This is a genomic window from Methylobacterium sp. 174MFSha1.1 (assembly GCF_900116815.1).
Taxonomy (GTDB): Bacteria; Pseudomonadota; Alphaproteobacteria; order Rhizobiales; family Beijerinckiaceae; genus Methylobacterium.
On record NZ_FPCB01000019.1, the window covers coordinates 56131 to 168166 of the forward strand.

Annotated in this window: 106 protein-coding genes and 1 pseudogene (1 of these 107 cut by a window edge); 55 read left to right on the forward strand and 52 right to left on the reverse strand. The window is 70.5% G+C overall.

What is annotated here, in order from left to right:
* A protein-coding gene (locus BM430_RS17405) for a methyltransferase domain-containing protein (RefSeq protein WP_143132062.1) crosses the window boundary here: on the reverse strand, nucleotides 1-944 show its 5' portion. 103 nt of this gene lie to the left of the window's left edge; the window shows 944 of its 1047 coding nt (coding positions 1-944); its start codon is at nucleotides 942-944; the stop codon falls past the left edge of the window.
* 244 nt (nucleotides 945-1188) lie between these two features.
* Here BM430_RS17405 and BM430_RS17410 point away from each other — a divergent pair, with 244 nt between their 5' ends.
* On the forward strand, nucleotides 1189-1389 hold the full coding sequence (locus tag BM430_RS17410) for a hypothetical protein (protein ID WP_093568511.1): 201 nt from the start codon (nucleotides 1189-1191) through the stop codon (nucleotides 1387-1389).
* Between the two features lie 29 nt (nucleotides 1390-1418).
* Nucleotides 1419-1847, forward strand: coding sequence for an opioid growth factor receptor-related protein (locus tag BM430_RS17415; RefSeq protein ID WP_244539527.1), 429 nt, complete (start codon nucleotides 1419-1421; stop codon nucleotides 1845-1847).
* 480 nt (nucleotides 1848-2327) lie between these two features.
* Here the strand turns inward: BM430_RS17415 and BM430_RS17420 are convergent, their stop codons facing one another.
* The 8 genes from BM430_RS17420 to cyoA form a co-directional block, all read right to left on the reverse strand.
* A complete protein-coding gene (locus tag BM430_RS17420) occupies nucleotides 2328-3575 on the reverse strand; it encodes an acyl-CoA dehydrogenase (protein WP_244539528.1) in 1248 nt (415 codons plus the stop codon).
* 103 nt (nucleotides 3576-3678) lie between these two features.
* On the reverse strand, nucleotides 3679-4215 hold the full coding sequence (locus BM430_RS17425; RefSeq protein ID WP_093568512.1) for a response regulator transcription factor: 537 nt from the start codon (nucleotides 4213-4215) through the stop codon (nucleotides 3679-3681).
* A gap of 1 nt (nucleotide 4216) precedes the next feature.
* Nucleotides 4217-5581: an ATP-binding protein gene (locus BM430_RS17430; protein WP_093568513.1), complete on the reverse strand. Its 1365-nt coding sequence runs from the start codon at nucleotides 5579-5581 to the stop codon at nucleotides 4217-4219.
* A gap of 244 nt (nucleotides 5582-5825) precedes the next feature.
* A complete protein-coding gene (locus tag BM430_RS17435) occupies nucleotides 5826-6560 on the reverse strand; it encodes an SURF1 family protein (RefSeq protein ID WP_280142281.1) in 735 nt (244 codons plus the stop codon).
* On the reverse strand, nucleotides 6557-6952 hold the full coding sequence (gene cyoD / locus BM430_RS17440) for a cytochrome o ubiquinol oxidase subunit IV (RefSeq protein WP_093568514.1): 396 nt from the start codon (nucleotides 6950-6952) through the stop codon (nucleotides 6557-6559). Before cyoD ends, BM430_RS17435 begins: the two co-directional genes overlap by 4 nt.
* On the reverse strand, nucleotides 6949-7581 hold the full coding sequence (cyoC, locus tag BM430_RS17445) for a cytochrome o ubiquinol oxidase subunit III (protein WP_093568515.1): 633 nt from the start codon (nucleotides 7579-7581) through the stop codon (nucleotides 6949-6951). The genes cyoD and cyoC overlap by 4 nt, the downstream gene beginning before the upstream one ends.
* A gap of 10 nt (nucleotides 7582-7591) precedes the next feature.
* The gene (gene cyoB, locus BM430_RS17450; protein WP_093568516.1) at nucleotides 7592-9637 is read right to left on the reverse strand and encodes a cytochrome o ubiquinol oxidase subunit I; all 2046 of its coding nucleotides are present in this window, start codon (nucleotides 9635-9637) and stop codon (nucleotides 7592-7594) included.
* A 153-nt stretch (nucleotides 9638-9790) separates the two neighbouring features.
* Nucleotides 9791-10897: a ubiquinol oxidase subunit II gene (gene cyoA, locus BM430_RS17455; protein WP_093568517.1), complete on the reverse strand. Its 1107-nt coding sequence runs from the start codon at nucleotides 10895-10897 to the stop codon at nucleotides 9791-9793.
* A gap of 145 nt (nucleotides 10898-11042) precedes the next feature.
* On the opposite strand from cyoA, the gene BM430_RS17460 reads away from it, so the two are divergent.
* On the forward strand, nucleotides 11043-12389 hold the full coding sequence (locus BM430_RS17460) for an MFS transporter (protein WP_093568518.1): 1347 nt from the start codon (nucleotides 11043-11045) through the stop codon (nucleotides 12387-12389).
* A gap of 226 nt (nucleotides 12390-12615) precedes the next feature.
* Here BM430_RS17460 and BM430_RS17465 read toward each other — a convergent pair whose 3' ends face one another.
* Nucleotides 12616-13458, reverse strand: a complete 843-nt coding sequence (locus tag BM430_RS17465) for a chorismate mutase (protein WP_093568519.1) — start codon at nucleotides 13456-13458, stop codon at nucleotides 12616-12618.
* Nucleotides 13459-13719: 261 nt separating this feature from the next.
* Here BM430_RS17465 and BM430_RS17470 point away from each other — a divergent pair, with 261 nt between their 5' ends.
* The 21 genes from BM430_RS17470 to BM430_RS17570 all read left to right on the forward strand — a co-directional run bounded on the left by BM430_RS17470 (nucleotide 13720) and on the right by BM430_RS17570 (nucleotide 32868).
* Nucleotides 13720-14892, forward strand: a complete 1173-nt coding sequence (locus BM430_RS17470) for a homoserine O-acetyltransferase MetX (protein WP_093568520.1) — start codon at nucleotides 13720-13722, stop codon at nucleotides 14890-14892.
* Entirely contained in the window at nucleotides 14889-15545 is a 657-nt protein-coding gene (gene metW, locus BM430_RS17475; RefSeq protein WP_093568521.1) for a methionine biosynthesis protein MetW, read from the forward strand. Before BM430_RS17470 ends, metW begins: the two co-directional genes overlap by 4 nt.
* Entirely contained in the window at nucleotides 15542-15916 is a 375-nt protein-coding gene (locus tag BM430_RS17480) for a hypothetical protein (protein WP_093568522.1), read from the forward strand. The genes metW and BM430_RS17480 overlap by 4 nt, the downstream gene beginning before the upstream one ends.
* A gap of 295 nt (nucleotides 15917-16211) precedes the next feature.
* A complete protein-coding gene (locus BM430_RS17485; RefSeq protein ID WP_093568523.1) occupies nucleotides 16212-16832 on the forward strand; it encodes a PRC-barrel domain-containing protein in 621 nt (206 codons plus the stop codon).
* 71 nt (nucleotides 16833-16903) lie between these two features.
* Nucleotides 16904-17332, forward strand: coding sequence for a GNAT family N-acetyltransferase (locus BM430_RS17490; RefSeq protein ID WP_280142282.1), 429 nt, complete (start codon nucleotides 16904-16906; stop codon nucleotides 17330-17332).
* A 281-nt stretch (nucleotides 17333-17613) separates the two neighbouring features.
* Nucleotides 17614-18273 (forward strand): cytochrome c3 family protein, encoded by a 660-nt coding sequence (locus BM430_RS17495; RefSeq protein WP_093568525.1) that lies wholly within the window; start codon nucleotides 17614-17616, stop codon nucleotides 18271-18273.
* Complete coding sequence (locus tag BM430_RS17500) at nucleotides 18270-21245, forward strand: TAT-variant-translocated molybdopterin oxidoreductase (RefSeq protein ID WP_093568526.1); 2976 nt, start codon at nucleotides 18270-18272, stop codon at nucleotides 21243-21245. Before BM430_RS17495 ends, BM430_RS17500 begins: the two co-directional genes overlap by 4 nt.
* Nucleotides 21242-23224 (forward strand): quinol:electron acceptor oxidoreductase subunit ActD, encoded by a 1983-nt coding sequence (locus BM430_RS17505; RefSeq protein ID WP_093568527.1) that lies wholly within the window; start codon nucleotides 21242-21244, stop codon nucleotides 23222-23224. Before BM430_RS17500 ends, BM430_RS17505 begins: the two co-directional genes overlap by 4 nt.
* 359 nt (nucleotides 23225-23583) lie before the next feature.
* Nucleotides 23584-24090, forward strand: coding sequence for a c-type cytochrome (locus tag BM430_RS17510; protein WP_093568528.1), 507 nt, complete (start codon nucleotides 23584-23586; stop codon nucleotides 24088-24090).
* A complete protein-coding gene (locus BM430_RS17515; protein WP_093568529.1) occupies nucleotides 24087-25145 on the forward strand; it encodes a hypothetical protein in 1059 nt (352 codons plus the stop codon). Before BM430_RS17510 ends, BM430_RS17515 begins: the two co-directional genes overlap by 4 nt.
* On the forward strand, nucleotides 25142-25678 hold the full coding sequence (locus BM430_RS17520) for a hypothetical protein (RefSeq protein ID WP_244539529.1): 537 nt from the start codon (nucleotides 25142-25144) through the stop codon (nucleotides 25676-25678). The genes BM430_RS17515 and BM430_RS17520 overlap by 4 nt, the downstream gene beginning before the upstream one ends.
* Complete coding sequence (coxB, locus tag BM430_RS17525) at nucleotides 25675-26658, forward strand: cytochrome c oxidase subunit II (protein WP_093568530.1); 984 nt, start codon at nucleotides 25675-25677, stop codon at nucleotides 26656-26658. The genes BM430_RS17520 and coxB overlap by 4 nt, the downstream gene beginning before the upstream one ends.
* Complete coding sequence (locus tag BM430_RS17530) at nucleotides 26655-28331, forward strand: cytochrome c oxidase subunit I (RefSeq protein WP_093568531.1); 1677 nt, start codon at nucleotides 26655-26657, stop codon at nucleotides 28329-28331. The genes coxB and BM430_RS17530 overlap by 4 nt, the downstream gene beginning before the upstream one ends.
* Complete coding sequence (locus tag BM430_RS17535) at nucleotides 28328-28990, forward strand: cytochrome c oxidase subunit 3 (RefSeq protein ID WP_093568532.1); 663 nt, start codon at nucleotides 28328-28330, stop codon at nucleotides 28988-28990. Before BM430_RS17530 ends, BM430_RS17535 begins: the two co-directional genes overlap by 4 nt.
* 10 nt (nucleotides 28991-29000) lie before the next feature.
* Nucleotides 29001-29300: an oxidase gene (locus BM430_RS17540; RefSeq protein ID WP_244539530.1), complete on the forward strand. Its 300-nt coding sequence runs from the start codon at nucleotides 29001-29003 to the stop codon at nucleotides 29298-29300.
* Nucleotides 29301-29423: 123 nt separating this feature from the next.
* Nucleotides 29424-29723 carry a toxin-antitoxin system TumE family protein gene (locus BM430_RS35060; RefSeq protein ID WP_093568533.1) on the forward strand — a complete coding sequence of 100 codons (300 nt, stop codon included), beginning with the start codon at nucleotides 29424-29426 and terminating at the stop codon, nucleotides 29721-29723.
* Nucleotides 29720-30085 carry an HVO_A0114 family putative DNA-binding protein gene (locus BM430_RS17550; protein ID WP_093568534.1) on the forward strand — a complete coding sequence of 122 codons (366 nt, stop codon included), beginning with the start codon at nucleotides 29720-29722 and terminating at the stop codon, nucleotides 30083-30085. The genes BM430_RS35060 and BM430_RS17550 overlap by 4 nt, the downstream gene beginning before the upstream one ends.
* Nucleotides 30086-30178: 93 nt before the next feature.
* Nucleotides 30179-30970: a class II glutamine amidotransferase gene (locus BM430_RS17555; protein ID WP_093568535.1), complete on the forward strand. Its 792-nt coding sequence runs from the start codon at nucleotides 30179-30181 to the stop codon at nucleotides 30968-30970.
* A 111-nt stretch (nucleotides 30971-31081) separates the two neighbouring features.
* On the forward strand, nucleotides 31082-31834 hold the full coding sequence (locus BM430_RS17560; RefSeq protein WP_093568536.1) for a sigma-70 family RNA polymerase sigma factor: 753 nt from the start codon (nucleotides 31082-31084) through the stop codon (nucleotides 31832-31834).
* 140 nt (nucleotides 31835-31974) lie between these two features.
* Nucleotides 31975-32385 (forward strand): DUF1236 domain-containing protein, encoded by a 411-nt coding sequence (locus BM430_RS17565; RefSeq protein WP_093568537.1) that lies wholly within the window; start codon nucleotides 31975-31977, stop codon nucleotides 32383-32385.
* Nucleotides 32386-32613: 228 nt separating this feature from the next.
* Nucleotides 32614-32868 (forward strand): hypothetical protein, encoded by a 255-nt coding sequence (locus tag BM430_RS17570; protein WP_093568538.1) that lies wholly within the window; start codon nucleotides 32614-32616, stop codon nucleotides 32866-32868.
* 229 nt (nucleotides 32869-33097) lie between these two features.
* Here BM430_RS17570 and mscL read toward each other — a convergent pair whose 3' ends face one another.
* The gene (mscL, locus tag BM430_RS17575; protein ID WP_093568539.1) at nucleotides 33098-33508 is read right to left on the reverse strand and encodes a large conductance mechanosensitive channel protein MscL; all 411 of its coding nucleotides are present in this window, start codon (nucleotides 33506-33508) and stop codon (nucleotides 33098-33100) included.
* Nucleotides 33509-33591: 83 nt separating this feature from the next.
* Between mscL and tam the strand changes: the two genes are divergently transcribed.
* A complete protein-coding gene (gene tam, locus BM430_RS17580; protein ID WP_093568540.1) occupies nucleotides 33592-34365 on the forward strand; it encodes a trans-aconitate 2-methyltransferase in 774 nt (257 codons plus the stop codon).
* A 255-nt stretch (nucleotides 34366-34620) separates the two neighbouring features.
* On the opposite strand, the gene pssA is transcribed toward tam, so the two are convergent.
* From pssA to BM430_RS17595, 3 genes are all read right to left on the reverse strand, one after another.
* Nucleotides 34621-35472, reverse strand: coding sequence for a CDP-diacylglycerol--serine O-phosphatidyltransferase (gene pssA, locus BM430_RS17585; protein WP_093568541.1), 852 nt, complete (start codon nucleotides 35470-35472; stop codon nucleotides 34621-34623).
* Between the two features lie 17 nt (nucleotides 35473-35489).
* On the reverse strand, nucleotides 35490-36203 hold the full coding sequence (locus BM430_RS17590) for a phosphatidylserine decarboxylase (protein ID WP_093568542.1): 714 nt from the start codon (nucleotides 36201-36203) through the stop codon (nucleotides 35490-35492).
* 143 nt (nucleotides 36204-36346) lie between these two features.
* Nucleotides 36347-38287 carry an ABCB family ABC transporter ATP-binding protein/permease gene (locus BM430_RS17595; RefSeq protein WP_093568543.1) on the reverse strand — a complete coding sequence of 647 codons (1941 nt, stop codon included), beginning with the start codon at nucleotides 38285-38287 and terminating at the stop codon, nucleotides 36347-36349.
* A gap of 230 nt (nucleotides 38288-38517) precedes the next feature.
* Between BM430_RS17595 and BM430_RS17600 the strand changes: the two genes are divergently transcribed.
* A complete protein-coding gene (locus tag BM430_RS17600) occupies nucleotides 38518-39438 on the forward strand; it encodes a class I SAM-dependent methyltransferase (RefSeq protein WP_093568544.1) in 921 nt (306 codons plus the stop codon).
* Between the two features lie 24 nt (nucleotides 39439-39462).
* On the opposite strand, the gene BM430_RS17605 is transcribed toward BM430_RS17600, so the two are convergent.
* The gene (locus BM430_RS17605; RefSeq protein ID WP_093568545.1) at nucleotides 39463-40767 is read right to left on the reverse strand and encodes a LysM peptidoglycan-binding domain-containing protein; all 1305 of its coding nucleotides are present in this window, start codon (nucleotides 40765-40767) and stop codon (nucleotides 39463-39465) included.
* A 200-nt stretch (nucleotides 40768-40967) separates the two neighbouring features.
* On the opposite strand from BM430_RS17605, the gene BM430_RS17610 reads away from it, so the two are divergent.
* Together BM430_RS17610 and BM430_RS17615 are read left to right on the forward strand one after the other, a co-directional pair.
* The gene (locus BM430_RS17610) at nucleotides 40968-41561 is read left to right on the forward strand and encodes an LOG family protein (RefSeq protein WP_093568546.1); all 594 of its coding nucleotides are present in this window, start codon (nucleotides 40968-40970) and stop codon (nucleotides 41559-41561) included.
* Between the two features lie 231 nt (nucleotides 41562-41792).
* On the forward strand, nucleotides 41793-41999 hold the full coding sequence (locus BM430_RS17615; protein WP_093568547.1) for a DUF1737 domain-containing protein: 207 nt from the start codon (nucleotides 41793-41795) through the stop codon (nucleotides 41997-41999).
* A gap of 20 nt (nucleotides 42000-42019) precedes the next feature.
* Here BM430_RS17615 and BM430_RS17620 read toward each other — a convergent pair whose 3' ends face one another.
* From BM430_RS17620 to cysS, 3 genes are read right to left on the reverse strand one after another with little or no spacing between them, the layout of a single operon-like run.
* Nucleotides 42020-42433 (reverse strand): HEPN domain-containing protein, encoded by a 414-nt coding sequence (locus BM430_RS17620; RefSeq protein ID WP_093568548.1) that lies wholly within the window; start codon nucleotides 42431-42433, stop codon nucleotides 42020-42022.
* A complete protein-coding gene (locus tag BM430_RS17625; RefSeq protein WP_093568549.1) occupies nucleotides 42430-42810 on the reverse strand; it encodes a nucleotidyltransferase domain-containing protein in 381 nt (126 codons plus the stop codon). Before BM430_RS17625 ends, BM430_RS17620 begins: the two co-directional genes overlap by 4 nt.
* A gap of 11 nt (nucleotides 42811-42821) precedes the next feature.
* Nucleotides 42822-44201 carry a cysteine--tRNA ligase gene (cysS, locus tag BM430_RS17630; protein ID WP_093568550.1) on the reverse strand — a complete coding sequence of 460 codons (1380 nt, stop codon included), beginning with the start codon at nucleotides 44199-44201 and terminating at the stop codon, nucleotides 42822-42824.
* A gap of 347 nt (nucleotides 44202-44548) precedes the next feature.
* Between cysS and BM430_RS17635 the strand changes: the two genes are divergently transcribed.
* Together BM430_RS17635 and BM430_RS17640 are read left to right on the forward strand one after the other, a co-directional pair.
* Entirely contained in the window at nucleotides 44549-44866 is a 318-nt protein-coding gene (locus BM430_RS17635) for a hypothetical protein (RefSeq protein WP_093568551.1), read from the forward strand.
* Between the two features lie 403 nt (nucleotides 44867-45269).
* Nucleotides 45270-45605, forward strand: a complete 336-nt coding sequence (locus BM430_RS17640; RefSeq protein WP_093568552.1) for a hypothetical protein — start codon at nucleotides 45270-45272, stop codon at nucleotides 45603-45605.
* A gap of 126 nt (nucleotides 45606-45731) precedes the next feature.
* On the opposite strand, the gene BM430_RS17645 is transcribed toward BM430_RS17640, so the two are convergent.
* The 3 genes from BM430_RS17645 to BM430_RS17655 form a co-directional block, all read right to left on the reverse strand.
* Nucleotides 45732-45968 (reverse strand): hypothetical protein, encoded by a 237-nt coding sequence (locus BM430_RS17645; protein ID WP_093568553.1) that lies wholly within the window; start codon nucleotides 45966-45968, stop codon nucleotides 45732-45734.
* 181 nt (nucleotides 45969-46149) lie between these two features.
* A complete protein-coding gene (locus BM430_RS17650) occupies nucleotides 46150-46719 on the reverse strand; it encodes a sigma-70 family RNA polymerase sigma factor (RefSeq protein WP_244539531.1) in 570 nt (189 codons plus the stop codon).
* Nucleotides 46716-46985, reverse strand: coding sequence for a NepR family anti-sigma factor (locus tag BM430_RS17655; RefSeq protein ID WP_093568554.1), 270 nt, complete (start codon nucleotides 46983-46985; stop codon nucleotides 46716-46718). Before BM430_RS17655 ends, BM430_RS17650 begins: the two co-directional genes overlap by 4 nt.
* Before the next feature lie 494 nt (nucleotides 46986-47479).
* On the opposite strand from BM430_RS17655, the gene BM430_RS17660 reads away from it, so the two are divergent.
* On the forward strand, nucleotides 47480-47722 hold the full coding sequence (locus BM430_RS17660) for a hypothetical protein (protein ID WP_244539535.1): 243 nt from the start codon (nucleotides 47480-47482) through the stop codon (nucleotides 47720-47722).
* 136 nt (nucleotides 47723-47858) lie between these two features.
* On the opposite strand, the gene glp is transcribed toward BM430_RS17660, so the two are convergent.
* The 4 genes and pseudogenes from glp to adh form a co-directional block, all read right to left on the reverse strand.
* Nucleotides 47859-49094, reverse strand: a complete 1236-nt coding sequence (gene glp, locus BM430_RS17665) for a molybdopterin molybdotransferase MoeA (RefSeq protein ID WP_093568556.1) — start codon at nucleotides 49092-49094, stop codon at nucleotides 47859-47861.
* On the reverse strand, nucleotides 49091-49570 hold the full coding sequence (moaC, locus tag BM430_RS17670; RefSeq protein WP_093568557.1) for a cyclic pyranopterin monophosphate synthase MoaC: 480 nt from the start codon (nucleotides 49568-49570) through the stop codon (nucleotides 49091-49093). Before moaC ends, glp begins: the two co-directional genes overlap by 4 nt.
* A gap of 61 nt (nucleotides 49571-49631) precedes the next feature.
* A pseudogene (locus tag BM430_RS17675) lies at nucleotides 49632-49997 on the reverse strand (DUF779 domain-containing protein).
* 253 nt (nucleotides 49998-50250) lie between these two features.
* Nucleotides 50251-51774, reverse strand: a complete 1524-nt coding sequence (adh, locus tag BM430_RS17680; RefSeq protein ID WP_093568558.1) for an aldehyde dehydrogenase — start codon at nucleotides 51772-51774, stop codon at nucleotides 50251-50253.
* A 272-nt stretch (nucleotides 51775-52046) separates the two neighbouring features.
* Between adh and BM430_RS17685 the strand changes: the two genes are divergently transcribed.
* Nucleotides 52047-53885: a sigma-54-dependent Fis family transcriptional regulator gene (locus BM430_RS17685; protein ID WP_093568559.1), complete on the forward strand. Its 1839-nt coding sequence runs from the start codon at nucleotides 52047-52049 to the stop codon at nucleotides 53883-53885.
* A gap of 53 nt (nucleotides 53886-53938) precedes the next feature.
* Here BM430_RS17685 and BM430_RS17690 read toward each other — a convergent pair whose 3' ends face one another.
* The 9 genes from BM430_RS17690 to BM430_RS17730 form a co-directional block, all read right to left on the reverse strand.
* A complete protein-coding gene (locus BM430_RS17690; protein ID WP_093568560.1) occupies nucleotides 53939-54286 on the reverse strand; it encodes a RidA family protein in 348 nt (115 codons plus the stop codon).
* Between the two features lie 17 nt (nucleotides 54287-54303).
* Complete coding sequence (locus BM430_RS17695) at nucleotides 54304-55416, reverse strand: NAD(P)/FAD-dependent oxidoreductase (RefSeq protein WP_093568561.1); 1113 nt, start codon at nucleotides 55414-55416, stop codon at nucleotides 54304-54306.
* A complete protein-coding gene (locus tag BM430_RS17700; RefSeq protein ID WP_093568562.1) occupies nucleotides 55413-56846 on the reverse strand; it encodes an FAD/NAD(P)-dependent oxidoreductase in 1434 nt (477 codons plus the stop codon). The genes BM430_RS17695 and BM430_RS17700 overlap by 4 nt, the downstream gene beginning before the upstream one ends.
* A complete protein-coding gene (locus BM430_RS17705; RefSeq protein ID WP_093568563.1) occupies nucleotides 56843-57139 on the reverse strand; it encodes a (2Fe-2S)-binding protein in 297 nt (98 codons plus the stop codon). Before BM430_RS17705 ends, BM430_RS17700 begins: the two co-directional genes overlap by 4 nt.
* A gap of 271 nt (nucleotides 57140-57410) precedes the next feature.
* Nucleotides 57411-58550 (reverse strand): NAD(P)/FAD-dependent oxidoreductase, encoded by a 1140-nt coding sequence (locus BM430_RS17710; protein WP_093568564.1) that lies wholly within the window; start codon nucleotides 58548-58550, stop codon nucleotides 57411-57413.
* Nucleotides 58551-58577: 27 nt separating this feature from the next.
* Nucleotides 58578-59378, reverse strand: coding sequence for an ABC transporter permease (locus BM430_RS17715; RefSeq protein ID WP_093568565.1), 801 nt, complete (start codon nucleotides 59376-59378; stop codon nucleotides 58578-58580).
* Nucleotides 59375-60205 (reverse strand): ABC transporter permease, encoded by an 831-nt coding sequence (locus BM430_RS17720; protein WP_244539536.1) that lies wholly within the window; start codon nucleotides 60203-60205, stop codon nucleotides 59375-59377. Before BM430_RS17720 ends, BM430_RS17715 begins: the two co-directional genes overlap by 4 nt.
* 80 nt (nucleotides 60206-60285) lie before the next feature.
* The gene (locus tag BM430_RS17725; RefSeq protein ID WP_093568566.1) at nucleotides 60286-61347 is read right to left on the reverse strand and encodes an ABC transporter ATP-binding protein; all 1062 of its coding nucleotides are present in this window, start codon (nucleotides 61345-61347) and stop codon (nucleotides 60286-60288) included.
* A 254-nt stretch (nucleotides 61348-61601) separates the two neighbouring features.
* On the reverse strand, nucleotides 61602-62639 hold the full coding sequence (locus BM430_RS17730; RefSeq protein ID WP_093568615.1) for an ABC transporter substrate-binding protein: 1038 nt from the start codon (nucleotides 62637-62639) through the stop codon (nucleotides 61602-61604).
* 160 nt (nucleotides 62640-62799) lie between these two features.
* On the opposite strand from BM430_RS17730, the gene BM430_RS17735 reads away from it, so the two are divergent.
* A complete protein-coding gene (locus BM430_RS17735; protein WP_093568567.1) occupies nucleotides 62800-63705 on the forward strand; it encodes a LysR substrate-binding domain-containing protein in 906 nt (301 codons plus the stop codon).
* A gap of 10 nt (nucleotides 63706-63715) precedes the next feature.
* On the opposite strand, the gene repC is transcribed toward BM430_RS17735, so the two are convergent.
* Nucleotides 63716-64861 carry a plasmid replication protein RepC gene (gene repC, locus BM430_RS17740; protein ID WP_177303089.1) on the reverse strand — a complete coding sequence of 382 codons (1146 nt, stop codon included), beginning with the start codon at nucleotides 64859-64861 and terminating at the stop codon, nucleotides 63716-63718.
* A 193-nt stretch (nucleotides 64862-65054) separates the two neighbouring features.
* Nucleotides 65055-65252, reverse strand: a complete 198-nt coding sequence (locus tag BM430_RS17745; protein ID WP_093568569.1) for a hypothetical protein — start codon at nucleotides 65250-65252, stop codon at nucleotides 65055-65057.
* Nucleotides 65253-65698: 446 nt separating this feature from the next.
* Between BM430_RS17745 and BM430_RS17750 the strand changes: the two genes are divergently transcribed.
* Nucleotides 65699-66007, forward strand: a complete 309-nt coding sequence (locus tag BM430_RS17750) for a putative quinol monooxygenase (RefSeq protein WP_093568570.1) — start codon at nucleotides 65699-65701, stop codon at nucleotides 66005-66007.
* Between the two features lie 15 nt (nucleotides 66008-66022).
* Here BM430_RS17750 and BM430_RS17755 read toward each other — a convergent pair whose 3' ends face one another.
* Together BM430_RS17755 and BM430_RS17760 are read right to left on the reverse strand one after the other, a co-directional pair.
* On the reverse strand, nucleotides 66023-66928 hold the full coding sequence (locus tag BM430_RS17755; protein ID WP_093568571.1) for an NAD(P)-dependent oxidoreductase: 906 nt from the start codon (nucleotides 66926-66928) through the stop codon (nucleotides 66023-66025).
* On the reverse strand, nucleotides 66925-67461 hold the full coding sequence (locus tag BM430_RS17760; protein ID WP_093568572.1) for a carboxymuconolactone decarboxylase family protein: 537 nt from the start codon (nucleotides 67459-67461) through the stop codon (nucleotides 66925-66927). Before BM430_RS17760 ends, BM430_RS17755 begins: the two co-directional genes overlap by 4 nt.
* Nucleotides 67462-67607: 146 nt before the next feature.
* On the opposite strand from BM430_RS17760, the gene BM430_RS17765 reads away from it, so the two are divergent.
* On the forward strand, nucleotides 67608-68888 hold the full coding sequence (locus BM430_RS17765) for an MFS transporter (RefSeq protein ID WP_093568573.1): 1281 nt from the start codon (nucleotides 67608-67610) through the stop codon (nucleotides 68886-68888).
* Nucleotides 68889-69017: 129 nt separating this feature from the next.
* Nucleotides 69018-70223 (forward strand): ABC transporter substrate-binding protein, encoded by a 1206-nt coding sequence (locus BM430_RS17770; protein WP_093568616.1) that lies wholly within the window; start codon nucleotides 69018-69020, stop codon nucleotides 70221-70223.
* A gap of 114 nt (nucleotides 70224-70337) precedes the next feature.
* On the opposite strand, the gene BM430_RS17775 is transcribed toward BM430_RS17770, so the two are convergent.
* From BM430_RS17775 to BM430_RS17785, 3 genes are all read right to left on the reverse strand, one after another.
* Nucleotides 70338-71165, reverse strand: coding sequence for a glycosyltransferase family 2 protein (locus BM430_RS17775; protein WP_093568574.1), 828 nt, complete (start codon nucleotides 71163-71165; stop codon nucleotides 70338-70340).
* A gap of 90 nt (nucleotides 71166-71255) precedes the next feature.
* The gene (locus BM430_RS17780) at nucleotides 71256-71900 is read right to left on the reverse strand and encodes a PAS domain-containing protein (protein WP_093568575.1); all 645 of its coding nucleotides are present in this window, start codon (nucleotides 71898-71900) and stop codon (nucleotides 71256-71258) included.
* 528 nt (nucleotides 71901-72428) lie between these two features.
* Nucleotides 72429-73850, reverse strand: a complete 1422-nt coding sequence (locus BM430_RS17785; RefSeq protein ID WP_177303090.1) for a Hint domain-containing protein — start codon at nucleotides 73848-73850, stop codon at nucleotides 72429-72431.
* A 344-nt stretch (nucleotides 73851-74194) separates the two neighbouring features.
* Between BM430_RS17785 and BM430_RS17790 the strand changes: the two genes are divergently transcribed.
* The 15 genes from BM430_RS17790 to BM430_RS17860 all read left to right on the forward strand — a co-directional run bounded on the left by BM430_RS17790 (nucleotide 74195) and on the right by BM430_RS17860 (nucleotide 95938).
* Nucleotides 74195-74881 carry a hypothetical protein gene (locus tag BM430_RS17790; RefSeq protein ID WP_093568577.1) on the forward strand — a complete coding sequence of 229 codons (687 nt, stop codon included), beginning with the start codon at nucleotides 74195-74197 and terminating at the stop codon, nucleotides 74879-74881.
* A gap of 64 nt (nucleotides 74882-74945) precedes the next feature.
* Nucleotides 74946-75983 (forward strand): CgeB family protein, encoded by a 1038-nt coding sequence (locus tag BM430_RS17795; protein WP_093568578.1) that lies wholly within the window; start codon nucleotides 74946-74948, stop codon nucleotides 75981-75983.
* A 118-nt stretch (nucleotides 75984-76101) separates the two neighbouring features.
* Nucleotides 76102-79782: a glycosyltransferase family protein gene (locus tag BM430_RS17800; protein ID WP_143132063.1), complete on the forward strand. Its 3681-nt coding sequence runs from the start codon at nucleotides 76102-76104 to the stop codon at nucleotides 79780-79782.
* An 81-nt stretch (nucleotides 79783-79863) separates the two neighbouring features.
* The gene (locus tag BM430_RS17805) at nucleotides 79864-80958 is read left to right on the forward strand and encodes an FkbM family methyltransferase (RefSeq protein ID WP_093568580.1); all 1095 of its coding nucleotides are present in this window, start codon (nucleotides 79864-79866) and stop codon (nucleotides 80956-80958) included.
* Nucleotides 80955-81719, forward strand: a complete 765-nt coding sequence (locus BM430_RS17810) for a hypothetical protein (protein WP_093568581.1) — start codon at nucleotides 80955-80957, stop codon at nucleotides 81717-81719. The genes BM430_RS17805 and BM430_RS17810 overlap by 4 nt, the downstream gene beginning before the upstream one ends.
* Nucleotides 81716-82780: a GSCFA domain-containing protein gene (locus BM430_RS17815; protein WP_093568582.1), complete on the forward strand. Its 1065-nt coding sequence runs from the start codon at nucleotides 81716-81718 to the stop codon at nucleotides 82778-82780. Before BM430_RS17810 ends, BM430_RS17815 begins: the two co-directional genes overlap by 4 nt.
* Nucleotides 82781-82855: 75 nt before the next feature.
* On the forward strand, nucleotides 82856-85999 hold the full coding sequence (locus BM430_RS17820) for a rhamnosyltransferase WsaF family glycosyltransferase (RefSeq protein WP_093568583.1): 3144 nt from the start codon (nucleotides 82856-82858) through the stop codon (nucleotides 85997-85999).
* 554 nt (nucleotides 86000-86553) lie between these two features.
* Nucleotides 86554-87534, forward strand: a complete 981-nt coding sequence (locus BM430_RS17825) for a MurR/RpiR family transcriptional regulator (protein ID WP_093568584.1) — start codon at nucleotides 86554-86556, stop codon at nucleotides 87532-87534.
* A complete protein-coding gene (locus BM430_RS17830; protein ID WP_093568585.1) occupies nucleotides 87531-88475 on the forward strand; it encodes an isoaspartyl peptidase/L-asparaginase family protein in 945 nt (314 codons plus the stop codon). The genes BM430_RS17825 and BM430_RS17830 overlap by 4 nt, the downstream gene beginning before the upstream one ends.
* Nucleotides 88476-88478: 3 nt before the next feature.
* Nucleotides 88479-90365 (forward strand): dipeptide ABC transporter ATP-binding protein, encoded by a 1887-nt coding sequence (locus BM430_RS17835; protein WP_093568586.1) that lies wholly within the window; start codon nucleotides 88479-88481, stop codon nucleotides 90363-90365.
* Between the two features lie 264 nt (nucleotides 90366-90629).
* On the forward strand, nucleotides 90630-92177 hold the full coding sequence (gene gsiB, locus BM430_RS17840) for a glutathione ABC transporter substrate-binding protein GsiB (protein ID WP_093568587.1): 1548 nt from the start codon (nucleotides 90630-90632) through the stop codon (nucleotides 92175-92177).
* A 57-nt stretch (nucleotides 92178-92234) separates the two neighbouring features.
* Nucleotides 92235-93155, forward strand: a complete 921-nt coding sequence (gsiC, locus tag BM430_RS17845) for a glutathione ABC transporter permease GsiC (protein ID WP_093568588.1) — start codon at nucleotides 92235-92237, stop codon at nucleotides 93153-93155.
* A gap of 7 nt (nucleotides 93156-93162) precedes the next feature.
* Entirely contained in the window at nucleotides 93163-94065 is a 903-nt protein-coding gene (gsiD, locus tag BM430_RS17850; RefSeq protein ID WP_093568589.1) for a glutathione ABC transporter permease GsiD, read from the forward strand.
* Nucleotides 94062-95126, forward strand: a complete 1065-nt coding sequence (locus tag BM430_RS17855; protein WP_093568590.1) for a DmpA family aminopeptidase — start codon at nucleotides 94062-94064, stop codon at nucleotides 95124-95126. The genes gsiD and BM430_RS17855 overlap by 4 nt, the downstream gene beginning before the upstream one ends.
* Nucleotides 95123-95938 (forward strand): M55 family metallopeptidase, encoded by an 816-nt coding sequence (locus BM430_RS17860; RefSeq protein ID WP_093568591.1) that lies wholly within the window; start codon nucleotides 95123-95125, stop codon nucleotides 95936-95938. Before BM430_RS17855 ends, BM430_RS17860 begins: the two co-directional genes overlap by 4 nt.
* Before the next feature lie 5 nt (nucleotides 95939-95943).
* Here the strand turns inward: BM430_RS17860 and BM430_RS17865 are convergent, their stop codons facing one another.
* Nucleotides 95944-96426: a type II toxin-antitoxin system YhaV family toxin gene (locus BM430_RS17865; RefSeq protein WP_093568592.1), complete on the reverse strand. Its 483-nt coding sequence runs from the start codon at nucleotides 96424-96426 to the stop codon at nucleotides 95944-95946.
* Nucleotides 96427-96430: 4 nt separating this feature from the next.
* The gene (locus BM430_RS17870) at nucleotides 96431-96754 is read right to left on the reverse strand and encodes a type II toxin-antitoxin system PrlF family antitoxin (RefSeq protein ID WP_093568617.1); all 324 of its coding nucleotides are present in this window, start codon (nucleotides 96752-96754) and stop codon (nucleotides 96431-96433) included.
* A gap of 159 nt (nucleotides 96755-96913) precedes the next feature.
* Between BM430_RS17870 and BM430_RS17875 the strand changes: the two genes are divergently transcribed.
* The 4 genes from BM430_RS17875 to BM430_RS17890 all read left to right on the forward strand — a co-directional run bounded on the left by BM430_RS17875 (nucleotide 96914) and on the right by BM430_RS17890 (nucleotide 101766).
* Nucleotides 96914-98419, forward strand: a complete 1506-nt coding sequence (locus BM430_RS17875) for an argininosuccinate lyase (RefSeq protein ID WP_143132064.1) — start codon at nucleotides 96914-96916, stop codon at nucleotides 98417-98419.
* Between the two features lie 170 nt (nucleotides 98420-98589).
* Complete coding sequence (locus BM430_RS17880) at nucleotides 98590-99816, forward strand: PQQ-dependent sugar dehydrogenase (protein ID WP_244539537.1); 1227 nt, start codon at nucleotides 98590-98592, stop codon at nucleotides 99814-99816.
* Nucleotides 99813-100427 carry a c-type cytochrome gene (locus BM430_RS17885; protein WP_244539532.1) on the forward strand — a complete coding sequence of 205 codons (615 nt, stop codon included), beginning with the start codon at nucleotides 99813-99815 and terminating at the stop codon, nucleotides 100425-100427. The genes BM430_RS17880 and BM430_RS17885 overlap by 4 nt, the downstream gene beginning before the upstream one ends.
* Nucleotides 100428-100779: 352 nt before the next feature.
* A complete protein-coding gene (locus BM430_RS17890; RefSeq protein ID WP_093568619.1) occupies nucleotides 100780-101766 on the forward strand; it encodes an aldo/keto reductase in 987 nt (328 codons plus the stop codon).
* A gap of 7 nt (nucleotides 101767-101773) precedes the next feature.
* Here BM430_RS17890 and fghA read toward each other — a convergent pair whose 3' ends face one another.
* From fghA to BM430_RS17935, 9 genes are all read right to left on the reverse strand, one after another.
* Nucleotides 101774-102607, reverse strand: coding sequence for an S-formylglutathione hydrolase (gene fghA / locus BM430_RS17895; RefSeq protein ID WP_093568594.1), 834 nt, complete (start codon nucleotides 102605-102607; stop codon nucleotides 101774-101776).
* A 63-nt stretch (nucleotides 102608-102670) separates the two neighbouring features.
* Nucleotides 102671-103804 (reverse strand): S-(hydroxymethyl)glutathione dehydrogenase/class III alcohol dehydrogenase, encoded by a 1134-nt coding sequence (locus tag BM430_RS17900; RefSeq protein ID WP_093568595.1) that lies wholly within the window; start codon nucleotides 103802-103804, stop codon nucleotides 102671-102673.
* Between the two features lie 180 nt (nucleotides 103805-103984).
* Nucleotides 103985-104968: a plasmid partitioning protein RepB gene (gene repB / locus BM430_RS17905; protein WP_093568596.1), complete on the reverse strand. Its 984-nt coding sequence runs from the start codon at nucleotides 104966-104968 to the stop codon at nucleotides 103985-103987.
* A gap of 57 nt (nucleotides 104969-105025) precedes the next feature.
* Nucleotides 105026-106237 (reverse strand): plasmid partitioning protein RepA, encoded by a 1212-nt coding sequence (gene repA, locus BM430_RS17910; RefSeq protein ID WP_093568597.1) that lies wholly within the window; start codon nucleotides 106235-106237, stop codon nucleotides 105026-105028.
* A gap of 290 nt (nucleotides 106238-106527) precedes the next feature.
* A complete protein-coding gene (locus BM430_RS17915) occupies nucleotides 106528-107544 on the reverse strand; it encodes a GGDEF domain-containing protein (protein WP_093568598.1) in 1017 nt (338 codons plus the stop codon).
* 111 nt (nucleotides 107545-107655) lie between these two features.
* Complete coding sequence (gene solA / locus BM430_RS17920; protein WP_093568599.1) at nucleotides 107656-108837, reverse strand: N-methyl-L-tryptophan oxidase; 1182 nt, start codon at nucleotides 108835-108837, stop codon at nucleotides 107656-107658.
* 146 nt (nucleotides 108838-108983) lie between these two features.
* A complete protein-coding gene (locus tag BM430_RS17925) occupies nucleotides 108984-110000 on the reverse strand; it encodes a TRAP transporter substrate-binding protein (protein ID WP_244539533.1) in 1017 nt (338 codons plus the stop codon).
* Between the two features lie 136 nt (nucleotides 110001-110136).
* The gene (locus BM430_RS17930; RefSeq protein ID WP_093568600.1) at nucleotides 110137-111519 is read right to left on the reverse strand and encodes an MFS transporter; all 1383 of its coding nucleotides are present in this window, start codon (nucleotides 111517-111519) and stop codon (nucleotides 110137-110139) included.
* Nucleotides 111520-111737: 218 nt separating this feature from the next.
* On the reverse strand, nucleotides 111738-112036 hold a 299-nt coding region (locus tag BM430_RS17935), incomplete at its 5' end, for an IS66 family transposase (RefSeq protein WP_143132065.1).

A 112036-nucleotide genomic window follows, 5' to 3' on the forward strand; every position in this document is an offset into this window, starting at 1 on the left:
TTGAGCCGGGCCGGCATGTGGGCGAAGTCCTGCCACTGCCAGCCAAGCCCGAAATAACCGTCGCTCGACAGCTGCACCGGCCCGATCGCCGCCTCGCAGGCCTGCCGCATCTCGCGGAGGGACCAGTACCGGACCTCGAACCCCTGCGGCTCGCGAAAGCGGCGGCGCCACTGGTGCTGCAGGCTGCGCAGGCCGGCCCGGCTCGCCAGCTGGATCCTGGCGATCCCGCCCGCGGCGAGGACCCGGCCGGCCTCGGCCAGCGCCCGGCGCGCGTCATCCTTCGCGAAATGCTGGAGCACGCTGTAGGCGTGGACCGTGTCGAAGGCACCGGCGCGGAAGGGGAGCCAGCGCGCGTCGCCGACGACCCAGCGGATCTCGTGACCGAGCGCGCCGGCGATGCGGCGGGCCGCCATGACGGCGCCGAGGGAGGGATCGAGCCCGACCACCCGGTAGTCCGCCCGCGCCGCCGCGAGGCTCCAGCGTCCCCAGCTGCAGCCGAGATCGAGCAGGCTCCGGCCCCGGCCGGGCGACAGGCCGATCCGCGGAATCGGGTAGCTGCGCAAGGACGTGTTGCCGACGAGGTCGGCATAGGCGTGGCCGGAGGTGGCGCGCAGCAGCATCAGGGCCACGGGGTCGATCGCGCACTCGCTACCGGCCGCGAGCTGGACCAGCCGCTCCCGCTCCGCGGTGCCGAGTGCCAGGGTTTCGACGTAGAAATGCGGGAAGCGCGACTCGGTCGGGACGCGGCCATGCGCCCGCTCGATCGAAGCCCGCGCCAGGCGGATCGTTTGGCGCCGGTCGGTGAGCAGCATGACCGGGACGCCGTCGACGATCGGGTAGCGCCGGCCCGTGCCCGACACGAGGTCCCTTCCGTCGCAGCGGAGCGGCCCGCCCTCGGCCGGGCAAACGAGGTGATCGAGGTACCACGGATCAATGTCGGGCAAGGCCGGCCCTCACTGCGGCGACCGGCACGCCGGTACGACCTGAGCTGACGCAGAGTTTTCGAAGAGGATGAGCGATTGTCAAACGGACGCCGCTCGCGCCTGACGCACCGCCCGCATCGACGATGAAGCGCAATTTCATCGACCTGCCCAATCTCGGACCCGATGATGGCCGCACGATGAAACGGCGGCCGGGCCCTGCCTCTCCTTCTCCTGCGCGACGGCGCTCCTTCTCCCGCTCGCCGCCGTGCAAGCCGTCACGGCGGAGGAGGGCCGGGCGCGGGTGCTGACCGAGCCGGTCTATGTCCGGCCGATCGACGGCGCCTACCGCCAGTGCGGCGGCGCCTGCCTCAAGAGCGGCAGCCTGTCGTGGTTCTGCGGCGCGCGCCAGCAATGCAGCCTCGATTGCGCGACCGCGCGGCCTGTCCGCCGCTGCGCGACACCATAGATCGCGAGGGGTGACGCGAGGAGGCGGGCATGAAGAAGGCACGGAAGAAGGAGGTCGTGAGGACGGACGTCGTGAGGAAGGAATGGACATGGACGGGCGCGGGACCGGTCCACGCCTTCCTCGCCTCTCAGGGGCAGGACGGGAGTGGGCGCACCCTCCATGACATCCTGCACTTCGACGACGCCCGCCTGGAACACGAGCACGACTACATCCAGTGGCTGTTCCCGCTGCGCGAGCCGAGCCGGGCGGTACCCGGATCGCCGGTGCTCGGGGAGACGGAGGCGGAGGCGATCCGGCGCGATAAGCTGGCCCAGTCCGGCCTGCTGCTCGCCCGCCTCCGGATGCTGCGCTTCTACGAAGCGACCGGAGGGTGGCTCAGGCTCTTCGACCACAACCACCTGCGCATCACCCGCATCCTCACATCCCTGCGCGACCTCGCCGGGCTGGAGGCGGCGTAGGACTTCTACGATGGAATTCTGCTCTTCCACGAAATGGCGGGTGCGCCGGTGAACGTGGTCACCCTGGACTACTGGCGGCGGGCGATGACGTCAGAGCCTGTCGACTGATCGATACAGCTTTCGAACCCTCCGTGTCATCCCGGGGCCGCGCAGCGGAACCCGGGATCCATAACCGCTGATGGTGCAGGATGAAGCGGAACGCCGCCCGCTCTTTCAGGCTACGTCAGCGGTTATGGATCCCGGGTTCTCGGCTGCGCCAAGCCCCGGGATGACCCGGAGGGTGACAATATTGTCCGTGAAGTCAAACAAACCCTCAGAGCCTGGCCGATTGGCTCTCATATCTTTCGCGCTCTCAGGGTCATTCCGGGGCCGCGCAGCGGAGCCCGGAATGACGCGGTGGTCAAAGGCCCCGTCGCGCGAGCCAGAGTCGTCATCTCGGGTTCCGCAGCGACGGACGCCCCGAGATGACGAAGGATTGCTCTAGAAGAACGCCTGCAGCCCGGTTTGCGCCCGGCCCAGGATCAGGGCGTGGACGTCGTGGGTGCCCTCGTAGGTGTTCACCGTCTCGAGGTTCTGGGCGTGGCGCATCACGTGGTACTCGCCCATGATGCCGTTGCCGCCGTGCATGTCGCGCGCCTCGCGGGCGATGGCGAGCGCCTTGCCGCAATTGTTGCGCTTGACCAGCGAGATCATCTCCGGCGCCATCCGGCCCTCGTCGAACAGCCGCCCCACCCGCAAGCTCCCCTGAAGACCAAGCGCGATCTCGGTCTGCATGTCGGCGAGCTTCTTCTGCACCAGCTGGGTCTGGGCGAGCGGCCGGTCGAACTGCTTGCGGTCGAGCGTGTATTGCCGCGCCCGGTGCCAGCAATCCTCGGCCGCGCCCAGCGCCCCCCAGGAGATGCCGTAGCGCGCCCGGTTGAGGCAGCCGAAGGGCCCCTTCAGCCCCGAGACGTTCGGCAGCAGCGCGCTCTCCGGCACCTCGACGCCGTCCATCACGATCTCGCCGGTGACCGAGGCGCGCAAGCTCAGCTTGCCCTTGATCTTCGGCGCCGACAGCCCCTTCATCCCCTTCTCGAGGACGAAGCCGCGGATCTGGTTGTCGTGGGAGGGCGACTTCGCCCAGACCACGAACACGTCGGCGATCGGGGCGTTCGAGATCCAGGTCTTGGCGCCCGACAGGCGGTAGCCGCCGTCGATCTTGTCGGCCCGGGTCTTCATGCCGGCCGGATCCGAGCCGGCATCCGGCTCGGTCAGGCCGAAGCAGCCGACGAACTCGCCGGAGGCGAGCTTCGGCAGGAACTTCTTGCGCTGGGTCTCGTCGCCGTAGGCGTAGATCGGGTACATCACGAGCGAGGACTGCACGCTCATCATCGAGCGGTAGCCGGAATCGACCCGCTCGACCTCGCGGGCGACGAGGCCGTAGGCGACGTAGGACGCGCCGGCGCAGCCGTACTCCTCCGGCAGGGTCACGCCGAGGAGACCCAGTTCGCCCATGGCGTTGAACAGCGAGCGGTCGGTCTTCTCCTCGGCATAGGCCTCGACGATGCCGGGCAGCAGGCGCTCCTGGGCGAAGCTGCGGGCCGAGTCGCGGATCAGGCGCTCGTCGTCGGTGAGCTGGTCGTCGAGCAGGAACGGGTCGTCCCACCGGAACGCGCCGCGGGTGCCCTCGTTGGGCTTCACCGGGCTGAGATTGGTCTGGGTCGCGACCGCGGCGGACGGGGCGTTCATCTCGTCTCCTCCTTGCATTTCGGGCGGGACGTTACCCCGGGAGGGCCGGCTTCGCCAGGATGCGAAACCGCATTCCGCACACACGAGCCATGCACTAAGATTCCTACTTCACCTGCTGCTTGTCGAGCTTGCGGGCGAGCGTGCGCCGGTGCATCCCGAGCCGGCGCGCGGTCTCCGAGATGTTGAAGTCGGTCTCGACCAGGGTCTGGTGGATGCGCTCCCATTCGAGCGTCTTGATCGAGGTCGGCCGGCCGTCGAGGGAGACATCGACGTCTCCTGCCGCCTTCGAGAACGCCGCCTCGATGTCGTCGGTGTTGGCGGGCTTGGCGAGGTAGTGGCAGGCGCCGAGCTTGATCGCCTCGACGGCCGTGGCGATGCTGGCATAGCCGGTGAGCACCACCGTGAGGATGCCGGGATCATGGTCGTGGAGCGCCTTGACGCAGGCGAGGCCCGACTCGCCGTTGAGCTTCAGATCGACCACGGCGTAGGCGGGCGTGCGCTCGGCGAGCAGCGCCTCCAGAGGGCCAAGGCCGGCCAAGCTCACCACCGTGTAGCCGCGCCGCTCGAGCGAGCGGGTCAGGGTGGCAGCGAAGCGGTCGTCGTCCTCGACGATGACGAGCAGGCGGTCGTCGTCGGTCATCCTACACCGTCAGGCTCGAGAGCGGCAGGCTGATGGTCACGACGGCGCCTCCATAGCTGCGGTTGCGGGCCTCCACCGTGCCGCCGAGCTTGCGCACGACGTTGACGACCAGGAACAGCCCGAGCCCGCCGCCGAGGCGCCCCTTGCTCGATGTATAGGGCTGGCCGAGCCGCGCCAGCATCTCGGGCGCGAAACCCGGGCCGCGATCGGTGACCGAGAGCCGCAGGGTGTCGCCGTCGCGCGAGAGCACCAGCTCGACGAAGTTCGGCGACAGGTCGAGGGCGTTGTCGAGGACGTTGAACAGCACCTGCTTGAGGGCGGTGTCGGAGACGATCTCCTGGTCGTCGCCGAACTCGTCGCGGACCTGGAGGCAGAAGCAGGAGCGCATCCGCCGCCAGTCGCCGACGAGCTCGGTGACGAAGCCGCGCACGGTGGTGAGGTGCGGCGCCTCCCCGCGGGCGGCGCCGGCGGCGAGCAGGATACCGGTGACGATCGCCTTGCAGCGCCCGACCGCCTCCTGCATCTCCTCGATCTCACGGGCGATGTCGGGCGACGCGGTCAGTTCCGGCATCCGGCGCCAGTCGCCGAGGATCACCGAGAGCGAGGAGAGCGGCGTGCCGAGCTCGTGCGCCGCCCCCGAGGCGAGAAGGCCCATCCGGACGATGTGGTCTTCTTCGGCCGCGCGCTGGCGCAAATCGGCCAGCCGCGCATCCTGCCGGCGCAGGTTGCGCGAGATCCGGGTGACGAACACCGCGATGAGCGCGGCGTCGATCACGAAGCTCACCAGCATGCCGACGAGGTAGAGCCGAAAGAGCTCGTCGCTGTCGCCCGGCGGCAGCACCAGCGGCCGGTAGGCCAGCATCAGCACGCCGAGCGCCGCGGTGGTGATGGCGACGAGGCCGATCGTCGCCCGGCTGCTGAGCAACACCGCCGCCAGGGTGAGCTGGAGCAGGAACAGCGACGTGAACGGGTTGGTGGCGCCGCCGCTCAACGAGAGCTGCAGCGTGAGCGCGACCACGTCGAGGAGGAGGGCCATGAACAGCACCTCCGCGGTGACGCCGCCGCCGCGGGCGATCCAGCCCAGGCTGACGAGGTTGAGGAGGACGAGACCCGCGAGCACCACCGCCATGGCCCCGAGCGGCAGGGCGATGCCGAGGCCGGCTTGCGCCACCGCGATGGTGACGACCTGGCCCGCCACCGCGATCCAGCGCAGCTGCACCAGGAGGAGCAGGTTCTGGCGGCCGCCATCGTGCTCCTCGGGCGCGCCGGACTCGCCGAGGCCAGCGAGCGAGCCGATGCCGAGGTGGCGCGCGGCGGCGACGAGGGTGACGCGGGCGGTACGGCGCAGGTCGGGCCAGCCGGTCATGCAGCACCGGCTCTGGCGCGCGCATCTGGACCCTCCCCCCTCTGCGGGGGAGGGTGGCGAACTAAGTGAGCCGGGAGAGGGGCAGCGCGACGGCGAAGGATGTGGCGCCCTTCAGAACGGTCGCGACCTTTCCGGAAGCGGCGTCCCCTCTCCCGCCCCACTGCGTGGGGCACCCTCCCCCGCAGAGGGGGGAGGGTTCTCATGCGCACGCCCCATCTGACATTCATTCGAGCCTGTACCCGCCTCACCGCTCGCGCAGCGCCCGATAGGCCGCATAGCCCGACAACGCCGCCAACCCGAACCACGTCAGCGCGTAGATCAGGTGGTGGTTGCGGAACGCCACGACGGTGAGCCCGCCCACCGGTGCGCCCGGCCGGTTGCCGGAGGCGTCCGCGTCGATGAAGTAGGGCGCCACCGGGCCGAGGCCCTTGGCGTCTGCGATCGCCGCGACGTCGCGGGAGTACCAGCGGTCGTGGGCCGGATCGTTGCTGCGCAGGAAACCGCCGCCGGGCTCAGGGATTCGCAGCAGACCCGTCACCGTGACGCTCCCCTCCCCGTCTCCCGGCGGAGGCTGCCAGTCGGCGGGCACGAAGCCGCGGTTGACGAGGATCGTGTCGCCGGCCTCGGTTACGAGGGGCACGAGGAGCCAGGAGCCGGCACCCTTCTCGGTCACCGCCAGGGTGCGGACGGCGCGGTCGGGGAGGAGGCGGCCCCGCGCCGTGACGCGGCGGTACTCGTCGGCATCGCGGGACATGGTCAGCCACGCGGCCCGGCCGGGCGCCGGGACGGGGGAGCTGGCGAGCCGCGCCTCGACCCGGGCGATGAGATCGAGCTTCCAGGCCCGGCGCTCGACCTGCCAGATCCCGAGAGCGAGGAACAGGGCGGTCGCGAGCAGCGAGAGCGCCACCAGGAAGAGGCGCTTGTGCCGGGGCGGCGGAGCCGTCCCGGCCGGCTTCACGAGTTGGTCGCTCGCCGTCACGGCATGGTGCGCATGTCGCTCGGCGACACCGGCATCATGTTGGTGTTGAGGTGGTACATCACCCAGAGCGAGCCCGAGAGCGCGATCACCACCAGCACGATGGTGAAGATCAACGCCATCATGGTCCAGCCGCCTTCCGAGCGCGCGTTCATGTGCAGGAAGTAGACCATGTGCACCACGATCTGCACGACCGCGAAGGCCATGATGACCAGCGAGGTGACGCGGTGATCGGTGAAGACCTCCGCCATCACAAGCCAGAACGGGATCGCCGTCAGGATCGCCGCCAGGACGAAGCCGGTGATGTAGCCCCGGCGCGAGCCGTGGCCGGCCTCGTGGTGGTCGTGGACGACCTCGACGTGGACGTCGTCGGAAGCGGGAGCGCGGGCGCTCATGTCAGGGACCCCATCAGGTAGACGAAGGTGAAGACGCCGATCCAGATCACGTCGAGGAAGTGCCAGAACATGCTCAGGCACATCAGCCGACGCTTGTTGGCCTGGATCAGGCCGCGCTGGTGCACCTGGACCATCAGGGTCACGAGCCAGATCAGCCCGAAGGTGACGTGCAGGCCGTGCGTCCCGACCAGGGTGAAGAACGAGGACAGGAAGGCGCTGCGCCGGGGCGTGGCGCCCTCGTGGATCAGGTGGGCGAACTCGTAGAGTTCGAGGCCGATGAAGCAGAGGCCGAAGACCCCGGTGATCGCCAGCCAGCGCTGGGTCATCCGCTGGTCGCCCTTCTCCATCTCCAGCATGGCGAAGCCGTAGGTGATGGAGGAGAACAGCAGCATGGCGGTGTTCACCGCCACGAGCTTGAGGTCGAACAGGTCCGCGCCGGACGGGCCCGCCGCGTAGTTCCGTCCGAGCACGCCATACGTCGCGAACAGGATCGCGAAGATCAGGCAGTCGCTCATCAGGTAGAGCCAGAACCCGAGCATGGTCCCGCCCTCGGCGTGACCATGCTCGTCGTCGGCGACGTAGAAGTGCAGCTCGCCGTCGTCCGCTGCGGCCGTGTGTGCGTGTGCCATGGCGGGGTCCTCAGGCGCCGACGGGGGTGGGAGCCGGGGCCGTGGCGAGCGCTCGGGTGCGCTCGTCCTCGGTCCGCGCGACCTCGTCGGCGGGGATGTAGTAGTCGCGGTCGTAGTTGAAGGTGTGGATGATGGTCGCCGCGATCACGCCGACGAAGGAGATCGCTGCCAGCCACCAGACGTACCAGACCATGGCGACGCCGAAGACGGTGGCGATGGCGGCGATGACGACGCCCGCACCGGTGTTCTTGGGCATGTGGATGGCCTTGAAGCCCTGGAGCGGACGCTCGTAGCCGCGGCTCTTCATGTCCCACCAGGCGTCGCCGTCATGCACCATCGGGGTGAAGGCGAAGTTGTAGGGCGGCGGCGGCGACGAGGTCGCCCATTCGAGGGTGCGGCCGCCCCAGGGGTCGCCGGTGAGGTCGCGAAGCTGCTCGCGCCGCAGGATGCTGACGGCGAACTGGACGAGCATCGCGCCGATGCCGCAGGCGACGAGGAGGGCGCCGAAGGCCGCGATCACGAAGAGCGGCTGGTACTCGGTGCCCGAGAACGAGCTCATGCGCCGGGTCACGCCCATCAGGCCGAGGATGTAGAGCGGCGTGAACGCCACCCAGAACCCGCTGACCCAGCACCAGAACGAGACCTTGCCCCAGAACGGGTCGAGGCGGAAGCCGAAGGCCTTCGGCCACCAGTAGTAGATGCCGGCGAACAGGCCGAACAGCACGCCGCCGATGATCACGTTGTGGAAGTGCGCGACCAGGAACAGCGAGTTGTGCAGCACGAAGTCGGCCGGGGGCACGGCGAGCAGCACGCCGGTCATGCCGCCGATGACGAAGGTCAGCATGAAGGCGACGGTCCACATCATCGGCAGGTCGAAGCGGATCCGGCCGCGATACATGGTGAACAGCCAGTTGAAGATCTTCGCGCCCGTCGGGATCGAGATGATCATCGTGGTGATGCCGAAGAACGAGTTGACGCTCGCCCCCGACCCCATGGTGAAGAAGTGGTGCAGCCAGACCAGGTAGGACAGGATGGTGATGACGACCGTGGCGTAGACCATCGAGGCGTAGCCGAACAGGCGCTTGCCGGAGAAGGTCGAGGTCACCTCGGAGAAGATGCCGAAGGCCGGCAGCACCAGGATGTAGACCTCGGGGTGGCCCCAGATCCAGATCAGGTTCACGTACATCATCGGGTTGCCGCCGAGATCGTTCGTGAAGAAGTTGGTGCCGACGTAACGGTCGAGGGTGAGGAGCGCCAGCACCGCGCCGAGCACCGGGAAGGACGCGACGATCAGGATGTTGGTGCAGAGCGAGGTCCAGGTGAAGACCGGCATCTTCATCATCGACATGCCGGGCGCCCGCATCTTGACGATGGTGGCGATCAGGTTGACGCCCGACAACGTCGTGCCCACACCCGCGATCTGCAGCGCCCAGATGTAGTAGTCGACGCCGGTACTCGGCGAGTAGGCGATGTTCGACAAGGGCGGATAGGCGAGCCAGCCGGTGGCCGCGAACTCGCCGACGAACAGCGACATCATCGTCAGGACGACGCCGCCGGCGGTCATCCAGAAGCTGAAGTTGTTGAGGAACGGGAAGGCGACGTCGCGGGCGCCGATCTGCAGCGGCACCACGAAGTTCATCAGCCCGGTGACCAGCGGCATCGCCACGAAGAAGATCATGATCACGCCGTGGGCGGTGAAGATCTGGTCGTAGTGGTGCGGCGGCAGGAAGCCCTCGGCGCCGCCATGGGCGATCGCCTGCTGCGAGCGCATCAGCACCGCGTCGGCAAAGCCCCGCAGCAGCATGACGAGCCCGAGGATCATGTACATGATCCCGATCTTCTTGTGGTCGACGCTGGTCAGCCAGTCGCGCCAGAGCGGCCCCCAGAGCTTGTACTTGGTCAGCACGCCGAGGACGGCGAGGCCGCCGAGCGCCACGACCAGGAAGGTCACCACCACGATCGGCTCGTGGAGCGGCAGGGATTCGATGGTGAAGCGGCCGAACAGCAGCCGCCACCAGTGCGGGTAGGCTTCGATCGGATTGTGCTCGGAGTTCATGGCTCAGCCTGGAGTGCAGGTCGGTCTGTTCGGGGTCGGATCCAGGCGGAGCGGTACGGGGCAGCTCTGCTCGGCTCCTTGTTCGCGCATCGCGGTCACCGCCGAACCGGTGACCGCTTCGGCACCGGCCGTTCGCGGCCGGTGCGACGGGTTTCAGTTCAGGCGCGGCGTCGCGTTGGACGCGGCGGACGCCTTCGAGGCGTTGCCGAGACCGTAGGCGTCGGCGGGGGTGCACAAAGCGGTGACGAAGGTCGCCTGCTGGGTCGCGCCGGTGCCGCGGCGGACGGTCTTGTCGTAGGTGAGGCTCATGACGCTGTGCAGGCCCTCGCGGCCGCCGCCGCCGCGGGCGTCGATCGCCGCCATGTCGTGCATGCACATCTTGGCGCGGTCGACGCACATGTTGAGGATCGCGTCGTAGAGGTCGGCGTCGACGGTCTTATAGTAGCGCACCGGCTCCTTCTCGCTCGGGCGCTCGAGCTTCAGGTAGCCGGCCCGGTCGAGGCCGCCGCCCTCCTGCTTGACCTTGGCGACCCAGGCGTTGAACCCGCTCTCGTCGACGCCCTTGAAGGTGAAGCGCATGTGCGAGAACCCGGCGCCGCTGTAATTGGCCGAGAAGCCCTCGTAGTCGCCGGCCTTGTTGATCACGGCGTTGAGCCGCGTCTGCATGCCCGGCATGGCGTAGATCTGGCCGGCGAGCGCCGGGATGAACAGCGAGTTCATCACGGAAGACGAGGTGATGCGGAACTCGATCGGCCGGTCGACGGGCGCGGCGACCTCGTTGAGCGAGGCGATGCCCTGCTCGGGGTAGAGGAAGAGCCACTTCCAGTCGAGGGCGACGACCTGGACCACCAGGGGCTTGCCCGAGACCATCGGGTCGCCGACACTCGAGACGATCGGCTTCGAGGCGCTGATGCGGCTGACCGACCGGTAGGGATCGAGCAGGTGGGTGCCGAGCCAGGTGAGCGCGCCGAGCGCCACGATGATCAGCAGCGGCGCCGACCAGATCACCACCTCGAGACCAATCGAGTGATGGAAATCGGGGTCGTAGACCGCCTTCTTGTTGCCCTCGCGATAGTGCCAGGCGAAGGCGATCGTGAGCGCCATCACGGGAATGATGATCAGGAGCATCAGGACCGTGGAGGCGATCAGCAGGTTACGCTGCTGCAGCGCCACGTCGCCGGAGGGCGAGAGCAGCACCATATTGCATCCTCCGGTGAGGAGGATGAACGGAAGTACGAGGAGGAGGCGCAAGTGTTTCACGGGCAGCCCGGACGATCAGCTTTCGGCTCCTGTCCTGTACGCCCGCCGGGGCTCCGGGGGGATTGGACGTTTTGTCCAGGCCCCCAAACGGCCGGTTCTCCTCTAAGGAAGGGGTCGTCGTAGCGTGACGAAGCAGGATTCCGATATGGCCACGATCACGGCGGATCCCGCCGCCGCAAACTCCTCCAAGCCGGAACGGGACGCGCGCCTGGCCTCGTCGGAGCCGGGCCACGTCGCCCCCGGCGAGATCGCCCTTGGGGTCATCATCGGCCGCACCTCGGAGTTCTTCGACTTCTTCGTGTTCGGCCTCGCCTGCGTGCTGGTGTTCCCGCGCCTCGTGTTCCCCTGGGCCGAGCCGGTGACCGGCACGCTGTACTCCTTCGGGCTCTTCGCCCTCGCCTTCGTGGCCCGTCCCGTCGGCTCGGTGCTGTTCATGGCGATCGACCGGCGCTACGGCCGGGCGACCAAGCTCACCATCGCGCTGTTCCTGCTCGGCCTCTCGACCTGCCTGATCGCGTTCCTGCCGGGCTACGAGACCATCGGCACCTGGTCGGCGGTGCTGCTCGGCCTGTGCCGCATCGGCCAGGGCCTGGCGCTCGGCGGTGCCTGGGACGGGCTCGCCTCGCTGCTCGCCCTCAACGCCCCGGAGAGCCGCCGCGGCTGGTACGCGATGCTGCCGCAGCTCGGCGCACCGGTCGGCTTCATGCTGGCGAGCGGGCTGTTCGCGTTCTTCCAGCTCCAGCTGTCGGATGCCGACTTCATGGGCTTCGGCTGGCGCTACCCGTTCTTCGTCGCCTTCACGATCAACGTCGTGGCCCTCTTCGCGCGCCTGCGCCTCGTGGCGACCGAGGAGTTCCGCCGCCTGCTCGAGGCCGACGAGCTCGAGCCGGAGCCGGTCCTCCAGACGGTGCGGGCGAGCGGGCGCAACATCCTGGTCGGCGCCTTCGTGCCGCTCGCCTGCTACGCCTTGTTCCACCTCGTCACGGTGTTTCCGGTCAGCTGGATCAACCTGTTCACCGGCCGCTCGGTCGGCGAGTTCCTGATGGTGCAGTTCGCCGGCGCCACCGTCGCCACGATGACGATCGTCATGTCGGGCCTGATCGCCGACCAGATCGGACGGCGCTCCACCATCGCGCTCGCCGCGGCCCTGATCGGCCTGTTCGCCCTCGGCAGCATCGTCGCCCCGCTGCTCTTCGGCGACAGCATGGCCGGGCAGACGATCTTCGTGGTGGTCGGCTTCGCGCTGCTCGGCCTCGCCTACGGCCAGAGCTCGGGCGCCATCGCGGAGAACTTCGGCACCAAGTACCGCTACACCGGCTCGGCGCTGACGTCCGACCTCGCCTGGCTCGTCGGCGCCGGCTTCGCCCCGCTGGTCGCGCTCTACGCGTCGAGCCACCTGGGGCTGCCGTGGGTCGGCGTGTACCTCTTGTCGGGTGCGGTCTGCACGCTCGGGGCGCTCGGGCTCAACCGGCGGCTCGGCACGACGGCCTAGAATCTCGCCGTTCGAGAATAAGACGCGGGATCCCCTCTCCCGTTTGGGAGAGGGGTAGGGGTGAGGGTGCTACGGTTCTGAGTCAGGCTCTGGCTGTACCGATACCAGCACCACGCTCTCAGTTCTTCCCTGAAGCGTGTCACCCTCACCCCTACCCCTCTCCCACACGGGAGAGGGGATCCCGCGTCTTACTTTATTACCTGACTTTGTGACCTGATCATTTTCATCATTCGCTTTGCCCCACCCGGAACCGCGCCGCGTGGCTGCCAATCTCCTCGAAGGCGCCCGGCGCCGCGCCCGCCTCGGTGAGCGCCGCCCTCGCCTCCTCCGGGCTGACACTGCCGGGCAGGGCCAGGAGCTGGCTCAACCCCCCGCCGATCCCGGCACTCGCCACCACCTCTCCACCCAGTTCCACCACCGCTTCCGCCGCCTCGTCGCGCCATCGCTCGAACCGGGCGGCGTAGAGCACCCAGTCGCGCTGGGCCGCGCCCGGGTCGTCGAGGGGCTTGGCGATGCAGAAGACCGGGGTGCCGGCCGGATGACCGGGCCGCTCGATGAAGGGCAGGCGCGCGATCACCTTCGGGCGGCCCTCCCCCGCGAGCAGGCGCCACCAAGCGCCCGCCGTCACCCCCTGGTCGAGGCGGAACACCCCGAGATCGCCGCGCGAGGCGGCCACCGCGGCGATGACCGCGGCGGCGCTCGGATGCGGCCGGTACGGCACCGTGAAGCCGAAATGGAACCGGGCCGAATCGCGCATCGGCGCGTCGCCGCCCGAGACGTCGGCATGGACCGCGAACGGCGCCTGGACGTAGGTGAAGGTGGCGATGATGACCCGCCAGATCCCCTCCACCGTGTCGAGGGGGAGGAGGCCTTGGTGGCGCTCGGCGATCATGCGCATCATCGAGGCCTCGCGGCCGGGCCGGAAGGCGGAGCCCGAGGCCGACGTCTTCTTGACGGCGATCAGCCGGTCGATGATCCGGCCGCGCTCCATCAGGAGGTCGTGCATGGCCGAATCGATGCGGTCGATGTCGGCCCGGAGGGCGGCGAGGTCGGCGGGCGGGGTCGTCATGGCGTCCCGTTGAGACAGAAGCGGAAAGATCCGTCTTACGACCGCCCCGGCCCGCGGGCCAGGGCCACCGGCATGCAGGCGCGCGAGAGAAGTCCCTTCCGTCGATTGACGGCGCGACAGCGAAGCCCTACCTCTTTCGTCCGTTGAAGCGGAATTTTTGGACGCTTTAACGACCGGTCCGGTTTGGAGAACGAATCGCTTCCGGAATTTTTCGCCAAAGCCTCGTCAAGCCCGCCGTCCGGCGACAGCCCCGTGAGAAGCATGGCCACACCACTCCTGAAGCCCGGCCTCGATCCCGCCTCCCAGGCGGTCGAGCCGACGAGCCCCGTCGCCCTGTTCGGAGCGGACGAAGCCCTGGCGATGGATGCGGGCATGGATCTCGCGCCCTGGCAGATCGCCTACCAGACCGCCGGCACGCTGAACGAGGCGCGCAGCAACGCGGTCCTGGTCTGCCACGCGCTCACCGGCGACCAGCACGTCGTCAACACCCACCCGGTCACCGGCAAGCCCGGCTGGTGGGACCGGCTGGTCGGGCCCGGCAAGCCCGTCGACACCGACCGCTACTTCGTGATCTGCGCCAACGTCGTCGGCTCCTGCATGGGCACGACGGGGCCGGCCTCGCTCAACCCCGCCACCGGCCGGGCCTACGGCCTCGACTTCCCGCTTGTGACGATCCGCGACATGGTGCGCGGCCAGGCGATGCTGCTCGACCGGCTCGGCATCAAGGACCTCTTCCTGTGCATCGGCGGCTCGATGGGCGGGATGCAGGTGCTGCAATGGGCGGCGAGCTACCCCGAGCGGGTCTTCGCCGCGATGCCGATCGCGACCGGCGCGCGCCACTCGGCCCAGAACATCGCCTTCCACGAGGTCGGCCGGCAGGCGATCCTGGCCGATCCGAACTGGCATGGCGGGCGCTACCTCGACGTCGGCACGCGGCCGGCCAAGGGGCTCGGCGTCGCCCGGATGGGCGCGCACATCACCTACCTGTCCGAGCCGGCGCTGCACCGCAAGTTCGGCCGCCGCCTCCAGGACCGGGACGCCCCGACCTTCTCGTTCGACGCCGACTTCCAGATCGAGAGCTACCTGCGCCACCAGGGCATCACCTTCGTCGAGCGCTTCGACGCCAACGCCTACCTCTACCTCACCCGGGCGATGGATTATTTCGACCTCGCGGCCGACCACGGCGGCGTGCTCGCCAACGCCTTCCGGGGCACGCGGACGCGGTTCTGCATCATGTCCTTCACCTCCGACTGGCTGTTTCCGACCGCCGATTCGCGGGCGATCGTCCACGCGCTCAACGCCGCGGCGGCGCCGGTCGCCTTCGTCGAGGTCGAGAGCGACAAGGGCCACGACGCCTTCCTGCTCGACGAGCCGGCGATGATCTCGGCGGCCAAGGGCTTCATCGCGGCGGCAGCCCGGGAGCGCGGCCTGTGAGCGTCACCGCCTCCCTCGCCCCCGCCGGCCTGCCGCAGGACGCCACCGGCTCCGCCCGCATCGACCACCTGGTCATGCTCAATCTCGTCGAGCCCGGCTCGCGGGTGCTCGACGTCGGCTGCGGCGACGGCTCCCTGCTCGCGCTCCTGCGCGACCGGCGCGGCGTCGACGGTCGCGGCATCGAGCTCTCGCGCGAGGGCGTCAATGCCTGCCTGGCGCATGGCCTGCCGGTGATCCAGGGCGACGCCGACACCGACCTCGCGGCCTATCCGGACGACGCCTTCGACTACGTGATCCTGTCGCAGACGATCCAGGCGACGCGCCAGCCGAAGGAGGTGCTGGAGCACCTCTTGCGGATCGGCCGCCACGCGATCGTGTCGTTTCCGAATTTCGGCCATTGGCGGGTGCGCAGCGAATTGATGCTGCGCGGCCGGATGCCGATGACCGACACCCTGCCCGATCCCTGGTACGCCACCCCCAACATCCATCACTGCACGATCCGGGATTTCGTCGGCCTGTGCCGCCTCGTCGGCGCCCGGATCGAGCGCGCCTCGGCCCTCGACGCCTCGGGCCACCCGATGCGCTTCGCCCTGCCGTGGTGGGTGTGGAACCTCGTCGGCACGCAGGGGGTGTTCCTCCTGCGGCGGGGGTGAGCAGGTCTCGGCGCCGGCGGCCCGCCGGCGCCCCTTCGCCGTCGCTGTTCGTCCTGGCGCTCGCCTGCGGGCCGGCCCTCGCCGAGGAGGCCGACCTCGCGGTCCTCGAGACCCGCTGGCACGCCTGCGTGCGGCAGGCCTTCACCGGCCAGCCCCTCGGGATGGAGCGGCGGGCGGCACAGCGCGCGGCGCTCGCCGCCTGCAAGCCGCAGGAGGACGCCTACGTCCACGCGATGCTGGCGGCGCAGGAGGCCGAGGCCCGCGCCCGCGCCACACGCGGCGTCGCCGCCCGGGCGCGGGACTGGGCGATCGGGGTCGCGGGCTCGGCGCGGGCCGTCGTCGGCGGGCTGATGGATCGCCTGCGCTGGTGAACCGTCGCGCTCCGGTCGTGTTGAGAGCCTGAAGCCTGCTTTGCCTGCGGGCCTGTCCGGGGATCGAAGAGGCGCGGGGCTCCCCTCTCCCGTGTGGGAGAGGGGCCGGGGGTGAGGGTGGCTCGGGTTCAGGACTAACCGCTGAGCGTCGAGCTGCGCAGCTCAATGGTTCAGGATTATTGCGGCACCCGAGCCACCCTCACCCCTACCCCTCTCCCACACGGGAGAGGGGATCCCGCGCTCAGTCCTCGAACGGATTTTCCCCGGACAGCCCCGCACCGCCCGGAGACTCGACATGACGACCTTCTCGCGCGCCCTGCCCCTCGCCCTCATGCTGATGGCCGCCCCCGCCTTCGCCCAGCAGCCCGCCGCCCCCGATCCGGCAGCAGGCTTCCTGACCCGGCCGGAGCCCGGCAGCGTCCGGGCCTCGAAGCTCGTCGGCGTGAAGGTGATCGGGATGGACCACGTCAAGGTCGGCGAGATCGAGGACGTGCTGCTGACCGAGGACGGGCGGGTGCGGGCGGTGGTGATCGGCGTCGGCGGCTTCCTCGGCATCGGCCAGAAGTCGGTGGCGGTGCCGTTCGACAAGCTGGCCTGGAACACCGGCGCCGCCGCGGCCGAGGCCCCGCCCTCCCACACCACGCCCGAGCGTGCCCCGGGCGCGGCCGCGGCGAACAGCGCCGGCCCCGAAACCATGCCGGGCGCCAAGGTCACCGACCAGGCGCTGGCCGCCGTGCCGATGAAGCGCAGCGGCACCGTCGACGAGGCCACCGGCTCGGTCGCGGCGCCCGAGCCCCAGGGCCGCGCCACGGTGCTGGCGACCGGCCCTGACGGCACGGTGCGGGAGGCCGAGGTGCGGCTGACCAAGGCGCAGCTCCAGGCCGCGCCGACCTTCACCTACGAGGCCGCCCGCTGACCGCGCCGGATCTCCGCTGGCGCCCGCTGCGGGCGTCGGACCTGGACGGCGCCTCGGCCATCGCCGCCCGCATCCACCCGGATTATCCGGAGGACGACGCGGTGATGGCCGAGCGCCTGCGCCTCTGCCCGGAGGGCTGCTACGCGCTGACGGCCGACGATGACCTGCTGGGTTACGCCGTCGGCCATCCGTGGCAGGCAAGGTCGGTGCCAGACCTCGACACGCTCGTGGGATCCCTGCCGGAGCCGGCGGGCGCCTGGTGCATCCACGACGTCGCCCTCCTGCCCGAGGCGCGGGGGCGCGGTGCGGCGGGTGTCCTCGTGGGGCTGATGCGGGAGGAGGCCCGGCGGCGCGGCCTGCCCGCCCTGGTGCTGGTCGCGGTCGGCGACGCCGCCGGCTTCTGGCGCCGCCACGGCTTCCGGCCGATCTCCGAGGCGCCGCCCCCCGGCTACGGCGCCGGCGCGACCCTGATGGTGCGGGACGCGACCGCCCCGGCTTGAGGCGCGACGCCCGACCCCGCCGCCTTCGGTCCTTGCTCCAGGTTGTTGAGTTTTCCGCACTTTCCCCGACAACCGGTCTCCCCATCGTCGGACGCGGCTCAGGCTCGCTGTGACATTCGGCCGTTCTCGCAACCGCGGCCCCTGGCCGGGGCCGGGCGCTGCGCCACCTAGCCTGGCATCGTTCCGAACTGGGCTGCGGTATGACGAGGACGGCGTGCAGAGCGTGATCCCCGCCTTGAAACACGGTGATCCGGCCCGTCGCGTGGCCGGGGCCTGACGCCGTGCGCCAGCTCTTCGCGCCGGGCGCCGACGCCCTCCTGCGCCTCGCCCTCCTCACCGGGGCGGCCTGCCTCGCGGCCCTGCCGGTGGTGGGGGCGGGGCTGGTGCGCTCCTCCTACGTCAACGGCGTCGGGGTGGCGCCGGCCCAGCCGGTGCCGTTCAGCCACAAGCACCATGCGGGCGAGCTGAAGATCGACTGCCGCTACTGCCACACCACGGTCGAGACGCAGGCCACCGCCGGCATCCCGCCGACCCAGACCTGCATGACCTGCCACGGGCAGATCTGGTCCGGCTCGGAGATGCTGGAGCCGGTGCGGGCGAGCTACGCCAAGGACCAGCCCCTGGTCTGGACCCGCCTGAACAAGCTGCCGGGCTACGTCTACTACAACCACTCGGTCCACGTGACCAACGGCATCGGCTGCTCGACCTGCCACGGCAGCGTCACCGACATGCAGCTCACCTACCGGGCCAACGCCTTCGAGATGAGCTTCTGCCTCGATTGCCACCGCAACCCCGAGAAATACGTGCGGCCGAAGGACCAGATCCTGAACATGGCCTGGAGCCCGCCGGCGAACCAGGCGACCCTCGGGCCGGAACTGGTGCGCCAGTACCATATCCGCGGCGGCGAGCGGCTGACCGAATGCGGGATCTGCCACCGATGAGCCATGACATCGGCGCGCTCCGCGCCCGCCTCGCCGCCGGCGACGGCCCGGCCTTCTGGCGCAGCCTCGACGCGGTGGCGGATTCGCCCGAGTTCCGGGCCTTCCTCGCCACCGAGTACCCGGCCGCCGCGCGGCTGGCGGCCGCGCCCGACCGGCGCGGCTTCCTCAAGCTGATGGCCGCCTCCTTCGCGATGAGCGGGCTCGCCGCCTGCGGCCAGCCGGACGGGCGTGCGCAGGAAATCCCCTACGTCCGCCAGCCCGAGCGGATCGTGCCGGGGGCGCCGCTGGCCTACGCCTCGGCGGCGCTGACCGACGGGTTCGCCAACGGCATCACGGTCACCACCCGCAACGGCCGCCCGCTCAAGATCGAGGGCAATGCCGAGCATCCCTGGAGCCGGGGCGGCACCGATGTGTTCGCCCAGGCCTCGGTCCTCGGGCTTTACGACCCGTTCCGGCTCCAGACGCCGCAGCATCTCGGCCGGCCGAGCTCCTGGCAGGCGTTCCGCGCCGCGATGACCGGGCGCTTCGCGGCCCTGAAGGCGACCGATGGTGGGCGCGGCCTCCACCTCGTCACAGGGCCGGTCACCTCGCCGTCTCTCGCCGCGCAGATCGCCGCGATGCGCCGGGATTTCCCGGGGATGCGCTGGCACGTCTCGGCCCCGACCGGGCGCGAGGCGCTCTACGAGGGCGCCCGCCTCGCCCATGGCCGCCCGCTCGAAACCCGCTGGCGCTTCGACCAGGCGCGGGTCGTGGTCTCCCTCGACGGCGACCTGCTCGATCCCGGGCCGGGCCAGGTCGGGCAGGCGCGGGACTGGATCGAGGCCCGTCGCAAGGCCGCCGCCGAGGGGCGCCTGCTCGCCCTCCATCATGCCGGCCCGAGCCCGAACCTGACCTCGGCCAAGGCCGATGCCCCCCTCGCGATCGGTTCGGATGGTCTCGATCGGCTGGTGCGCGACCTCCTCGCCGAAGCCGGGGGCGGCACGGCGGAGGAACGCGACGGCCCGGCCGCCGCGTGGCGCAAACAGGCCTTCGCGGCTTTGAACGCGGCCCGCGGCAGCGGCCTCGTGCTCGCCGGGGCGCAAGGAGGGCCGGAGCTGCTGGCGCAGGTCCACCGGCTCAACGCGGCTTTCGGCAATACCGGCCGCACGGTCTTCCACACCGCCCCGGTCCCGGTCCTCGACCCGGAGCCCCTGGGCGCACTCACCGAGGCGATGCGCCGGGGCGAGGTGCAGGTGCTGGTGATGCTCGACGTCAACCCGGTCTACGAGGCACCGGGCGACCTCGGGTTTCTCGAGGCCATGGCCCGGGTGCCGCTCAAGATCCATGCCGGGCTCTACCAGGACGAGACCGCCTTCCACTGCGACTGGAACCTGCCCCTCGCCCACCCGCTCGAGGCCTGGGGCGATGCCCGCTCGCTGGACGGCACGGTGACGCTGATCCAGCCGACGGTGCGCCCGCTCTATGACGGCCGCTCAGGTCCGGAGGTGCTGTCGATCCTGACCGACGCCGAGGTCAAGGACGGCGCCGCCCTCCTCGACGCCCATTGGCGGCGGCCGGACGAGTCTGATGCCGCCTGGACGACCCGGCGCGAGGCCTTCCTGCAGGCGGGATTCCTCGCCGATACCGCCTTCCCGCCCGAGACCGTCGGTGCGCCGCTCCCGGCCGCGATCGCCCCCGCCCGCCCCGCCCCGTCGCCGGCCGGCCCCGCCCGGCGTGTCGAGGTGCTGTTCCGGCCCGACGCGAGCGTGTGGGACGGCAGCCTTGCCAACCTCGCCTGGCTCCAGGAACTCCCCAAACCCCTGACCAAGGTGGTGTGGGGCAACGTGATCGCGGTGAGCCCAGGTCTGGCCGAGCGCGAGGAGCTGCGCCAGGGCGACGTCGTCACCCTGGAGGCCGAGGGGCGGCGGATCGAGGGACCGGTCTGGATCCAGCCGGGCCAGGCCGACGAGGCCGTCACGGTCTTTCTCGGCTATGGCCGCAGGATTCCGGAGCAGCTCGCCGACGGGCTCGGCTACGACGCCTATCCTCTGCGCCGCAGCGCCACGCCCTGGCGCCTCGCGGAGGCGACGCTCGCCACCACCGGCCGCAAGGCGCCGCCGGTGACGACGCAGAACCACGGCACGATGGAAGGGCACGACTTCGTGCGCGTGCAGGCGGTCGGCAGCACCGCGCCGGTCGCCTCCCGCGAGACGCCGCCCTCGCTCTACCCGCCGGCCCCGACCTCGCCCGGCGGGCGCTACGACACGGAGCGCGCCTGGGGCATGGTGATCGACCTCGATGCCTGCATCGGCTGCAACGCCTGCGTCACCGCCTGCCAGTCCGAGAACAACATCCCGGTCGTCGGCAAGGAGGAGGTCGCGCTCGGGCGCTGGCTGCACTGGCTCCGGATCGACCGCTACTACGAGGGCGGGCTCGACACTCCGAAGACCCACTTCATGCCGGTGCCCTGCATGCATTGCGAGCAGGCGCCCTGCGAGGTCGGCTGCCCGGTGGAGGCGACCGTCCACGACCGCGAGGGGCTGAACCTCATGGTCTACAACCGCTGCGTCGGTACGCGGGCCTGTTCGAGCTACTGCCCCTACAAGGTTCGGCGCTTCAACTACCTCGACTATTCCGGCGACATGGCGCCGGTGCAGCAGCAGCAGCGCAACCCGGAGGTGACGGTCCGGGCCCGCGGCGTGATGGAGAAATGTACCTACTGCGTCCAGCGCATCGCCGCGGCGCGGATCGATTCGACGAAGGGCGACCACGCGCCGATCCCCGACGGGGCGGTCGAGACCGCCTGCCAGGGCGCCTGCCCGACCCGGGCCATCACCTTCGGCGACCTGCGCGATTCCGGCAGCCAGGTCGCGGCGGCGGCGGCCGATCCGCGCAATTACGGCCTGCTCTCCGAGCTCAACACCCGGCCGCGCACCACCTACCTCGCCCGGCTGGTCGAGCAGGCCTCCGCAAAAGCAGGGGACGCCTTGTGAGCGGCACGACGATCCCCCGCGCCGGCCTGCTCGGCCGGGACGAGGACTTCGCCTCGATCGGTCGCGCGGTGACCGGGGCGCCGGCCCGCACCCGGTCGCGGGCGTGGTGGATCGCCTTCGCGGGGGCCTGCGGGCTCCTCGGACTCTTCGCGGCGGCGCTCGCCTGGCTGCTCATCAACGGCGTCGGCATCTGGCACAACAACAACCCGGTCGTCTGGGCGCTCGACATCGTCGCCTACGATTGGTGGATCGGCATCGCCTGCGGGGCGCTGCTCACCTCCGCCACCTTGCGCCTCACCGGCGCCCCCTGGCGCTCAGGGATCGACCGCATCGCCGAGACCACCGCGATCCTGGCCGCGGCGGCCGCCGCCCTCTACCCGATCATCCATCTCGGGCGGCCCTGGGTGTTCTACTGGACCCTGCCCTACCCCAACACCCTGGCGCTCTGGCCGCAATTCCGCTCGCCGCTGGTCTGGGACGCGATCGACATCATCAGCTTCCTCGGGGTCTGCCTGAGCCTGTGGTATGTCGGGCTCCTGCCCGACCTCGCCACCCTGCGTGATCGCGCCTTCGGGGCGGTCCTGGCGGAAGCCGACGCGCGCGGCCGCAGCCGGCGCCTGACGCTCCTGAAGGCGCAGGCCTACGGCGTCCTGGCGCTCGGCTGGCGCGGGGCCTCGACCCACTGGGAACGCTGGCTCATGGCCACCCGCACCCTCTCGGGCCTCGCCCTCATCCTCGTGGTCTCGCTCCAGACCGGGGCCTCGGTGATGCTCGCCGGCACCGTCCTGCCGGGCTGGCACGACACGCTCCTGCCGGTGACGTTCCTCGCCGCCTCGCTGCTCTCGGGCGTCGGCGTCACCGCGGCGCTCTGCGTGCTGGTGCGCCGGGCGCTCCACCTCGAGGCGCTGATCACCGAGCGGCACCTCGCCCTGATGGCCCGCCTGATGCTGGGCCTCGGGCTCGCCTCGGCCTATTGCTACGCCACCGAGATGTTTTCCAGCCTCCTGCACGGCGACGCCTACGACAGGGGCGTGCTGGTGCGCCGCCTCTCCGGCTCCCATGCCTGGGCGTTCTGGATCATCGTGGTCTTCGCCCTGCTGCCGGTGCAGCTGTTCTGGTTCCGGGCGTTCCGCCGCTCCGGCCTCGTCGTGGCGCTCGTCGGCGTGGCGGCGGCGATCGGCAGCTTCGGCGACCACTTCATGCTGCTGATCGTGACCCTGAGCCACGATTTCCTGCCCTCCTCGGCCCATCCCTACAGCATGGGCGCCTGGGGGCTTGCGACCCTCGCGGGCTCGATCGGCCTCTTCCTCGCCCTGCTGCTGCTGGGCTTGCGCACGCTGCCGATGGTCTCGATCACTGAGACGCGACGCTTCGCCGAGAGCCACCCCGACGGGCAGCCGAGCGGCGAGCGGGCACCGACCCTCGCCGAGACCGCGGAGGCGCCGCTCTGGGGCGTCAGCGCCGAGTTCGACGATGCCGGCACCCTCGCGGCCGCCGTGAAGGCCCTGAGAGCGCGTGATTTCGGCGCCCGGATCGAGACCTACGGCCCGGTGCCGATGCGCCGCGCCGCCGACGCGCTCGGCCGCCCGGCCGGCATCCTGCCGCTCCTCGCCCTCGGGGCGGCGCTCATGGGCGGCATCGCCTTCATGGCGATGTGCCTCTACGCGACCGGGTTCGACTACGTGTTCGACGTCGGCGGCCGGCCGCGCTTCTCCTGGCAGGCCTTCCTGGTGCCGAGCGTGTCCTTCGGCACGCTCTGCGGCGGGCTGACGGCCCTGCTGGCGCTGCTGTTCCAGAACCGCCTGCCGCGGCTCAACCACCCGGCCTTCGCGATTCCGGGCTTCTCCCGCGCCAGCGAGGATCGCTTCTTCCTCGCGCTCGAGGCGGCGGGCCCCCGCTTCGACCCGGCCCGGATCGAGCAGGCCCTGGCGCGGCTGCCGGACGGACGGCCCCTGATGGTCCGGAGGGTGCCGCTGTGACGCGCCGTCCTGTCATCGATCGCCTGAGGCCGATCATCGATCTCCCCCTTTCCCGGACGCCTGCAGCGAAGCGGAAGGAGATCCGGGATCCCGCGCAGGGACTCGCCGCGAAGCGGCTCTGCCTGTTGCACCGTTGCGGACACACGGACGCTTCGCGACGTCTCGTGCTGGATCCCGGCTCTCCTTCCGCTGACGCTCCAGTCGTCCGGGACAGGGCGGAGAGGGGACAAAAACCGGCCGCGGGGCACGGCATTGCAATCCGCACTTCGCCGGTCCGGCATGCGCCGCGTCGCCGGCCGACGCGGCTTTGCCTCGCCTTCCTCCTACCCCTCACCCTCGCAGCCTGCGACCAGGCCAACATGGTGAGCCAGCCCAAGTCCAAGACCTGGGACAGCAACCCGTTCTTCCCGCAGGGTCAGACGATGCGGCTGCCGCCCCCCGGCACGGTGGCGCGCAAGAGCCCCGACCGGCCGGTGCCGCAGCCGGCCGCGGCGAGCCCGGAGCTGCTGGCGCGGGGCCAGGAGCGCTACGACGTGTTCTGCACCCCCTGCCACGGCGGGGCCGGCCACGGCGACGGGCTGATCGTGCAGCGCGGCTACCCGCGCCCGCCCGCCTTCGACGACGCCCGGCTGCGCGCCGCACCCGCGCAACACTTCTACGACGTGATCAGCAACGGCAAAGGCAACATGCTGCCTTACGCCGCGCAGGTGCCGCCGGCCGACCGCTGGGCGATCGTCGCCTATCTCCGCGCGCTCCAGCTGAGCCAGGGCGCAACCCTGGCGAGCCTGCCGGCGGAGGATCAGGAGGCGGTCGCGGCCGCCGCGCGCCGCACGAAGGCGGGAGACACCCCGGGAGACACGCGATGAGCCGCCGCCCGATCTCGCTCGCCCTCGGCGTGGCGGCGCTCGCGGTCTGCGCGCTCGCCGGCGCGTCCGGCACCCCGGTGATGCCGTCCTACCTCGCCGCCTGGCTCGTGCTGGTGGCGCTGCCGGTCGGCGCCCTGCCGCTGCTGATGGGACTCGAACTCGCCGGCTTCGCCGCCGGCCCGATGGCGGCGTCCCTGCGCCGCCTGCTCGGCCTGCTGCCGATCGCCGGCCTGCTGCTGCTGCCGGTGCTCTTGAGCCTCGGCGGGCTCTATCCCTGGGACCGCGGCGCTCCCCCGCGCACGGCCTTCGCGGCCGTATGGTTCACCCCCGTCTTCTTCATCCTGCGCAGCCTCGCCTATCTGGCGATCTGGCTCTGGCTCGCCGACATCTTCCGGCGCCCGGCCGCCGAGCCCGGCAGCCCGGCGGCGGCGCGGCGGCGGAGCCGGGCCGTCCTCGGGCTGATCCTCACCACCGTCACGGCGACGCTGGCGGCGGAGGACTGGGTGCAATCGGCCGATCCCGGCCTCGCCTCGACGGCCTTCGGCCTCCTGGTGATGACGATCCAGGCCGGCCTGGCCCTCTCGGCGGCGGCCCTCATCGCGGCGCGCGACTCCTCCGGCCGGCCGGGGCGCGACCAGCGCACCGCCGCCGCCTTCGCCGACCCGATCCTGGTGCTGCTCGCGATCTGGGGCTTCGTCCACGCCGCGCAGTACCTCACCGTGTGGTCGGCCAACCTTCCCGAGGAGGCGCGCTGGTACCTCGCCCGCGACGGGGCGCTCGGCCGCCTCGGCCTCTGGGCGGCGGTCGGCGTGACGGTGCTGGCGGTCCTGGTGCTCGTGCCCCGCCGCACCGCCGGCCGGCCGGCGCTGCTGGCCGGCATCGCCCTCCTGATCCTGCTGCTGCACGGGGCCGAGATCTTCTGGCTCGTCACGCCGGGCTTCCGCGGCGCCTTCCGCTTCACCTGGGCCGACGCGCTCGCGCTGATCGGGGTGGTGGGGGTCGCCGGCGGCCTCTACGGCCCGGTCGACCGCCGCCTGCGGGGACACGCGTCGTGAGCGATCCGATCACCCGGCCCGGCCCCTTCGCCCTCCTCTCGGCCGTCGCGGCGGCGGGGCTCCTGCGGCTCTCCGGCGTCAAGCCGGCCGCGCCGCCCGAGCCCGATCACGGCCCGCACAACCCGGAAGGGTTCGAGGAGGAGGACGTCGACGTCCGCCGCACCGCCTTCGTGGTGGCGGGGCTGGCGGCCTCCGTCGCCACCGCGATCGCGACGGTGGGACTGATGATGCACCTGTTCGGCGCCTGGCACGTCGCCGATACGCCGCGCCTCACCCCGCAGCAGACCGCGAAGGTGCAGCCGCCGCCGCCCAACCTCCAGGGGGCTCCCTACGAGGACCTCGCCCGCCAGGAGGCGCGGGACACGATGCAGACGACCACCTACGCCCCGCTCCCCGACGGGCGCGCCCGCATCCCGGTCGCCCGCGCGATGCAGCTGATCGCCGGCCAATCCCTCGATCCCTCTGCCCTCGATCCCTCTGCGCGGAATTCCTTGGCGCCCCTCCCGCCCGAGGGCGGAGCCCCCGTTCGATGAACCCGGCCGACCTCGCGCTCCAGCTCTGGCCGGCGGCGGCCTCCGCCACCGCGGTCGAGACCGACTGGCTGATCCTCGCCTTCACGGTCCTGACGCTGCTGCTCACGGTGCCGGTCTTCGTCGCCATCACGTGGTTCGCGATCCGCTACCGCCAGGGCGAGGAGGCCGACCGCAGCCACGGCAACACCCGCAGCGTGCTCATCGAGATCAGCTGGATGCTGATCCCGTTCCTGCTCACCCTGATCTTCTTCGTCTGGGGCGCCCGGCTGTTCTTCATCTCGAAGCAGGCGCCGGGCGACGCCATGGTGGTCGAGGCGATCGGCCGGCAATGGATGTGGAAGTTCCAGCATCCCACCGGCCAGTCCGAGATCAACGACCTGCATCTGCCGATCGGCCAGCCGATCAAGATCCGGATGATCAGCCAGGACGTGATCCACAACCTCTACCTTCCGGCTCTGCGGATGCAGATGGCGACCCTGCCGGACCGCTACACCGAGCTGTGGTTCAAGGCCGACCGCACCGGCAGCTACCGGCTGTACTGCTCGGAATATTGCGGCACCGACCACTCGAAGATGGACGGCAACCTGACCCTGATGACCCAGGCCGACTACGCCGCCTGGCTCCAGAATGCCGGCGCCAACCAGGGCGGCCAGGCCGGGGCCGGCCGCGTCGTCTACGAATCCTACGGCTGCGGCAATTGCCACGATCCCGGCGCCAAGGTGCGGGCGCCCTCGCTGGCTGGCCTCTACGGCCGCGCGGTCAAGCTCGCCGACGGCCGCACCGTGACGGCCGACGAGACCTATCTCCGCGACAAGATCCTGAACCCGAACCGGCAGAAGCTGGCGGCGGACTACAAGCAGGTGATGCCGGCCTTCCGCAACGTGATCCCGCACGACGACCTCGACCGTCTCCTCGCCTACCTGAAGAGTTCGGGGGCGACGGCGCAGCAGGAAGCGACCCCAGGAGGTCCGGTTCAATGACCAGCGGCACCATCACCGAAGGGCCGGCCCTGCGCGACCCCCACACCCCGGATTCCCGCCTCGGCCACGGAGCCGACTACCTGCATGCCGAGCACACCCTGCGCTCGTGGTTCTTCACCACCGACCACAAGCGCATCGCGCTCCTGTATCTCGCCAGCATCACCGCCTTCTTCGTCATCGGCGCGGTGACGGCCGGGCTGGTGCGCCTGGCGCTGGTCGTGCCGGACGGGCAGGTCTTCACCAACGACACCTACAACAAGCTGTTCACGATCCACGGGGTCGTGATGGTGTGGTTCTTCCTGATCCCGAGTATCCCCGCCACCTTCGGCAACTTCCTGATCCCGCTGATGATCGGCGCGCGGGACCTCGCCTTCCCGAAGCTGAACCTCGCCTCCTGGTACGTGTTCATGACCGGCGCGCTGTTCACGCTGGCGAGCGTGGTGCTGGGCGGCGTCGATACCGGCTGGACCTTCTACACCCCGCTCTCCACCGCCTTCTCGAACACCTGGGTGGTGCCGGCCTTGATCGGCGTCACCATCGTGGGCTTCTCGTCGATCCTGACCGGCCTCAACTTCGTGGTGACGATCCACACCATGCGGGCGCCGGGCATGACCTGGTTCCGGCTGCCGATCTTCGTCTGGACCCACTACGCCACCAGCCTGATCTTCCTGCTGGCCACCCCGGTCATCACCGTGGCGCTGATCCTGCTCATCGCCGAGCGCGCCTTCCATATCGGGGTGTTCGATCCGGCCTATGGCGGCGATCCGGTGCTGTTCCAGCACCTGTTCTGGTTCTATTCGCACCCGGCGGTCTACATCATGGTGCTGCCGGGCATGGGAGTGATCTCCGAGATCGTCCCGGCCTTCGCGCAGAAGAAGCTCTTCGGCTACAAGTTCGTCGCCTACGCGGCGATCGGGCTCGCCTCGGTGACCTTCTTCGTCTGGGGCCACCACATGTTCGTCAACGGGCAGAGCGACTTCGCCAGCGTGGCGTTCTCGGTGCTCAGCTTCGCGGTGGCGGTGCCCTCGGCGGTCAAGGTCTACAACTGGACCGCGACGATCCACAAGGGCTCGCTCAAGCTCGACACGCCGATGCTCTACGCCATGGGCTATATCGGGCTGTTCGTCCTCGGCGGCCTCACCGGGCTCTACCTCGCGACGCTCGCCATCAACCAGCACGTCCACGCCACCTACTTCGTCGTGGCGCATTTCCACTACATCATGGTCGGCGGCACGGTGCTGGCCTTCCTCGGCGGCCTGCACTTCTGGTGGCCGAAGATCACCGGACGGATGTACATCGAGGCCTGGGGCCGGATCTCCGCCTTCCTGATCTTCATCGGCTTCAACGTCACCTTCTTCCCGCAATTCATCCTCGGATATCTCGGGATGCCGCGGCGCTATCACGTCTATCCGCCGGAATTCCAGTTCCTCAACATCCTGTCCTCGGCGGGCTCGACGATCCTGGCGATCGGCTACATCTTCCCGATGATCTACCTCGTCTACTCGATCTGGTTCGGGAAGCGGGCGCCGGCGAACCCCTGGGACGCCCGCGGCCTCGAATGGACGGTGGCCTCGCCGCCGCCGGCGCACAACTTTCTCACCGAGCCGCAAGCGCCGAAGGTGCCGTACGATTATCCGATCCAGGCCCGCGAGACCGGGAGGCAGCACTCGTGAGCGCGGGGGCAGCCGAGACACAGGTGGGCGTCAAGCTCGTCTCGCACTTCGCCACGGTCGAGCAGCAGAAGCGCGCCGCCGTGCTCGGGATGTGGGCCTGGTTGCTGACCGAGCTGCTGCTCTTCGCCGGCCTGTTCCTCACGGCCCTGATCCTGCGCCTGCTCCACCCGGAGGCGATCCAGGCGGCGGCGCGCCACCTCAAATTCTGGATCGGCGCGGTCAACACCGTGGTGCTGATCGGCTCCAGCCTGACCATGTCGGGGGCGATCCAGCTCTCGCGCCTCGGCTGGCAGCGCGGCATGGTGCGGTTCATGCTCGCCACCGCCGCGCTCGGCACGCTCTTTCTCGTGCTCAAGGGCTACGAGTACTACGCCGACTACCACGAGCACATGATGCCGTTCCTGTCCGACCGGCCCTACGAGCTGAAGGATTCTCCTCCCTCGCGGCTGTTCGTGAACCTCTACTACGTCGCGACCTCGCTGCACGGCCTGCACCTTCTCACCGGCATCACCATCCTCCTGGTGATGACCTGGCAGGCGAGCCGGCCGGGGTTCTTGAAGCTGCACCAGAACCGGATCGAGATCTTCGGGCTCTACTGGCACTTCATCGACCTGATCTGGATCCTCGCCTTCCCGACCCTCTACGTGCTCAACCGGTAGGAGCGCCCCCGTGTTCGGTACCAGCGACGAGCGCCGCATCCTCTGGCAGCACATGCGCGAGCCGGTCCTGACGGCCTGCGCGCTCCTGGCGATGCTCGGGATCAACGTGGCCTTGGGCGCCACCCTCCCCTTCCCGCATGTCTGGATCGTCGAACTGCTCGTCGCCGCCGTGATGGTGGCGACGATCCTGCTCGTCTCGATGGAGGTCCGCCACGAGCCGCCGCTGGTCAAGCTGTTTGCCGGCATCGGCTTCTTCTGGGTCGGGATCCTGTTCGCCATGACGCTGGTGGATTACCTGTCGCGGGCGTAGCGTTATGTCGGGATCGAGACTCCGACTGCGGACGACGGGTGTGGTGCTGTCGGCTTGATCGACGCTCCGTTCTTCAAGCCCCGGCGCTTGAAGGAACCGAATAAATATGACATATAATGTCATATGGCGAAGGCCGTTCTGCTCTTCTCCGAGAAGCGAGTCTACCAAGATGGGGCGATCCTACAGGCCAAGCTCTGGAGGTTGCCCGATGCGAAACGGGTCCCAGGGTCGACTCATACCCTGAAGTACTCCCTTTATTACGGCCGGCCGGGACACAGAATCGTCTCTTACGACAACGAAGCAGGAAAGGGCGACCACGTTCACCGCGGCAATATCGAAACGCCCTACCAATTCGTCTCGGTCGAGCAGCTGATGATGGACTTTCTCTCGGAAGTCCGCGCCCTCCGCGGAGGAACGATATGACGGACAATCTGAAGATCGAGATCGGCGGTTCGGCCGAAGATATGGGACGCCGTTTCATCGACGCTTGGCACAGGGCCGAGCGGGGCGAGATCGCCCCGGCGACCCACGGCCTCACCTTCGAGAATTGGGACGCCTTCGTGGCGACGCTCTCACCTGCCCGGATCGCGCTGCTCCGGCAGCTCGCCGCGGACGGACCGGCCCCTTCCATCAACGCCTTGGCCGCGGCGCTCGGCCGTCCTTACCGCCGCGTCCACGATGACGTGACGGCGCTGCATGCCGCCGGTCTGGTGGAGCGGACGGGCAGAACCGTCTCGCTGGCCGTCTCGACGGTCTCGGCCCATCTCGACCTGAATGCCGCCTGAGCCCGTCCCGTAGTGCTGCGGCACCGCTTGCCGATGCAGGCCGAGCGCAGCCGTTCACTCCCCGCTCACCGCCCGGGCCCTATAATCCTCGCCATGTGCGAATTGCTCGGCATGAGCGCCAACGTCCCGACCGACATCCGCTTCAGCTTCGCCGGCCTCGCGCGCCGCGGGGGCGAGACCGGGCCGCATCAGGACGGCTGGGGCATCTCGTTCTACGAAGGCCGCGGCTGCCGCAGCTTCCACGATCCGGAGCCGAGCGCGCGCTCCGAGATCGCCCGGCTGCTGCGGCAATACCCGATCAAGAGCCGGATCGTGATCGCCCATGTCCGCCGGGCCAATCGCGGCCGGGTGACGCTGGAGAACACACATCCGTTCAGCCGTGAATTGTGGGGTCGCACCTTCACCTTCGCGCATAACGGCCAGCTCAAGGGAGTGAAGCGGCTGAAGCTCGGCCGCTTCAAGCCCGTCGGCACCACCGACAGCGAGCACGCCTTCTGCTGGATGCTGGGCCGGCTCGAGGAGCGCTGGGGCACGCTGCCCAAACCCACCCGCCTCGACGGGGCGGTGCGGGAGCTCTGCGCCGAGTTGCACGGGCTCGGGGTGTTCAACATGCTGCTCTCCGACAGCCGCACCCTCTACGCCCATTGCGGCAAGCGGCTCTGCACCCTGACCCGGCGGGCGCCGTTCGGCACAGCGACGCTGATCGACGAGGATTGGCGGGTGGATTTCGCGCAGGAAACCACGCCCGACGACATCGTGACCGTGGTGGCGACCCGCCCGCTCACCCGCGACGAGAACTGGACCGACCTCGCGCCGGGCGAGGTGCTGGCCTTCCGCCTCGGCGTGCCGGACGGGGACGAGACCGGGGCCGGCGCGGGCGGTTGACGCACCCCGTGACGCCGGGGCCCTATCGGTTCCGGTCCGTTTCGCTAAGCTCGCCCTTTCCGGTCGCGGCCCCCGGGCCCATCTTCCTGTAGGCAGGCAGACGCGAGAGCCATGACGCGAGACATCGTTCCGAATCCGTCGGCCCAGACCTCGTCGGCGCAGAACCCCTCTGCGGAAGACCGCCCCGGCCTGTCGGCCAGCATCCGGTCGCATCTCGGCACCCAGCTCCGGGCCACCTACGAGGCCCTGGGCGACGAGGATCCGGACAACCGGTTCGCCGAGCTGGTCGCCCGCCTGGAGGCGGCGCTGAAGGCGCAGGGCGAGGTCGTCCTGCCCGAATTCCGCGACGGGCTCCTGCAGGCGGTGCCGTCCTTGCGCGCCTTCGCGCTGTCGCTCACCAGCAACCCGGCCCGGGCCGACGACCTGGTGCAGGACACGCTGCTCAAGGGCTGGCAGCACCGGGCCCGGTTCCAGGCCGGCACCAACCTGAACGCCTGGCTGTTCACCATCCTGCGCAACATCTTCTACTCCGATCACCGCAAGCGGGTGCGCGAGGTCGAGGACCAGGACGGCTCCTACGCCGCGCGGCTCGCCACCGCGCCGCACCAGGGCGACCGGCTCGACGTCGAGGATTTGCAGAGCGCCCTCGCCAAGCTGCCGCCCGACCAGCGCGAGGCCCTGGTGCTCGTGGGTGCCGAGGGCGTCTCCTACGAGGAGGCGGCGGCGATCATGGGCTGCAAGGTCGGCACGGTGAAGAGCCGCGTCAGCCGCGCCCGCGGCCGCCTGGCGGAGCTTCTCGGCTACGACGAGGAAGATCTCGGCACCGACCGGCTGATCCAGTCGGCGATGCCGAAGGACGCGTGATCCACGATCGGTACTCCTGCGGGGTTCAAGGCGAATTTTTCGGCCGGATCGATTGAACCGTTTCGCCCACGGCGACGTTACCACCCCCGAAGAGCTGCCCCGCTCGGCGGGGTGGACTGGACGAAACGGAGATCGACCCGATGAAGACCAAGACCTTCCTGGCCGCCGCTGCTCTCGCCCTCTCCCTGCCGATGGCTGCTCATGCGCAGGGCCTGATCGGTGGCGCCCAGCGCGGCGCCGAGGACGGCGCGGATGCCGCCGGCCCGGTCGGCGCGATCGTCGGCGGTGCGGTGGGTGCGGCGACGGGTGCCGTCGGCGGCCTGCTCGGCGTCGACGACCGTCCCCGCTTCCGCTCCTACGCCGTGCGCCAGCACCGCTCCTACGACTGGGACGGCGACGTCCGCGTCGGAACCGTGCTGCCCTCCTCGGGCGTGAGCTACTACGAGGTCCCGTCCGATTACGGCATCCGCGGTCGCCGCTACACCGTGGTCAACGACCGCGTCGTGCTGGTCGATCCGGGCACCCGCCGCATCGTGCAGGTCATCGACTAACACTTTCACCGATCAAGGTTTGCGAGCGCGCCGCCTTCGGGCGGCGCAGCCCTCATCCTCGGACAAGCCCCGGCCTCGCGCCGGGGCTTTTTCGTTGCCGGAGCAGACCGCTCCTCGCTGGATGCCCCTCGATTCCTGCAACAAAACCGGCACCATCGTCGTTCTACTTAGGTGATGGCGCGAATGGTCTTGCCAGAGCGCTACGAAACCTCAGCGATACGGACTCCGATGCCCTCCGACCCGTACGAGAACCACGACGCCGCGCTACCGCCGCCGGTGCGCGAGCACCTCGGCCAGCAGCTCCGCTCGGCCTACAACGCCGAGGCCGCGAAGCCGGACTACCTCGGCGATCCGAGCCTGCCGCCGGAATTCACGCCGCAGCTGCGCCGCCTCGAAGGCCGCTTGAAGGCCCACGACACCGGCCGCGAGGCAGTGGAAGGCGCGCTCAAGGATATCCTGGGCGACCTGCCGGGGAAGCGGTGAGCGTGCCCGTGAGGTGGCTCGACCGATCCCACACCCTCAGCGTCATCCCGGGGCCGCGCAGCGGAACCCGGGATCCATAAACGCTGACGGCTCAGGATAAAGCGGAACGCGATCCTCCTGGTCCGGGATCGTCGGCGGGTATGGATCCCGGGTTCTCGCCTTGCCCGAGCCCCGGGATGACATCCGGGATGACATGGAGTGCAGCGATTCGAGGCTGTTCTTCGACGCGTTACCGCCGCGCCGCCAGCAGATCCCGGATCTCCGTCAGGATCTTCACGTCGGCCGGATCCTCCTTCGCCACCTCCTCGCGCCGGACCAGCCGGTTCATGCCCCGGATCACTAGGAACAGCACGAAGGCGACGATCACGAAGTTGAGCGCGACCGTGATGAACTGGCCGTAGCCGATCACCGCGCCCTGCTTCTTGGCCTCGGCATAAGCGAGGCCGGTCTGCACCTTCGAGGAGAGCGGCAGGTAGTAGTTCGAGAAATCAAGCCCGCCGGTGATCGCACCCACCGTCGGCATGATGACGTCCTGCACCAGCGAGGTGACGATGGCCCCGAAGGCCGCGCCGATCACCACGCCGATCGCGAGGTCGACGACGTTGCCGCGCAGGGCGAACTTCTTGAATTCCTCGAGCATGTCGGGTCTCCTCGCGGGTGCTGGTCGGCGCGCCCGCTCACACAGCGAAGCTGGGGCGCGATCGCCCGAGGGGGAGTCGTCCGATGGCGGATTGGGATGCGGGCCAGTACCTGAAATTCGCCGACGAGCGCACGCGGCCGGCCGCCGACCTGCTGGCCCGGGTGCCGCTCTCCGCCCCCGCCCGGGCGGTCGATCTCGGTTGCGGGCCCGGCAACAGCACCGCGCTCCTGGCCGTACGCTTCCCGACGGCCAGGATCACCGGCCTCGATTCCTCGCCCGCAATGCTGGAGGAGGCGCGGCGCACGCTCCCGGACCTCACCTTCGTCGAGGCCGACCTCGCCACCTGGGAGCCGGAGACCGCACCCGACCTGATCTTCGCCAACGCCGTGCTGCAATGGCTGCCGGACCACGCGCGCCTGCTGCCGCGGCTCGCCGGCTTCCTGGCGCCGGGCGGCTGCCTCGCCGTGCAGATGCCGGACAACCTCGACGAGCCGTCGCACCGGCTGATGCGCGAGGTGGCGCAGGAGCCGGCGTTCCGGGATGGTCTGGCCGGCGCGGCCGGCGCCCGCACCGCGCTCGGCTCGTTCCAGGATTACGATGCGTGGCTGGCGCGGGCGGGCTGCACGGTCGATCTGTGGCGCACGGCCTACGTCCATCCGCTGCAAGGGCACCGCGGCATCGTCGAGTGGGTGCGCTCCACGGGCCTGCGGCCGTTCCTGGCGCCCCTGAGCCCGGAGCAGCGGGACGAGTACCTCGCCCGCTACGAGGCGGCGTTGCGCCGGGCCTATCCGGCGCAAGAGGACGGGCGGGTGCTGCTGCCCTTCCCGAGGCTGTTCATCGTGGCGCGGCGGGCCTGATCCGGCGCGCCGATCGCCTGGGTCAGGATCTCCTCGACCGAAATGGAATCCTCTGCATCATCCCGAGGCCGCGCAGCGGAACCCGGGATCCATAACCGCCGAGGTTTTAGGACGATACGGACCGCGATCCGCCTGATCCGGCAGCCTCGGCGGTTATGGATCCCGGGTTCTCGCCTTGCGGCGAGCCCCGGGATGATACGGAGAGATGTCGGCGCATGTGCCGGAGTGATATGGGAGTGAGCGATCGACAGGCTGTCAGCCCGCCGACGCCTCGTCGCTCGGGACCGAGGGACCTTGCGCCGCCTCCGCCTTGAGCTTGCGCCGATACTGGTTGGCGCCGATCGGGATCGCCACGAGATAGCCAAGGCTGAGCAGCGCCAGGATCTCGAACGGGAAGCTGATCAGGAGCCCGAATGCCGCCACCGTCACGACGAAGATCGGCAGCACGTATTCCCGCGGCACGCGCTTGCCGACGGTCTTGCCCGAGAAGGTCGGCACCGTGGAGATGACGAGGAGCGCGATCACCAGCATGTAGATCAGCGCCACCGGCGCGAGGCCGGGCGCCATCTCGAAGCCGAGGAAGTGCAGGTAGAGCGGCAGCATCACCGTCAGCGCGCCGGCCGGGGCCGGCATGCCGACGAAGTAATCCTTCTTCCATTCCGGCCGGTTGGGATCGTCCAGCATCACGTTGAAGCGGGCAAGCCGCAAGGCCATCGCGATGGCGAAGATCAGGGCGACGATCCAGCCGAGCGACTTCAGGTTGTGCAGCACGAAGCTGTAGAGGATCAGCGCCGGGGCGCAGCCGAAATTGACGAAGTCGGCGAGCGAATCGAGCTCGGCGCCGAAGCGGGACGTGCCCTTGAGCAGGCGCGCCACCCGCCCGTCGACGCCGTCGAGCACCGCGGCGGCGACGATTGCGATCACCGCCGGCTCGAACTTGCCCTCGAAGGCGAGGCGCACGGCGGTGAGCCCGAGGCAGACCGCCATCAGGGTGATCATGTTGGGGATGATCAGCCGCACCGGCACCGCCTTGAACCGGCGCGATCTGGGCTCGACGGACTTCGGTTCGTCCGGCTCCGGCGCGAAGGGCGGGAAGAGGTCGTCCATGGCGGGTCCCTCCCCTGTCAGGTGCGGCGGAACTGCCGCACCGGGCCGGTCCCGCGCAGGTCGGCGAGCACGGTCTCGCCGGCCACCGCCTTCTGGCCGAGGCCGACCAGCACCCGGGTGCCCGCCGGCAGGTAGACGTCGACCCGCGAGCCGAAGCGGATCAGGCCGAAGCGGTCGCCGACGGTGAGGTCGTCGCCGGGCTTGACCCAGTCGATGATGCGGCGCGCGACGAGGCCGGCGATCTGCACGACGCCGATCCGCACCGGCTCGCCGTTCTGGCGCGTCTCGATGACGAGGCCGTTGCGCTCGTTATCCTCGCTCGCCTTGTCGAGCTCGGCGTTGAGGAAGAGGCCCGGGGTGTAGTGGACCTGGTCGATGCGGCCGGTGACCGGCACCCGGTTCACGTGGCAGTCGAACACGTTCATGAACACCGAGATCCGCAGCATCGGCACCGACGGCAGGTCGAGCTCGGAGGGCGGCAGCACGGTGCTGATCAGGTTCACCCGCCCGTCCGCCGGCGAGATCACCAGGCCGTCGCCGACCGGCACGATCCGCTCGGGATCGCGGAAGAAGTAGCAGACCCACAGCGTCAGGATGAAGAAGATCCAGCCGAGGAACTGCACGAAGGTGCCGGCGAGCACCGTCAGCACGATGCCGATCGCGATGAAGGGATAGCCCTCCTTGTGGATCGGCACCAGCACGCGGCGGATCGTCTCGAACAGGTCGGTCATGAGTCCTCGGATGCGTCCTCGGGCCGTCTCGCCGGTCGCGAGCGCGCCGGTCTCTGCGCCCGCGGATGGCAGGCGCATGGCTTCACGTCAATTGTCAGATCGGCGCGGGGCGCGCCCCGCGCGCCGGATCGGCGCGAATCGCCTCACGACAAAGCGGCGGGCTCGGGCGCCTTCGCCACCGGACCCGGGATCTCCCCCGGCTCCAGATGCGTGCGCAGGCTCGTGCCTTCCTCCGCCTCCGCGCGCTTCAGCGCCTCGCGGGCGGCGTCGGCCTCGCGCTGGCGGTTCCACATCGCCGCGTAGACGCCACCCTCGGCCAACAGCGCCAGATGGGTGCCGCGCTCGGCGATGCGGCCCTGGTCGAGGACGATGATCTCGTCGGCGCCGACCACGGTCGAGAGGCGGTGGGCGATGACGAGGGTGGTGCGGCCCCGGCTGACCCGGTCGAGGGCGTCCTGGATCTCGCGCTCGGTGAAGGAATCGAGCGCCGAGGTCGCCTCGTCGAGAACGAGGATCGGCGGCCCCTTCAGGATGGTGCGGGCGATGGCGACGCGCTGCTTCTCGCCGCCCGACAGCTTCAGGCCGCGCTCGCCGACCGGGGTGTCGTAGCCCTCCGGCAGGGCGGCGATGAAGCGGTCGATCTGGGCGAGGGTCGCGGCCTCGCGCACCTCCTCCTCGGAGGCCTCCCAGCGGCCGTAGCGGACGTTGTAGCCGATCGTGTCGTTGAACAGCACCGTGTCCTGCGGCACCATGCCGATCGCGGCGCGCAAAGAGTCCTGCTGGACGGCCGCGATGTCCTGCCCGTCGACCGTGATGCGGCCCGATTGCGGCTCGTAGAACCGGAACAGCAGGCGCGACAGGGTGGATTTCCCGGCCCCCGACGGCCCGACGATCGCGACCGTGCGGCCCGCCGGCACCGTGAAGCTGATGCCGCGCAGGATCGGCCGCTCCGGCACGTAGGCGAAGTGCACGTCCTCGAACCGCACCACCGCGTCGGAGACCGCGAGCGGGGCCGCGCCCGGCCGGTCGGCGATCTCCGGGTTGCGGTGCAGGATCTTGAACATGTCGTCGATGTCGATCAGGGCCTGCTTGATCTCGCGGTAGATCATGCCCATGAAGTTGAGCGGCATCGAGAGCTGCACCAGCATGGTGTTGACCAGCACGAAGCCGCCGATCGTCGCCCGCCCGGCCATGATGTCGCGCGCCGCCAGCCACATCACCACGCTCATGCCGATCGTGAAGATCACCGCCTGGCCGGCGTTGAGCACCGCGAGCGAGACGTAGGTCTGGGTCGAGGCCTTCTCGTAGCGGGCCATCGACTGATCGTAGCGCTCGGTTTCGCGCCGTTCGGCGCCGAAGTACTTCACCGTCTCGTAGTTGAGCAGGGAATCGACCGCCTTGGTGTTGGCGTCGGTGTCGGAATCGTTCATCCGCCGGCGGATGGCGATGCGCCACTCGGTGGCCTTGTAGGTGTAGCCGAGATAGGCCGCCACCATCACCAGCACGACGAGCGAATAGGAGAGGCTGAACTCGTAGGCGAGCGTCCCGAGCACGAGCAGGAACTCGACGATGGTCGGCACCAGCGTCAGCACCATCAGGCGCGAGAGTTCCTCGATGCCGTTGCGCCCGCGCTCCAGCACCCGGGTCAGGCCGCCGGTCTTGCGCTCGAGGTGGAAGCGCAGGGACAATTGGTGCATGTGCCGGAAGGTCTGGAGCGCCAGGCGCCGCACCGCGTGCATCGCCACCTTGGCGAACAGCCCGTCGCGGACCTGGGTCAGCAGCGCCATGGCGATCCGGGTCGCGCCGTAGAGCGCGATCATCAGGGCCGGCGCGGCCCAGATCCCGGTCGGGACCGATTCCTCCTTGCCGCCGACCACCGCCACGAGCGCGTCGGTGGCCCACTTGAAGGTGAACGGCATCGCCAGGGTGACCACCTTGGCGACGAGCAGGAGGCCGAAGGCGATGAAGACGCGGCGCTGCAGGTCGGGCCGGCCATGGGGCCAGAGATAGGGCCACAGACGTCGGTAGGTGGCGACGAGGCCGGGCCGTTCGGGCTCGGCCGAGGGGTTCGGATCAGTGGACAAGGGCCGGTTCCGGACGGATTTTCGCGCCGCATATAGGCCATGACCGAACGACGGGACAGCGCGCCCGACGCGGCCCGGACCTGCGGCGGACTTGTCGGTACGGCGGCAAGGCCCGGAAACAAGGCCCTGGAAACCCGCGCGACACGTCGGTGAAACCCGCCTAGAACGGCGGCATTCCGGCCGCGCCGGCCTCGCCCGTCCCCTCCCCCATCGTCACGCCCGGATCGTCCATGCTGCTCCCGTCCTCCCGCGATGTTCGGCGCCCGCGCACCGGGCCGGCCCTGCTGCCCGTGCACGCGCCCCCGTCCTGGGGCGGGGATGCGACGGTGGCCGTGCTCGAACGCTGCCTCGCGCGCTGGCGCCGCTACGAGGCCGAGACCGTCGACCCGGCGGTCTCGGCCCACGACGACATGCTGGTCGACACGCCGGAGGGCCGGGCGCATTACCGTCATGTCGGCCTCTCGGCCCTGCGCCTGATCACCGAGGCGATGCTCCTGACCGGGCGCACCGATCCGCGGCGCATCCTCGACCTGCCCTGCGGCGGCGGGCGGGTGACGCGCCACCTGGTGACATTCTTCCCCGAGGCCGAGATTTCGGTCGCCGACCTCGACGCCCGCAAGGTGGCGGACGTGGTGGCGCAGTTCGGCGTGACCGAGATCGCGAGCAGCAAGGATTTTTCCGCCCCCCTGCCCGGCGCCTACGACCTGATCTTCGTCGGCTCGCTGGTCACGCATTTCGACGCGCCGCTCTTCGCCCGGGCGGTGAACGTGATGATCGACGCGCTCGCGCCCGGCGGCGTGCTGGTGCTGACCTCGGCCGGGCGCAACTGGGCCGCGCTCGCGGGGGTGCAGGACCGCGACGCGGGGCTGGTGCCGCTGCGCTGGTGGCGGGCGGCGCTGGCGCTGGTCGGCGGGAAGAAGGCCTCGCACCGCCTGCGGGTGCTGGAGAGCGACTACGCCCGGCACGGCTTCGGCTACACCGAAGTGCGGAGCTGGACGAAGCTCTACGGCCAGAGCTACGGCGGCAGCTTCGCGGCGCCGTCCTGGCTGATGCGGGTGGTCGAGGAGCGGAACGACGCCCTGGTGATCGGCCTCAAGGAGCGCGGCTTCGACAACCTGCTCGACGCGACGCTGATCCAGCGGGCGGGCTGAGGCAGCCGGGCGCCCGACCGCCGGTCACCCGCGGCTCTCCGGCTCCCGCGCCTGCGGCCCCTCGCCCGGCAGCACGAAGACCTGGCCGGGATAGATCCGGTTCGGGTCGCGGATCTGGCGCTGGTTGGCGTCGAAGATCACCGTGTAGCGCAGGCCCTTGCCGTAGGCCCGGCGGCTGATGCTCCACAGGTTGTCGCCGCGGATGACCTTCGCGGTGCTGATGCCGGGCACGAACACCGTGCCGGATTCGGCGGGATTCTGCGCCGCCTCCGCGCCCGGCGCCCCGGCGGGAGCCAGGGCCGTGGCCGTCGCGCCCGCGGGCGGAACGGCGGCGGAGGGCGCCGCCGCGACTACGGGGCCGCTCGCCGGCGCGCCGCGCACCAGGGGCTGGCGCGCCGGCACCTCGGCCGCGCCGGTGACGGCCGGCCCGAGCGTCGGCGGCACCGCGAAGGCGGTCTCGGCGCGGGTCTTGACCGAGCCGGTGGCGGGATCGACCTGATCGATCCGCACCCGGTAGTCGCCGGGCTTGACCCCGCGCCCGATCGTGAAGGCGACGCGGCCGTCCGGTCCCGCCTGGCCGGGCGCCACCAGCGTGTCGTTGAGGTAGAGTCGCAGATCCGCCCTGGGCGCTCCCTGCGCGGTGACGTAGAGCCGCCCGCCGGGCTCGGCATCGACGCCGACGACCTTGACCGGCTGGGGGCCGGCCTGAGGCTTGGTTTCGGCCTTGGCCTCGGTCCTGGTGTCGGCTTTGGCGGTTTCGACCTTGGCGGGCTCCGGCAGCGAGAGCACCGCGGTCGGCTGGCCGGGCACCGTCACGGCGACGAGGGGCTTGGTGCGGCGGTCCTGCGCCACCACCACCACGGCGCTGGCCCGGCTTGAGGCCGTGGCGCCGTCCGCCGCGGTGCTGCGCAGGGTGATCTCGTGGCTGCCCGGCGGCAGGGACGGCGGCACCAGGGCGAAGTTGCCGGCCTCGTCGGCCCGGGTGCGGGCGAAGGGCTGGCCGTCGCGCAAAACCTCGACCTCGGCCCCGGGCCGGCTGCGCCCGGCGAGCACGCTCGCCCCGTCGGGCTCGACCCGGATGACGTCGAAGGACGGCGCATCGCCCGTCGCGGCGGGCAGGGCGGGCTTCGCCGGCAGTGCGGCGAGGGGCGCCGCGGCCGGCGCCGGCGCGGTCGCGACCGGATGCGGCCCCGTCTCCTCCGGCGTGTCGAGCGAGAACAGCCGCGTGCCGCTCGCCGCGACGCCGATGAGCACGAACCCGGCGACGAGGCCGACGGCCGCGAGGACGATTCCCCTGCGCAACTCGCTCGTCCGCAACTCCGTCGTCATGGCGCACCACTCCCGCTCACGGGTCCTCCCGGCCGATGGCCTCGCGGCGCGCGACCTTTCGCCTCCGGTCGACACGCCCACGCCATCGCCATCATAGTAACAGGACTGGCGGGGCGAGACCACGCGGCGCGCGGCGCGCGGCTCGGCCGGAAACTTGCGTGGCAACAGCCGGTTTCGGCTGCGAACGGTGCGGAGACTCGATGCGGACGGTTTGCGTGTATTGCGGCTCGGGGTTCGGCACCGATCCGGTCTTCGAGGCGACGGCGCGGGCGCTGGGGCGCCACCTGGCCGAGGCCGGCATCGCGCTCGTCTATGGCGGCGGCAATGTCGGGCTGATGGGCACGGTGGCGCGGGCGGTGCTCGACCATGGCGGCCACGTCACCGGCATCATCCCGGACTTCCTGAAGTCGCGCGAGCGGATGCTCGACGACGTGCAGGAGACCATCGTGGTCTCCGACATGCACACCCGCAAGAAACTGATGTTCGACCGCTCCGACGCCTTCGTGGCCCTGCCGGGCGGCATCGGCACCCTGGAGGAACTGGTCGAGCAGATGACCTGGTCGCAGCTCGGCCAGCACGCCAAGCCGATCCTGCTGCTCTCGGTGGCCGGTTTCTGGGCCCCGTTCCTCGCCCTCCTCGACCACATGCGCCGCACCGGCTTCATCCGCGAGGGCCTGGACCTCAGCTACCTCGTGGCCGAGGCGCCGGACCAGGTGGTGCCGATGCTGCGCGAGGCGGTGCGCAAAGCGGGGCCGCGGCCGGAGGCCGAGGCGCTGATCGAGGAGAAGTTCTGAAGCCGGCGACGGCTTGCGGGGGAACCTGCCGCTTTTGGTATCGATCAGGACGCGGCGGCAAGTTTTACGATCTCTCCCCTCACGACCTCATCCTGAGGTGCCGCGCAGCGGCCTCGGAGGCTTCCATAAGTCTCCGAGCGAGCTGGAGCCCTCCTTCGAGGCTCGCTTCGCTCACACCTCAGGATGAGGTCTTGGGTGGGATCAAACGTATGACGTCACGAGGAGCCCATCTTGACCACGACCCCGGACGCGAAGCCCCCGAACGACGGGCTGCCCTACCGCCTGATAACCGGCAAGGACGACGCCCATTTCTGCCGCCGGATCTCGGAGGCGCTGGCGCAGGGCTACAAGCTCTACGGCTCGCCCTCCTGCACCTTCAACGGCACGAATGTGATCGTGGCGCAGGCGATCGTCTGGCCGGCGGCCGTCAAGGAGTGAGGGCGGCCCGGGGCAGGCCGTCAGTTTGGTGGGTCGTCGACTGGTCCCGTAGGACCTGACGGCTCCGCAACAAAGGGAGCTGTCGCCAAGTGAAGGCGCTCGGCAAAGTCGACGGCTTTGCCGGCGTCATCAGCGGTCAGGCGAGGCCCATCGTAGTCCGCGCTCGCCCGATCGCTGAAGAGATGCCGCAACCCGCGGCCGAATTCCCGATCGATCAGGCCCGGGGCGATGAAGTGTTCCGAGAACATCTTGAGGACCGCGGCATGCCGGCGCAGATCTTCGGGCCGGGCACCCGTTCGCTGCATCACGATCACCCGCACGGCCGTGAAGGCGGCGTAGTAGGCGCGGCTGATCGCGCCGTTCGGGCGGCCTGCCGCGAGCAGGATCCTGGCCTCGGCCAAGGCCTCCTCGGCCCTGAGCCAGAGTTCAGTCATGGGGCGCCCTCGATCGTCCGGGCGTCGCGCCGCATCGCCCGGACGAGGGCGGGGTTAGGGGAGAGCGCCGGATCGTTCCAGGCACTCTGCGAGACGGGATGCGCCTGGATGTCGAGACCGTCCTCGATCAGCCGGTCGTAGGAGAGGTCGGCCAGCAGGCGCGCCTCGTCGATGATCCGCCACGCGCCATCGGCCAGGATCACCGCCACGTCGGCATCGCTGTCGGGCCGGGCGTCGCCCCGGGCGCGGCTGCCGAACAGAACGAGACCGAGGAGGCGCGGACCGTAATGGCGGCGCGCATCCGCGGCGAACCGCGCCAGGGCAGCCGACGCCTCGGCTTCCGTCGGCGGCCGCAGCACCTCCTCGATCGTCCGCATGCAGCCCTCCCCTACTGCCCCACCGTCCAGCTCGTCGTTCCGTCCTTATTGTCCTTCACCGTCACCCCGAGGGCCGTGAGCGCCCCGCGGATCCGGTCGGACTCCGCCCAGTCCTTGCGGGCGCGGGCGTCCTTGCGCTCGGCGATCAGCCGCTCCACCGCCGCGGCATCAACGCCGGAAGCCGCGACCGCCGCCTGCTCGCGCGCGGACTTGGTCTGGCCCAGCAGCCCGAGCAGGCCGGCGCCGGCCCGCAACGCCGCTGGATCGTCGAGGCGATGCACCTCGCCCAAAGCCGCCGGGGTGTTGAGGTCGTCGAGGAGCGGCTCGAGCACGCTGTCGGGCGCCGGTCCCGGGGCGGCGTCGCCGGCGGCGTCGTACCAACGGTCGAGGGTGCGGCTCGCCTCCTCCAGGCCGCGCAGCGTCCAGTCGATCGGCTGGCGGTAATGGGTGCGCAGCATGGCGAGGCGCACGACTTCGCCGGGCCAATCCGCAAGCACCTCGCGCAAGGTGACGAAGTTGCCGAGCGACTTCGACATCTTCTCCCCCTCGACCTGCAGGAAGCCGTTGTGGAGCCAGATGTTGGCCATCACCGGCGTGCCGAAGCAGCAGCGGGATTGGGCCACCTCGTTCTCGTGGTGGGGGAAGACGAGATCGATGCCGCCGGCATGGATGTCGAAGGTCTCGCCGAGGTGCTTCCAGGCCATGGCCGAGCACTCGATGTGCCAGCCCGGCCGCCCCGGGACCGCGATGCCGGCGGGCGAGGTCCAGGACGGCTCCCCGGGCTTCGAGGGCTTCCACAGCACGAAGTCGAGGGGCGAGCGCTTGTAGGGCGCGACGTCGACCCGGGCGCCGGCCTCCATCTCGTCGAGGGGGCGGCGCGACAGCGCGCCATAATCGGGCATCGAGGGCACGTCGAACAGCACGTGGTCCGCGGCGACGTAGGCGTGGCCGGCGCGCACCAGCCGGTCGATCAGCGCCGTCATCTCGACAATGTGGTCGGTCGCCCGCGGCTCGATCATCGCCGGGGGGTGTCCGGCGACGTTGACGTCGTCCGGCAGCAGGATGCCGAGGCGGCGGATGTCGTCGTGGAACTGCGCCAGCGTGCCGTCGGTGAGCTCGCGGATGGTGATGCCGCGCTCGGCCGCCCGGGCGTTGATCTTGTCGTCGACGTCCGTGACGTTGCGGGCATAGGTCACCGCCTCCGCCCCGTAGACGTGGCGCAGCAGGCGAAACAGCAGGTCGAAGACGATCAGCGGCCTGGCGTTGCCGATATGGGCCGCGTCGTAGACGGTCGGGCCGCAGGCATACATCCGCACCCGGCCCGAATCGATCGGCCGGAGCGGCTCCTTGGCCCGGGAGAGCGTGTTGTAGAGGCGCAACAGCGAGGCCATGAAACACCTGCGGGACGGGGTCGGGCCGGGGTGCCGTCTGGCGCTCCGGCCGAGGTTCTAAGTCGTTGCCGGGTCGAGGATCGGACCCGGCCGTGCCGGTCTCGGGGCGCCGCCGGCGCGGGCGACCGGGCGGCCGCCTGTTGCACGGGTGAGACGCCCCGGAGGACGGATCCGGGTTAGCCCAATTCCGCGAGCAATTCGAGACGGCAGACGACGCCGGGCGCAACGCCCTGCCGGACCCTGCGTAATCGGCCCGCTCGCATGATGCGTAGAGAGATTGTTTACCACCCACGCCCAGTGTCGGGCCGGAGCCGGATGCCGACGGCTCCGATCAGAAGGTTTGCCCCATGCGTCGCTCCCTCGCCGCTCTCAGCGCCCTTGGCGTCCTGGTCTCGGTTGCCGTGCCGGCGCTGGCCGCATCGCAGACGCCCGGCGTGGAGAAGACCTTCCTGATCCCCTCCAGCGACGGCTACGGCGTCGCCGAGTGCCTGACCACCGGCGGCGAGTGCGGCCAGGTGGTGGCGGATGCCTGGTGCGAGTCGCAAGGCTACGCCAAGTCGGCCTCGTTCGGCATCGCCGCCCAGGACGAATATACCGGCGCGATCGAGGCGGCCCCGGCCGTGAAGACCTCCGATCGTCCGATCCGGATCACCTGCCGGGATTGATTGTTTGGGAGCGGGGTCGCGCCGGAGTGCGTTGAATCCCCGCCTCGCAAAGGCCAGACTGGTGTTTGCCTCGACGAACCTGACACCCTCTGGGTCATTCCGGGGCCGCGAAGCGGAGCCCGGAGTGCCGAAGGCACGCCCAGACACTCAGGTGGTGCAGAAAGTAGCGGACCGCTCTCCGCCTTATCCTCAACGATCCACGGTTCTGGATTCCGGGCTCCGCTTCGCGGCCCCGGAATGACGCAGTGGATGGTGAAATCGTTGAGCAGTGACTCTGTCGGGCCGCCGCCTCGCCCGACACGCCCGCTTCATCTCTTGTCGCCATGACCCGCTGGCGCGCCGTCCGGACACCGCTATCTCGGATCGTACGGACCGACGGCCGGGACCGGTGGGAGATTGGGGCATGATCCGACGCGTCATCATCGCCGCGGCCCTGATACCCAGTCTGGCGCTCGCCGCCCCGCGGAGCCGCGAGCCTGTCGGCCCGGTCGTCCCCGGCTTGCCCGGCTCCGATTGCCGGATGTGGTCACCCTTCGATCACGACGTCGTCGGTTCCGCCCCGCGCCCGGGGGCCCGGCCGGTGCGGGCCGCGAGCGGCTGGGCCGGCACCGCCTACGGCTACGGCACCGGCGGCGCCTCGGCCTCCGGTGCGGTCGCGTTCCCGGCCGACAGCGCGGCGGAGTGCGACATCGGCGAGCTGACCTTCGGCCGCGCCGGGCTCGACATCCTGCCGCGCTGAGCCTCGCCCGCAGATTGTTCGCTTCAGAGGACCGAATTGAAACCCTTCGCGTGATCCCGGGTTCTGCTGCACGGCCCCGGGATGAAGCCGAGGCTCGCAAGTCGGTCGGCCGTCTCGGACACGCTCTCAAGCACTCAATCGCTTCACCGGATAGGCGTCGGCGGCCACGAGGGCGCGGGCCATGGCGTCGTTCTCGGCGTCGAGGATCGCCTGAGCGATGCGGCTGACGAGATCGCAGCTCGCCGCATCGAGGGCGGCGTCGTTCCCGGCCCGCGCGGCGGCGGCGAGGGACGAGCCCTCCTGCATCACGATGGTGCGGGCGATGCGGATCGCGTCCGCGACGGCTTCGTAGGGGCGAGGCATCGGCAACTCCACGGGAATCGGCCAGCGCCGCAGGCACCGGAGTCCGCCGCGAGGACCGCCCTCCGTTTGCCGCTGGGTCAACGAAACCGCGCAAGCCGGAAAACTGTTCCGGGGGTGCGGCGACCCGCGCCGTCAGGCGCGGGCCGCGAAGGTCACGGACGGCCCGGTCATGAGTGGCTCGTCATGGATGGCTCATGGCCGCCAGGGTGGCGCCGTCGCTGCCGATGTCGTCGGGGCCGGTCATGCCGAGCAGTTCGACCAGCCGGCCGCGCGCCCGGCTGACCCGGCTCTTGATCGTGCCGACGGCGACGCCGCAGATCTCGGCCGCCTCCTCGTAGGTGAAGTTCTGGGCCCCCACCAGCACCAGCGCCTCGCGCTGGCTGGCCGGCAGGGTGCTCAGCGCCGCCTGGAAGGCCGAGAGCTCGACCCGCGCCTCCTGGTCCGGCAGGGCCGTCAGGCGGCCCGCCATCACCCCGTCGGCATCCTCGACCTCGCGCCGGCGCTTGCGCTGCTCGGAGTAGAACAAGTTGCGCAGGATGGTGAACAGCCAGGCGTAGAGGTTGGTGCCGGGCGTGAAGCTGTCGGCCTTGGTCCAGGCCCGCACCAGGGTCTCCTGGACGAGGTCGTCGCTGCGGTCGAGGTCGCGGGTCAGCGAGAACGCGAAGGCGCGCAACGCCGGGATCGACCCGAGCAGCAGCGCCCGCATCTCGGGATCGACGGGCGACATCATGGGTGATTTGGCGGAGTTCATCGCGCGTCCTCCTGCCCGGTCTCCTCGACCGGAGGTCCGGCCGCCGGCGGGATGCCCCCGTCGAGCCCGGCGATGAGCGCCGCGAAGCGCTCCGGCACCGGAGCGCTCAGGAGGTCGGCATAGTGGGCGCGCAGGGCCCGGCCGAGCCGTCGCCGCGTGATCGCGTCGAGCTCGCCCCTGCCCTGCCCGTCTCCATGTCCCGGCCGTCCCCGGGAGCGCGGCTCCGGTCCGGCCGGAGCGTCGGTATCGATCTCGTCGTCGCGCATCGCCGCCTTCAGCCTCGCGGCTGCCGGGGCCGGGCCACGGGAGGCGGGATGCCTGCCGTGAACCGCGACGCGCCGATCGTGAGCCGCCTCGTGCTTCGTTCGGCGCCGCAATAAAGCCGTGGATTTTAATGCGATCTGAAAACGATATTCAGGGAACTTTAATCCTGGCTTGGCCGTATAGATCAAGCTTGTCTGTGAGACATCAAGACGTTCAAGCCAGGCAGGACAGCGGCGGGACGCGCCGGACCTGTACGCTATGGGACCGAGACGCGGTCCGCACCCCGGCGAAGGGCCGTCCTCGGGGACGACCCCGTGCCGCGCGGGACAGCCGTGACCGGAGTGCCGCAAGCCTCGACGTGCATCCCCGCACAAGTGTGACCCGACCGCGCTTGTCCGGCGGCGCGGCGCACCTACCCTAGGGCCTTCAGATTCTCAGCGGGGATGACACCTTGAACCCGACGTCGCTTCGTGCGCCCGCCGCCACCGCGGCTTTCCTGGCGCTCCTGACCCTGACCTCCCTGACGGCGACGCCGGCCCTCGCCCAGCGGGACGACCAGGGCCTGCAGATGAACTGCGCCGGCGACTACTTCAAGCTCTGCGCCGGGGCCGACCCGGACAGTCCGGAGGTGGAGCGCTGCTTCGCGCGCAACCGCGCCCGTCTCTCGCCCCAGTGCCGGGCGGCGATCACCGCCTACGACCGCAAGACCGGCGGGACCAAGGGTGCCGACGAGCAATAGGCGCGACGGGGGACGGGACGACGTCCCCCTGCCGCTCGGCAGACTTGCGTTGGCGGGCCACCGCTTCGTCCGCTGAGCTCCTTGTTTTGTCGCAGATTTTTGCCGCAGAACCGGCGGCCACTTTTGCGAAATCTGCTTAGATTCCCCGGTCGAGCCGCAGGATGCGGCAGGGATCGCCGGCTCGTGCGGCCGGCGCGTGGGGCGCGCGGATCAGCAGCGCCTCGGAGCGGGCGAGCACCGAGAGCATCGAGGAATCCTGGCGCTCGGCCGGGTGGACCACCGGCAGCCGGTCCGGCGCGGTGTCGAGGGCGGCGCGCATGTAGTCCTGGCGCCCGTCATTCGCCGGCAGGTCGCGCCCGAGGACGCCCGGCTCGCTGCGGTCGGCCCCGGCCTCCGGGTCGCCGAGGAGCGCCCGGATCAGCGGGTGGACGAAGAGCAGCCCGCAGACCACCGACGAGACCGGGTTGCCGGGGAGCCCCAGCACCGCCATCGGCCCGAGGCGGCCATGCATCAGCGGCTTGCCGGGCCGGAGCGCCACGCGCCAGAATCCGAGATCGAGCCCCTGGCGCGCGAGCGCCGACTGGACGAGGTCGTGGTCGCCGACCGAGGCGCCGCCCAGCGTGACGAGGAGGTCGGCGCGTGCGTCGCGGGCGCGGGCGATCGCCCCTTCGAGGTCCGCGAAGGTGTCGCCGGCGATGCCGAGATCGATCGCCTCCGCCCCGGCGGCCTCCGCCATCGCGGCGAGCGCGAGGCCGTTCGAGGCGACGATCTGGTCCCATTTCGCCGGCTCGCCCGGCCGCACCAGCTCGTCGCCGGTGGCGAGCACCGCGACGCGGGGCCGGCGCCGGACGCGCAAGGTCGGGTGCCCGCCCGCCGCGGCGAGCGCGACGCGCCAGCCGTCGAGGCGCTCGCCGGCACCGAGCAGCCGGTCGCCCTCGCGAAAATCGAGCCCGGCGCCGCGGATGTGGCGCCCCGCCGGGTTGCCGGCGCGGGCCAGCACCGTGTCGCCTTCGGCCTGCGTGTCCTCCTGGATCACCACCGTGTCGGCGCCCTCGGGCAAAGGCGCGCCGGTGAAGATGCGGATCGCCTCGCCCTCGCCCACCGGGCCGCGGGCGCCGTGGCCGGCGGCGCTGGTGGCGGTGACGGCGAGACGCACCGGCGCCTCGGGCGAGGCCCCGGCGACGTCGGCGGCGCGCACGGCGTAGCCGTCCATCGCCGAGGTCGCGAAGGGCGGCTGGGTGCGCAGGGCCCGCACGTCCTCGGCGAGCGTGCGGCCGGCCGCGGCCGTGATCGCGACGGTCTCGGCCTCGACCGGGCGGGCCTCGGCGAGGATGCGCGCCAGCGCCTCGGCGACGGGAAGGAGCGCGCTCACTCGCCGGCCTCCCACACGCCCGAGCGGCCGCCGCTCTTGTGCAGGAGCCGGACGCCATCGACCCGCATGCCCCGGTCGGCGGCCTTGACCATGTCGTAGACCGTCAGGCACGCCACCGAGACGGCGGTCAGCGCCTCCATCTCGACGCCGGTCGGGCCCTGCACCCGCACCTCCGCGGTGACGCGGATGCCCGGCAGGCCCTCGTCGGGCTCGCACTCGACCCGGACCTTGGTCAGCAGCAGCGGGTGGCAGAGCGGGATCAGCTCGTGGGTGCGCTTGGCCGCCATGATGCCGGCGAGCCGCGCGGTGCCGAGCACGTCGCCCTTCTTGGCGTCGCCCTCGCGGATCAGCCGCAGGGTGTCGGGGTTCATCACCACCAAGCCCTCGGCGCGGGCGGCGCGGTCGGTCGCGGCCTTGTCGGTGACGTCGACCATGTTGGCGGCGCCGGCGGCGTCGAGATGGGTCAGGGTCGGCATGGCCTGGCTCCGGAAGAACGTCCCCGCGCTTAGCACGCCGGCCGCCGGCCCCGCCACGGCCTCAGGCGTCCAGCGCCGCCGCCTCGGCCGCGTCGAACACCCGCGAGCGCAGGAGGAAGCGCTGCCCGGACCCGTTCTCCAGCGAGAACATCCCGCCGCGCCCCGGCACCACGTCGATGATGAGCTAGGTGTGCCGCCAGACCGCGAATTGCGGGCCGCTGATGTAGAAATCCGCTCCGCCGATCGCGCCGAGATGCACGTCGCCGTCGCCGAGCGCGAAGTCGCCGACGGGGAAGCACATCGGCGCCGAACCGTCGCAGCAGCCACCGGATTGGTGAAACAGGACCGCGCCATGCTCGCGGCGCAGGCGCGCGATCAGGTCGAGGGCCACCGGGGTGGCGGTGACGCGGGGCGGGGGAGCGGGCATGGGGGGCCTTTCAAGCTTCTTGTGTTAGTCATAACCCAGTCAAGAATAGCGCGGGATCCCCTCTCCCGAGTGGGAGAGGGGTAGGTGCGATCGAAGATCGCGCGAGGGTGGCTCGGCTTCCGGATATATCGCCAAGCGCCGAGCTGCCAGCACGACGGCCTGAACTAGACTCAGAACCGTAGCACCCTCACCCCCGGCCCCTCTCCCACACGGGAGAGGGGAGACCCGTGCTTCTTTCTTGCCCACATATTTTTCAGAAGAATCCCAACTTCTTCGCCGAGTAGCTGACCAGCAAATTCTTGGTCTGCTGGTAGTGGTCGAGCATCATCTTGTGGGTCTCGCGGCCGATGCCGGATTGCTTGTAGCCGCCGAAGGCCGCGTGGGCCGGGTAGGCGTGGTAGCAGTTGGTCCAGACGCGGCCGGCCTGGATCGCCCGGCCGAAGCGGTAGGCGCGGGTGCCGTCGCGGGTCCACACGCCGGCGCCGAGGCCGTAGAGCGTGTCGTTGGCGATGCTCAATGCCTCCTCGTCGTCCTTGAAGGTCGTGACCGACAGGACGGGCCCAAAGATCTCCTCCTGGAAGATGCGCATCCGGTTGTGGCCGCGGAACACCGTCGGCTGCATGTAGTAGCCGCCGGCGAGCGCGCCCTCCTTCACGGCGCGGGCGCCGCCCGTGAGGCATTCGGCGCCCTCCTGGCGGCCGATATCGACGTAGCTCAGGATCTTCTCGAGCTGCTCGGAGGAGGCCTGGGCGCCGATCATCGTCGCGGGATCGAGCGGCGAGCCCTGCGTGATCGCCTCGACGCGCCGGATCGCCCGCTCCATGAAGCGGTCGTAGATCGATTCGTGGACCAGCGCCCGGCTCGGGCAGGTGCAGACCTCGCCCTGGTTGAGGGCGAACATCGTGAAGCCCTCAAGCGCCTTGTCGAGGAAGTCATCATCCTCTGCGGCCACATCCGAGAAGAAGATGTTCGGCGACTTGCCGCCGAGCTCCAGCGTCACCGGGATCAGGTTCTGCGAGGCGTATTGCATGATCAGCCGCCCGGTCGTGGTCTCGCCGGTGAAGGCGATCTTGGCGATGCGGGGCGACGAGGCGAGCGGCTTGCCGGCTTCGAGCCCGAAGCCGTTGACGATGTTGAGCACGCCCGGGGGCAGGAGGTCGCCGATCAGCTCGGCGAGCAGCAGCACCGAGGCCGGGGTCTGCTCGGCGGGCTTGAGCACCACGCAATTGCCGGCGGCGAGCGCGGGCGCGAGCTTCCACACCGCCATCAGGATCGGGAAGTTCCACGGGATGATCTGGCCGACGACCCCGAGCGGCTCGTGGAAGTGGTACGCCACGGTGTCGTGGTCGATCTCGGAGAGCGAGCCCTCCTGCGCCCGGACGCAGCCGGCGAAATAGCGGAAATGATCGATGGCGAGCGGGATGTCGGCATGCGTGGTCTCGCGGATCGGCTTGCCGTTGTCCCAGGTCTCGGCGAGGGCGATCAGGTCGAGGTTGTCCTCCATCCGGTCGGCGATCTTGAGCAGGATGCGGGCGCGCTCCGCCGGCGCGGTGCGGCCCCACGAATCCTTGGCGGCGTGGGCGGCGTCGAGCGCGCGCTCGACGTCCTGCGCGTCCGAGCGGGCGACCTCGCAGATCACCCCGCCGGTGATCGGCGAGGTGTTCTCGAAGTAGCGGCCCGCCACGGGAGCGACCCACGCGCCGCCGATGAAGTTGTCGTAGCGGCCCGAGAACGGCGAGGTGGTGCGGGCGTCGGCGAAGAGTTCCGGCTTGTTCATTCGTTCCTCCCACTCGCCCCGTGACGGGGAGGTCCCGGTCCTGGCGGGGCGTGGCGGGAGATCACCCGGCAGCGCGCGTGCCAGCCGGGTCCCGGGCCCGGCTCACCCCTGGCAAGGCTCTGATCGGCCGGGACTTTCCCGATGATCCGGCACGGCCTTCGACCAAAATCCGGCCCCCGCACGCCTGGACCGGGCGCGCGACACCTGCGACACCTGTCGCAATCCGCGACAGGCCGCCGACGCGGCGGCGAGACACGGGAGGCGAGCCGCGCATGCAGAGCCGCGTGACCACGCCCCGCACCCTGCTCGCCGCCCGGCGGCAGGCCTTCGGGCCGGGGGTGGCGGAGCCGCCGCCGCCGATCCTGCGCTCCTGGGAGCGCTGCGCCGCCCTCGGGCTCGATTTCGGCCAGAAACCCCGGGTCGAGCCGCTGACCTCCGCCGCCTTGCGCGCCGCCTTCGACCGCAGCGAGGCCCTGCGCCGGACCTGCCGGCCCGAGATCGAGGCCCTGCACGCCGAGGCGCAGGCGACCGGCAGCCTGGTGATCCTCACCGATGCCGACGGGCTGATCCTCGACACGCTCGGCAGCGATTCCTTCGCCGGCCGCGCCGCGCAGGTGGCGCTCCGCCCCGGGGTGCCGTGGAGCGAGAGCCTGACCGGCACCAACGCCATCGGCACCGCGCTGATCGAACGCCGCCCGGTCGAGGTACGGGGGGCGGAGCACTATTTCGAGCCGCACCGCATCCTCAGCTGCGCCGCCATGCCGATCCTCGGCCCGGACGGCACGGTGCTGGGCGTCCTCGACCTGACCGGACCGGCGGCGATCCACCAGGGCCACGCCCTCGGCCTCGTCGGGCTCGCGGTCGCGGCCATCGAGCACCGCCTGCTCGCGGCGGTGCCGGCGGGCTGCGAGGTGCTGCGGCTGCACCGCGATCCCGGTCTCCTCGGCACGCCGCGCGAAGGCGTGCTGGTCTTCGAGGGGCGGCGCCTCGTCGGCGCCAACCGGCACGGGCTGGCGCTCCTCGGCCTCGGCTGGGGCGATCTCGGCGCCGAGCATGCCGGCGGACACGGCGCCGCCGCGGCGCCTGGGCCGCTCGCCTTGGCGGACGAGGCCGGGGCGCCGCTCTACGGCCGGCTCGAGGGCGCGCCCACCCCGGCGAGGCGCCGGCCGGCGGCCGAGGCGGCGCGGCCGGGCCCCAAGGGACCGATCCTCGATCCCGCCACCCAAAAACTCCTCGCCCGCGCCGTGCGGCTGATCGATGCCGGGATTCCGGTGGTGGTCGAGGGCGAGACCGGCACCGGCAAGGAGGTCTTCGCCCACGCCGCCCACGCCGCCTGCGCGCGGTCGCAAAAACCCTTCGTGGCGGTGAACTGTGCGGCGCTGCCCGAGACGCTGATCGAGGCCGAGCTGTTCGGCTACGAGCCCGGCGCCTTCACGGGGGCGGCGCGCCACGGCGCCAAGGGCCTGCTGCGCCAGGCCGAGGGCGGGCTGCTCTTCCTCGACGAGATCGGCGACATGCCGCTCTCCCTGCAATCGCGCCTGCTGCGGGCCCTGCAGGAGCGGGAGGTCCTGCCCGTCGGCGGCACCCGCCCGGTCCCGGTCGATTTCGCGCTGATCTGCGCCACCCACCGCGACCTCGCCCGCATGGTCGAGGAGGGCGCCTTCCGGGCCGATCTCTACTACCGCATCGCCCCCTACCGGGTGCGCCTGCCGGCCCTGCGCGAGCGGCCGGACCGCCTCGCCCTGGTGCGGGCCTTGTGGGCCCGGACCGGTGGACCGTCCCGGCAGGTGACCCTGTCGCCTCCCTGCGAGGCGGCGCTCGCCGAGGCGGACTGGCCCGGCAACCTGCGCCAGCTCGTCGCCTGCCTGAAGGCCCTCGCCGTGCTCGCCGAGACCGGGGAGAGCCTCGGGCCCGAGGACCTGCCCGACGGGGTGGCCGCCCCCCGCCCCGAACCGGCACCCCGGCCGGCTCCCGCACCCACCGGCCGCCTCGACACCCTGGCGCAGGACGCGATGCGGGCGGCCCTGGCGGAGCATGGCGGCAATGTCAGCCGCGCGGCGCGCAGCCTCGGGATCAGCCGCAGCACGCTCTATCGGCGCTGCCTGGCCTGATCGGGACGGGACGGCCGGCGCGTCGCCGGCCGTCCGCCGCGGGTGGACCCGTTTCAGCCCTTGGCCGCCGTCACCACGACCTCGATGAGCGCGCCGCCGCCGAGATCCGCCACGCCGACGGTGGCGCGGGCCGGCAGGTCGTCGCCGAAGAAGCGGGTCCAGGCGGCGTCCATCTCCTTCTTGTGCGACAGGTCGGTCACGAAGATCGTGGCCGAGACGATGCGCGAGGCGTCCGTTCCGGCTTCCTTCAGGTAGCCGGCGATTTTTCCTAAGATGTTCTCGGTCTGGGCGCCCATCGAGACCGAAGTGTCGTCCGCGATGGTGCCGCCGACGAAGACGAGGCCGTTCACCTCGACGGCGCGGTGCATGATCGGGGTGCGGATCGAACGCGTGATGGTCATGGGATTCTCCTTGGAAGTCAGGTCCGGAAGCGCTCGATGCCGAGTGCGCCGATCCGGGTCTGGGTGCCGCCCTCGACGATGAGCTCGGCCATGACGGCCCCCGCCGCCGGCCCGAGCTGGAAGCCGTGCAGCGAGAAGCCGAACTGGTGGTAGAGGCCGGGATGCCGGGCGCTCGGCCCGAGCACCGGCAGGTCGTCCTTCATCTTGGCCTCGATGCCCGCCCAGGCGCGCAGGATCGTCGCGTCGCGCATGACCGGAAACAGCTCGAACACCGTGCGGGCGCTCTCGGACAGGCGCCGCCAGTTCAGCACCGTCGTGCCCCTGTCCTGGTCCGGCACCGCGAGGTGGCCGCCGCCGATCAGCACCGTGCCGTTGGCGAACTGCTTGAACGACAGCTTGCGCCCGCGCAGGATCACCACCGGATCGATGAAGTGCGGCACCTTCGAGGTGATCATCAGCATCGGCGCCACGGTCTCGACCGGGACCGGCTCGCCGAGGGATTCGGCGATGCGCCCGGCCCAGGCGCCGGCGGCGTTGACGAGGACCGGCGCCGCGTAGGAATCGGAGCCGACATCGACCCGCCACAGCCCGTCCTCCCGGCGCACGTTCCGCGCCGGCTCGCCCTCGCGCACGATGGCGCCGAGTTCTTCCGCCTTGCGCCGGAACGCCGCCACCGTGCGCGCCGGCTGGGCCGCGCCGTCGCGGCGCGAGACGACGCCGCCCGGGCAGGTCTCGGCCACCGCCGGCACCAGGCGGCGCAGTTCCGCCCCGTCGATCAGCTCCTCGTGGGTGAAGCCGTGCCCGTGCAGGTCCTCGACACGCTCGCGGCAGGCGGCGAGCTCGCCCTCGTCCTCGGCCACCAGCACCTGGCCGTGGCTCTCGAAGCCGCACTCGTCGTCGACGAGGTCGCCGATGCGCTCCCAGAGGTCCATCGAGCGGATCGAGAGCGGAATCTCGGCGACGTGGCGGGCGAGCTGGCGCACCCCGCCGGCATTGACGCCGGAGGCGTGGCGGCCGGCATAGTCCTTCTCGATCAGGACGGGTTTCAGCCCGGCCCGGCAGAGATGGAGCGCGGTCGAGCAGCCGTGGATCCCGCCCCCGACCACGATGGCGTCGGCGAGCAGGGTCATCCGCGCACCACCGCCTCGGTCTCGGCCTGCGATTTCGGCAGGGCGGCGAGTTCGGCGAGCGCGATCGGCTTCACCGGCGCGCGCAGGCGATAATAGCCGATCTCCTGCGGCGTCTTCCCCCGCGCCTCGGCCATCAGCTCGGTGACGGTGAGGCCGCAGAGCCGGCCCTGGCACGGGCCCATGCCGGTGCGGCGATAGGCCTTGAGCTGGTTCGGCCCGGTCGCCCCGATGGCGACCGCCTCGCGGATGTCGCGGGCGGTGATCTCCTCGCAGCGGCAGACGATCGTGTCGTCGGCGGGAATGCGGAACTGCTTTCCGGGCCGGAACAGCAGGTCGAGGAACGGCCGGCCGCGCTCGGCCCGGACGAGTTCGGCCCGCACGCTCGCCGCCGAGTCGACCTTCGCCAGGGCTGCCGGGGCCAAGGCCTCGATCGCGGCGAGCGCCGCGAGGCGGCCGCGCAGGGCCGCGGCCTCCGCCCCGCCGATTCCGGCGCCGTCGCCCGCCACCGCGATCCCCTCGACGGACGTCGCGCCGTCCTTCCCCAGAACCGGCAGCCAGGCGAGCTGGACGTCGTCCCAGGCATGCTCGACGCCCGCCGCCATGGCGAGGTTGACGTTCGGCACCACGCCCTGGTGCAGGAGGAGCAGCGAGGCCGGCAGGGTCTCCTCCCGCGTCCCCACCTTGTAGGTGACGCTCGCGAGCCTCCCCTCCCCTCGCGCGGCCAACTCCGTCACGCCCGAGACGACCTTCACCTTCGCGCGCACCTCGCGCATCAGCGCGAGACCCTTGCGGAAATACGGCGAGGTCGCGAAGGCGAGCGCGTGCGGCAGGGCTGCGACGACGTTCCGCCGGTCGGTGGTGTCGAGGATCCGGTCGATCCGGCCGCCGAGGCGCAGGATCTGCGCCGAGAGGAGCCAGAGCAGCGGCCCCTGGCCCGCGATCACCGTCGGCTCGTCCGGCACCAGGCCCGACGATTTCAGCATCGTCTGCGCCGCGCCGGCAGTCATCACGCCGGGCAGGGTCCAGCCCGGAATCGGGAACGGGCGCTCCAGCGCCCCGGTCGCCAGGATCACCCGCCGGGCCGTCACGAAGGCAGAGCCGCCGCCGACCGAGACGCCGATCTCCAGCGCCTTGTCGAGGCTCCAGACCGTGGCGCGGTGGATCACCTCGGCGCTGCCCGCCCGCAAGGCTCGGACCCATTCCTCGCCGCTCCAGAAATCGGACCCGAGCTGCGTCTTGTCCGCGAGCGGCGTCGAGGTGATGGCGCGCCAGACCTGGCCGCCGGGGCCGGCATTCTCGTCGAGGAGCAGGACCGTGAGGCCGGCCTTGGCGGCGGTGGCGGCGGCAGCGAGGCCCGCGGGGCCGGCGCCGATCACCACGACGTCGTAGGCGTCGCGCCGGGGTCCCTTGATCGTCGGTGCGCTGGTCATCGGCCGATCTCCCGCTTGCCCTTCTGGATCTCGATGCGCATGCCGTCTTCCACCGGCACGAGGCAGCCCTGGCGGTTGCCGACCCCGTCGATGGTGACGAGGCAGTCGAAGCACACCCCCATCATGCAGTAGGGCAGCCGCGGCGCCCCGCTGACCGCGGTGAGCCGGCGCACGTCGCGGCCGGAGGCGAGCAGCGCGGCCGACACGGTGTCGCCCGCCCGCGCCTCGACGGTCGCGCCCTCGACGAGGATGCGGACGATCGGTCTGGTGTCGTGGTCGGATCGCTTGAACATGGGCGTCTCCGGGCCCGGGGCCCTCGTGGAATCTTGGTGGTTGTCGGGGTAGCTGACGGTTCTGCCACCCTCCGCGTCATTCCGGGGCCGCGCAGCGGAGCCCGGAATCCAGAGCCGCGGATGTTTCCGGAAGGGGCGGGCAGCGTTCCGCTCGATTCTCTCGGACCTGCGGTTCTGGATCCCGGGCTCTCGCCTGCAGCGAGCCCCGGGATGACCCTGTGGGTTGTGAGCCGTCGCGGCCGACGACCATCGCTCGTGCTGAAAACGGCTCTCAATAATACCCGCTGCCGGCCTTCGCCTCGGCCGCCTCGAATCGCTTTGCCGTGAACGCCCCGACCAACTCCTCCTCCAGGCGGCCCCCCGCCACCATCCGGGCGATCTCGAAGGCGTGGTTGGAGGCGAGGGTCACGCCCGAGTGGCAGCAGGCGACGAAGGCGCCGGGATGGGTCTCCGACTGGTCGTAGATCGGGAAACCGTCCCGCGGCATCACCCTGATGCCGGACCAGCTGCGCACCACGTTGAGCCGCGCCAAGTGCGGGAAGGTGCGCTGGGCCCGGTCGGCCATCACGGCGTTGATGCCCTGGCGCATGGCGCGGTCGTCGAGCACGTCCTCCTTGCTGTCGCCGATCATCACCGTGCCCTCGTCGGTCTGGCGCAGGGTCGAGAGCGGGTGGGGCAGGAAGGGTTGCGTCCGCTCGGTGACGACGATCTGGCCCCTTGTCGGACCCATCGGCGCCGAGAGGCCGACCATCGGGGCGAGCGCCTGGTTGGCGTTGCCGGCGGCGAGCACCACCTTGGCGGCGCGCACCTCGCCGGCGGGGGTCGTCAGCCGGAACTCGTCCCCCTCGCGGGTGATGGCGGAGACCGGCCGCTCGGGCAGGTAATCGACGCCGAACGCCTTCAACCCGGCATGGAAGGCCCGGTAGGTGCGCAGCGAGTTCACGTGGCCGTCGAGCGGGCAGTAGCTGCCGCCGGAGACCTCGGGGCCGATGCCGGGCAGCGCCCGCTCGACCTCGGCCCGCGAGACCATCGCCATCTCGTAATCGGCGGCGCCGATCTGGTTGTGCATCCGGGCGACGAGGTCGGCGCGGCGGTCGTACTCGTCCCCGCCGAGCGTGAGGTGGAAGCCGCCGTTCTGCTGCAGCGAGACGTCGAGCCCGCTCTGCTCGCGAAGGGCTGACGCGAGCTGCGCCCAGCTCTTCGCCGCCCGCACGGTCCAGCCGGTATAGGCCGGCATCCCGAGGCCCTTGCTCTGCACCCAGACGAGGGCGAAGTTCGCCCGCGAGGCGCGCTTGGTGATGTCGCCCTCGTCGAGGACGGCCACCCGTTGCCCGAGCCGGCCGAGGCCCCAGGCGATGGCCGAGCCGAGCAGGCCGCCGCCGACGACGGCGACGTCGTAGTCCTTGGACATGTGAACTCCTGTACGCCGGCTATGGCCTTAATGACTGCCCTTGCCCGCGAGCACGCGGTCGAGGCCGTAGAGCCGGTCGAGGATGGCGAGACAGACCATGGTGACGGCGATCACGCAGGCCGAGACCGAGGTCACCAGCGGGTCGATGTTGTCCTGGATGTAGAGGAACATGCGCACCGGCAGCGTCTCGGTGCCGGGCGCGGCGAGGAAGACCGTCATGGTCAGGTCGTCGAAGGACTGGATGAAGGCGAGCGCCCAGCCGCTCACCACGCCGGGCAGGATCAGCGGCAGGGTCACCCGGCGAAACAGCGTGAACCCGCCGGCCCCGAGCGAGACCGCCGCCCGCTCCACCGACGGATCGAGGCCGGCGGCAGCGGCCAGCGTCAGCCGGAACGCGAACGGGAAGACCACGACGATGTGGGCGGCGAGCAGCGCCAGGAAGGTGCCGCCGAGGCCGAGCGCCGTGAAGAAGCGCAGGAACGCGACGCCGAGCACCACGTGCGGGATCATCAAGGGCGACAGGAACAGCGCCTGGAGCGCGCTGCGCCCCGGCACCGGATAGCGGGTGAGCGCGAGTGCCGCCGGTACCGCGAAGAGGAGGGCTACGAACGACGACAGCGCGCCGAGCCCGAGGCTGACCCAGAAGGCGTGGACGAATTCCGGGTAGTCGGCGATCGCCCGGAACCAGCGCAGCGAGAACCCGTTCGTCGGCAGCGAGAGGAACCCCTCCGGCGTGAAGGCGACGAGGCAGACGACGACGATCGGCGCCAGCATGAAGGTCACGAACAGGCCGTGGAAGGCGAGCGCGAGGGGGCCGTTGCGGCTCATTTGAACACCTCCGCGTAGCGCCGCTCGACGAGGGCGTTGGCGCCGACGACGATCAGCACGAGGCCGACCAGCAGCAGCACCGCCACCGCGGCGCCGAGCGGCCAGTTCAGCGTGTTGAGGAATTCGTCGTAGGCCAGCGTCGCCGCGACCTTGAGCCGGCGCCCGCCGATGATCGCCGGCGTCGCGAAGGCGCTCGCCGAGAGCGAGAACACGATGATCGCGCCCGACAGCACGCCCGGCATGATCTGCGGCAGGACGATGCGGCGGATGATGGTGACGGGACCGGCACCTAGCGACATCGCCGCGTGCTCGACCTGAGGGTCGAGGCGCTGGAGCGCGGCCCAGACCGACAGCACCATGAACGGCATCATCACGTGGACGAGCGCGATGACGACACCGGTCTCGGTGAACAGGAACGGCAGCGGCGAGGCGATGACCCCGAGCGACATCAGGAGCTTGTTGGCGAGCCCGTTCGACCCGCCGAACAAGAGCGCCCAGCCGAGCGTGCGCGCCACGACCGAGATGAGGAGCGGCCCGAGGATCAGGAGCAGGAAGATCCCGCGCCAGCGCCCGCTCATCCGGTTGAGGATGTAGGCCTCCGGCGCGCCGAGCAGAGCCGTGACGAGCGTGGTGATCAGCGCGATGCGGAGCGTGCGCCCGAACATCTCGGCGTAGTACGGGTCGGTGGCGATCTCCTGCCAGTTCTTCAGGATCAGGACCGGCTCGATGCCCTTGTACTGGCCCCAATCGTGGAACGAAAGCAGCACCGTCATCGCCAGCGGCACCAGCACGATGCCGACGAAGAGCAGCACGGCCGGCAGGATCAGCCAGAGCGGCGCGCGGCTGGCGCGGGGCTCCGGGGCCGTTGTCGATGGGGAGGTGGGAAGGGTCGTGGTCGCGGCGGCGTTCACGCGGCGGCTCCGGCGCGCAGGCTCATGTCCTCGGGGCGCCAGGCGAGGCGCACCGCCTCGCCCTCGCCGGGCTGGGCGAGACCGTCGTTCGGCCGCACCACGATCGCCGGGCCGCACTCGGTCTCGCACTGGAACAGCCAGTGGTTGCCCTGGAAGATGCGCGCGGACACCCGTCCCGGCAGGCCGGATTCGGCGAATCCGATCCGCTCCGGGCGGACGCTGATCGTCACCGGGCCGCGCAGGCCCACGGGTGCCGGCGCGCTCCAGCCGCCGGCGACGATCCGGGCGGGAGACGCGCCCTCGATCCGGGCGGAGAAGTCGTTGGTCTTGCCGAGGAACTGGGCGACGAAGGCGGAAGCGGGACGCTCATAGGTGTCCTGCGGCGTGCCGATCTGCTCGATGCGGCCCTTGCTCATTACGACGATCCGGTCGGAGAGCGACAGAGCCTCGGTCTGGTCGTGGGTGACGAGAATCGTGGTGGTGCCGAGGTTGCGCTGGATCTGGCGCAGCTCGATCTGCATCTCCTCGCGCAGCTTGGCGTCGAGATTCGACAGCGGCTCGTCGAGGAGCAGCACGCTCGGACGGATGACGAGGGCGCGGGCGAGCGCGACGCGCTGCTGCTGGCCGCCGGACATCCGGCGCGGATGCCGGTCCTCGTACCCGGCGAGCCCCACCATCGCCAGCGCCGCGCGGACCCGCTCGGTGCGCTCGGCCCGGCCGACGCGCTGCATCTCGAGGCCGAAGGCGACGTTCTCGGCAGCCGTCATGTGGGGGAAGAGCGCGTAGCTCTGGAAGACGATGCCGAGGCCGCGCTTCGCGGGATGGACCTGCGTCAGGTCGCGGCCCTCCAGGCGGATCGTCCCGCGGGAGGGCGCCAGGAATCCGGCGATCATCTGCAGCGTCGTGGTCTTGCCGCAGCCCGAGGGACCGAGGAATGAGACGAACTCGCCGGGCGCCACCGCGAGGTTGAAATCCTCGACCGCGACGTGGCTGCCGAAGGCCTTGGCGACGTGCTCGAGCTCGAGGAGCGGCGCGGCGGAGCGGGGGTTCGTGGTCATGGGCAGGATCCGGGGCTGTCCGGGGGGAAGAAGAGGCGCAGGTCCCCCCTCTCCCGTGTGGGAGAGGGGTCGGGGGTGAGGGTGACACGCTTCAGTGTGAAGCTCAGACCGTCGTGCTGGCAGCTCGACACCAAGTGCTGGACTCAGAACCGTAGCACCCTCACCCCTACCCCTCTCCCACACGGGAGAGGGGATCCCGCGATGTATTCGGCAATATTTGAGTATTGACTTGAATCTTTCCGGACCCGGCCAACCTACCGCTCGACCTCCCGATTCCACCTCTTCGTCCACTCCTCCCGCTTCTCGTTCACCACCGTCCAGTCCGGGGTATACAGAGCGGCGGCGCGGGGGCCGACGGGGGCCATCTTGACGATCTCCGGCGGCACCTCGACCGTCTTCACCACTGGGCCGTAGCCGTATTCCTTCAGCATCGTCAGCTGCACCTTGGGGTCGAGCAGCGCCTTGATGAAGGCGTTGGCGAGCGGCGATCCCTTCGGCTTGGCGATCGGGCAGGCGGCGGTGAGGAGCGCCACCGCGCCCTCCTTCGGGTAGACGAAATCGACCGGGAAGCCGGTATTGGCCAAGCCCTGCACCCGGCCGGTGCCCCAGACCGCGATCACCGCCTGGCCGGACTGGAAGAGCTCGGTCATCTTGCCGGGCGACGGCTCGTAGGCCAGCACGTTCGGGTTGATCTCGGACTTGAAGATCTTGAACGCGGAATCGACGTTCTTCTCGCTGCCGCCGTTCATCTTCGCCAGCATCACCAGGACGTTGAGCCCGTAGGTGTTGTTGATCGGCGGGATGACGAGCTTCTGGCGATACTTCGGGTCCTTGAGGTCGTTCCAGGAGGTCGGCGGCGCCCAGCCCCGCTCCGCAAAGACCTTGGTGTTGTACATCAGCCCGGTGGCGACGAGGCCGGTCGCCACCGCCTTGTCGTCGGTGAAGCGGGCGAGGTCGTAGAGGTCGCCGGTCGGCACGCCCTCGATACGATCGCAGAATCCGAGCTGGATCGCCTGGTACATCGGGCCGTCATCGACGATCGCGACGTCGATCTGCTGGTTGCCCTTCTGCGCCTGGAGCTTGGCGAGCGTGTCGGTGGAATTGCCGGCGACGTACTCGACCTTGACGCCGTTGGCCTTCTCGAAGGCCGGGATCACCTCGGTGCGGATCGTCTTCTCGAACGAGCCGCCGTAGCCGGCGACGTAGAGCGTCGTCTGCTGCGCCGCCGCGGGAGCGAGCGAGGTCGCCAGGGCCGTGAGGCCGAGGGCGGTCAGGAGGCCGAGTTGCTTCACCAAGGACCTGTCTCCTCTCGCGGACGCGATGCGGCGCTGCACAAGGAATTGCCATGGCGCGCCGATAGGCAAAAAGGTGCCGGGCCGGCCGAGGCTCGTCCAATGCGAAATGGCGCGCGCTTCATGTCGAAATGTTATGGTTCGCAACAGAGGAGGCCCGATGGCACGGATCAACCTGCGGCAGGTCGAGGCCTTCCGCGCCACGATGCTCACCGGCAGCGTCACCGAGGCCGCCGCCCTGATGGGGGTGACGCAGCCGGCGGTGAGCCGGCTCCTGCGCGACCTCCAGGCGCTCCTCAACATGCCGCTGTTCGAGAAGCGCGGCACCGGCCTCGTCCCGACCGCCGCCGCGACCGCGCTCTACACGGAAGTCGAGCGCTCCTTCGTCGGGCTCGAACGGATCGGGGCGGCGGCCGAGGAGATCCGCAACCGGCGCACCGGATTCCTGCGGGTCGCGGCCCTGCCGGCGCTCGCCAACGGCTACCTGCCGCGGCTGACCGGGCATTTCCTCAAGGAGCGGCCGAACCTGAACCTGTCGCTGTTCGGGGTGATCTCGCCGATCGTGGTCGACTGGGTGACGAACAACCAGTGCGATGTCGGCTTCGCCGAGGTGCCGATCGCCCATGACGGCGTGCCGAGCCGGCGCCTGCCGGCGGTCGCCCGGGTCGCCGTGCTGCCGGAGGGCCACCACCTCGCTGAGAAGGCCGTGCTCGGGCCGCGCGACTTCGACGGCGAGACCTTCGTGTCGCTCACCGCCGGCTCGACCGGGCGCCACCTCGTCGACCAGGCCTTCCACCGCGACGGCGTGCGGCGGATTCTCAGGATCGAGACCGCCCTGTCGGAAATCATCTGCGGGCTCGTCTCGTCGGGCGTCGGGGTGTCGATCTCCGATCCGTTCACGGCGCGGGAGTTCGAGGGCCGCGGGGTCGTGGTGCGCCCCTTCGTGCCCCGGATCGAGTTCGAGTTCGCGGCGGTGTTCCCGCCCCAGCGCAGCCCCTCGCCGGTCGCCCTCGACCTCGTCGCGGCCGTGCGGGATTCGCTCCTCGCTCCGCCCTTCTCGGATTGACGACCGCCCCTCACGTCAGCCGCCTCCGGCGCATCGCCATGAGTTCGGTCCCGGTCTGGTACCGGCCTTCGCCCGCGAGCCGCACGAGGCGCCGGAAGTAGCCGCCCGGGTTGCGGATCCGGTTCTGGCCCGACCGGACGTCGTCGTCGTGGGCCTGCGCCACGATTAGCACCAGCACCGCCGCCTCGTAGGGGCCGACCGCCGCGCAGGCCTCGGCCCAGGCGCTCGGATGCGCACCGATCGACGCCCTCACCTGCCGGCCCGCGTCGAGGATCTCGTGCTCCTCGCGGATCTCGCCGCTCACCAGGTCGCGCACCACCGGGCAGGCCTCGACGACCAGAGCCGGGGTCGGAGCCGCTCCGGGTCGATCGATCGGGCGGGGCGTTTCGACGATCCCCGGCGAGTCCTTGCTCCAAGCCTCGGTAGGAGATCCTTTCTCTGGTTCTATGTGCGGGCAGGTCTTGCCGTCACAGCCGGCTGCGTAGAAGCGATCCTCCACCATCCGGCGCAGCTCGCCCCAGGCCTCCAGCACGAGGTCGGGATCGCCTACGCCGCGCCGTTCGGGCGTGGTCGCCTCCAGACTGCCCTGGGCTTCGACGAGGTCGGCAATGGTCGTGTCGGGATGGCGCGCATTGAGCGCTTGCAGCGCCTCCGTCACGGCGCGCCGGTGCATCGTCACGAGATCGAAGGCACGGCGGCGCCGCTCCCGCGCCTCGGCCCGGGCCTGGATCGCCAGCGCCCAGTCGCCGCGGCGGGCGTAGAGCGGCGTCAGGTCGAAGCCGAAGGCGTCGAGGATCGTCCCGTTGCGGGAGCGGATCGCGTAGCGCTTGCCGTTGGCCGAATCCTTCGGCGTGATGATCTCGAGACCCACGAGGTCGCGGATCGCGTAGCGCACGGCGCGCTCCGACAGCCCGGTGCGCGACACCAGGTACTCGTTCGACGGCCACACGATCAGGCGCGACCAATCCTGCTCGCCCCAGGCGGCGACGAGCTCGGACAGGACCAGCCGGAGGGCCGGACGCAATCCGAGCGCCTTCGCGGCTTCCCGGGCGGAGGCGGACAATTCCTTGCGCGTGACCGTGCGCCCGTCCTCGAGGGCGCGTCTCTGTCCGGCGAGGGCGGCGCGCGTCAGCGGCCGGCCCCCGGTCTGAACCATCTCCACTCCACACCTCCCTGGACGGAGGCAAAGCGGGACCGTTCGCCCGAGAGGGCGTCATTGACGAGAAGGTCGGGAACCGCTAGAAGGAGGATGCCAATCCGGTCTTCAAGCGGCGGCTTCCCCAGCCCCCGTTATGAGATCCCAAAAAGCGCCGAGGTCCCCACCTCGGCGCTTTTTTGCTTTGCTGCGTCTACATGCTCTGTTCCACGAAAACCTGCTCGAGCGCGTGGATGATCGCGAGGCGCCGGTTCGGGAACTTGCCCTCGCGCACCGCCGCGTCGATCGCCTGCTGCACCTGCGCCGGCACCCAGACATTCGTCTCCGTCTCCCCGGAGGCCTTGCGGGCCTCGCGGAGCTTCTTGACGCGCTGAGACGGGGTATCGGCCATCGCTTGGGCTCCACGACTCGTAACGTTACGAGTCGTGTCACGACTCGGGCGGGCCGGGCAATGCGGAGTCGAGATTCGGCGGTGGATGTTAAATTCGATTCACAGACGAATCGGGCGCGAGGCCGCGACGGCTGCCGATTCGGGGTGATCTGGCCGCTCGGCACGGTTGCACCGACCGATTCGTGAAGAGTTCCATGCGGGATTCAAGCGAATCGTCGGCAATAGCCTCGAATCGGCGGGATGCTCTTGCGCGCGGCGGGTTTCACCGGGGTCAAGGGGGCGGATGAGGGCCGCCGGCCGGGGCGGTTCCGCGCGAGGCCCGACACGCGGCGCTTGATTCCGGAAGCAGGCCGCCGTCACCTGCGCCCCGCCACTCCCGCGCGAGCGGCGATCCCGCGCCGCCGGGATGACGTCCCACGAAGACCAATTCATCGGGAGGAACCACCATGATCCACGTCCTCGCCATCATCACCGCCAAGCCCGGCCAGCGGGAGACGGTGCTGGAGGCCTTCCGGGCCAACGTGCCCGCCGTCCACGCCGAGGACGGCTGCATCGAGTACGGGGCGGCGGTCGACACCGACGGGGCCGGGCCGATCCAGGCGCCGCTCGGGCCGGACACCTTCGTGGTGGTCGAGAAATGGGCGAGCCTCGACGCGCTCAAGGCGCATGCGGCCGCGCCCCACATGGCGGCCTACGGGGCGAAGACGAAGGAGCTCATCGCCGCCCGCGTCATCCACGTGCTGTCGCCTGCCTGACCGCGCCCGGCGCCCTCAGGATGAGGGCGCCCGGACCTTCACCCCCAGCATCGCCTCGAAGGGCAGCACCATCGCGCCCTTGTCGCGCCCGCCATGGCCGGCGCGCAGGGCCATCTGGTAGGTCGTGGTGGCCGCCGCCGTCACCGGCAGGGGGAAGCCGTGCCCGACCGCGACGGCCGCGGCGCTGACGAGGTCCTTGTAGGCCTTCGCCAGGGGATAGCCCTCGTCGAACTCGCCGCGCAGGATCCGCGGCACGAAGTATTGCGAGGCGTAGCTGCGGCTGGTCCCGGTCGTCACCACGCCCGCCAGCTGTTCGGGGTCGAGGCCCATCGCCACCGCCATCGGCAGCACCTCGGCGAGCGCCGCGATGTTGATGTCGTAGATCACGTTGTTGATCGTCTTGGTGAGCTGGCCGCTGCCGAGCGGCCCCATATGGAGCACCTGGGTGCCGATGCGGTCGAGGAGCGGCTTCATCGCCGCGAAGGTCTCAGGGTTGCCGCCGCACATCACCGTGAGCGTCCCGGCCTCGGCCCCGGCCGGCGCCCCGGAGACCGGCGCGTCGAGGACGGAGAAGCCCCGTGCCTCCAGTGCCCGGCCGAGGCTCACCGCCTGCCCGTGCGCGATGGTGCTGAGGTCGATCACCGTCGCGCCGGGCGCGAGGCGGGGCTCGAGCCCGTCGGGGCCGAACAGCACGCTCTCGACCACGTCGCCGTCGGGCAGGCACAGGACCAGCACGTCGGCGCCCGCGACCGCGCCCCGGTCGGTCGTGACGGCGACCCCGGGCTCCGCGAGGCCGGCGACGCGGGCCGGATCGGCATCGACCGCCACGATCGTCTCGGCCCCGTCGCCCTTGCGGGCGAGGTTGCGGACGATCGGCCAGCCCATCTGGCCGAGACCCATCACGGCGATGCGGCGGCTCATCGGATCGCTCCCTTGTCGTCGGCGGAGTCGATCCCGATCGCCTCCAGGAACCGCGACACCATGTTGTAGGCGCCGATCGTGGCGGTGAGCTCGACGATGGCGCGCGGGTCGAAATGCTCGCGCAACGCCGCGAAGACCGCGGGCGCGACGTGGATCTCCTTCGTCATCGCGTCGCAATAGGCCAGGACCGCCCGCTCGCGCGGAGAGAACACCTCCGCCCCCTGCCAGTCCGGCAGGGCGTCGAGCTGGGCCTGCGACACGCCCTCGCGGAGCGCGATCGGCACGTGCTGCTCGGCCTCGTAGCGGGCGCCGTTCAGGTGCGCGACCTGCACGATCACCAGTTCGCGCACGTCGCCGGGCAGGTCGCATCGCTGCCGGATCGCGGTCAGGAAGGCGAGCCAGCCTTCGGCGACCGGCGGGCTGTGCAGCAGCATCGCGTAGAGGTGCAGGATCTCGCCCCGCTCGGCCACGATCCGCTCGGCGAGCGGCGCCGTCTCGGGCCGGGTGGTGTCGGCATAGGGGATGCGGGCCATTCTCGTCGTCTCCTCCTTATGGCTCCGGCATCGGTACACCAGGAACCGCGCGCGGCGCAGGGGCTAACCGGGCATGGGGAACCTGCGCGGGGTTCGCGGATCGATACGTGGGGCCGCCGGCCCGGAGGCTCGAGCGGGGGGACGCGATGAACCAGGGACCGCCGAGCCTGCACCGGTCGCGCTGGCGGTTCTGCCTGTTCACCCTCCTCTACCTCTACCAGGGCGTCGTCGCCGGCTTCGGCCTCACCGCGCTCGCCAACCACTTCGCGGCGTCGGGCGCCTCCACGGCGGAGGTCGGCCGCCACCTCGCGCTGGTCGGCCTGCCCTGGGTGCTGCAGCCGCTGCTCTGGGGCCCGGTGATCGACCGCGGGACACCCCATCGCATGGGGCCGCGCCGCGCCTGGCTGGTCCTCGCCCTCCTCGGGGCGCAGGCGAGCCTCGCCGGCCTGCTCCTCCTCGGCGCGCAAGCGGGCCTGACCGCGATCAGCCTCGTCCTCGCCCTGCACAGCCTCGCCGCGTCGCTCGCCGACACCGCCACCGACCGCATGATCGCCGGCAGCGTGCCGACGGACGAACTGGGACGCACCAGCGCGGCGACCCGGGCCGGCTTCGTGATCGGCAGCGCCGCCGGGAGCGCGGTCTTCGCCTGGATCCTGGCGGCGCACGGCTTCTCGGTGGCGGCGGGCGCGCTCCTCGGGCTGACGACGCCGCTCGCCCTCGCGGCCCTCCTCGTGCGCGAGGATCCGGGCGACGCGCTCCTCGCCCTGCGCTGGCGGCACCCGGAGCGGAGATCCCCAGGGCGGCGGGCCTCGGAGGCCCTCGCCTTCGCGCAAAAACTCCTCGCCGCGTTCCGGCGGCGCGACGCGGCGCTCCTGCTGGCGATGTGCTTCTCGATCGATCTCGGGCTCGCGCTGTTCCAGGTGCCGTTCGCCGTCGCGCTGGTGCAGGTCCACGGCTGGGACGCGGAGAGCCTCTCGCGCCTGCAGGCGCTGCTCGCGCTCCTCGGCGGCACCCTCGGGGCGGCGGGCATCGGCGCCGCCGTCGACCGGATCGGGCCGGGGCGGGCCCTGCGTCTCCTCCTTCTCGCCTGCGCGGCGGCCTTCGCGGCGGCGGGCGCGCTGATCGCGGCCGGGCTGGAGGCCGCGGCGGGCCCGGTCATCCTGGGCCTCGCCAGCGTGGTGCCGGCGCTCCTCTACGTCGCGCTGCAGCCGGCCGTGCTGCTGGCGAGCCGCGCCGGCGGCGCCTCGGCGACGCAGTTCCAGATCTACATGGCGGCGATGAATCTCGGCGACGTGACCGGCGCCGCCCTCGCCGGCCCGCTGGCCGCGATTCTCGCCTCGACGCTGGTCGCGTTCGGCGTCGCGGGCCTGTTCCTGGCCTGCACGCGGGTCGCGCCGGGTGCGGAAAGCGGAAGGCCTGCGAAATAGTCCAGCATCGGCGAGTCGGACAGCTCCGCGTTCCTGCGTCCGATCGTCGAGCTTGACGATCCCGGCCGCCTGCCCCCTTCTGCCCCGACAACGAGACCGGTCGGCAAGATCGGTCGGGAGGAGACCATGATGCCCATCAAGCGGTTGCTTCTATCCGCCGGCTGCCTCGTGCTGTCGGCGCTGCCCGCCCTGGCTCAGACCAAGGTCAAGATCGGCGTCCTGAACGACATGTCGGGCGTCTACTCCGATATCGGCGGCAAGGGCTCGGTCGTCGCGGCGCAGCTGGCGGCGGAGGACTTCGCGGCGATCAGCAAGGACGTCACCGTCGAGATCGTCTCGGCCGATCACCAGAACAAGCCGGATATCGGCGCCGGCGTCGCCCGGCAATGGTACGACCGCGACGGCGTCGACGCCATCTTCGACGTGCCGACCTCGTCGGTCGCCCTCGCGGTGAGCCAGGTCACGCGCGAGAAGAACAAGATCTTCATCGATTCGGGCGCCGGCACCACCGACCTGACCGGGTCGCAATGCTCGCCCAACACGATCCACTGGACCTACGACACCTACGCGCTGGCGAACGGCACCGGCGGCGCCATGGTCAAGCGCGGCGGCGACACCTGGTTCTTCCTGACGGCGGATTACGCCTTCGGGCAGTCGCTCCAGAGCGAGACCGCCGCCGTCGTGACCCGCAGCGGCGGCAAGGTCCTCGGCTCGGCCAAGGTGCCGTTCCCGGCGAGCGACTTCTCGTCCTTCCTGATCCAGGCGCAGGGATCCGGCGCCAAGGTGATCGGGCTGGCCAATGCCGGCGGCGACACGATCAACGCCGTCAAGCAGGCGCACGAGTTCGGCATCACCGAGGGCGGGCAGAAGCTCGCGGCGCTCCTGTTCTACGCCCAGGACGCCAAGGCGCTCGGCCTCGAGACCGCCAAGGGGCTGGTGCTGACGGAAGCCTTCTACTGGGACCTGAACGACGGGACCCGGGCCTTCTCGGAGCGCTTCGCCAAGCGGGCGAACGGCAACATGCCGAGCATGAACCAGGCCGGCGTCTATGGCGGGCTGATGCACTACCTGAAGGCGGTCGCGGCGACGAAGTCGAAGGACGCGAAGGTCGTGATGGAGTGGATGAAGGCCAACCCGACCGACGATCCTCTGTTCGGCAAGGGGCTGATCCGGGCCGACGGCCGCACGATCCACGACATGTACCTGTTCGAGGTCAAGAAGCCGTCCGAATCGAAGGGCCCCTGGGACGTCTACAACAAGCTCGCCACGATCCCCGGCGAGCAGGCCTTCAAGCCGATGAACCAGGGCGGCTGCCCGCTGGTGGGCAAGAGCTGAGAGCCGGCAGAGAGCCGACCGCGGGCCGGTCGGCGAAAGGCGTGCGACCGGGTGGATTTGTCGCCCGGTCGCGGCCGGTCCGCCAGCCTCGGGGGTGCGGGCGGTCACCGACGCTCAGGCGCCGGCCCCCGAAGCGGGCTGCATGTAGAAGCGCATCAGCGGCTTGAATCGCTGCGCGGAGGCGTCGTCGATCTCGTTGCGATCGTGGACCTCGAACATCATCCGCGTTTTCTCTTCGTTTTCCAGCTTGCCGTCGTCCATCCCGAAATAGCCCCGCTGCGATTTCGTCCAGTAATAGTCCCGCGATCGGACGTGATAGTGGTTGATACGCATCTTGCTGTAAGTGGGCAGCCTGTCCTCGAAGAAGCCATAGGGCGGAATCATCGGCAGCTCCCGCCCGGCATCGTCCACGGTGCCGTTTTCCACCTCGAAGAGATGGGAGGTCCGGGCTCGGACTGCCTTCTTGAGGTTCACGATCGACTTCACGTGCCGATTGTACAGGAAATCGTCCGGGGCGCGGCGGGTGAAATTGTCGATCATCAGCCCACCGGGCTGCGCGACATGTCCGTTCGATCCGTACACGTGCCAGTGGACGGCGATCGCCCCGACCTCGCCGAAACTCGCGATCGCGTGCCGGATGTCGGTGCCGTCGACCGGGTAGAGGAACTCGTCGGCGTCGATGAAGGCCATCCACTCGACGTCGCTGGCGTATGACGCGACGGCCTCGTCGTAGAGATCGGTCTGGGCGGTCCTGCCGGGCCTGGCGACAAGATCGACGCTGCGCCTGTCGCGAAACGAAGCGACGATCCCGGCCGTGTCGTCCGTGCTGCCATTGTCGATCAGGATGATCTTCTCGAAGCCGACGGCCCGGTGAAAGGCCAGCCACTCCCGCAGGATCGGTGCTTCGTCTTTGACGGTGCAGCATAGTGCGGCGTAGATCATCGCGGCCCCTTCGATCGTCCCGGAATCGCGCCTGCGGCACCCCCGACGAATGGCCGCCTTGCGAGCGGTGCCGCGCGGTCGGGTGAGGTTCTATTGGGCCAGCTTGCCCAGCTCCCGGCCGAGTTCCAGGAGAACCATGTCCACGAGGCGGAGCAGGAAAGGCTTGCGCGTCGTCGCGATCACCTCGCGCGCCGAGATGCACAGCTCGGCCGCCCGGTCGAGCGGATGCATGTCCGGAAGACCGTGGTCCGGAGGATTCCGGTCCGGGAGGTGCTGGGCGACCGACGGAGCCTGGCCGTCGAGCTTGCTGTTCGTGATGTCGACGATGATGCCGCGCGCCCGCATCGGGCGCCCCTGCGCATCGTGGTAATAGCGGGCGCGGACCAGGGCCCACTTCTCGACACCCTCCTCCGGCTGCGTCCGATACTCGGCTACCAGGATGCCCGATCCCTGCATCGCGTCCCGGATGGCGTCGTTCATCCAGTCGCGGTCACCCGGGTGATGTCCGGATACGAACATATCGAGGCTGCAGCCCGAATGGCTGGCCGATGCGGAGTCGATCCCATACAGACTCGCGACGATGTCGTCGCAGTAGATCCGGTCGTTCGGTATATCCCAGTCCCAGCTGCCGACCGCTTGCGGGATATCGACGAAACGCGGCCGCAACGCCTCTTCGGTCAGCAATCTTCCCGATGCGCCCATGTGGCCCCCATGCCGGCGAGAACGATCGATCATTCAGGATGCCCCTGAATATACCGACGATGGATGGGTGTCTTCACATTTTTATTTGTGGCAGGAGGGGCAAGCGCTGCCAACAATTCAAGATATATTTAAATCCTATCGCGCTTTGGCGAACTTTGAATGACACGTGCTCATGCTGAAGAAGATGCACAACTATCTGGTGTGCTAGCATTTGGGATGCAGCCATCGACGGGATGCGAATGCAACCACAGGATTCGTCGATCTTAACATACGTCAAATCTGGTTGCGTGCCGGCGAGGTCGCGACGGGATTTTGCGCCTCAGACGATCGGCGGGCGCGCGGTCAATGCAGGGCGATCGATGCCGGAGAGGATTGTCGCGACGATGAGAGAAGGACAACGACGGTCATGGGATCGACTGTCCTGTTGTCCCGCTCGTCTGTGAAACGCCACCGTCTCCAGTCGACGCACAGCGATGTCCCGTCTCCGGTCTCTGCGTCCGCCGCGAGCAACGGCGCGGTTGCGGCAGGGCGCGCGGCGGCGCCCTGCCTAGTCCGCGCCCGTTAGGCGGCGAGAGCGCGGCTCTCCGTCGCGGGCCCGGCGGAGGCCTGCGACGCGTAGACGCCGTCGCCGGCCCAGTGGCTCGCGGGCACCAGCGCGACCTCGAGCGTCACCTCACCCCGCGCCCCGGCCCACAGGGCGGCCGGCAGCACGGCGCTGCCGTCCGTCCAGCGCCAGAGATCGCCCGCCTGCCCCTGCACGAAGCTGAAGCCGGCGGCGAGGGCCGGATCGTCGAGCGCGATGTCGCGGGAGAAGCCCAGCCCGTCGCGCACCGACAGGCCCCGCAGCGGCACGCCGAGCCGGCGCCGGTCGCCCGTCGTCGCGTCGAGCAGGTAGGGGGTGTAGGTGCGCGACATCAGGTGCAGGCTGCGCGTCCCGGCGGGGAGCGCGAAGCGGGCGACGTCCCCGCTCACGACCGGCCGGATCACCGCGCCGTCCGCCACGAGGTGCAGGTCGGGATCGCTGGTGATGGTCCAGCCGAGCGCGGCCGCCCGGGTGGCGAGCTGGGCGCGCACCGCCGCGACGAGCGCGCCGCCCTGCACCAGGGGGCGGCAGAAATCGGCGTGGCTGCGGGGTGCGAAGTCGGGGTGGAGCGTCACCGGGGCGCCGCCGTTCTCGAAGCCGGAGCGCACGCCGGTATCGAGGAAGCTCTCGGCGGGCAGACCCTCGGCGAGGAGGACGTCGTGGCTGTCGAGCTCGACGTGCCAGTAGGTGACCTCGTCCACCGGCACCTGGGTGATGCTGGCGCCGTTCACCAGGTGCTTGACCGGGATCAGCACCTCCGCGACGACGCTCACGCAGACGGCATGGTCCGGCGAGAGCCAGAGGTCCCGCTGCGGCAGGCCGTCGCCGAAGGCGCCGGCCAGGACCCGCACCGGCCAGACGGCGTGGGGGTCGCGGTGCTGGTCGCAGGCGACCCGGCGGCGGCCGATCCAGCGCACGGGGCGGTGCGCGCCGGCGGCGGTCACCACGAGGTCGCCCTCCGCCAGCGCCTCGACCGGGACGTCGCCCTCGGGCGTCCGGATCAGCGTGCCGGTGGCGAAGCACGGGGTGTTCGGCCCGACCGGTGCGGTCACGTTGGCGGTGGTGACCGGGGTCAGCACGCCGAGGGCCGGCGCCGCCACGCCGGACACGCCGATCGTCACCGGCGTGACCAATCCGCCGCCGGTCACGTTGAAGTAGTAGACGTAGTCGTCGTTGTCGGCCGGGCTGTAGCCGAGATAGGTTCCCGTCGCCCCGACCGCCGTCACGCCGCCGACGTTGAGATTGACGCCAACTGTCGAGTTCGGCTGATCGATGCTTCCATTGATCGTGACTGGCGTCGCGCCGGACAGAAGGTTCGTTCCAGTGAACCCTCCGAGCGCATAGACGCCGGTCGTCGCCTGACCGGCGTTGAAGACTGTGTTGTCGAAGGTGACGGCCACAGCAATTCCCCCATGTGGTTGGCCCGACCATCAGCGCAACCCGGAGTTGAGCTGTCAAGCCGACAAGGCGCAGCTTGACGTTGTAGTCTGGAGAAAAAATCGCGTGTTGCGAGTATACCACAATCCCCTCGGGCCAGCGGCGGATCGCCAGGGGAGAGATGGACCCGGCATGATCGCCGCGGCCGAGAAGGTTAAAATCTGGGGTTGCGAAAAAATTTGCGTGCAACCAACATAGGTCAACCCGCCGATCCGGGCCGGGCAGACGCCGTCGCCTGAGCGCACGTCGCCGGACCCTGGTTTCGCATAAACGACCTTCTGTCGAAGAGTTCACACAAGGAACTCGCATGTCCGCATTCGGTACAGAGACGGCCATCATCAGTCTCGGCGTGTCGTGCCAGACGGCGTGGCAGATCGATCGACACGTCGATCTCCTGTCCGATCTGCTCGGCGAGCCGCTGGTGAAGGCGACCGGGCCGTTCGACTGGCTGATCATGCCGCCGGCGAGCTTCGCCAGCTGGATGGGTGCGGGCGGGCTTTTCCCCGACCACCCCGGGGAGATCGTGGTCCACCCGAATTTCTACTGGCCCCGGCACAACCTGCATTTCTGGCACGAATTCACCCGGGACGGCGTCGTCGCCCTCGACGAGACGTTCGCGCAGACGAAGATGAAATTCAGCTACCTGCTCGACCGATTTTCGGGCTTGAAGACCTTTCGGCGCTGCCTGATCTTCGTCTCGAATACCCAGTCGAACCTCGACGAGGTGGTGCGCGTCTCGCCGACGATGAATTTCCATTTCGGCCGCGCGGCGATGGCGGCGCTGGTGCAGGCGGTCGAGGACACGATCGGGCCGGCCGGCGAGGTCCATTTCGTCACCGACCGCGACGGGACGGGCGCCGATCCGGATCCCGCCTGCCGCATCCACCGGCTCGATCACCACAACCCCCACGTGCTCGGCGACGACGCGGCCTGGGCGGCGGTCTTTCGCGCCGCACTCCGCCCGCGGACGGCGTCCGACCGCGAGGCCGCCTGACGGACCCTCTCCCTCAGGACGTCTGACGACTGCTCTCCTCCCGCTCGGAACGGATGCCCTCCCCATGATCGAGAGACCGCTCACCATCGTCGTCACCGGGACCGTCGAGGACCGGCTCAACACCAACGCGGCGATCAGGACCTATGTGGCGCGGGGCTTGCGCGATCTCGGATCGCACGCTGTGGTTGTAAAAGAATTCGGCTGCGAGGCGCTGGCGGGGTTGCGCGGGGCCGATTGCATGACGACCGACCTGGTGCTGGCGGTGGGCGGCGTCGCGGTCGATGCGAGCAACCTGCGCAGCCTGCGCCGCTTCGCCGACCGGGCCGGCGCGGTCCTCGCCTTCTGGCTCCACGACGACCCCTACGAGTTCGACTACGCCTTCCGCCTGCGCGGCATCGCCGACATCGTGTTCAGCACCGACCGCTGGGCGTCGATGCATTACGGGGACGTGCCGGCGGCGCACCTGCCCCTGGCGGCCTGCCCGCACACCCATCTGCGGCCGATCGACCGGTCGGCCCCGCGCGACCTCGCGCTGTTCTTCTGCGGCTACGCCTACCAGAACCGCATCGATTTCCTGCGTGAGGGCGCGCCCCTGCTGCGGCGCCACCGCACCGCCGTGTCCGGTGACCAGTGGCCGCAGGACCTGCCCTTCGCCCGCAACGAGCGCCTGTCGCCCTCGGCCTTCGCCGAGACGGCGTCGCGCGCCCTCCTCACCCTCAATATCGGCCGCGATCTCAGCATCGCCAACGCGCGCTACAACCTGGCGCCCTCGACGCCCGGCCCGCGGACCTTCGAGGTCGCCCTGATGGGCTCGGCGCAGCTCTTCGTCGCCGAGAGCCTGGAGGTGCTCGACTACTTCGAGCGCGACCGCGAGATCATCCTGATCGACGGCGCGCGCGACCTCGAACGCTGGCTCGAACGGGCCCGCGACGAGCCCGACGCCCTCCTCGCCGTGGCGGCGCGCGCGCAGGAGCGGGCGCTTGGCGAGCACACCTACGCGCGGCGGGCCGAGACGCTGCTGGGCGAACTGCGCCTGCTCGGCCTGTTGCCGCGCCGGGCTGCGCGTCCGGGGACGGCGCCTCTCGCGCTGGCGGCCGAATAGGCGACCCGCCCGAAGACCACCGAACCGAGACGACGAACCGAAAGCCGGCCGATCCGGCGCGGCAACGGGCGGGTGCGAAGCCCTGTTCCGGCCGCCACACCATGGGCACGTCATGAGCATGACATTCCGCGTTCTCGTGCTGGACACCGCGGCGCAGACGCACAACTCCTACATCGCGCTGGCGATCGTCGATGCGCTGCAGCGGCACCCGGCGGTGGAGTGGGTGGGCCAGGCCGATTACGGCAACGCCATCGACCTCTTCCGGCGCGGGGGCTGCGACACCCTCCTGGCGCTCGGCGGGTCCGGCGGCGACCTCGCGGTGCTCGGCCGCCTCTGCGCCATGGCGGCCCGCTCGGTGCTCTGGACCACGGAGGATCCCTACGAGCTCGATGAGAACCGGCGCGTCGCCGCCCCCTTCGACCTCGTCTTCACCAACGATCTCGGCGTCCTGCCCGCCTACGGGGCGAACGCGCACCACCTCCCGCTCGCGGCGAGCCGGCTCTTCCACGATCTCGCCCCCATCCGCGACGACGACGCCTTCCTGTACGACGTCTGCTTCGTCGGCACCGCCTGGCCCAACCGGGTGCGGACGATCAACCGCATCATCGACGGGCTCGACCGGCCGCTGCGGATGAAGATCGGCCTGCCCACCAACCCGCACCTGCCGCCGGTGGTGCTCGGCGACGGGTCGCTCCTCACCAACTGGCGGGTGCCGAATCCCGAGCTCGCCCGCCTCGCCAACCGCAGCCGGATCACGTTGAGCCTGGAGCGCAAGTTCTCCTCCGCCCGGGCCGACCAGGCGAGCGGCACGACGCCGCCGCCGCGCCTGTTCGAGAACGCGCTCGCGGGAGCGTTCCAGATCGCGCTCGGCGGCCGGGCCGAGGCGACGCGCTACTTCAGCGAGCGCGAGATCGCGTTCTGCGACAGCGAGGACGAGCTCCTGTCGGCGATCGCCCGGGCGCTCGACCACCCGCAGGAGCGCATCGCCATGGCGCAGGCCGCCCGCGAGCGGGCAAGGGCCGAGCACCTCTACGACCACCGCGTCGCCGCGATCCTCTCGGCGCTGACCGGCGTCGCCGCCCCGGCTCCCGCGTCGTCCCTCCGGGCTCCCGCCCGCAAGCGCGTCCTCCTCGTCACCCACAACGTGGCCGGGCATCTTCCCGGCGGCGGGGTCGAGGTCTACCAGCAGGAACTCGCGGAGGGCGCGACGGCCTTCGACGTCTACACCCTGTATCCCCGGGTGGTCGACGGCGCCGCCGCCTACACGCTGATCGCCCACCGCACCGGCGAGCAGCACCTCTACGGCGTGCCCCACGCCGCCGGCATGGAGACCCTGCACGACGCCGCGCACGAGCGAGTCTTCGAGCAGATCCTGGTCGAGAACGACATCGACCTCGTGCATTTCCAGCACCTGATCGGCATGCCGCTCTCGCTGCCGCTGATCGCGCGGGCCTGCGGCGTTCCCTCGCTCTACACGCTGCACGATTTCTACCTCGTCTGCAGCCACTTCAACCTGCTCGACTATCGTGGCGGCTACTGCAACATCGCCGGGCGCTCGCCGACCGAGTGCGACATCTGCCTCTCGGCGAAGGGCATCCCGGCCGGCGCGCAGCAGCGCCGCCGCAACTTCGTCGCCCGGATGATCGACGCCTTCGACGTCCTGGTCGCCAACTCGCCCTTCACGGCGAACTACCTGCGGGCGATCTACCCGGAGGTGCCGGCGGAGCGGATCAGGATCGTCGAGATGCTGACGCCCGAAAGCCGGCGGGTCCTCCCTGCCGGCCTCCCGGCCGCGGAGAGGGCCCCGGCCGGCACGGCCCTGCGGGTGGCGGTGCCGGGCAACTTCACCCGGCCGAAGGGGGCGGACACGATCCTGCGCGTCCTCGTCGCCCTGCGCGACGAGCCGGTGGAGTTCCACATCCTCGGGGCGGTCCCCGATCCGGACCTCGACCGGCACCTGCGGGCGCTGGCCCTGCCGCGCGTGACCATCCGCGGCGGCTACGCGGCGCAGGACCTGCCGCGGCTGATGGTCGGGATGGACGTCTCGCTGCACCTGTCGACCTGGCCCGAGACCTACATGATCTCGCTCAACGAGGCCCGGGACGCCGGCGCGGTGCCGGTGGTCTCGGATCTCGGCGCACCCGCCGAGCGGGTGCGGGACGGCATCGACGGCTTCAAGGTCTCCCCCGACGATGCCGGCCACGTCTGCGACATCCTGCGTTCCTTAGGCCGCGACCGCGAGCGCCTGGGGGCGATGCGTGACGCCACCTCGTCCTGCCGCAGCGTGTCGCCCGCCGAGCACGTCGCCGCGCTCTCCGGGATCTATCGCGGGCTGATCGCCGCGAGCCCCGTCCGCCCGCCCGCGGCGACGCTCCGCCCGGAGCGCGACTACATCCTGAGCCTGCGGGCCTGCGGCCTGCGCACCAACACGGCGTCCTGGGTCCAGGAGGGCAGCGGCTGGGACGCGCCGCCCCACCGCCCGGCCCGGGAGGCGCACGCCCACACCCTGTGGCGCACCTTCCCGGCGCGCTTTTCCCATCTCGCGCGCCTGGAGCCGGGGCACGACCCGGTCCGCCTCAGCATCGACGCCGTGCAGGGCGACCACCAGCCGGCGGAATGGCCGCGGGTCGTGCTGCGCCGCGCCCTCTCGCTGCGGGGCTGGGCCTTCGTCGAGGGACGCGGACGGCCGCTCGACGTGATCCTCCACCTCAAGGGCGAGGCCCGGGAGATCTACGCGGTGAGCCCGCCGGTGGCGCGCGGCGACGTCCGGGCCCATCTCGCCGCGCCCGAGGCCGAGGCGAGCGGCTTCGCCTTCGACCTCGACCTCCACGACCTGCACCCGGGCGCCTACGCGGTCCGCCTGCTGCAGATCTACGACGGCGTCGTCGCCGATCTCGGCCCCCTCGGGGAGATCGCGGTGACGCGCGGCGAGGCGCGGACGGACGCCCGAGACCCGGCCCGTGGCGAGGCGCCCGGAGCCGGGCCGGATCCCGACCCGACGCGCGGGGCCGGACAGGTCCGCACGGTCCGGGGCGACGGCGCGATCACCCGCTCCGATCCCGGCGGCGCCTCGGCGCCGGACGGATCGCTGGGCCTGGAGGGCTGGGCGGCGGACCGGGCCGGGCGGCGGGTGCTGCCGGGCGTCGCCCTCGGCCTCCTGCGTCCGGGCGCGGCCCCGGTCTGGATCCGGGCGGCGCGCTGCCGGGCGCCCGCCGCCGTCGCCGCCGCCGACCCGCTCCTCGCCTTCGGGGGATTCCGGGCGCAGGTGCCGCCCGGCCTCGCGCCGCCCGGCCTGTACCGGGTCGTCGTCGCCCAGTCGGACCGCCGCGAGACCCTGCTGCACGAGACCGGACAGGCCGTGCTGGTCCGCCCCGATCGCATCGTGGGCCCTTGCGAGACGGGGCCCGTCGCCGGGGAGGCCGACCATGCGCCGCCGGAGCACCGGATCGCCCTCGACGAGGTCGAGACCGGGCCGGGCGACGCGGCGGAGGGCGACCGCCACCTCTACCTGCGCGGCTGGGCCTGGGTGCCGGCCTTGGGCGGCGCGGACCGGGTCGCGCTCGACCTCGTGGGGGCGACGGCCTCGCTCCGGGCCGGACTCACCCGGATGCGGCGCGACGACGTCGCCGCGCATCTCGGCGTGGCCGAGGCGGCGTGGGCGGGCTTCGAGGCCCTGGTGCCCTGCGGGGCGCTGCCGCCCGGCCGCTACGCGGCGCGGCTGCGCTACGGCGCCGGCCCGGACGCGGCCCTGCTGCCGCTCGACCTCGTCCTCGACCTCGCCCTGCCGCTCGCGGCCTGACGTCCCCCCAGAACCCCGGCCCCCAGGAGCCCCGCCTCGAATCCCGCCCCGCGCTGCCCGAGAGAAGACAGGACCATCCGCATGACCATCAGCGTCCACAAGGCCCGGCACGGGCTCCTCGCGCACTACGCCGAGGACCGCGTCATCGGCCAATCCCTGCGCCATTACGGCGAGTGGGCCGAGGAGGAGATCCACCTCGTCTCGCACTTCGTCCGGCCCGGCGACGTCGTGCTCGATATCGGGGCGAATGTCGGCAGCCACGCGGTCGCGTTCGGCCGGATGGTCGGCGAGACCGGCCGGGTGATCGCCATCGAGGGGCAATCCCGGGCGAGCGACGTGCTCGCGCTCAACATCCGCCTCAACGGGATGGACCGGATCACCCGGATCGAGGGGCTGATCGGGCGCGAGACCCGGGTGATGCGCCTCGACGCCGCGGCGCAGGACGGCGCCGACAATCTCGGCTGCATGTCGTTCCGCGGCGTCGTCGGCGCGCCGGAGACCGAGCGGCCCGCCCTGCCGGTTCCGCTCTTCACGGCCGATTGCCTCGCCCTGCCGGCCTGCCGGCTGATGAAGATCGACGTCGAGGGGATGGAGCTCGACGTGCTGCTCGGCGCGCAGACCACCATCGCCCGCCACCGGCCGGTGATCTACTTCGAGCAGACGAGCCCGGTGAACTTCGCCGAGATCGTCGCCCTCCTGCGCGACGCCGGCTACGGCCTGCGCTGGCACGTCGCCAACCCGTTCAACCGGCGCAACGCCAACGGCTATCCTCTGAACATTTTCGGCGGCACCTGCGAGGTCAACGTGCTGGCCGTCCCGCAGGAACACGTCTGGACGCCCCCGCCCGGCCTCGACCTGCGGCCGGTCGAGGGCGACCGCTACGACCCGCCGCCGAGCCCGACCGGCCTCGACGGCTGGAGCCTGCCGGAGGACGCCTATGCCGGCCTGCCCCCGGTGCTCCACCACGCGATGATCGCGCTGCCGGAGCCGGAGGGCTTCGTGTCCCGCCACGATCACGAGCAGCTCGAGCTGCGCTTCCGCGACCTCGAGCGCGACCGGATCAAGGCGCAGGAGATCATGGATCACCAGGCCCGGATCATCGCCGGGCTGCAGGCGGCCGCGCCGGGCGCGGCGCAGGTCGCCGCCGGTCTCGCCGGGGAGCTCGAGCCCGCATGATCCTCGCCGAGCCCCGCCCCGCCGCCGTCGCCGCCCGCGACATCCTGCTGATCGGCCACAGCCACACCCAGTGCATCGTGGCGGCGCTCCAGGCCCGCGCCGCGCCGGTCGGCTGGGGCATGATCGGGCTGCCCTCGGGCGGCAGCCCGGTGGTGGCGACGGAGGACGGCATCCGCCTCGACCCCGCGATCGAGGCGGATCTGCGCCGCCGCATCGGACCGGGCACGCTGTGCATCTCGACGATCGCCGGCAACGCCCACAACGTGCTCGCCCTGATGGCGACGGAGCCGCCCTTCGACTTCCACATGCCGGGGGAGACCGGGCCGCTCCTGCCCGGGGCCGAGCCGATCCCCTACGCGACCATCCGGCTCTCCGTCCGGCAGATCCTCCACGAGGGCGACCTGTCGATGCTCTACGCCGCCCAGGCGGCGGTGCCGGAGCTGCGCTTCCACATCGAATCGCCGCCCCCCTTGCGCGACGAGGCGCTGATCCGCGCCCGGATGGACCCGTACTTCCTGGAGCGCCACCCCGCGGCGCGAGTGGCCGATGCGGGCTTGCGGCTGAAGATGTGGCGGCTGCACTCGACCCTGTTCGCCGAGGCCTGCGAGGCGCTCGGCCTCATCTTCGTCCCGGCGCCGAAGGCGGCGATGGACCCGGACGGCTTCCTGCGTCCCGAACTCGCCCACCCCACCAGCTCGACCCACGCCAACGAGGCCTACGGCGCGCTCGTCGCCGACCAGATCGAGAGGCTCGCCCGATGAAGCACCCCTACGAGCAGGCGCCGCCCTACACCAAGTGGCGCCACGCCGTGGCCGCGCCGGCGGCCGGGGCCGTCGATCCGGGGATCGGGTTCCCGTTCCGGCTGAGCCGCCGGGACCGGGTCGCCACGGCGGGAAGCTGCTTTGCCCAGCATATCGGGCGCGCGCTGCGCGCCCGCGGCTTCTCGCACTACATCACCGAGACCGCCCACCCCTTCGTCGCCAACGTCGCGGCATCTTGCGCCTACGACCAGTTCTCGGCGCGCTACGGCAACGTCTACACCTCGCGGCAGATGCTGCAGCTCGTCCAGCGGGCCCTCGGCCTGTTCACGCCCGCCGACCGCGCCTGGTCCGGCCCGCAGGGCGGCTGGTACGATCCCTACCGCCCGACCGTGCAGCCCGGCGGGTTCCTGTCGGTCGAGGAGCTGGAGACCGACCGGGCGCGGCACCTCGCCTGCGTGCGCCGCCTGATCGAGGGGCTCGACTACCTGGTCTTCACCCTCGGGCTCACCGAGGCCTGGGTGTCGGCGGTCGACGGCGCGGCCTATCCGCTCTGCCCGGGCGTCGCCGCCGGCCGGTTCGATCCGGCGCAGCACCTGTTCGTCAATCTCGGGGTCGACGAGATCGTGGCCGACGTCGAGGCGTTCCTGGCGCTGATCACCGCGGTCAACCCCGCCGCCCGGCTGATCCTCACCGTGTCGCCGGTGGCGCTGGCGGCGACGGCCGAGGACCGGCACGTGCTCGCCTCCAACACCTATTCCAAGGCGGTCCTGCGGGTCGCGGCGGAGATCCTGGCGCGCCGGCACCCGGAGACGATCGGCTACTTCCCGTCCTACGAGATCATCACCGGCATCCAGAGCCGCGGGGCCTACCTGCTCGACGACCTGCGCTCGGTGAGCGACGAGGGCGTGGCGCAGGTCATGGCGAGCTTCGCCCGCAACGCCACCCGGGAGGCCGAGCCGCCGCCCGCCGCTGCCCCGCCCGTCCCGCAGCCGGACGGCCTGTTCCGCGACCTCGCCCGCCTGATCGCGGCCGAATGCGACGAGGCGATGCTCGGCGCCTGACGTCCCGCACCGGTCGCGGGCCAACGGCCGATCGACCGTCACGGATTTCCGCACGCAACGACCCACGGGGGCACGATGACCGTCCTGCATGTCCAGTCCGGCGCCACGATGAAGCATTTCGACTTCCAATGGTACGCCCAGCAGAACAACCTCGTGATGAGCAATGCGCGGATCTCGACGCATTACGAGGAGGTCGGCCGGCAGCGGGGATTGAGCCCGACGCCCTATTTCGACGCGCGGTGGTACGCCGGCGCCCACGGTCTCGGCCTCGCGGACGACCTGTCGCCGTTCGAGCATTTCGCGCTGCTCGGGGCCGGGGCGCTCGCGGACCCGCACCCGCTGTTCAACGCGAAATGGTATCGCTGGACCTACATGGACGGTGACAGCGACATCCATCCGCTGTTCCATTACATCGAGACCGGCTGGAAGCAGGGCAACGATCCGCATCCGCTGTTCCGGGGGCGGTGGTATGCGGAGCGATATCTCAAGGACATCGACCACATCGATCCGTTCTACCACTTCCTGACCGAGGGGCACGACCGCGGCTGCCAGCCCAACCCGCTGTTCGATACCCGCTGGTACGGCGAGACCTACCGGATGGGGCGCACCGCCAACTGCCTCGTCGACTACATCTACGGCGGCCATGCCGCGCGCGACCCGCACCCGCTGTTCGATTCGCGCCACTATCGCGACGCCGTCGATTGCGGCGGCTTGAGCCCGCTCGAGCACTACCTGACCAAGCCGTCCGACGTCAGCCCCTGCCCGATGCTCGACGTCGCGTTCTTCGGCAGGCGCGCCCGCCGGCATCGGGGCTACCGGGAGGTCGCGCATCTGCCCGCGCTCGTGCAGTATCTCGAGCTGTCGCGAACCGGCGGCATCGATCCGCACCCGCTGTTCTCGACGGCGTTCTACGTCGAGCAGAATCCCGACATCAAGGAGAGCCGGGTCGAGCCGCTCACCCATTACGCCAAGTCGGGCGCGCGGGAGGGCCGGCAGCCGCATCCGCTGTTCGAGCCGGACTATTACCGCGAACAATATCCCGACCGTCCCGACGGCAACCCGCTGGCCGACTACCTCGCGGACTTCTCCGACTCCGGGGCGAGGCCGCGGCGCGCCTCCCGGCCCGACACGGTGACCCGGCCGCTCCCGCCGAGCCGGACCGTCATCGACGTCGCCGACCTCGGCGCCCTCGGCGGGCACCTGCCCGACGAGGCCGCGATCGGCGTCTTCGCCCACATCTTCTACAGCGATCTCAGCGAGTACGTCGCGCGCTACACCAACAACATCCCCGGCAACTGCACGATCTACATCTCCACGACGACGCTGAGCGACGCCAAGCGGATCAACGCGGTCTTCGCCGAACGGTCGCAGCACCCCTTCGTCATCCGCGTCGTGCCGAATCGCGGGCGCGATATCGCGCCGCTCGTGGTGGCGTTCCGCGACGTGCTCAGGACCTGCGACGTCGCGCTCCACATCCACACCAAGAAGTCGACGCATTACGAGGGCGGCTTCGACCAGTGGCGCGACTACCTGTTCGAGGCGAATCTCGGCACGCCTTCCGTCGTCGCGGCGATCCTGTCGGCGCTGGCGCGGCCTGAGATCGGGGCGGTGGCGCCGGACCATTACGGGCCGATCAAGCCGCTGATCCAGTGGGGCGGCAATTTCGACACCGTCTCGCGCCTGTTCCGGCTCTGCGGCGAGCGGATCGGCACCGAGGCCGTGCTCGACTTTCCCAGCGGATCGATGTTCTGGTTCAAGCCGAAGGCGCTCGCGAGGCTGCTCGATCTCGAGCTCGACTATTGCCACTTCGACCCGGAGGCGGGCCAGGTCGACGGCACCCTGGCGCACGCGATCGAGCGGAGCTTCTTCTCCTTCGTCGAGATGGCCGGGTACGAGTGGGTCGTCCAGCGCCCGGCCGCCGACGGGGCGCCATTCGCGCCGCGCCGTGCCGACCGCCCGATCGGCAACCGGTTCCTGCCGACGGACCGCGACCTCGGCCTGACCCGCAAGTACTATCCGGAATGCACCGAATACCTGGTGCGCCCGAGCCCCGTCGTGAAGCCGCGGCTCAACCTGCTGATCCCGCTCATCGACCAGAAGAAGGGCTATGCCGGGATCGCCACGGCGCTCGAGGTGTTCGCCGCACTCTGCGAGCCGCTCAAGGATGCGTTCGACGCCCGGATCGTCGTGACCGACGTCAGCATCGGGCCTCACTACGATCCCCCGCCCTCGTTCGAGATCGTCTCGCCGCTCGCGCAGGACGTCGCCGGGCGGAACACGATCGTCGACGCGTCCCGGCGCTACGACTACCCGGTGTTCTTTCGCGAGACCGACATCCTGTTCGCGACGGCGTGGTGGACGGCGAGCGGCGCCCTCGACATCCTGCGCCAGCAGGCCGAACTCTTCTCCGTCCGGCCCGAGAAGTTCCTCTACCTAGTGCAGGATTACGAGTGCGGGTTCTACCCGTGGTCGACGAAATACGCGCTGGCGGAGCGGACCTACCGCCAGCCCGACACGGTCCTGCCGATCTTCAACACCGGCCTCCTGCAGGAGTTCTTCGAAGCGAACCATCAGCTCACGGGCGGCTATGTCCTGCATCCCGGCATCAACCGGAACATCGACCGCCACATCGTCCGCAACACGCAGAAGGAGAAGATCGTCCTGCTCTACGCCCGGCCCCATGCCGAGCGGAACTGCCTGCACTTCCTCGACATGACCGTGCGCACGGTGATCGACGCGGATCCGGACTTCTGGAGCGACTGGCGCTTCGTGGCGATCGGCGAGGATTTCGACGCGGGCGAATTGCGCTGCACCGACCGCATCGAGATCCTCGGCCGCCTCTCCCTCGCGCGCTACGGCGACCTCGCTTCCCGGGCGGCGCTGGCGATGTCGCTGATGATCTCGCCCCATCCGAGCTATCCGCCGCTCGAACTGGCCCATGCGGGCGTGCGCGTGCTGACGAACAACTACGGCAACAAGGACATGGCCCGCCTGCACGACAACATCACGGCGTTCGAGTCCTTCGATCTCGATGCCGTCGGCCGGACGTTGCGGGCCATGGCCGGCGCCTGGACCGACGACCCGGCGATCGGCTGGCGCGGGCAGGACAAAGCGGGCTGGTTCTTCGGCGGCCACACCAATCTCGGCACGATGATCCCGCAACTCGCCGAGGCGGTGCGCGGGCTGGGTACGCGTCGCGACGGGGGGCAGGTCCTCTGAGGGCGTGCGGGACGGTCTCTGGTCGTGTTCACACCCTCGGCGTCATCCCGGGGCCGCGAAAGCGGAACCCGGGATCCATAACCGCCGACGCGGCCGGACGAGGTGGAGCGCGCTTCGACTTTTAATGAGAGCGTGTTTGGCTTTCTCGACAGTTTTTACACCCTCCGCGTCATTCCGGGGCCGCGCAGCGGAGCCCGGAATCCAGACACTCAGGTCGTATAGAACGAGGCGGATAGGTATCCGCTTTATCCTATACCATCCGAGGTTCTGGATTCCGGGTTCCGCTGCGCGGCACCGGAATGACGCGGAGCATGCCAAGTCTGTAGCGGTCAATCAAAAAAGCTCTCAGAAAATCCAATAGATCCAAAGCGTGTACTCCCCTCGCCGCGCCGGACGGCAAGGCGCGACCCGCGGCCCCTGCCGCCAATCCGGGCCGCCCCTGCCCGCAATCCCGCCACCCCCCGGGCTTGCAATCGGCATAAAAATCTCGCCTCTATCGCGTCCATGAGATTTTTCGATCACCTGGGCGGGAGAGCAGGCGGGAGAGCGGGGCCGTGACGCCTCCCCCCGACGACGCGTCCGTCGCGCAGCGCATCGCCCGCAGCTTCCCGGGCCTGAGCCAGTCGCACCGGGAGGTGGCGCGCTACGTGCTCGCCCATCCGCTGAAGGTCGCGACCCTGCCGGTGGCCGAGCTGGCCGAGCTCGTTGGCGTCTCGGTGGCGACCGCCAACCGCTTCGCCCGCGCCCTCGATTTCGAGGGCTACGCCCAGTTCCGCGCCGCCCTGGTCCTCGGCTTCGAGGGGGCGCTGGCGCCGGTGGAGAAGCTGCGCGGCGACCTGGAGCGGCCGGCCGATCCGGCGAGCGTCTTCGACGCGACCTTCGCGGCGGTCGCGCGCAACCTGGAGGCGACGAGGAGCAGCCTCGATGCCGGCGCCTGCGAGCGGGCGGTGGCGGCGATCGGGTCGGCGCGGCTCGTCTACGTCGTCGGATTCGGCAGCTCGTCCTGGCCGGCAGGGCTTCTGGCGCGCAACCTCGATCTCACCCGGGAGGGCGTGCACCTGCTCGCCACCGTCGAGGGGCCGGCCTTCGCCGCCCGAATCCTGCGCCGGCTGACGGCGGACGACCTCGTGATCGTGCTCGCCACGCCGCGCTACTTCGCCGACACGGTGCGGCTGGCGACGCAGAGCCGCGAGAGCGGCGCCACGGTGCTGGCCCTCACCGACGGGCCGCACTCGCCGGTGGCCGCACAGGCCACGATCACCCTCTGCGTGCGCACCGACAGCCGCTACTTCGCCGCCTCCGACGCCAGTCTGGCGGCCCTGGTCGAGGCCCTGTCGAGCGCCGTGGCGCATGCCTCGGGCGAGCTCGTCGCCGCGGCGACCCGGCTCACCGAATCGGTCCTACCCTGGCTCGACGGCGACTACGCCGCATGGCCGCCCAAAGGCGGCTCGGCCGCCTGGCCCCCGAGAAGCGGCTCCGCCGCCTGGCCCCCGAAAAGCGCAACGTTCTCCCCCGACCCGGATCCCGAATCATGACCGACATCCGCCCCGTCCTCGTCGTCCACGGCGGTGCCGGCACGATCGCCAGGTCTGCCGCCGGCAGCGACGGCGAGGCGCCCTACCACGCGGCCCTCGCCGAGATCCTCGCCGCCGGCAAACGCTGCCTGCGCGACGGCGGCAGCGCGCTGGAGGCGGTCGCGGTCGCCGTCGATCTCCTGGAGGAATGCCCGCTGTTCAACGCCGGCTACGGCGCGGTCTTCACCAGCGCCGGCACCCACGAGCTCGACGCCTCGGTGATGGACGGCGCGACCCTGCGGGCCGGCGCGGTCGCGGGGCTGACCCGCGTGCGGCGGCCGGGCCGGGCGGCGCGGGCGGTGATGGAGGACGGCGCGCACGTGCTGCTCGCCGGCGCCGGGGCGGAGGAATTCTGCCATGCCCACGGGCTCGAGATGGTCGAGCCCGGCTTCTTCTCGACCGAGGCGCGCCGCCGCCAGCTCGAGGCCGCGCAGGCCGGCGGGCGGGTCAGCCTCGACCACGACGAGCGCGCGCCCCTCGACGAGCGGCAGAAATTCGGCACCGTCGGCGCGGTGGCGCTCGACCGGAACGGCCACCTCGCGGCGCTGACCTCGACCGGCGGCATGACCAACAAGCGGCCCGGCCGCATCGGCGATTCGCCGCTGATCGGCGCCGGCACCTATGCCGACGACCGCACGGCGGCGGTGTCCTGCACCGGCACCGGCGAGGTCTTCATCCGGGCGGCCGCGGCCTACGACGTCTGCGCCCGCATGGCCTATGCGGGCCAGGACCTGGAAACCGCGGCGCAGGCCGTGGTGCGCGACGGGCTCACCCCGCTCGGCGGGCAGGGCGGCCTGATCGCCGTCGATGCCCGGGGCCGGGTCGCGATGCCGTTCAACACCGCCGGCATGTATCGCGGCCTCGTCCGGGCCGGCGACCGCCTCACGACCGCGATCTTCTGACCGATGACCGCTCTGCCCCCCTCCCCTCCCCCGTCGCTGATCCTGCCCGACCGGCGCATCCTATCGGTCTCGGACCTGAGCGTGCGCTTCACCACCTCCGAGCGGACGGTCGAGGCGGTGCGTCACCTGTCCTTCCACGTCGAGGCCGGGGAGACCCTGGCGATCGTCGGCGAATCGGGCTCGGGCAAGTCTGTCACCTCGCTGGCGCTGATGCGCCTCGTCGAGCATGGCGGGGGCAAGATCGCCACCGGGCGAATGCTGTTCCGCCGCCGCTCCGGCGCGATCCGCGATCTCGCCACGGCCTCGAATGCCGAGATGCGCGAGATGCGCGGCGCCGAGATCGCGATGATCTTCCAGGAGCCGATGACCTCGCTCAACCCGGTCTTCCCCGCCGGCGAGCAGATCGCGGAATCGATCCGGGTGCACCAGGGCAAGGGGCATGGGGCCGCCCGCGCCGAGGCGCTGCGGATGCTCGACCTCGTGCGCATCCCGGAGGCCCGCAACGTCCTCGGCCGCTTCCCCCACCAGCTCTCGGGCGGGATGCGCCAGCGGGTGATGATCGCGATGGCGCTCGCCTGCCGGCCGCAGCTCCTCATCGCCGACGAGCCGACCACGGCGCTCGACGTCACCATCCAGGCCCAGATCCTCGAGCTGATCCGCAGCCTGCAGGACGAGATGAAGATGGGCGTCGTCTTCATCACCCACGACATGGGCGTGGTGGCCGAGATCGCCGACCGGGTGCTGGTGATGTACCGCGGCGACAAGGTCGAGGAGGGCGCCGCAAGTCCTCTCTTCGCCGCCCCGCGCCACGCCTACACGAAGGCGCTGCTCGCCGCCGTGCCGCGGCTGGGCGCCATGGCGGGCAGCGACCTGCCGCGCAAGTTCGACCTGCTGCGGGCCGAGGCGCCGGCCGCGACCCCCGTCGAGGACGCTCAGGACACGCGCCGTCCCGGCCCGCCGATCCTGCGGGTGCGCGACCTCGTCACCCGGTTCGACATCCGCGGCGGCCTCCTCAACCGGGTGCGCCGGCGCGTCCACGCGGTCGAGCGGATCAGCTTCGATCTCCAGGCCGGCGAGACCCTGGCCCTCGTCGGCGAATCCGGCTGCGGCAAGTCGACGACCGGCCGCTCGCTGCTGCGCCTCGTCGAGAGCCAGAGCGGCCTGATCGAGTTTTCCGGCGAGAACATCCGCGACCTTCCCCCGACCAGGCTCCAGGCGCTCCGAAAGAACATCCAGTTCATCTTCCAGGACCCCTACGCCTCCCTCGACCCGCGCCTGACCGTCGGCTTCTCGATCATGGAGCCGCTGCTCGTCCACGGCACGCCCCGGCGCGAGGCGGAGGCGCGGGTGGCCTGGCTCCTGGAGCGGGTCGGCCTGACGCCGGCGCAAGGGGTGCGCTACCCGCACGAATTCTCCGGCGGCCAGCGCCAGCGCATCGCCATCGCGCGGGCGCTCGCCCTCAACCCGAAGGTGATCGTCGCCGACGAGGCGGTCTCGGCCCTCGACGTCTCGATCCAGGCCCAGATCGTCAACCTGATGCTCGACCTGCAGCGCGAGCTCGGCCTCTCCTACCTGTTCATCTCGCACGACATGGCGGTGGTGGAGCGGGTGAGCCACCGGGTCGCCGTGATGTTCCTCGGCCAGATCGTCGAGATCGGCCCCCGCCGGGCGATCTTCGAGAACCCGCAGCACCCCTACACGAGGAAGCTGATGGCCGCGGTGCCGGTGGCCGACCCGGCGCGCCGCCACGCCAGGGCGCGCGGGCTCCTCACCGGCGAGATCCCGAGCCCGGTCCGGGCGCTCGGCGACGAGCCGGAGGTGGCGCCGCTGGTCGAGGTCGGCCCCGGCCACTGGACCGCCCGCCATACGGTCGGCGGCTTGGCAGCGTGACCGACCGACTTCACCCCGGGAGCCTGCGTGATTGCCCTCGCCATGACTGACACCCACCGCGTCATTCCGGGGCCGCGCAGCGGAGCCCGGAATCCAGAAACTCAGGTCGCTCAGAAAAAGGCGGAGAGCATTCCGCTTGATCCTGAACCATCCGCGGTTCTGGATTCCGGGCTCTCGCCTGCGGCGAGCCCCGGAATGACGCGGTGGGTGTCAAGACTATCGATTGCTTCAAACAGGCTCCGAGATTTCCAGAGGATTCCCCCGATGACCCGAAGCACATCCACGATCGCGCGCTCCCTCCTCGCCACCGGCCTCTTCTGGGGCTTCATCGCTCCCGCTCTCGCGGCCGGCGATCCCGTCCTCGTCATCGGCGTCCCGCCCGAGACGCTCGACCCCTACAACACCAACACCACGCTCACGACCGCGGTCACCAAGTCGTTCTACGAAGGCTTGTTCGAGTTCGACCAGGACCTGAAGGTCAAGAACGTGCTCGCCGAGAGCTACGAGGTCACGCCCGACGGTCTCACCTACACCTTCAAGCTGCGCGAGGGCGTCAAATTCCACGACGGCACGGCGTTCGACGGCAACGCCGTGAAGGCGAACCTGGAGCGGGTGCTGAACCCCGAGAATCGCCTCGCCCGCTACAACCAGTTCAACCGGATCAAGACGATCGAGGTCGTCTCGCCGTTCTCGGTGCGCATCACCCTGAAGGAGCCCTTCGGCCCCTTCATCAACTCGCTGGCGCATGCCTCCGCGGCGATGATCTCGCCGGCCGCGCTCCAGAAATGGGGCAAGGACATCGCCTTCCATCCGGTCGGCACCGGCCCCTTCACCTTCGTCGAGTGGAAGCAGACCGATTCGGTCAAGGGCGCGAAATTCGCCGGCTACTGGCAGGCCGGCCTGCCGAAGGTCGACGGCATCACCTGGAAGCCGGTGCCGGAGAACGGCACCCGCGCGGCGATGCTCCAGACCGGCGAGGCCGATTTCGCCTCGCCGCTGCCCTACGAGCAGGCCAAGACCCTCTCCGAGAACAAGAAGCTGAAGGTGATCGCGCAGGATTCGATCATCGAGCGCTACATCAGCATGAACATGCTGCAGAAGCCGTTCGACGACCTGCGCGTGCGCCAGGCGATCAACTACGCCATCAACAAGGAGGCGCTCGCCAAGGTGGCGTTCAGCGGCTATGCGAGCCCGGCCAAGGGGATCGTGCCGGCGGGCGTGCTCTATGCCCACCCGATGCAGGCCTGGCCCTACGACCCGGCCAAGGCGCGCCAGCTCCTGAAGGAGGTCGGCTACGCCAACGGCTTCGAGACCGTCCTGTGGAGCGCCTACACCACCAGCACGGCCCAGAAGGCGATCCAGTTCGTGCAGCAGCAGCTCGCCCAGGTCGGCATCAAGGTGCAGACCCAGGCGCTCGAGCCCGGCCAGCGCGTCGAGTGGGTGCAGACCGCCCCCGACCCGAAGACCGCCCGCGTGCGGATGTACTATGCCGGCTGGTCGTCCTCGACCGGCGAGGCCGACTGGGCCCTGCGGCCGCTGCTGTCGACGGAGGCCTGGCCGCCGAAGCTCAACAACACGGCGTACTACAGCAACGCCGAGGTCGACGCCCTGATCGCCAAGGCCCTGGTCACGACGAGCGATTCCGAGAAGGCCGAGCTCTACGCCAAGGCGCAGGAGCAGATCTTCAAGGACGCGCCCTGGGCGCCGCTCGTCATCGAGCAGAACCTCTACGCCACCTCCACCCGCCTGTCCGGCGTGGTGGTCATGCCCGACGGCAACATCGACAGCCGTCAGGTCGCGGTCGCGCCGTAACGCATCCGGGGCGCCGTTCAGACGGCGCCCCTCCCCCTCCCTTCCCGTTCCGGCGCCATGCTGACCTTCTTCCTCAAACGGCTCCTCGGCCTCCTGCCGACGCTCGCGATCGTCGCCGTGCTGGTCTTCCTGTTCGTGCACATGCTGCCGGGCGATCCGGCGCGGCTCGCCGCCGGCCAGGATGCCGACCAGCAGACCGTGGAGCTGGTGCGCGCCGAACTCGGCCTCGACCGCTCGCTGCCCGAGCAGTTCGGCCGCTACTTCCTGAACATGGCCCGGGGCGATGCCGGCGTCTCGATCCGCACCCGCCGCCCGGTCGCGACCGAGATCGGCGAGCGCTTCCTGCCGACCCTGCTGCTCACGCTGACCAGCATGGCCTGGGCGGTCGCCTTCGGGCTCGTCATCGGCATCGTCTCGGCGGTCTACCGCAACGAGTGGCCGGACCGGCTCGGGATGACGCTCGCGGTCTCCGGCATCTCGTTCCCGGCCTTCGCCCTCGGGATGCTCTTGATGCAGATCTTCTCCGTCGGCCTCGGCTGGCTGCCGACCGTCGGCGCCGGATCGTGGAAGCACTACATCCTGCCCTCGCTCACCCTCGGGGCGGCGGTGGCCGCCGTGATGGCGCGCTTCACCCGCGCCTCCTTCGTGGAGGTTCTGGGCGAGGATTTCGTCCGCACCGCCCGGGCCAAGGGCCTGAAAGAACGGGTCGTCATCGCCAAGCACTGCCTGCGCAACGCGCTGATCCCCGTCGTCACCATGATGGGCCTGCAATTCGGCTTCCTGCTCGGCGGCTCGATCGTGGTCGAGGCGGTGTTCAACTGGCCGGGCGTCGGCCGCCTCCTCGTCGATTCGGTCAACCAGCGCGACTACCCGGTGATCCAGGCCCTGGTGCTGATGTTCTCGCTCGAATTCATCCTGATCAACCTCGTCGTCGACCTGCTCTACGGGCTGATCAACCCGACCATCCGCTACAAGTGAGCCGGCCGTGACCCAAACCGCTCTCACCACGACCAAGGCCGTCGCGGCCGTTCCCGGCGCGGTGCGCACCCCCTGGTCCGAGTTCTGGCGCAAGTTCCGCCGCCAGCCCGTCGCCGTCCTGGCGCTCGCCTTCGTGGTCGTGCTGGTACTGCTCGCGATCCTCAGCCCCTGGATCGCCCCCTACGACGCCGAGAACTACTTCGATTACGACCGGCTCAACGAGGGCCCGTCCTTCGCGCACTGGCTCGGCGTCGATCCGCTGGGGCGCGACATCCTGAGCCGCATCCTGCTCGGCGGACGGATCTCGCTCGCCACCGGCTTCCTGTCGGTGGCCATCGGCGGGCTCATCGGCACGGTGCTGGGGCTGCTCGCCGGCTATTACGAGGGCTGGTGGGACCGCATCGTCATGCGCCTCTCCGACGTGCTGTTCGCCTTCCCGGGCATCCTCCTGGCGCTCGGCGTCGTCGCCATCCTCGGCAGCAGCCTCGTCAACGTCGTGGTGGCGGTCTCGGTGTTCAGCGTGCCGGCCTTCGCCCGGCTCGTGCGCGGCAACACCCTGGTCCTCAAGCGCGCCACCTACGTCGAGGCCGCCCGCAGCATCGGGGCGTCGGACCGCACGATCCTCCTGCGCCACATCCTGCCCGGCACGATCTCGTCGATCGTCGTCTACTTCACGATGCGGCTCGGCACCTCGATCATCACCGCGGCGAGCCTGTCCTTCCTCGGCATGGGCGCGCAGCCGCCGACGCCGGAATGGGGCGCGATGCTGAACGACGCGCGCGCCGACATGGTCTCCTCGCCCCACGTCGCGATCTTCCCGAGCCTCGCGATCTTCCTGACCGTGCTCGCCTTCAACCTCCTCGGCGACGGGTTGCGCGACGCCCTCGACCCCAAGCTCGACCGCGCATGAGCGACACGGCTCCCCGCGTCGGCCTGCTGCCGAGCGGCACGCGCGACGCGATCACCGACGTGGCCGGCGTCACCGTCGGCCATTGCACGCTGTCCGAGGGCGCGATCCAGACCGGCGTGACGGTGATCCGGCCGCATGAAGGCGACCTCTACCACGACCGGGTGCCGGCGGCGGCCGCGGTGCTGAACGGCTTCGGCAAGTCGATCGGGCTGATGCAGCTCGAGGAACTCGGCGCCCTCGAGACGCCGATCGCGCTCACCAACACCTTCGGGGTGCCGGCGGTAGCCGCCGCCCAGATCCGGGCGGCGCTCGCGGTCAATCCCGGCATCGGCCGCGAATTGCCGACGGTGAACCCCCTCGTCTTCGAGTGCAACGACGGCCACCTCAACGACATGGCCCGGATGGCCGTCACCGAGGCGCATTACCGCCAGGCACACGATTGCGCCGACGTCACCGTGGCGGAGGGCGCGGTGGGGGCCGGGCGCGGCATGTCGTGCTTCGGGGTCAAGGGCGGCATCGGCACCGCCTCGCGCCGGGTCGAGGCCGGCGGGCGCGCGGTCACGGTCGGCACGCTGGTTCTGGCGAATTTCGGCCGGCCGTCGCAGCTGCGGGTCGGCGGCCGGGCGCTCGGGCCGGTTCTCGCCGAGCGGCTGGAGACCGCCCAGTCGGTCGCGAAGCCTGAGAAAGGCTCGATCATCCTGATCATCGCCACCGACGCGCCCCTCGACGCGCGCCAGCTCCGGCGCCTCGCGCTTCGGGCGGGCGCAGGTTTGGCCCGCACCGGCTCGGTCTTCGGCCACGGCAGCGGCGACATCGCGCTCGCCTTCTCGACCGCCACCACGCTGCCGCAGGATCCCGGCACCCCGATGCCGGCGGTCGCGATGCTGCACGAGGCTCATCTCGACCCGCTCTTCGAGGCGGTCGCCGATGGAATCGAGCAGGCGATCCTCCACGCGCTCTGGCGCGCCGAGACGGTGACCGGCCGCAACGGCCACACCCGCCAGGCCCTCACCGAGGTGCTGCCCGATTGGGCCGCCCTCCCCGCTCCGGACGCGCCATGAAAGTCCTGATCTCCACCGACATCGAGGGCGTCGCCGGAATCGTCCACCCGGACCAGACCCGCCGCGGCGCGCCCGATTACGAGCGGGCGCGGCTCTGGATGGTGCAGGAGGCCAACGCCGCCATCGCCGGCGCCTTCGCGGCCGGGGCGGAGGAGGTCTTCGTCAACGATTCGCACGGCGATTTCCGCAACATGCCGGCCGACCTCCTCGATCCGCGTGCCAGGGCGATCCAGGGCAAGCCGCGTCCTCTCGGCATGATGGCGGGGGTGGATCTCGGCATCGATGCGGTCTGCCTCGTCGGCTACCATTCCCGCGCCCATGGCCGGGGCATCCTCGCCCACACGGTCAACGGCTTCGCCTTCGCGTCGATCGCGCTGAACGGGCGGGAACTCGGCGAGGCCGGCATCTACGGCGCACTCGCCGGCGAATTCGGCGTGCCGATCGCGATGGCGAGCGGCGACGACGTGTTTATCGCCGAGAACCGGGCGTTGTTTCCCGAGACCGTCTTCGTCGAGACCAAGCGGGCGACCGGCTGCCACAGCGGCATCAGCCTGTCGCCGGAGGCGTCTTGCGCGGCGATCCGGGCGGGGGTGACGGCCGCGCTGACCCGGCCGCTGCCGCCGCCGTTCCGGATCCCCGCGCCGCTCGGCATCGAGATCCGCGCGCAGACGCCGGCCCTCGCCGACCTTTTTTGCCAGTGGCCGAGCCTGCACCGCCTCGACGGCAGCACCCTGCGCTTCGAGGCTGGCAGCGTCGCGGAGGCGGTGGGGGTGATCAACTGCCTGTCGGCGATGTCGAGTTTTCTGCGCTGAGGACGTTATTCCGGCTTGGCCTTCTTCAGTCGCGCGATGGCGGCTTCCGCCGAGGCAGCCTCCAGCAAGGACGGCCAGTCGTCGGGCGGGTTACCCTTGTCGAGCATCTCCTTGAAGACCCGATAGGCATCCGTCTTCGCGCCGTAGGTCCGCAACGTGTTCTGGTCGTTCACCCAAGCAAGGATGATGATCTTCGTTCGACTGTCATAACGGAAGAAGAGCCTGAAGCGGCCGTTGCCGAACTTGGCTCGGAACCAGTGCTTCCGATCCCCGCCGAGCGTGCTGCCCTGCCGGTATTCCGGCCGCGTCGGATCGGCCGGGATCGTCTCGAAGATCAGCGTGGCGAGCATGGCGAGGAGCTTCGCCTGCGTGGTCCTCCGGTAGCCCGTCGCGTCGGCCGCCCTGGCCTTCGCGACGGCCCCCGTCAACCTCTCGAGCTGGTCGAGCAGAAGAGGATGGGCGAAGATCGTCCAGCCGTTGACGACCATGGCATCAGAGCGTCACGTCGCCGTCGATCTCCTCGTCGAGATCGACGGTCATCCCGGTTGTCAGTGACACGATACTCTCCGCGAGATCGGCGGGGAAAGCGGCAATCCGCGAGGGGTTGCGAGCCATGTCCTGCGCGAGGAACGTCAGGAACCCGTCGATGACCGGATCCGTCTCCTCCGCCGCGTGCAGGCTCACCCGGCCGTCCTCGTTCACGACGTAGTCGATCTCGCCACCGTAGCTTACGCCGAGCGCCTGGCGGACCGCCTTGGGCACCGTCGTCTGCCCTTTCGCCGTGATCCTGCTGCGCTCGCGAATCAGGGTCGGCATCGCCGTCTCCATCACTAAGTAAGGAATATTCCTTACTTAATGAAAGAGCTGTTGGCAACGGCGAGACCCTGCCCCGCGCGCGCCGCGCTTGAGCCCACCCTGCCCCGCCAGCTATCCCGGTCGGCAGGCGGGCGCGAAGGATCCGCCGGAGGGTGGACGATGCTGAGATTCGCCTTGCTCGCCGGAGCGATGCTCGCCGGCACCCACGCCCTCGCGGCGCCCCAGGCCGCGCCCCGCGACGAGTTCTACTGGCTCGGCGAGATCAACAAGGCGAGCGCCGTCATCAACACCGAGCAGCACCTGCTCGACCCCGCGCTCGCGCCGCGGATCGCGCAAGGGCTCGACGCCGTGCTGCGGGCCGGCGACCAGCCCGGCGCGAAGCGGCCGACCTTGGTCATCACCTTCGAGCCGCTGCTGATCCAGGCGGCGGGCGTCGAGGCGACGCTGCTCCATGCCGGCCGCTCCAGCCAGGACATGCTCGCCACCGTGCGGGCGGCGATCATCCGCGACGAGATGCTGCGGCTCGCCGAGGCCCTGCGCAAGACCACCGCCACGATGGTCCGCCTGGCGCGGGCGCACGAGGGCACGGTGGTGCCGAACTACACCAACGGCGTGGCCGCGCAGGCCAACAGCTACGGCCATTACCTCCTCGGCCACGTCGCCGGGCTCACGCGCGATGCCGAGCGGCTGCGCCAGGCCTTCGCGCGCCTCGACCGCTCGCCCATGGGCACGACGGTGCTGAACGGGACGAGCTGGCCGCTCGACCGCTCCCGGATGGCGGCCTATCTCGGCTTCCCGGCCCTCGTCGACAACGCCTACGACGCCGCGCAGATCTCGGCGACCGAGATTCCGGTCGAGGTCGGCGCCGTCGCGACCGCGATCGCGCTGCATTGCGGCGCCTTCGTCGAGGACGTGATGACGCAATACGCGCAGCCGCGGCCCTGGATCCTCCTGCGGGAGGGCGGCGGCAACACCTACGTCTCCTCGGCGATGCCGCAGAAGCGCAATCCGGGCCTCCTCAACGACACCCGGGCCGAGGCCTCGCGGGTCCTGTCGCTCGGGATCGGGCGCGCGATCCAGGCCCACAACATCCCGCCGGGGATGAGCGACGCCAAGACCGTGCGCGACAACGCCGCCGTGCTCGCCGGCGCGACGCGGATGCTCGAATTGTGGGACCGCGCGTTGAACGCCCTCGTCATCAGTCCCGAGCGCGCCCTCGAAGAGCTCAACAGCGACTGGACCGCCTCGCAGGAGCTGGCGGACGTGCTGATGCGCCGCTATGCCCTGCCCTTCCGCGCCGGCCACCACTTCGCGTCCGAGATCGTCGATTACGCCCGCGCGCACGACATCCGGCCGAGCGACTTTCCCTATGCGAAGGCGCAAAACATCTACGAGCGGACGCTGCACGAGATGAGCCTGCCCGCCGCCCCCCTGCCGATGAGCGAGGCGGAGTTCCGCCAGACCCTCGACCCGGTGGCGATCGTGCGCAACCGCGCGACGACCGGCGGGCCGCAGCCGGCCGAGATGGCGCGGATGCTCGACGCCGCCGACCGGGCGGTGGCCGGAGAGGCGGCGTGGATCGCCGAGCAGCGCGGGCGGATCGACGCCGGCCTCGCGTCGCTGGACAGGGATTTCGGCAGGCTGCTGGCGCAGGCGCCGCACTGAGCGACCGTCCCCCTCCCCTTGACGAAGGCCTGCGTCCAATTCGACAGTGGGCGAAGCGAGGTCGGCGCCGCACGGCGCAAGCCCGCGACGAGCGCCCAGAAGGGCGCCGCGAACGACATCGGGAGGAGGCGGACATGACCGTGAGAACCGGAACGCGCCGTGCGACCTGGATGGCAGCGAGCTTGTTGGCGGCGGGCCTGATGGGCGGGACCGCCCTTGCGCAAGGCCTCAAGCAGTACGATTCGAGCGGCAAGGCGTTCTGGAAGAACCCGCCGCCGGACTGGTTCCTCGGCGACGAGACCTCCGCCCAGAAGGGCCTGGCGCCGCCCGCGAACCCCGCCCTGCCCGCCTCGGACGAGGAGCTGGCCGACAACCTGAAGGCGGTGAAGCTGCCGCCGGGCTTCACGATCAGCGTCTACGCGAGCGGCGTGCCCGAGGCGCGCCAGATGGCCTTCGGTGACAAGGGCACGCTGTTCGTCGGCTCGTTCGGCGCCACCAACGTCTACGCCATCGTCGACCAGGGCGGCAAGAAGGTCGTCAAGACGATCCTCAAGGGCCTCAACATGCCCACCGGCCTCGCTTTTCGCGACGGCGCCCTCTACGTCGTGGCGATCGACAAGATCTACCGCTACGACAACATCGAGGCCAACCTCGACAAGCCGCCGGAGCCGGTCGTCGTCTACGACGACATGCCGTCCTACGTGGCGCATGGCTGGAAATACCTGACCTTCGACAAGGACGGCTGGGTCTACGTGCCGTTCGGCCCGCCCTTCAACATCGGCAACCCGCCGAGCAGCGTGTCGCAGGTGCGCCGCGTCGACCTGAAGACCGGGGCGGCGGAGATCGTGGCGCTCGGCGTGCGCAACAGCGTCGGCGGCGACATCGACCCGCGCACTGGCCGCTACTGGTTCACCGAGAACGCCCGCGACTGGATGAGCGACGACATCCCGAGCGACAAGCTCAACATGATCTCGAAGGTCGTCGAGCATTTCGGCTATCCGTACTGCCACCAGGGCGACATGCCGGATCCGAAATTCGCCCAAGGCCGCACCTGCGCCGAGTTCACGCCGCCGGTGGCGAAGCTCGGCGCCCACGTGGCGCCGCTCGGGATGAAGTTCTACACCGGCTCGTCTTTCCCAGCCGAGTACAAGAACAACATCTTCATCGCCGAGCACGGCTCCTGGAACCGCCACAAGTACCAGGGCGGCCGCATCGAGCGGGTGGTGGTGGATCCGGACGGCAAGAACGCCAAGATGGAGACCTTCGCCTCCGGCTGGCTCAAGGGCGACCGCGACTATACCGGCCGACCGGCCGACATCCTGGTCGCGCCCGACGGCGCGCTGCTGGTGGCCGACGACTGGGCCGGTGCGATCTATCGCATCGCCTACACCAAGTGAGCGGCGCGCAAATTCGCGCCCGCCCGCCGGCCCGGAGGTTCTCCGGGCCGGCCCGCGCCGCGCTCGGCCTCCTGGCTCTCCTCGCCGGCGCGCCGGTCCTGGCTGCCGAGGCGCCGGAGGTGGCGCAGGCCTGCCTCGCCTGCCACGGCGAGGCCCTGGCCGAGGGCGCACCGCCCATCGCCGGCCATTCGAGCAACTACATCCAGTTGCAGCTGGTGTTCTTCCGCGCCGGCCGGCGCAAGAACGAGATCATGCAGGGCGTGGCGGAGGGCCTGTCGGACAACGACATCCGGGCGCTCGGCAAGTACTTCGCCTCCCTCCCCGTCCCCGACGCCAAGCCGCCGGCGGACACGCAACCCGACCTGACCAAGGCCGGCGAGACGGCGGCGCTCCAGCACCGCTGCGCCGCCTGCCACGGCGACACCTATCTCGGCATCCAGGCGGCGCCCCGCGTCGCGCGGCTGCCCGAGGCCTACCTCGCCAAGGCGCTCGGCGATTACCGCGCCAATACCCGCCCGAGCTCGGGCGGCGCGGCGATGACCGAGGTGGCAGGCTCGCTGTCGGATGCCGACATCAAGGCGTTGGCGCATTATCTGGCTGTGCTGCAGTAGGGCCTATTTGCCCGACGAACCTGACATCCTGGATGTCATCCCGGGGCCGCGAAAGCGGAACCCGGGATCCATAACCGCTGACGATGCCGAACCAGGCGGAATGCGTTCTGACTTATTTGAAGCGTCAGCGGTTATGGATTCCGGGTTCTCGCCTTCGGCGAGCCTCGGGATAACACGGAGTGGTGTCGACCTGTGTGCCAGAGGTCGCTCGGCTTAGCCGATTTAGTCGTCCTCCGGGTCCCGGCCCGCCGAAGCATGCGGCAATGCGCGCTCCGGCCATCGCGGCGACCGGCGCGACCCGCATCCTAGTTAGATCCTGACACAGCTGCGGGAGACGCCCAAGATGACCGCCCTGCCCCACCGGCGCCTCGGCAGCGCCGGCCCCCTCGTCTCGACCCTCGGCCTCGGCTGCATGTCGCTCTCGGGCGTCTACGGCGAGGCCGACGAAGCGGCGTCGATCGACCTGATCCGCCGGTCGATCGAGGCCGGCATCGACTTCTTCGACAGCGCCGACATGTATGGCTGGGGCCAGAACGAGGACGTGGTCGGCCGCGCGCTGAAAGGCCTGCGCGACCGCGTCGTGCTCGCCACCAAGTTCGGCCAGGTCCAGAATCCGGGCGGGCCCAACGGGACGAACGGCAGGCCGGCCTACGTGCAGCAGGCCTGCGAGGCCTCGCTGAAGCGGCTCGGCGTCGAGGTGATCGACCTCTACTACCAGCACCGGGTCGATCCGGGTGTGCCGATCGAGGACACGGTCGGAGCGATGGCGCGGCTCGTCGAGCAGGGCAAGGTGCGCTTCCTGGGCTTGAGTGAGGCCTCGCCCGACACGATCCGCCGGGCCCACGCCGTGCACCCGATCACCGCGGTGCAGACCGAATACTCGCTGCTCTACCGCCAGGAGGCGGAGGCGACCCGGACGACCACCCGCGATCTCGGCATCGGCTTCGTCGCCTACAGCCCGCTCGGGCGCGGCTTCCTCACCGGGACGATCCAGGATCTCGCCCAGGTCGACGGCCGGCGCGCGGCGCATCCCCGCTTCCAGGAAGAGAATTTTGCCGCCAACCGGGCCCTGGTGGCGCGGGTGGAAGACATCGCCCGCGACAAGGGCTGCACGCCTTCGCAACTCGCCCTCGCCTGGCTGCTGGCGCAGGGCGACGACGTGGTGGCGATCCCCGGCACGCGGCGCTTCGATCGGGTCGAGGAGAATCTCGGCAGCCTGCGGGTCGCGCTCTCGCCCGAGGACCTCGCCCGCATCGAAGCCGCCGTGCCGGCGGGCGCCGCGTCGGGGACGCGCTACCCGGCCGGGGCCATGGGGGCGGTGTACAAAGTCGGGAGTTGAGACCCGTCTAGCGCATCCGCTCCGCCGCCCAGGCGATGTGGTCGTCCATGAAGGTCGAGATGAAGAAGTAGGAGTGATCGTAGCCCTCGCGCATGTTCAGCGTGAGGCCGATCCCGGCCTTCTGGCACGCCTCCTCGAGCAGCCAGGGGCGCAGGCCGTCCTGGAGGAAGGAATCGGCCGTGCCCTGGTCGACGAGGAATTCCGGGAAGCGGTGGCCGTCCGCGATCAGTGCGGTGGCGTCGTGGCGCCGCCACGCGGCCTCGTCCTCGCCGAGATATTTGGCCAGCGCAGGCTTCGACCAGCCGGCGGTCGAGGGCTGGACGATCGGCGCGAAGGCGCTGCACGAGCGGAAGCGGTCGGGGTGGCGCAGGGCGATGGTGAGCGCGCCGTGGCCGCCCATCGAGTGCCCGAAGATGCCCTGGCGGCCCATATCGACCGGGAACTCGCGGGCGACGAGGGCCGGCAGCTCCTCGGTGACGTAGGACCACATGCGATAGTTGCGGTCGTAGGGCGCCTGCGTGGCGTCGACGTAGAAGCCGGCGCCGCAGCCGAACTGCCAGTTGTCGGGCTCGTCCGGCACGTCCGGCCCGCGCGGGCTGGTATCGGGGGCGACGATGGCGATGCCGTGCCGGGCAGCGGCGCGGCGGTACTCGCCCTTGTCCATCACGTTGGCATGGGTGCAGGTCAGGCCCGACAGGTACCACAGCACCGGGACTTTTCCGGTCTCGGCCTGCGGCGGCAGATAGACCGCGAAGGTCATCGGGCAGCGCGTCGTCTCGGCCTCGTGCCGGTAGACGCCCTGGATGCCGCCATGCGCGCGGGCCTTGGACACTGTTTCCATGATGTCGTGATCCCCCCTCGCCTCTCGGTATGAGCCCGGCGGCGCCGCCGGGCTCATGGTCTGTCAGAACACCACCACCGAGCGGATCGACTTGCCCTCGTGCATGAGGTCGAAGCCGTGGTTGATGTCCTCGAGCGGCATGGTGTGGGTGATGAGATCGTCGATGTTGATCTTCCCCTCCATGTACCAGTCGACGATCTTCGGCACGTCGGTACGGCCGCGGGCGCCGCCGAAGGCCGAGCCCTTCCAGACGCGGCCGGTGACGAGCTGGAACGGACGGGTCGCGATCTCGCGCCCGGCCTCGGCCACGCCGATGATGATCGACTCGCCCCAGCCGCGGTGGCAGCATTCGAGCGCCTGGCGCATCACGTTGACGTTGCCGGTGCAGTCGAACGAGAAGTCGGCCCCGCCCCCGGTCACGTCGAGGATCGCCTGCACGACCTTGTCGGTGCCGACCTCGTTCGGGTTGATGAAGTGGGTCATGCCGAACTTCTCGGCCATCGCCCGCTTGTCGGGGTTGATGTCGACGCCGATGATCTTGTCGGCGCCGACCATGCGGGCGCCCTGGAGCACGTTGAGGCCGATGCCGCCGAGGCCGAACACCACCACGTTGGCGCCCGGCCACACCTTGGCGGTGTAGATCACCGCGCCGATGCCGGTGGTGACGCCGCAGCCGATGTAGCAGATCTTGTCGAAGGGGGCGTCCTCGCGGACCTTCGCCAGCGCGATCTCGGGCAGCACGGTGAAGTTCGAGAAGGTCGAGCAGCCCATGTAGTGGTACACGGTGTTCGCGCCCGGGCTCCCGCCGGTCGCGTCGCAGCGGAAGCGGCTGGTGCCGTCGGGCATCACGCCCTGGCCTTGGGTCGCGCGGATCGCCGTGCAGAGGTTGGTCCGCCGCGACAGGCAGGACTTACAGTTGCGGCATTCCGGCGTGTAGAGCGGGATGACGTGGTCGCCGGGTTTGAGCGTCGTCACGCCGGCCCCGACCTCGCGCACGATGCCGGCGCCCTCGTGGCCGAGGATCGCCGGGAACTTGCCCTCGGAATCGAGGCCTGACAGCGTGTAGGCGTCGGTGTGGCAGATGCCGGTGGCCATCACCTCGACCAGGACCTCGCCGGGCTTCGGGCCTTCGAGGTCGATGGTCTCGATGGTAAGGGGCTTCTTGGCTTCCCAGGCAACGGCCGCGCGCGTCTTCATATCGTCTCCAACCGGATCGTCTTCGCGTGAGAGCGGGGTGCCCCATCTGGCGGGGCGGCGGCTCGGACCGCTCGCTGAGTGGTCCGATCTGTGCTGCGATTTGCCGAAGCCCGCAACGGCGCGGGAGAGCAGACTTTAGTCCAGAGTCGGGATGCTCCGCATGGCGGAGACGATCGCGCCTCACCCCCCCGTCCGCTCGCGGGCCTTCGCCTCCTGGAACGCGCCGTAGAGCTGCTCCAGCTGTGCCGCGATGTACTCGCCGAAGGGCCCGGCCTCCGGCGCGGTCAGGGACAGGCTGAAGCTCTTCCCCGATCGCCGGCAGGTCGCCTCCACGGCGCGGTCGGGCGCCGCCCAGGTGACGGTCTGAGGTTCGGCCGGCCGGCGCGGGGCCTTGCGGCCGGCCTTGACCGCGGCCAGCAGGTGGCCGAAGCGCTCGGGTGCATCCTTGTCCAGGAACGCGGCCGATTGCACCACCTCACGGGCGAGCTCGGCCTTCGCCGGGTGGGAGACCAGCTTCTTCAGCTCCTCCCAGCGGTCGCGGCCGATCCCCCTTGCGGCGCCGAGCGCGTCGATCACCGGAGCCGGCACCGTCTCGGCCACCGACAGCATCCGCGACAAGAGCGTGTCGTCCACCGTCAGCGCCGCCTTGATGGTGGCCTTGCTTTGCCCCATCCCGGAGAGCTTTTTGGCGAACAACGCCTTCTCGATGAAGGACAGGTTGGCGCGGGCGGCGTTCTCCTGGCCCTGCGCGACGATATGGGCGATGTCCTCGATCGACTTGACGACGGCCCGGACCTCGCGCCCGAGTTCGCGCGCCACCCGCACGCGGCGGTGGCCGTAGACGATCATGAACCGCCCCGGCCGCTCCGGATGCGGCCGCACCAGGATCGGGGTCGATTGGCCGTGCTCGGCGATCGCGTCGCGCAGGCGGACGTAATCCTCGTCGTCCTCGTCGTCCTCGTCGATCCGGTCGGAGACGAAGGAGACGTCGACGAGCGCCGGATCGAGGGCGGCGATCGCCTCGCCGTCCGACATCCGCCGGGTGTTCTCGGCCATCTCCTCGATCGAGCGCGTCATCGACCGGGCCGCGCCGCGATGGGCGACATCGGTGCTCGGCGCGGAGATCGGCGCGTCGAGGATGTTGGCGAGGAGATTCTTACGCATCGCGCATGGCTCCTATCCCGTTGCGACCGCAGCACAATCCGGCGTTCTGCACGGCTGTCAAACCCGCCTCCCCCAGGCCTGGTGGATCAGCCCGGCGATCTCCTGGTTGACGGCGTTCACCGATTCGAGGGCGCGGTCGTACGTCGAGCGGATCATCTGCCCGCGCTCGACCTCGTAGAGCGACTGGTTGGTGATGCCGGCATCCGAGATCGCGGTCGATTTCAGCATTTGGGTCCGCAGCATGTTCTTCGGGAACAGCACCTGCATGAAGCCGACCATCTGGGCCTGAGGCCCGTCGGTCGGCTCGTAGCGGGTGACGAGGTAGCGGAACCATTGCAGGTTCACCGCCGCCCCGGCATCGGCGATCGATTTCAGGATGCCGCCGAGCATCAGCAGGAACTGGCTCATCGACATCACGTCGAGCATCTGCGGATGGATGGTGACGAGGACCGAAGTCGAGGCGGTGAGCGCCGTCAGCGTCAGGTAGCCGAGCTGCGGCGGGCAATCGATCACCACCACGTCGTAGCGATCGTCGACCTCCTTCAGCGCGTTGGTGATGCGGGTGAAGAAGGTGCGCCCCTCCGGATTGCGGTTCGAGGCGGCGAGCGGCGTGTCGTACTCGTATTCCTGCAGATCCAGGCTCGCCGGCACGATGTCGAGGCCCGGGAAGTTGGTCGGCAGGATGATCTCGGAGATCGGCCGCTTCTTGTCGTCGTAGCGCAGGGCCTCGTAGATCGAGGGCGCCTTGTCGAGCTCCGGCTGGATGCCGTGCAGGGCCGAGAGCGAGGCCTGCGGATCGAGGTCGATGGCGAGCACCCGGTGCCCGGTCAGGGCCAGGAACTGGGCGAGATGCGCCGCCGTCGTGGTCTTGCCGCTGCCGCCCTTGAAGTTCACCGTCGAGATGATCTGCAGCCGCTCGCCGGCGCGGCGATGCGGCACGTAGCGCTTGAGGTCGGACCGTCCGTGCCGGTCGAGGTAGGTCCGCAGCTCCAGCATCTGCTCGGCGGAGTAGGAGCGCCGGCCGGACGAGGAAGTGGCCGGGACCGGCCCCTTGCCCTCGAGGTGCAGCTTCTTGATGTTGGAGGGCGTGACGCCGAGGAAATACGCGGCTTCCGCCAGGGTGAACGGTCGCAGGCCCTTGGTGGCGTTGGGCGGGTGATGCTCCATGCGGAGCATGCTCAGCTTGTCGGAGATGAGGCCGCCCTGACGGAGTATGATGTCATGGAAGCTGACCGCCTCCATGCCCTCTGCTAGCACCGGCATGTCCATCCGCGCTGAATCCCGAGTAACGCTTTTACGGGCGAATCCCCGTCACAAGCGTTATTATGGGGGATTCCCGTTTTGCGGCCAAGCTTTTTAAGGTTGACGAATCCTTAGCAGCGAGGGCGCGCGATCGAGGCGGCGGACGGACGTGACACTAAGGTCCATGACAGCGCGGCTCATCCGCTTGCCGGGCACCGTCTTGCTGCTGCGTATCGGGTCCTACGGCCGCGAATCGGCACCAACTCTCGGACGCGTCAGGGTTTTCGCCCGATCTGCACGGCTGTCAAACCTCCGCGTTAGTGGTGGCGCGGCAGGGGGGCCGGCCCGTCGATGGAGCTCCACGGGGCGTCCGGGGCAACGCCGTAATGCCGGCGCTTGGCCGCGTACATCCGCGCGTCCGCCCGGGCGATCGCGGCCCGGAGCGGCTCTTCACCGGTCCAGGTCTCGGCGCCGAGGGCGGCGCTGAGCGGGGCGGGGTCCGCGGCCTCGACCGCCGCGAGGATCCGTTCCACCAGGGCCGCCGCCGCCTCGGGCCCGGTCCGCGGCAGCAGGACCACGAACTCGTCGCCGCCGATCCGGGCGATGCGGGCCGGCGCCGGGGCGTGGTCCGCCAGGATGGCGGCGAAGCGGCGGATCAGCGCGTCGCCGGCCTCGTGTCCCAGGCGGTCGTTGGTCGCTTTGAGCCCGTTGAGGTCGGCGGCGATCACCGAGAGCGGCACCGGCGCCTCGCCCTCGAACCGGCCGAGATCCGCCTCGTAGCCGGCCCGGTTGAGGAGACCCGTGAGCGGATCGGTGAAGCTCAGGCTCGCGAGGCGCGCCTCCTCCCGCCGGCGCTGCTCCTCGCGCGTGGTGATGTCCTCGATCGAGATCAGGTAGCGGTCCCAGGCCGCCTCGGATCCCGGCAGCATCTGTCCCGCATAGCTCACGTCGATCACCCGCCCGGTCACGGTGCGGTTGCGGGTGACGAGCCGCGCCTGCGTCGCGCCGCCCCAGAGCTGGCACAGGACGTCGACGAGCGCGGCGGCGTGCGGGTCGTGGAAGAGGGCGGGGATGTGCCCGAACAATTCGGCCGCGTCCCGCGCCTCGTAGGTCACGAGCGTCTGGCGGTTGATGCGGACGATGCGGATCAGGGTCTGGCAGGTCAGCAGGCGCTGCGGGTCGCGCAGCCAGGCGCGCAGGTCCGTCATGCCCTCGCGCGCCCACCCGTCCAGGCACGCCTTCAAGGCGCTCAGATCCTGCAGCCACAACGAGGTGGGCGCGAGATCGAACAATTGCATCGCGAGGTCGCCACGAGGTGGCGTGGTCTGCATCATCGAAGCGGCGGTGTCGTGCGGTCGAGCCTGGACGGCTCGACGTGATAGCGTATCGCGGCCTCGATGATAGCGTCGAACCGTTAGGCCTTTATGGAGCGGCTCCGGCCGGGGTCAGGCGGGCGCGGCGGCGAACCGGTCGAGGGCGAAGGGCCGGACGTCGATGCGGCTGCGTCCCTCGGTCAGAAGCTCGGCGACGACGAGGCCGATGCCGGCCGAATGCTTGAAGCCGTGGCCCGAGCAGGCCGACACGACCAGGACGCGGGGTTGGGCCGGGTGCCGGTCGATGATGAAGCCCCGGTCGGGCGTGACGGTGTAGAGGCAGGCGGCCGCCCGGACGACCCGGGGCGTCGCGCCGGCGAGGCGCCCGGCGATGTGGCGCCGGTACATCTCGGCCGATTCCTCCGGCCGGACCGTGCGGTCGGCGGCATCGGCAGTGGTTCCGTCGGCGTATTGCTCGGTCGCGACCTTGACGCTGGCCTCGCCGGCTTGCGGCGGGAAGCCGTAGAAGTAGTCGGTGTCCGTCGTGCCGTGCATCCAGATATAGACCGGGGCGTCGGCCCGGTAGGCGCTGTCGTCGTCGAGGGCGTACCAGTGCAGGAGCTGGCGCTTCACGCCGAGCAGGCGGTCGAACGGCGCACCGAGCAGCGGTGCCGTCCAGGCGCCGGCCGAGACCACGACCTCGCCGGCATGGAGAATGCCGGCCGAGGTCTCGACGCGCACCCCGTCGCCGTCCTGCGCGATCGACAGGACCTCGGTTCCGGGGCGGATCGTGGCGCCGAGCGCGGCCGCCCGGGCGAGCTGCGCGGCGATGCACGCTTCCGGGCGGACATAGCCGCCGCCGGGCTCGTAATAGGCGACCTCGCTGCCGGTCAGGCCGAGGAATTGCGGGAAGCGGCGGGCGACCGCGCGCCCGTCCAGCACCTCGTGCGGGATGCCGAACTCGCGCGCGGCGCGGATCGAGTTCTGCACGAAGTCCGGCTTGCCGTGATGCGAGTTGGTGCCGGTTCCGGGTGCCATCACCAGCGCGCCGCAGGCCGTGAGCAGGCTCTCGCCGGTCTCGGACTCCAGCTCGCGCCAGATCCGGTGCGACTCGAGGACCAGCGGCACGTAATCGCGCCCCTCGCCGATTGCCTGCCGGGTGATGCGCGTCTCGCCGTGGCTCGATCCCATGATGTGCGGCGGCGAGAACCGGTCGAGGCCGATCACCGAGGCGCCGCGTTTCGCCAATTGGTAGAGCGCCGCGCTGCCCATCGCCCCGAGGCCGATCACCAGGAAGTCCGCCCGCTCACCCATGGAAAAAGCCCCGCTCGTTCGGTTCGCCGGCAGGCTGCCCGAGACAGGGCTCCCTCGGCAAGGATCGCGGCGGCAGGGCAGGGGACCCGGCAGGGCAGGGCTTCACCCCCGAGCCTTCATCCCCCGAGCCTTCATCCCCCGAACCTTCACCCCCCGAGCGGTCCGGTATGGCGCTCCAGCGCCGCCCAGGCCTCCGATCCGAACCGGGCCTTCCACTCGGCGTAGTAGCCCGCCCGGTCGAGGGCCGCCCGGAAGGGCGCGCGGTCGGGCGCATTGACCGCGAGGCCCTTGGCGCGCAGCCGCGCCTCGGCTTGGGTGTTCATCTGGACGAAGGCCTGGCGCTGGCGCTCGACCGCGGCGTCGAAATGGCGCTCGATCAGGTCGCGCGCGTCGGCCGGCAGGGCGTCCCAGGTCCGGCCATGGGCGAGGATCCACAACCCGTCCCAGGAATGGCCGGTGCGCGAGAGGTACTTCTGGACCTCGTAGACCCGCGTCGCCTCGATCTGCGGCAGCGAGTTCTCCATCCCGTCGGCCACCCGCGTCTGCAGCGCGGCGTAGGTCTCGGCGAGGTTGATGGTGGTCGGCGCCGCACCCAGCGCCCGGAACAGCGCGGTCAGGAGCGGGCTCGGCGGCACCCGGATCTTGAGGCCGTGCAGGTCGGCGACCGTCTCGATCGGCCGCACGCTGGTGATCACGTCGCGAAACCCGTTATCGACGAGCCGGAACGCCCTCAGCCCGAACTTCCCGAGGGAATCGCGGATCCGCTCGTTCAGCGGGCCGCCGTCGAGGGCGGCCCAGAGCGGCACGTAGCCCGGGAAGGCGTAGGCCACGCCCGGGATACCTGCGAGCGGCGCCAGGGTCTGGAGCGAGCTCGCCGAGGTCAGCGTGAAGGCGATCGCGCCCGACCGCAGCTGCGACTGCATGCTCAATTCGCTGCCGAGCTGGCTGTCGGGATAGAGCGTGATGTCGATCCGGCCGTCGCTCTCCCGGCGGATCGCGTCGAGCGCCTCGACGAGGCAGGTGGTGGCCGGGTGCCCTTGAGGCATCGGCGAGCCCATGCTCAGCCGCAGCGCATCGGTTGCGGCCCGCGCCCGCCGGGAGGGGAGGGGGGCGAGCAGCAGGCCGGCCCCGACTCCTCGCATGATCGTTCGGCGCGTCGGCATCCCGTCTCGTCCCCCAAGGCCGGTGTGGCCCCGAACCTTCCCCGCGACGCTACCCGGGCGCGGGCCGTTCCGACAGGGGCGGGGGGTTAGGCCGGTGCACCCCGTCCCCCGCTACGGGTGATGCGCCGTCGGAGGATCACCCCGGCCCCTGTCCCGCCCGCACGGCCAGCCGCGACACGCTGACCACGCTGGCGACGCCCGCGAAGGCGGCGCCGAGCCCGAGCGCCAGGGCCGGGCCGTGCGTCGCCGCGACCGCGAAACAGGCCGCCACCAGGGCCGCTCCGGTGGTCTGGCCGAGGAGGCGCGAGGTCGCCACGATGCCGCTCGCGCCGCCGGCGCGGGAGTGCGGCGCGCTCGTCATGATGGCGCGCAGGTTCGGCGCCTGGAAGAAGCCGAAGCCGGCCCCGCACAATGCCATCCGCCAGGCGATGCCGACGACGCTCGGCTCGGCCGGCAGCGCCGCCAGCGAGGCCATGCCGGCGGCCAGGATCGCGAGCCCGATGCCTCCGAGCAGGCCCGGCGGGTAGCGGTCCGAGAGGCGCCCGGCGATCGGCGCCATCAGGGCGACCACCACCGGCCAGGGCGTCATCAGGAAGCCGGTCTCGACCTGCGAACGCCCGAGCGCGTGCTGGAACAGGAACGGCAGCGACACGAAGGCGAGCCCCTGCGCGGCGAAGGAGCAGACCGAGGTCGAGGCCGAGAGCGCGAAGAGCGGGCGCCGGAACAGGTCGACGGCGAGCATCGGCGCCGGGTGGCCGGCCTGGCGGCGCAGGAGCGCCGCGCCGCAGGCGAGCGCGCCCGAAAATTCCGCCAGCACCCGCCAGAGCGGCCCGGCATGGGCCGCTTCGCCGAGGCCGAGCACGAACAGCGCGAAGGTGGCGGCGTTCAGCAGCGCGCCGACGCGGTCGAAGGCGTGGCCGGCCCGGCCCGTCTCCGGCAGCGCGCGCCGGGCCAGCGCCAGGGCGGCGAGGCCGATCGGCAGGTTGACGGCGAACAGCCACGGCCAGGGCGCCGCGACCAGAATCAGCGAGGCCACCGTCGGCCCGAGGGCGAAGCCGACGCCGACCACGAAGGCGTTGAGGCCGAGGCCCCTCCCGAGCTCGTGGGTGGGGTAGATGAAGCGGATCAGCGCGACGTTGACCGCCATCAGCGCGCTCGCCCCGACGCCCTGGAGGACCCGCGCGGCGACGAGCGCCGGCAGCGACCAGGCGAGCGCGCAGACCAGCGAGGCGAGCGTGAACAGCGCGAGGCCCACGACGTAGACCCGCCGCTGCCCGATGATCTCGCCGAGCGCCGCGATCGGCAGCAGCGTCGCCACCACGGCGAGCTGGTAGGCGTTGACGATCCAGACCGAGTCGGCCGGATCGACGCCGAGATCGGCCGCGATGGTCGGCAGCGCGGTGTTGGCGATGGCGGTGTCGAGGGTGGCGAGGGCCACGCCGGCGAGCACCGCGGCCATCGCCTGCCGGCGCCGGGCCGGCGGCAGGCCTTCGCGGGCCGGTGGTTCGGATGGGGTCATGTCGGAGGCGGGGAGGGGAAGGGGAGGGAGCTATCCTGAATGTGTCCCGGAAGCGCGGCTGGCAAGCGGGTTGGGTGCAAGTCGCCTCTGCGCAAGGCCTGGCGCCGCCGCGGCTCGCGCCGGAACTCCGGGGACGCCGACGCGTCGCGAGAATGGACTAGAGCACTTCACGATCGCGTTGCAATCGCGAAGCGTAACCGGGGCAAAATCGCGGGCGGTCAGGCTGGTGAGGTCTGCCTGACCAAGTCTGCGAGAGGTGGGATGGGTGGCCCGTGATCGGGGATGCCGAGGCGGTCGCCGAGGTAGCGGAAGAACGAGATTCCGAGCTTGGTGCAGGTCTTCATGAGACCCAGCAGCGCATCGCGGGCGGCCCGCCCAGCCACACTCATCGTGCCGCCCGAGATCCGCCGCTTGGTCACGCAGGCCCGGATGTCGTTCTCCGATCCATTGGTGTGCAGCGGGATGTCCGGCCGGTCCAGCACCCGCAGAAGCTCTGCCTTGTTGCGGCGCAGCCGCG

Bases quoted from the DNA above. Each gene is read 5' to 3' on its own strand.
- solA (WP_093568599.1), bottom strand. From the start codon at position 108,837: ATGGGTGAGCGGGCGGACTTCCTGGTGATCGGCCTCGGGGCGATGGGC.
- BM430_RS17790 (WP_093568577.1), top strand. From the start codon at position 74,195: ATGTCCGCATTCGGTACAGAGACGGCCATCATCAGTCTCGGCGTGTCG.
- BM430_RS17600 (WP_093568544.1), top strand. From the start codon at position 38,518: ATGCTGCTCCCGTCCTCCCGCGATGTTCGGCGCCCGCGCACCGGGCCG.
- BM430_RS17810 (WP_093568581.1), top strand. From the start codon at position 80,955: ATGATCCTCGCCGAGCCCCGCCCCGCCGCCGTCGCCGCCCGCGACATC.
- BM430_RS17775 (WP_093568574.1), bottom strand. From the start codon at position 71,165: ATGATCTACGCCGCACTATGCTGCACCGTCAAAGACGAAGCACCGATC.
- BM430_RS17415 (WP_244539527.1), top strand. From the start codon at position 1,419: ATGAAGAAGGCACGGAAGAAGGAGGTCGTGAGGACGGACGTCGTGAGG.
- BM430_RS17705 (WP_093568563.1), bottom strand. From the start codon at position 57,139: ATGTTCAAGCGATCCGACCACGACACCAGACCGATCGTCCGCATCCTC.
- BM430_RS17865 (WP_093568592.1), bottom strand. From the start codon at position 96,426: ATGGTCGTCAACGGCTGGACGATCTTCGCCCATCCTCTTCTGCTCGAC.
- BM430_RS17755 (WP_093568571.1), bottom strand. From the start codon at position 66,928: ATGAGCCGCCGCATCGCCGTGATGGGTCTCGGCCAGATGGGCTGGCCG.
- BM430_RS17510 (WP_093568528.1), top strand. From the start codon at position 23,584: ATGGTGAGCCAGCCCAAGTCCAAGACCTGGGACAGCAACCCGTTCTTC.
- BM430_RS17855 (WP_093568590.1), top strand. From the start codon at position 94,062: ATGAGCGACACGGCTCCCCGCGTCGGCCTGCTGCCGAGCGGCACGCGC.
- BM430_RS17765 (WP_093568573.1), top strand. From the start codon at position 67,608: ATGAACCAGGGACCGCCGAGCCTGCACCGGTCGCGCTGGCGGTTCTGC.
- repB (WP_093568596.1), bottom strand. From the start codon at position 104,968: ATGCGTAAGAATCTCCTCGCCAACATCCTCGACGCGCCGATCTCCGCG.
- repC (WP_177303089.1), bottom strand. From the start codon at position 64,861: ATGGTTCAGACCGGGGGCCGGCCGCTGACGCGCGCCGCCCTCGCCGGA.
- BM430_RS17460 (WP_093568518.1), top strand. From the start codon at position 11,043: ATGGCCACGATCACGGCGGATCCCGCCGCCGCAAACTCCTCCAAGCCG.
- BM430_RS17805 (WP_093568580.1), top strand. From the start codon at position 79,864: ATGACCATCAGCGTCCACAAGGCCCGGCACGGGCTCCTCGCGCACTAC.
- BM430_RS17465 (WP_093568519.1), bottom strand. From the start codon at position 13,458: ATGACGACCCCGCCCGCCGACCTCGCCGCCCTCCGGGCCGACATCGAC.
- BM430_RS35060 (WP_093568533.1), top strand. From the start codon at position 29,424: ATGGCGAAGGCCGTTCTGCTCTTCTCCGAGAAGCGAGTCTACCAAGAT.
- BM430_RS17880 (WP_244539537.1), top strand. From the start codon at position 98,590: ATGGCAGCGAGCTTGTTGGCGGCGGGCCTGATGGGCGGGACCGCCCTT.
- BM430_RS17875 (WP_143132064.1), top strand. From the start codon at position 96,914: ATGCTGAGATTCGCCTTGCTCGCCGGAGCGATGCTCGCCGGCACCCAC.
- BM430_RS17690 (WP_093568560.1), bottom strand. From the start codon at position 54,286: ATGACCATCACGCGTTCGATCCGCACCCCGATCATGCACCGCGCCGTC.
- BM430_RS17425 (WP_093568512.1), bottom strand. From the start codon at position 4,215: ATGACCGACGACGACCGCCTGCTCGTCATCGTCGAGGACGACGACCGC.
- BM430_RS17715 (WP_093568565.1), bottom strand. From the start codon at position 59,378: ATGAGCCGCAACGGCCCCCTCGCGCTCGCCTTCCACGGCCTGTTCGTG.
- cyoC (WP_093568515.1), bottom strand. From the start codon at position 7,581: ATGGCACACGCACACACGGCCGCAGCGGACGACGGCGAGCTGCACTTC.
- BM430_RS17625 (WP_093568549.1), bottom strand. From the start codon at position 42,810: ATGCGGACGATCGAGGAGGTGCTGCGGCCGCCGACGGAAGCCGAGGCG.
- BM430_RS17930 (WP_093568600.1), bottom strand. From the start codon at position 111,519: ATGACCCCATCCGAACCACCGGCCCGCGAAGGCCTGCCGCCGGCCCGG.
- BM430_RS17900 (WP_093568595.1), bottom strand. From the start codon at position 103,804: ATGAAGACGCGCGCGGCCGTTGCCTGGGAAGCCAAGAAGCCCCTTACC.
- BM430_RS17610 (WP_093568546.1), top strand. From the start codon at position 40,968: ATGCGGACGGTTTGCGTGTATTGCGGCTCGGGGTTCGGCACCGATCCG.
- BM430_RS17830 (WP_093568585.1), top strand. From the start codon at position 87,531: ATGACCGACATCCGCCCCGTCCTCGTCGTCCACGGCGGTGCCGGCACG.
- BM430_RS17835 (WP_093568586.1), top strand. From the start codon at position 88,479: ATGACCGCTCTGCCCCCCTCCCCTCCCCCGTCGCTGATCCTGCCCGAC.
- BM430_RS17700 (WP_093568562.1), bottom strand. From the start codon at position 56,846: ATGACCAGCGCACCGACGATCAAGGGACCCCGGCGCGACGCCTACGAC.
- BM430_RS17760 (WP_093568572.1), bottom strand. From the start codon at position 67,461: ATGGCCCGCATCCCCTATGCCGACACCACCCGGCCCGAGACGGCGCCG.
- gsiB (WP_093568587.1), top strand. From the start codon at position 90,630: ATGACCCGAAGCACATCCACGATCGCGCGCTCCCTCCTCGCCACCGGC.
- mscL (WP_093568539.1), bottom strand. From the start codon at position 33,508: ATGCTCGAGGAATTCAAGAAGTTCGCCCTGCGCGGCAACGTCGTCGAC.
- BM430_RS17795 (WP_093568578.1), top strand. From the start codon at position 74,946: ATGATCGAGAGACCGCTCACCATCGTCGTCACCGGGACCGTCGAGGAC.
- BM430_RS17485 (WP_093568523.1), top strand. From the start codon at position 16,212: ATGACGACCTTCTCGCGCGCCCTGCCCCTCGCCCTCATGCTGATGGCC.
- BM430_RS17710 (WP_093568564.1), bottom strand. From the start codon at position 58,550: ATGTCCAAGGACTACGACGTCGCCGTCGTCGGCGGCGGCCTGCTCGGC.
- cyoD (WP_093568514.1), bottom strand. From the start codon at position 6,952: ATGAGCGCCCGCGCTCCCGCTTCCGACGACGTCCACGTCGAGGTCGTC.
- BM430_RS17590 (WP_093568542.1), bottom strand. From the start codon at position 36,203: ATGACCGACCTGTTCGAGACGATCCGCCGCGTGCTGGTGCCGATCCAC.
- BM430_RS17655 (WP_093568554.1), bottom strand. From the start codon at position 46,985: ATGCGCGACGACGAGATCGATACCGACGCTCCGGCCGGACCGGAGCCG.
- BM430_RS17635 (WP_093568551.1), top strand. From the start codon at position 44,549: ATGCGTCGCTCCCTCGCCGCTCTCAGCGCCCTTGGCGTCCTGGTCTCG.
- BM430_RS17570 (WP_093568538.1), top strand. From the start codon at position 32,614: ATGCCCTCCGACCCGTACGAGAACCACGACGCCGCGCTACCGCCGCCG.
- BM430_RS17800 (WP_143132063.1), top strand. From the start codon at position 76,102: ATGACATTCCGCGTTCTCGTGCTGGACACCGCGGCGCAGACGCACAAC.
- BM430_RS17645 (WP_093568553.1), bottom strand. From the start codon at position 45,968: ATGCCTCGCCCCTACGAAGCCGTCGCGGACGCGATCCGCATCGCCCGC.
- BM430_RS17430 (WP_093568513.1), bottom strand. From the start codon at position 5,581: ATGACCGGCTGGCCCGACCTGCGCCGTACCGCCCGCGTCACCCTCGTC.
- BM430_RS17605 (WP_093568545.1), bottom strand. From the start codon at position 40,767: ATGACGACGGAGTTGCGGACGAGCGAGTTGCGCAGGGGAATCGTCCTC.
- BM430_RS17735 (WP_093568567.1), top strand. From the start codon at position 62,800: ATGGCACGGATCAACCTGCGGCAGGTCGAGGCCTTCCGCGCCACGATG.
- BM430_RS17780 (WP_093568575.1), bottom strand. From the start codon at position 71,900: ATGATCGATCGTTCTCGCCGGCATGGGGGCCACATGGGCGCATCGGGA.
- coxB (WP_093568530.1), top strand. From the start codon at position 25,675: ATGAACCCGGCCGACCTCGCGCTCCAGCTCTGGCCGGCGGCGGCCTCC.
- BM430_RS17470 (WP_093568520.1), top strand. From the start codon at position 13,720: ATGGCCACACCACTCCTGAAGCCCGGCCTCGATCCCGCCTCCCAGGCG.
- BM430_RS17750 (WP_093568570.1), top strand. From the start codon at position 65,699: ATGATCCACGTCCTCGCCATCATCACCGCCAAGCCCGGCCAGCGGGAG.
- BM430_RS17860 (WP_093568591.1), top strand. From the start codon at position 95,123: ATGAAAGTCCTGATCTCCACCGACATCGAGGGCGTCGCCGGAATCGTC.
- adh (WP_093568558.1), bottom strand. From the start codon at position 51,774: ATGAACAAGCCGGAACTCTTCGCCGACGCCCGCACCACCTCGCCGTTC.
- BM430_RS17870 (WP_093568617.1), bottom strand. From the start codon at position 96,754: ATGCCGACCCTGATTCGCGAGCGCAGCAGGATCACGGCGAAAGGGCAG.
- BM430_RS17815 (WP_093568582.1), top strand. From the start codon at position 81,716: ATGAAGCACCCCTACGAGCAGGCGCCGCCCTACACCAAGTGGCGCCAC.
- cysS (WP_093568550.1), bottom strand. From the start codon at position 44,201: ATGGCCTCGCTGTTGCGCCTCTACAACACGCTCTCCCGGGCCAAGGAG.
- BM430_RS17725 (WP_093568566.1), bottom strand. From the start codon at position 61,347: ATGACCACGAACCCCCGCTCCGCCGCGCCGCTCCTCGAGCTCGAGCAC.
- BM430_RS17915 (WP_093568598.1), bottom strand. From the start codon at position 107,544: ATGATGCAGACCACGCCACCTCGTGGCGACCTCGCGATGCAATTGTTC.
- BM430_RS17420 (WP_244539528.1), bottom strand. From the start codon at position 3,575: ATGAACGCCCCGTCCGCCGCGGTCGCGACCCAGACCAATCTCAGCCCG.
- BM430_RS17550 (WP_093568534.1), top strand. From the start codon at position 29,720: ATGACGGACAATCTGAAGATCGAGATCGGCGGTTCGGCCGAAGATATG.
- BM430_RS17620 (WP_093568548.1), bottom strand. From the start codon at position 42,433: ATGACTGAACTCTGGCTCAGGGCCGAGGAGGCCTTGGCCGAGGCCAGG.
- BM430_RS17565 (WP_093568537.1), top strand. From the start codon at position 31,975: ATGAAGACCAAGACCTTCCTGGCCGCCGCTGCTCTCGCCCTCTCCCTG.
- pssA (WP_093568541.1), bottom strand. From the start codon at position 35,472: ATGGACGACCTCTTCCCGCCCTTCGCGCCGGAGCCGGACGAACCGAAG.
- tam (WP_093568540.1), top strand. From the start codon at position 33,592: ATGGCGGATTGGGATGCGGGCCAGTACCTGAAATTCGCCGACGAGCGC.
- BM430_RS17560 (WP_093568536.1), top strand. From the start codon at position 31,082: ATGACGCGAGACATCGTTCCGAATCCGTCGGCCCAGACCTCGTCGGCG.
- BM430_RS17640 (WP_093568552.1), top strand. From the start codon at position 45,270: ATGATCCGACGCGTCATCATCGCCGCGGCCCTGATACCCAGTCTGGCG.
- BM430_RS17500 (WP_093568526.1), top strand. From the start codon at position 18,270: ATGAGCCATGACATCGGCGCGCTCCGCGCCCGCCTCGCCGCCGGCGAC.
- BM430_RS17650 (WP_244539531.1), bottom strand. From the start codon at position 46,719: ATGAACTCCGCCAAATCACCCATGATGTCGCCCGTCGATCCCGAGATG.
- BM430_RS17820 (WP_093568583.1), top strand. From the start codon at position 82,856: ATGACCGTCCTGCATGTCCAGTCCGGCGCCACGATGAAGCATTTCGAC.
- moaC (WP_093568557.1), bottom strand. From the start codon at position 49,570: ATGCCGACCCTGACCCATCTCGACGCCGCCGGCGCCGCCAACATGGTC.
- gsiC (WP_093568588.1), top strand. From the start codon at position 92,235: ATGCTGACCTTCTTCCTCAAACGGCTCCTCGGCCTCCTGCCGACGCTC.
- BM430_RS17770 (WP_093568616.1), top strand. From the start codon at position 69,018: ATGCCCATCAAGCGGTTGCTTCTATCCGCCGGCTGCCTCGTGCTGTCG.
- fghA (WP_093568594.1), bottom strand. From the start codon at position 102,607: ATGGAAACAGTGTCCAAGGCCCGCGCGCATGGCGGCATCCAGGGCGTC.
- BM430_RS17530 (WP_093568531.1), top strand. From the start codon at position 26,655: ATGACCAGCGGCACCATCACCGAAGGGCCGGCCCTGCGCGACCCCCAC.
- BM430_RS17685 (WP_093568559.1), top strand. From the start codon at position 52,047: ATGCAGAGCCGCGTGACCACGCCCCGCACCCTGCTCGCCGCCCGGCGG.
- BM430_RS17515 (WP_093568529.1), top strand. From the start codon at position 24,087: ATGAGCCGCCGCCCGATCTCGCTCGCCCTCGGCGTGGCGGCGCTCGCG.
- cyoB (WP_093568516.1), bottom strand. From the start codon at position 9,637: ATGAACTCCGAGCACAATCCGATCGAAGCCTACCCGCACTGGTGGCGG.
- repA (WP_093568597.1), bottom strand. From the start codon at position 106,237: ATGGACATGCCGGTGCTAGCAGAGGGCATGGAGGCGGTCAGCTTCCAT.
- BM430_RS17695 (WP_093568561.1), bottom strand. From the start codon at position 55,416: ATGACCCTGCTCGCCGACGCCATCGTGGTCGGGGGCGGGATCCACGGC.
- BM430_RS17745 (WP_093568569.1), bottom strand. From the start codon at position 65,252: ATGGCCGATACCCCGTCTCAGCGCGTCAAGAAGCTCCGCGAGGCCCGC.
- BM430_RS17925 (WP_244539533.1), bottom strand. From the start codon at position 110,000: ATGCCGACGCGCCGAACGATCATGCGAGGAGTCGGGGCCGGCCTGCTG.
- BM430_RS17555 (WP_093568535.1), top strand. From the start codon at position 30,179: ATGTGCGAATTGCTCGGCATGAGCGCCAACGTCCCGACCGACATCCGC.